This is a genomic window from Variovorax nitratireducens (genome assembly GCF_051216545.1).
GTDB lineage: Bacteria > Pseudomonadota > Gammaproteobacteria > Burkholderiales > Burkholderiaceae_C > Variovorax.
Genome location: NZ_JBPJZO010000001.1, coordinates 897743 through 1008540 on the forward strand (window position 1 = coordinate 897743; position 110798 = coordinate 1008540).

Below are 110798 nucleotides of genomic sequence, written 5' to 3' on the forward strand. Positions count from 1 at the left end.
GATGCAGGTGGTGTTGCACCACTTTCCCGGTGCGCGCGTTGAGTACCGCTTCAAGTGCCGCAACCCCGGCGTCGACCTCGCGCGCTTTGCCGGACAGATCCGCGAAGAGGTTCGGCACCTGTGCTCGTTGCAGTTCAAGGAACCCGAGCTGGCCTATCTGCGCTCGATGCGCTTCATCAAGAGCGACTTCGTCGATTTCCTCGGCCTGTTCCGGCTCAACGAGAAGTACATCGACATCGTGCCGCAGGCCAGCGGCGAACTCGAGATCCGCATCAAGGGCCCGTGGTTGCACACCATCCTGTTCGAGATCCCGGTGCTGGCGATCGTCAATGAGGTCTACTTCCGCAATACGCGTCCGCAGCCCGACCTCGCGGAAGGCCGGCGGCGGCTCGAAACCAAGATCGGGGAACTGCGCGGCAATGGCCTCACGGATCTCAAGATTGCCGACTATGGCACGCGCCGGCGTTTTTCCCAGGAGTGGCATGAAGAAGTGCTGCGCACCCTGAGCGCCAGACTCGGTGCGGTGACGGTGCCGGCACGCGTCGGCGAGCGCAGTCCGCAGTTTGCCGGCACCAGCAACGTGCTCTACGCGATGAAGCTTGGGCTGATTCCGCTGGGCACCATGGCGCACGAGTACCTGCAGGCCTGCCAGGCACTCGGGCCGCGGCTGCGCGACAGCCAGGTGTTCGGCTTCGAGATGTGGGGCCGCGAATACCGCGGCGACCTCGGCATCGCGCTGTCCGATGTGTATGGCATGAGCGCGTTCCTGCGCGACTTCGACCTGTTTTTCTGCAAGCTGTTCGACGGCTCGCGTCACGACAGCGGCGACCCGTTCCAGTGGGGCGAGCGCATGCTGGCGCACTACGTGGCGAACCGCGTCGACCCGCGCACCAAGACGCTGATCTTCAGCGACGGGCTGACAGTGCCGCGCACCATCGAGCTCTACGAACAGTTCCGCGGCCGCTGCCAGCTGGCCTTCGGCATCGGCACCAACCTCACCAACGATCTCGGCTACGAGCCGCTGCAGATCGTCATCAAGATGATCCGCTGCAACGACCAGCCGGTGGCCAAGCTCTCGGACACGCCGTCGAAGAACATGTGTGAGGACGAGAAGTACCTTGCCTACCTGCGCCAGGTGTTCGAGATCGAGACGCCGGCATGAATGGTGCAGAGGTTTCGCCCCTGTGGGGCGTTCCCTTTGCGGGCATCCTGCTGTCGATCGCGCTGATGCCGCTGCTGGTGCCGTCGTTCTGGCACCGCCACTATGGCAAGGTCGCAGCGGCCTGGGGCCTTGCGTTCCTGCTGCCGTTCGCGATGCGGTTCGGCGTGCCTGCAGCCTTGCATGAGCTGGTGCATGCTCTGCTGTCCGAATACATCCCGTTCATCGTCCTGCTGACGGCGCTGTTCACCGTGGCCGGCGGCATCCACATCCGTGGCAACCCGCACGGCGCACCCGGGCTCAACACGGCCATCCTCGCCATCGGCGCGGTGCTTGCGAGCTTCATGGGCACCACGGGCGCCTCCATGCTGCTGATCCGCCCGCTGATCCGCGCCAACGACAACCGCATCCACAAGGCGCACGTGGTGGTGTTCTTCATCTTCATCGTGTCGAACGCGGGCGGCGCGCTCACGCCGCTGGGCGACCCGCCGCTGTTCCTCGGCTTCCTGAAGGGCGTCGATTTTTTCTGGACGCTGAAGAACATCCTGCCCGACACCCTGTTCGTGGTCGGTGTGCTGCTCGCGCTGTTCTGGCTGATCGATAGTCACTACTACCGCAAGGAAGGCGTGCTGCCGGTCGACCCGACGCCCGACACGCAACGCATCGGCTTCGACGGCGCGGCCAACTTCTGGCTGCTGGGCGGCGTGGTGCTGCTGGTGCTGGTCAGCGGCTTCTGGAAGTCGCCCGTGGTGTTCGAGGTGCTCGGCACGCCGGTCGGTTTGCCGGGCGTGGTGCGCGACGTGGGCCTCGTCGCCATCACGCTGCTGTCGCTCAAGATCACCGCCAGCAAGGTGCATGCCGACAACCAGTTCGCCTGGGGCCCGATGGCCGAGGTGGCCAAACTGTTCGCGGGCATCTTCCTGACCATCGTTCCGGTGATCGCGATGCTCAAGGCCGGGACGCAGGGACCGTTCGGCGCGGTGGTGTCGGCCGTCACGCGGCCCGACGGCCAGCCCGATCCGGCCATGTATTTCTGGGCCACCGGCATCCTGAGCTCTTTCCTGGACAATGCACCCACCTACCTGGTGTTCTTCAACACCGCCGGCGGCGATCCGCAGGCGCTGATGACCACCTACGCCAGCACGCTCGCCGCGATCTCGGCCGGCGCCGTGTTCATGGGAGCCAACAGCTACATCGGCAACGCGCCGAACCTGATGGTCAAGGCCATCGCCGAAGACCGCGGCGTGAAGATGCCGAGCTTCTTCGGCTACATGGCCTGGTCGGGCGCGATTTTGGTGCCGCTGTTCATCCTCACCACCCTGATCTTCTTCCGCTGAAAGAACAATGACCAAACCCAAGGTACTCGTCGCCCGCGCGATCTTTCCTGAAACCATCGCCCGGCTCGAACAACACTTCGAGGTCGAATCGAACCAGACCGATGCGGCCTGGTCGAAGGCCGAACTGATCGCGAAGCTGCAGGGCAAGCAGGGCGCGTTCACCACCGGCAGCGAACGCATCGACGCCGAGCTGCTCGACGCCTGCCCGGATCTGAAGATCTGCGCCAACATGGCCGTGGGCTACAACAACTTCGACGTCGACGCCATGACCGCACACGGCGTGCTCGGCACCAACGCGCCCGACGTGCTCACCGAGACAACGGCCGACTTCGGCTTCGCACTGCTGATGGCCACCGCGCGCCGCATCGCCGAGAGCGAGCATTACCTGCGCGCCGGCCAATGGACCAAATGGGCCTACGACATGTTCTCGGGCTCCGACATCCACGGCAGCACGCTCGGCATCATCGGCATGGGCCGCATCGGGCAGGGCATTGCGAAGCGCGGCGCACACGGCTTCGGCATGAAGGTGATCTATCACAACCGGTCGCGCCTCGACGCCGGGCTGGAGGCCGAATGCACGGCCGGCTACGTGAGCAAGGATGAACTGCTCAGGACAGCCGACCATGTGGTGCTGGTGGTGCCCTACAGCCCGGCTTCGCACCACACCATCGGTGCCGCCGAGCTCGCGCTCATGAAGCCGACCGCGACGCTGATCAACATCGCCCGCGGCGGCATCGTCGACGACGCAGCGCTTGCCGTCGCGCTGCGCGAGAAGCGCATCGCTGCCGCCGGCCTCGACGTGTTCGAGGGTGAGCCCAGGGTGCACCCCGACCTTCTTACCGTGCCGAACGTGGTGCTCACGCCCCATATCGCCAGCGCGACCGTGCCCACACGCCGTGCCATGGCCGACCTCGCGACCGACAACCTCATCGGCTTTCTCACCCAGAAAAAGGCGCTCACGCCCGTCAACCCTGCGGTGCTGGCCACCCGATAGATCGCAGACACGTGCCTACCACCGAACTGGGGCTCTGGGCCCTGCTAGGCCTCGCGGCCCTGAACTTCATCCTCGTCCTGTGGCTCCTGCTGCGCAAGCCCGCGTCCGATCGGCATGCAGAACTCGTTGCGGCCCTGGCATCGGGCAACGAAAACACGGCGCGCACGCTGCGCCAGGAAATCGGCGAATCGTCGCGCGCCACGCGCCAGGAGCTGGGCCAGAACTTCGCAACCTTCCAGGCCGCACTGGTGCAGCAGGGCGCGGAGGCAACCCGCACGCAGAACGCGCAGATCGACGCCTTTGCGCAGCAACTCACGCTGCTGCAGAAGACGCTGGCCGACACGCTCAACACGCAGTTGCAGGGCCTGAGCGAATCGAACGCACGACGCCTGGCCGAAGTGCGCACGACCATGGAGACGCAGCTCGCGCAACTGCAGCAGACCAACTCGGCCAAGCTCGACGAGATGCGCAAGACTGTCGACGAAAAGCTGCAAAGCACGCTCGAAGCGCGGCTCGGCGAAAGCTTCAAGCAGGTGGCCGACCGCCTCGAGCAGGTGCACAAGGGCCTGGGCGAGATGCAGACGCTGGCGCAGGGCGTGGGCGACCTCAAGCACCTGCTGACCAACGTCAAGATGCGCGGCATCTTCGGTGAAGCGCAGCTGGGCGCCTTGCTCGAACAGGTGTTTGCGGCGGAGCAATACGCGGCCCAGGTGGTCACCCGGCCCGGCACGCGCAACACGGTCGACTTTGCGATCCGTCTGCCGGGCCGCAAGGCCGACGGCGAGCCGCTGTGGCTGCCGATCGATGCCAAGTTCCCCAATGAAGACTACGAGCGCCTGCTGGACGCCCAGCAGCGCGCCGATCCGGTGGCTGCCGAACTCGCGGGCCGTGCGCTGGAAACCCGCATCTGGCTCGAGGCGCGCTCGATCGAAGAAAAGTACATCGAGCCACCGAACACCACCGACTTCGCGATCCTGTTCCTTCCCACCGAAGGCCTCTACGCTGAGGTGCTGCGCCGCCCGGATCTGATGCAGGGCCTGCAGCGCAAGCACCGCGTCACGCTGGCCGGCCCGACCACGCTGCTGGCCATCCTGAACTCGCTGCAGATGGGCTTTCGCACGCTGGCGCTCGAGAAGCGGTCGAGCGAGGTTTGGCAGGTGCTGGGCGCGGTGAAGGCCGAGTTCAGCAAGTTCGGCGACGTGCTGTCGAGGGTCAAGGCGCAGACCCAGACCGTGCTCAACACGCTGGATCAGGCGCAGACGCGCAGCAACGTCATGCACCGTGCGCTCAGACAGGTCGAGGCGCTGCCTGATGCCCAGTCGCAGGCATTGTTGCCGCCCACGGGCAGCGAGGACGATGCAGCCTTGTGACGCCTGAACTGCTGCGCCTGATCCTTGCGCAGGTGTGCCTGCACGCCGCCATGACCGGCACTCGGCTCGCGGCGCCGTTGCTGGCGCTGCAGCAGGGTTACAGCGCTGCTGCAGTGGGCGTGATGCTTTCGCTGTTCGCGCTCACGCAGGTATTCCTCGCTTTGCCGACGGGGCGTTTCGCTGACCGGCACGGCTTGCGTCTGCCGTTGTCGATCGCAGTGGGTGCGGCCACGAGCGGCGCGGCGCTGGCTGCGGCGTTCCCCGTGTTCCCGGTGCTCTGCCTTGCCGCGCTGCTGACCGGCGGTGCGACCGGCATCGCGGTGATCACGCTGCAGCGCCATGTAGGTCGCGCGGCGGCCAACCCGACACAGCTCAAGCAGGTGTTCAGCTGGCTCGCGATCTCGCCCGCCGCGGCCAACTTCGTCGGGCCGTTCGCGGCGGGTCTGCTGATCGACCACGCCGGCCCCACCCCCGGGGCAATGGCCGGCTACCGGATGGCATTCGGTCTGGCGGCGCTGCTGCCGCTGGCCTGCTGGCTGCTGGCGCGCGGGGCCACGGAGCGGCCGATCACGCCGCCGCCACCCGGTGCGCCGAAGCCGCGCGCCTGGGATCTGCTCGGGCAGCCGATGTTTCGTCGCCTGCTGTTCGTCAACTGGTTGCAGTCGGCCTCCTGGGACGTCCACACTTTCGTGCTGCCGATCCTTGGGCATGAGCGGGGGCTCAGTGCATCGGTGATCGGATCGATCCTCGGCGCGTTCGCCGTGGCTGCGGCGGGCATCCGCGTGGTGTTGCCGATCGTCGCCTCGCGCTTGAGCGAACGCAGCGTGATCACGGTGTCGAACGTCATCACCGCGCTGGTGTTCGCCGTCTATCCACTCATGTCGTCGGCGCTCGGCATGGGCGCCTGTTCGGTGGCGCTCGGCATCGCGCTGGGCGCGGTGCAGCCGATGGTCATGAGCATGCTGCACCAGATCACGCCGCACGCACGCCATGGCGAGGCGCTGGGGCTGCGCGTGATGACGCTCAATGCGTCGAGCGTCGCGATGCCGATGCTGTTCGGCGCCGCGGGTGCATTGATCGGCGTGGCGGGCGTGTTCTGGGTGGTCGGCGGCGTGGTAGCTGCCGGAACGCGCGCGGTGTGGGGCCTGCGAGCGCCCTGAGTCCGGCCGGGCCGCGCTCCTCGCATCTCGAATTCGTCGGCGTGCGTGCGCTGCCGAACAGACGCATGCGCCGGGGGTGCGCAGAGTCCGGCAATGAAAGCGACACCCGCGATGACCTTGCGTCGCACATTGACCATCGTTGCTGGCGTGCTGCTCGGCATGGCCTTTTGCGGACTGGCGCTGGCCTTCGCCGATGGACAGTTCGACGACGGCCCTGCGCCGTTCAACTTTGGCGACCTGTTGCTCGCGGCATCAGTCTGCTTCGTGGTGCTGTCCCATGTACTCGTGGTGGCGACGCTGATCCAGCGGCCGTCCTAGAGCTTGTAGAAGCGCTTGATCGCATCCCACGCGTCGGCCGGGGCGTCGACGTACTCGAACAGCTTCACATCGCCAGGGGAGATCACGCCTTCCTCGACAAGGAAGTCGAAGTCGAGCAGCTTCTTCCAGTAGTCGGTGCCGAACAGCACGATCGGCACCGGTTTCGACTTCTTCGTCTGAACCAGCGTGATGACCTCGAACAGCTCGTCGAGCGTGCCGAAGCCGCCTGGGAATGCGACCAGCGCCTTCGCACGCATCATGAAATGCATCTTGCGGATCGCGAAGTAGTGGAACTTGAAGCTCAGCGCGGGCGTGACGTAGGGGTTGGCCTCTTCTTCCATCGGCAGCGCGATGGCCAGGCCGATGTTGAGGCCGCCGCCTTCGTACGAGCCGCGGTTGGCGGCCTGCATGATGCCGGGGCCGCCGCCGGTGCAGATGAAGAGCTGATCTTCCGGATCCTTGGCCTTGCTGTACTCGGCCACCATCTTGCTGAAGCTGCGGGCCTCCTCGTAGTAGTGCGAGCCGCGCGCCAGGCGCTTGAGGCGGTCGAGCGCCACCGCGTCGCCGGCCGCTTCGGCCTGGGCGACCAGCGCATCGGACTCTTCCTTGCTGCGAAAGCGCGCGCTGCCGAACACCACGACGGTGTTCTCGATGCCATGGGCGCGCATCTCGATGTCGGGCTTCATCAGTTCGAGCTGCATGCGCAGGCCTCGGGTTTCGCGCCGCAGCAGGAACTCGGGGTCGGCAAAGGCCAGGCGGGACGGATCCGGATCGAGCGGCAGGCCCTTGTCCGAATGTGCCTGCAGCGTGGCCCAGGCGTCGGCCAGGCGTTTGTCGTGAAGGTCGTGGATCTTGTTCATGGTGTCCGGATTGTGGATGCGCAAGGTGGCAGGGGACATAGCAGGATAGGGGCCAGCTCGGGGTGCTCTTGAAGCTGCGCGCTGGCCGACCAAGTCTAGAGCTCCCGTGCGCAGTGCCATGCGGATGGGGCCCGTCGTGCCCGCAGCGTACGAAAAAAAAGCTCCCGAGGGAGCTTTTTGTCGAGGCCGGCTGCGCTCAGACGCGTTTGCGGTATTCGCCGGTGCGGGTGTCGATTTCGATCTTGTCGCCTTGGGCCACGAACAGCGGCACCGGCACTTCGAAGCCGGTGGAGATCTTGGCGGGCTTGAGCACCTTGCCCGAGGTGTCGCCCTTGACGGCCGGCTCGGTCCAGGTGATTTCGCGCTCGACGCTGGTCGGCAGTTCGACCGAGATGGCCTTGCCGTCGTAGAACACCACTTCGACCGGCATGCCGTCTTCGAGGTAGTTGAGCGAGTCGCCCATGTTCTCGGCTTCGACTTCGTACTGGTTGTACTCGGTGTCCATGCAGACGTACATCGGGTCGGCGAAGTAGGAGTAGGTGCACTCTTTCTTTTCGAGCACGATCTGGTCGATCTTGTCGTCGGCCTTGAACACCTGCTCGGTATTGAAGTTGGCGATCAGGCTCTTGAGCTTCATGCGCACGGTGGCGGAGTTGCGGCCGCCGCGGCTGTATTCGGTCTTGAGGACGACCATCGGGTCCTTGCCGTGCATGATGACGTTGCCGGCGCGGATTTCTTGAGCGATTTTCATATCAGGGTCTCTGGGTCACTGGATGTTCGGCCGCTCGGTGCGGCCACAGGCCCCGGGCCTGAAGCCGCATTTCCCCACGGCGGGTTCAGCGGAAAGGCAAGAGGGGTTCACATGAAACCCCGGCCCGAAATCCGCAAAGCCCGCGATTTTAGCTTTTTTGGGCAACGAACCTGCGCAGTTGCGTGGCGAGATCGTCCTGTGCCAGCAGCCGCGTGCGCGCCGCCTGCACCGCATCGCGCCATTCCGCAAGGGTCGCAGCGTCCGGAACAGGCAATGCGCCGTCCTCGAAACCGTTCCAGATCCGGTGAAAGCGCCGAAGCGACGGCGGGGCCGCCAGCCAGTCCAGAAAGGCCTCGAGCTTGACGTGGTGAACGTCGTCGTCCTGCGGGTAGATTTGCCAGACCAGGGGCGCGCCGGCCCAGAGCGCACGCACCAGCGAATCCTCGCCGCGCACGAAATTCAGGTCGCCGCTCCAGAGCAGGCAGTCGAATTCGGGCTGGGGCAGCGCGGGTAGCCAGGTGATCGAGAGCGCATCGGCCGCGCGCCGCAGGCCCGGCGCCTGCAGCGCGGCGCGCACGGCTGCGGCCGGGCGACCCGCCGCGACCAGCAACTGCGGGGGCCTGGACGCGTCCTTCAGCGTGGTCAACATTGCGCGCAGCGCCGGTGGCTCGTAGCAGAACAGCGTCCACACCGGCTCGCCGTGCCACGCGATACCTTGCGCCGCAAGCCAGGCCGCGCGGTCGAAGCCAGCCCGTGCTTCGACCAGGCCGGCTTCGCGCAGCAGGCCGCCGGTGCGCTCGGTGAAACCGGGGTAGAAGAAATGCTTGGTCAACCCTTCGCCGGGCCCGCGGAACACCGGCGAGGGCAGCCCGTGCAGGCGCTCGACATACGGTTCGGCGGACAGGTACTCCAGGTTGATCCATGCGCCTTTTCGGCCGCCAGCATCCGAACGGTGGGCGAAGCGTGCTATCAATTCAGGAGCGGGATCGCAGCCGAAGGCCTCGATCAGCACGTCCGGCGCGGCTGCCGCCACGGCGTCGCCGATGGCCTCCGGATCGCGCCAGTCGATCACGTCGACGCCCGGCTGGCCGGCGGGCGCCATCCACCGCAGCGCGGCGCCGTCATCGACCCACAGCCGTACGCGATCGCCTTGCGTCGCCAACTGGCATGCCAGTCGCCAGCAGACGCCGAGATCGCCATGGTTGTCGATGACCCTGCAGAAGATGTCCCAGTGCATCGCGGCGACTCTACCCTCGGGAGCCCGCGCCACAATAGCCGCCATGTCAGACGTGCATTCCGATCAACTGCTCAGCGAAGTCGCGGCCCTGCCGCAATTGCCGGGCGTCTACCGCTACTTCGATGCGGCCGGCGCGGTGCTGTATGTGGGCAAGGCGCGCAACCTGAAGAAGCGGGTGGCCAACTACTTCCAGAAGAGCCATGGCGGCACGCGCATCGGCCACATGATCAGCAAGATCGTGCGCATGGAGACGACCGTGGTGCGCTCCGAGGCCGAGGCGCTGCTGCTCGAGAACAACCTCATCAAGACGCTCAAGCCGCGCTACAACATCCTGTTTCGCGACGACAAGAGCTACCCCTACCTGAAGATCGCATCGCACCAGTTTCCGCGGCTCGCGTACTACCGCGGCGCGGTCGACAAGAAGCACCGCTACTTCGGCCCGTACCCGAGCGCGTGGGCGGTGAAGGAGTCGATCCAGCTGCTGCAGAAGGTGTTCAAGCTGCGCACCTGCGAAGACACGGTGTATGCCAACCGCACCCGGCCCTGCCTGCTGTACCAGATCAAGCGCTGCACCGGCCCGTGCGTCGGCTACATCACGCCCGAGGCTTACGCGCAGGACGTGGCCAATGCCGAGGCGTTCCTGCACGGCGACACGCAACTGGTGCTGCGAACGCTCGAAGACCGCATGACGGCGCATGCCGAAAAGCTGGAGTTCGAGCAGGCCGCCGAGCTGCGCAACCAGATGTCGGCGCTGTCGCGCGTGCTGCACCAGCAGTCGATCGAGATCGCATCCGACAAGGACGTCGACATCCTCGCGGTCAAGGTGCAGGGCGGCAAGGCGTGCGTGAATCTCGCGATGGTGCGCGGCGGGCGCCACCTGGGCGACCGGCCCTACTTTCCCGTGCACGTGGAGGACGCGGCGCAGATTCGCCATGGCGAGCTCGACGACGCCGAAGACGGCAACGAGCCCGCGGTGGCGGACGCCATCGAAGTCCAGGTGCTCGAAGCCTTCATCGCGCAGCACTACATCGATGTACCTGTGCCGGCCACGCTGGTGCTGAGCGAGCAGGTGAGCCGCGAACTGATCGAGGCCGTGTCGCAGCAGGCGGGCACGCGCATCACGGCGGTTTTCCAGCCGCGCGAGCAGCGCCGGCATTGGCTCGAGATGGCGCAGACCAACGCCGGCCTTCAACTGGCCCGGTTGCTCGCCGAAGAAGGCTCGCAACAGGCGCGCACGCGCGCGCTGGTCGATGCGCTCGAACTCGCGCCTGACGACCTCGACAGCCTGCGCATCGAATGCTTCGACATCTCGCACACGGCCGGCGAAGCGACGCAGGCCTCCTGCGTGGTGTTCGAGCACCATGCCATGCAGAACCGCGAGTACCGGCGCTACAACATCGAAGGCATCACGCCGGGCGACGACTACGCGGCGATGCGGCAGGTGCTGACCCGGCGCTATGCGCGGCTGGCCGAGGCGATGGCCGCCGAAACCGATGCGCCGACGGCCGGCGACGCCAACGGCGTCGGCGCCGATGCGCCGGTCAACACCAAGGCCGCGCGCATGCCGGAGCTGGTGCTGGTGGACGGCGGCAAGGGACAGGTGTCGATGGCACGCGAGGTGTTCAGCGAGCTGGGGCTGCCGCTGTCGCTGATCGTTGGCGTCGAGAAGGGCGAGGGCCGCAAGGTCGGTCTCGAGGAACTGGTGTTCGCCGACGGGCGCGACAAGGTCTACCTCGGTCGCGACTCCGCCGCGCTGATGCTGGTGGCACAGATCCGCGACGAGGCGCACCGCTTCGCGATCACCGGCATGCGGGCCAAGCGGGCCAAGGTGCGCGTGGGCGGGAGCCAGCTCGAGGACATCCCGGGCATCGGGCCCAAGCGCCGCGCCCGGCTGCTGCAACGCTTCGGCGGCATTCGCGGGGTTGCCTCGGCCAGCGTGGAAGACATTGCGTCGGTCGACGGCATCGCGGCCGACCTGGCCGAAGAGATCTACCGGGCCCTTCACTGAACCAAGTCACAATCAGCCGCATGTTCTGGACGCTTCCCACCATCATGACCTGGACGCGCATCGTCGCGATCCCCCTGATCGTCGGTGTGTTCTACCTGCCCATCGCGGAGCCGATGCGCAATCTCATCGCCACGGTGATGTTCATCGTGTTCGCGGCCACCGACTGGCTCGATGGCTACCTGGCCCGCAAGCTCAACCAGACATCGGCGTTCGGCGCCTTCCTCGATCCGGTAGCCGACAAGTTCCTGGTCTGCGCGTCCTTGCTCGTGCTGGTGCACCTGCAGCGCGCCGACGTGTTCGTGGCGCTGATCATCATCGGCCGCGAGATCGCCATTTCCGCGCTGCGCGAATGGATGGCGCAGATCGGCGCCGGCAAGAGCGTGGCGGTGCACATGATCGGCAAGGTCAAGACCGTCGTGCAGATGGTCGCGATTCCGTTCCTTCTGTTCAACGGCAAGCTGTTCGGCGTGATCGACACCGGGATCTGGGGCCAGTGGCTGATCTGGATCTCGGCCGTGCTCACGGTCTGGTCGATGGTTTACTACCTGCAGAAGGCGATTCCTGAAATTCGGGCGCGGGCGAAATGACGGCCGGCGGCCGCGCGGCCGCGTGGCTGCGCCTGATGCCTGCGGTGTTCGTACTGATCTGGAGCACCGGCTTCATCGTCGCGCGCTACGGCATGCCACACGCGCCACCCCTCAAGTTCCTCGTGGTGCGCTATGCGCTCTCGCTGCTGTGCTTCGGCCTGTGGGTGGCGGCGACGCGCGTGGCCTGGCCGGTGCAGCGGGCGCAGTGGCTTCACCTCGCCGTCACCGGCATCCTGATGCAGGCCGGGTATCTGGGCGGCGTATGGGCCGCGGTCAAGGCCGGCATGGGCTCGGGACTGGTCGCGCTGCTGGTCGGTCTTCAGCCGGTGCTGACGGCGATATGGATGTCGATGCATGGCGGGGCCATCACAAGGCGCCAGTGGGCCGGTCTCCTGCTCGGCTTCGCCGGACTGGTGCTGGTGGTGTCGCGCAAGCTCGGCCAGGGCGGCGAGGTCAATGCGCTGACGATGGGGCTTGCGGTGTTTGCGCTGCTGTCGATCACCGCCGGAACGCTTTACCAGAAGCGTTTTGTCGCGCCCTGCGATGTGCGCAGCGCCAGCGCGGTGCAATTGGCTGCGGCACTCGTGGTGACGCTGCCGTTCGCGCTGTTCGAGACCGGCGCAATCATGTGGAATGCCGCCGTGGTCGGCTCGATGGCCTGGTCGGTGCTGGCACTGTCGCTGGGCGGCGCATCGTTGCTCTACATGCTGATCCAGCGCGGCACCGCGACGGCCGTGACCAGTCTGCTGTACCTGGTGCCGCCGTGCACCGCGGTGATGGCATGGCTGCTGTTCGACGAGCCGATCACGCTGGTGACGCTGGCCGGCATCAGCCTGACCGCGGTGGGGGTCAGCCTGGTGGTGCGCAGCGCAGCCCCGCCGTCCTAGGCTTTGGCGCGCCGCGGCTTCGGTCGCACTGACGCCTCGAGCTTCCACGGCTCGGTGCGAAACGCCTCCACCAGAAAGTCGATCAAGAGGCGCACGCGGCGCGGCGTCTTCGGCCGCCAGGGCGCGACCCAATGGATGTCGGCCTCGGGCATGGCGTAGTGCGGCAGCACGCGCACCAGTTCGCCCGACGCGAGCTGCGGGGCGATGTCCCACAGGCTGCGCAACATGATGCCGCGACCGTCGAGGCACCAGTCACGCACCATTTCACCGGAGTTGCTGGCGAGGGCGCCCTGGACGCGGATGCGCGCGGTGCTGCCGTCGCGCGCATGGCGCAGCGTCCAGAGGTCGAACGGACGCGGCTGCGCGCTGCCGTTCTCGCGTGCCACCAGGCAGTCGTGCGCGGCCAGCGCCGGCAGATCCGCAGGCAGGCCGCGCCGTTGCAGATAGGCCGGTGACGCGGCCAGCACACGCTGGTTGCGCGCGATGCGCCGCGTGACCCAGTCGCTCGCATGCCTGTTCTGCACGCTCCAGAGCCAGATCGCGCCGTCGTAGCCCTCGGCCCCCAGGTCAGGCAATTGCTCCGTGAGCTGCAGTTCGACCTTCAGGGCAGGGTGCAGGGCCTGAAAAGCGGCCAGCGCCGGCCCGACCCAGCGCCGGCCAAAGCCGAAGGTCGCGGCAAGCCGCAAGGTGCCGTTCAATGCGTTCTGACGTTCTGCCAGCTCAGTCTCGAGCGCCGCAAAGCGGTCGAGCAGGCCATCGGCGTGCTGGCAGAGCGCCTCGCCTTCGGTGGTAAGGCTCAAGCGGCGCGTAGTGCGCTCGAACAGACGCTGACCCAGTTGGGTCTCGAGCGCGCCGAGCCGCTTGGTGACCACCGAAGGCACCACGCCGAGCGCGAGCGCCGCGCCCGCCAGACTCCCGTGACCGCGAATGGCCTGCATGAGCTCCAGATCGCCGCGATCGATTCGTGCCATTTGGGAAATTATAGGTTTATGCATTGTTGCTTGATGCGCTGGCTCGTGCCACGCACAATCCCTGCGTGCTCGATTCATTCACGCCTTTCGATCTGCATCGCGGCCCGGTTCGGCTGCATGGCCGCATCGGCGGCCGCGGTGCGCCGCTGCTGCTGTTGCACGGCCATCCGCAGACACATGCGATCTGGCACCGCGTGGCGCCGGAACTGGCCGACCACTTCACGCTGGTCATGATGGATCTGCGCGGCTATGGCGATTCGGGTCGACCGGCCGGCGGGCCCGACCACGCGGCCTACAGCAAGCGGGAGATGGCGCTCGATGCGCTGGCCGTGATGCAGCAGCATGGCTTCGAACGCTTCGGCGTGCTGGCGCACGACCGCGGTGCACGCGTCGCCCATCGGCTCGCGGCCGACCATCCCGACGCGGTCGATCGCCTGCTGTTGCTCGACATCGCTCCCACGCTCGCGATGTACCGCGATACCAGCGAAGCCTTTGCGCGCGCCTACTGGCACTGGTTCTTCCTGATCCAGCCGCCGCCGCTGCCCGAGGCGCTGATCGAGGGCGACCCGGCGCGCTACATCCGCAGCGTGATGGGCAGCCGTCATGCCGGGCTCGCGCCGTTCGCGGCCGAGGCCCTTCTGGAATACGAGCGCTGTGCCGCGATCGACGGGACAGCGCACGCGATCTGCGAGGACTACCGCGCGTCCGCCTCGATCGATCTGGCGCACGATCGCGCCGACGTTGCCGCCGGGCGCCTGCTCACGCAGCCCCTGCAGGTTCTGTGGGGCGAACACGGCGCCGTAGGCCGCTGCTTCGACGTTCTGACGCTTTGGCGCGAACGTGCAGTGAGGGTGTCGGGCCATACCTTGCCGTGTGGCCACTACCTGCCCGAAGAGGCGCCGCAACAAGTCGCCCAGGCGGCGTTGCATTTCTTTCCAACTTGATCCCAAGAGACTTCCCATGAGCACCCAACGCATCGCAGTGATCGCCGGCGACGGCATCGGCAAGGAAACCATGCCCGAGGGCATCCGCGTGCTGGACGCGGCCGCACGCAAGTTCGGCATCGACCTGAAGTTCGACCATTTCGATTTCTCGAGCTGGGACTACTTCGAGAAGCACGGCAAGATGCTGCCCGACAACTGGAAAGACCAGATCGGCGGCCACGATGCCATCTTTTTCGGAGCGGTCGGCTGGCCCCAAAAAATTGCGGACCATGTGTCGCTCTGGGGCTCTTTGCTTTTGTTCCGGCGCGAGTTCGACCAGTACATCAATCTGCGTCCCGCACGCCTGATGCCCGGCATCACGGCGCCCGTGGTGCGGCGCGATGGTTCGCGGCGCGAGCCCGGCGAGATCGACATGTACATCGTGCGCGAGAACACCGAAGGCGAGTACTCCAGCATCGGCGGGCGCATGTACGAGGGCACTGCTCGCGAGATCGTGGTGCAGGAGACGGTGATGTCGCGCATCGGCGTGGACCGCGTGCTCAGGTTCGCTTTCGAGCTCGCGCAGTCGCGCCCGAAGAAGCACCTGACCAGCGCCACCAAGTCGAACGGCATTTCGATCACCATGCCCTACTGGGACGAGCGGGTGGTCGAAATGGCAAAAAACTATCCCGGCATCACGCTCGACAAGTTTCACATCGACATCCTGACGGCGCACTTCGTGCAGCGTCCGGAGTTCTTCGACGTGGTTGTCGCGAGCAACCTGTTCGGCGACATCCTGTCCGACCTGGGCCCGGCCTGTACCGGCACCATCGGCATTGCGCCGAGCGCCAACCTGAACCCGGAGCGCACCACGCCGTCGCTGTTCGAGCCGGTGCATGGTTCGGCGCCCGACATCGCCGGCAAGGGCATCGCCAACCCGATCGGCCAGATCTGGTGCGGCGCGATGATGCTTGAATTCCTCGGCCACAAGGCGGCGCACGATGCGATCCTCGCTGCGATCGAGGCCGTTCTCGCGCCCGGAAGCGGCGCACCGCGCACGGCCGACATCGGCGGCACGGCCGGCACCATCGATCTTGGCAAGGCGATTGCTGCCGCGCTTTGAAGAGGACTTCACGAAACGCCTCTAAAATCGCGGTGTTCGCTGTGCTACGCGGCCCTGGTTCGTCTTGACACCCCGTAGACCAGTGGCTTTAATCCCTGTCGGCAGTGCGCTGCCGACGCGCCGCAACTGCCATCCTTCTTCCCACCGCGCCGCACGGCACCACTCAGGGGTCGGTCATGCAGTTGGCGGCACACCCGACAACTTTTTTCCGACAAGAGGCCCTTGTGAACAAGACCGAATTGATTGAGCACATCGCAAAAAATGCCGATATTTCCAAAGCTGCGGCCACGCGCGCGCTGGAGTCCACCATCGGCGCGATTCGCACCACCCTGAAAAAGGGCAACTCGGTTTCGCTCGTCGGTTTTGGTACTTTTGCAGTGGGCAAACGCGCTGCCCGCACGGGTCGCAACCCGCGCACCGGCGCAGCGATTAAAATCAAGGCCGCCAAGATCCCGAAGTTCCGTCCCGGCAAGGCGCTGAAAGATGCGCTGAACTGAGACATCATTCCCGGTGGGGTGCTTAGCTCAGCTGGTAGAGCGGCGCCCTTACAAGGCGTAGGTCGGGGGTTCGAGCCCCTCAGCACCCACCAAACGATGCAAAGGCGAACACGTTGTTCGCCTTTTTTGTTGCCCGAGTCGATGTCTCGGCCGCTTCAATAGAGAGAGTGTTCAATGTTTGATTTCTTCCGCAAGCACACCAAGATCGTGATGGCGTTCTTGTTCTTGCTGATCATTCCGTCGTTCGTGTTTTTCGGCGTGGAGCGCTATAGCCAGAGCGACGGCAAGGGTGAAAAGGTTGCGCGCGTCGACGGCCACGACATCACGCGGCCCGAGTGGGATCAGCAACACCGCAACGAGGTCGATCGCATTCGGCAGCAGTCGCCCAGCATCGATGCCGCGCTGCTCGATTCGGACGCCGCCCGCTACGCCACGCTCGACCGCATGGTGCGCGATCGCGTGCTGCGGGCCGCGGCCGACAAGACCCATATGACCGTGTCGGAGGACAAGCTCGCGCGAATCTTTGCGCAGGATCAGGGGCTTGCCGCGTTCCGCGGTGCCGACGGCAAGTTCGACCGCGAACTGTTCATTCGAACCACGCAGCAAACGCCAGAGCAGTACGAAGCATCGGTGCGGGCGCAACTCGCGACGCAGCAGGTGCTGCAGGGCGTTTCCGGCTCGGCTTTCGCGACCAAGGCTCAGACCGAGGCGACGATCAACGCGTTCTACGACCGGCGCGAGGTGCAGGTTGCCCGCTTCAACGCAGCCGATTTCGCCGCGAAGGTCACAGTCAGCGATGCAGATCTCGAGACCTACTACAAGGACCATCCGGCGCTGTTCCAGGCACCTGAGCAAGCCGCGGTCGAATATCTGGTGCTCGATCTGGATGCGGTCAAGAAGAACATCGCGGTCAGCGAGGCCGACGCCAAGGCGTACTTCGAGCAGAACAAGGCGCGCTTCGGCACGAAGGAAGAGCGCCGCGCGAGCCACATCCTGATCACGGCACCGGCCAGCGCGCCGGCCGCCGAGCGCGACAAGGCCAAGTCCAGGGCCGAGCAGTTGCTGGCCGAAGTGAAAAAGTCACCCGCCAGCTTTGCCGACATCGCGCGCAAGAACTCGCAGGATCCCGGCTCCGCGGAGAAGGGTGGCGACCTCGATTTCGTGGCGCGCGGCGCGATGGTCAAGCCGTTCGAGGATGCGATGTTCGCGCTCAAGAAGGGCGAGATCAGTGCCGTTGTCGAAACCGAGTTCGGCTATCACATCATCCATCTGACCGACATCAAGCCGGAGCAGGTGCCGCCGTTCGAACAGGTTCGCGCGCGCATCGAGGACGAGGTTCGTGCCCAGCAGGCGACGCAGGAGTTCGCCAAGGCGGCCGAGACTTTCACCGATCTCGTGTACCAGCAGCCCGACAGCCTGCAGCCGGCGGCAGACAAGCTCAAGCTCAAACTCCTGACCGCAACCAACGTTGCGCGCACGCCGGCCGCAGGTGCCACGGGCGCGCTCGCCAGTCGCAACTTCCTGGGTGCGTTGTTTGCGGCCGACTCACTCGAACGCAAGCACAACACCGAAGCGATCGAAGTCGGCCCGAGTCAACTCGCGTCGGGTCGTGTGGCGAAGTACGCTGCGGCGCGCACGCTTCCATTTGCCGAGGTCAAGGACAAGGTTCGCAGCCAGTTGGTGGCCGAGCGCGCCGCCGCGCTGGCCAAGGCCGAGGGCGAGGCCCGGCTCAAGGCCTGGCAAGCCGATTCGGCCGGCGCCACGCTCGCCGCGCCGGTAACCGTGTCGCGGCTCGAAACCCAGTCGCTGCCGGCACCGGTGATCGAGGGCGCGCTGCGGGCCGATACGTCCAAGCTGCCGGCCTGGGCTGGGGTCGACCTTGGCGCCCAGGGCTACGCGGTGGTGCGGGTCAACAAGGCGGTGCCGCGCGCACCTTCGACGCCGGAAATGGCGCAGCAGGAGGCCGGGCAATTTGCGCAGGTCATCTCTGCCGCCGAAAACGCGGCCTACTATGACTTGCTGAAGCAGCGCTACAAGGCAGAAATCCTGGTGCCGCGGCCGGCCGAGCCAGCACGCTAGTTTTGACGCTACAATCGCAGGCTTCTTTGGTGGCTGTAGCTCAGCTGGTAGAGTCCCAGATTGTGATTCTGGTCGTCGTGGGTTCGAGTCCCATCAGCCACCCCAAATAACATTGAAACGCGCCGGTCGCTTGACGGGCGCGTTTTTTTTTTGGCGCGCCGGCGGTTGCAATTGGTTTTGAATTAAAATTTTTCCTTTCAATTCCGAGGAAGCCCGCAATGACCTCTCTTGCCGACATCAATTCGCAGATTCAGAAGCACGACGAGCAGATTGCGCAATTGCGCAAGCAAGCCGAAGAGCTGCGCAACAAGGAGCGCGGCGCCGTGATCGAGGAAGTGCGCCAGAAGATTGCGGAGTACGGTTTGTCGGCGGCCGATCTCAAGTTGAGCCCGCGTGCGGCTGCTGGCAAGCGGAGCGCGGGCACCTCGCCGGTCAAGGCAGCTGCCAAATACCGCGGCCCGAATGGCGAAAATTGGTCGGGTGGTCGCGGTCGCAAGCCCCGCTGGGTGACGGAAGCGCTCGCTGCGGGCAAGTCGCTGTCCGAGTTCGAAATTTGAAGCGCGTTCGGCGCCATTGAAAAAGCCCGCAGTCGCGGGCTTTTTCAATGGGCAGCAATACGCTGAGTCTCAGTTCACCATCACCAACTTGCCCTTGACACCGCGCGAGCCCATGTGGGCATAGGCCGCTTTCAATTCCTTCATTGGCATGGTGCTGTCGATCACGGGCTTGATCTTGCCCGCGCCATACCACTGGGCCAATTCAGCCATCATGGCCGCATTTGCCTTGGGCTCCTTCTTTGCAAAATCGCCCCAGAACACGCCGACCAGCGAAGCGCCTTTGAGCAATGGCAAATTCAGCGGGAGCGACGGAATCGGGCCGGCCGCGAAACCGACGATCAAATAGCGGCCGCGCCAGCCGATCGAGCGGAATGCAGGCTCGGCGAAGTCGCCGCCGACCGGGTCGTAGATCACATCCGGGCCCTTGCCGTCTGTCGCTGCCTTGATCGCATCGCGAAAACCGGTCGGCAACGCGTGCGTGGTGTAGTTGATGGTGGCGTCGGCGCCAATCGACCGGCAGAGTTCGCATTTTTCATCAGTCGACGCGGCTGCGATCACACGCGCACCCGCGGCCTTGGCAATCTGGATCGCGGCCGTGCCGACACCGCCTGCAGCGCCGAGCACCAGCACCGTCTCGCCGGCTTTCAGTTGCGCGCGGTCGATCAGGGCGTGCCACGAGGTTGCGTAGATCATGATGAAGGCGGCCGCATCCACGTGGCCGAAGCCGGCCGGCAACGGCATGCAGAGTGCTGCTGGTGCCAACGTGTGGGTGCCGAAACCGCCTGTGCCCGACAGGCAGGCCACGTTCTGGCCGACCTTCAGGTGCGCGACGCCTTCTCCGACCGCTTGCACCACGCCCGCGTACTCGGAGCCCGGCACGAAGGGCAGCGGGGGCTTGATCTGGTATTTGTTCTGCACGATCAGCAGATCGGGAAAGTTGAGGCTTGCCGCCTTGATCTCGATCAGCACCTGGCCCGGGCCGGGTTGCGGTGTCGGAAGTTCTTTCCAGGTCAGCGCATCGACGCCGGTCGGGTTTTCGCAAAGCCATGCATGCATGCAGAGGTCTCCTTTGGGGGCGGCCATGATACGTTCGGCCCGCGCAGCGCCGATGTCTCAGGCGTGACCAACCGCAACCCTAGAATGGCGCACCGATCGACGCCATGAAAATTCTCATCTCCAACGACGACGGCTTCCAGGCTCCCGGCATCGTCGCACTGCACGCAGCGCTGAAGGACATCGCCGAGGTTGAAGTCGTCGCCCCCGAACACAACAACAGCGCCAAGTCGAATGCACTCACGCTGGCGGCGCCGCTCTATGTGCACAAGGCGCACAACGGCTTTCGCTACGTGACCGGCACGCCGGCCGATTGCGTGCACATCGCGCTCAAGGGCTTGCTCGACTACCGCCCCGATCTCGTGGTCTCCGGCATCAACAACGGCGCCAACATGGGCGACGACACCATCTATTCGGGCACGGTCGGCGCTGCAATGGAAGCCTACCTGTTCGGTATCCCGGCCATTGCCTTCTCCCAGACCGAAAAGGGCTGGGCCCACATCGACGCGGCAGCCGAGGTCGCTCGCCGGCTGGTGCAGCAGATCGAGCGCGAACGAATGCACGAGGGGCCGGCCTTTCTGCTCAACGTCAATGTGCCGAACCGGCCGATGGGCGAACTGCAGCCGGTCAAGGTCTGTCGGCTCGGCCGCCGCCATGCGGCAGAGAAGGTGATCACGCAGGACAGCCCGCGCGGCGAAACGATGTACTGGATCGCCGGTGCCGGCGGCGCCAAGGACAGCGGCGAAGGCACCGACTTCCATGCGACCAACGCCGGCCACGTAGCACTGACGCCGCTGCAGATCGATCTGACCGACCACGCGAACCTCGGTGCATGGCGCGACGCGGTGGCGCGGCTCGTCGCCTGATGGCCACGCAACGCCCGAGCTTTCCGGTTCGGCTGACGCCCACCGCATCGGCCGTCACCCGCGGCCGTGCGTCGGCCGTGCCGGTTCGTCCGACCGTGGTCAGCAGCACGCCGTCGATGGCGTCGGACGCGGTGCGCGCGCGTATGGTGCAGAAGCTGGCCGGACAAGGGATTGCCGACGCCCGCGTGCTGCGCGCGATGGGCACGGTCGAGCGGCATCGCTTCGTCGACAGCGCGCTGGTGAACCAGGCCTACGAAGACACCAGCCTGCCGATCGGTCTGGGTCAGACCATTTCCAAGCCGAACGTGGTGGCGCGGATGATCGAGTTGTTGCTCGGCGCCCCCGCGCTGGCCGGCAAGCCGAATGACCGGCTCGGCCGCGTGATGGAGATCGGCACGGGCTGCGGCTACCAGGCTGCGGTGCTGAGCCACGTGGCGACGGAGGTCTACAGCATCGAGCGCCTGCGCGGCCTGCATGAGAAGGCGCGCTCCAACCTGCGTCCGTTCCGGATCGCGACACTCCATCTGCTGCTGGGCGACGGAATGATCGGTTTCGCCAAGGGCGCACCCTACGCAGGGATCATCGCGGCAGCGGGCGGCGAGGCCATACCGGACGCCTGGACAGACCAGCTGGCGGTGGGTGGGCGCATCGTGGCGCCAACCCATTCCGCGGCGGGAGGGCAGGCCCTCGTTGTCATCGACAAAACGGCTCGTGGACTCGAGCGCCGCATTCTTGAGGCGGTTCACTTTGTCCCCCTAAAATCGGGTATCGCTTGAAGGAAGAACACATGCAGGGTTTTGGCAATCGGAGCTGGGTCGCCGGCATTTCGCTGGTGTTGACGCTCGTGATTGCGGGTTGTGCCTCGCCACGCAATCCCGCACCGGTCGAAGACCGCGGCACCATGACCAAGGCACCGGCACCCGCGCTACCGGGGGTCTCGCCAATGACGGTCGATTCGCAGGGTCGTCCGCTGGCCGGCATCGAAAACTATGGCAAACCCGGCTACTACGCGGTGCGCCCCGGCGACACGATCCGCCGCATCGGCACCGAGACCGGGCAGCGCTGGCAGGACATCGCGCGCTGGAACAACCTCGACAACCCCGACCAGATCGAAGTGGGCCAGGTGCTGCGCGTGGTCGCACCGACAGGGGCCACCGGGGTGGCGACTGCACCAGCAACCCCGCCCGGCACCACCGATGCCGCGGGCGTGACGACGCGCCCCGTCACCCAGTCCACCGTTGCACCCGCGACCGCCGCGCCCGTCAAGCCGCCTGTCACCACCTCGTCGGTCGCACCCGCCGCGGCAGCATCCGGCGACGAAGACGTGGGCTGGATCTGGCCGGCGCAGGGCAATCTGATTGCCGGCTTCGACGAGGCCAAGAACAAGGGGCTCGACATAGCCGGCAAGGCGGGCGAGCCGGTGCTTGCATCGGCTGACGGCCGCGTGGTCTATGCGGGTGCGGGCTTGCGCGGCTACGGCAACCTGATCATTCTGAAGCACAACAACACCTACCTCACGGCCTACGCCCACAACCAGACGCTGTTGGTCAAGGAAGACCAGTCTGTGCAAAAGGGCCAGAAGATCGCCGAGATGGGCAACAGCGACGCCGACCGCGTCAAACTGCATTTCGAGATCCGTCGTCAGGGCAAGCCGGTCGATCCGGCGCGTTACCTGCCAGCGCGGTAGCGCCTTTGCAAACCCTCACCCGTCCGCACTATGTGGGCGGAGTTGAGGTGTTGGAAAGGTGGTGCTCCCGGTCTCGCGCACAAGGGCTGCGACGATCGCGGCCTCGAGAGGGCGTTATGGCATCCGGTAGCGATGGAGATCCTCCGCGATCTCGCGAAGACGAGCCCCTGAACGGTCTCGAGGGTGGTGATTCGCTCACGCGCTACCTGCGCGAGGTGCGGCGCACCCCACTCTTCACGCCCGAAGAAGAGTTCAAGACCGCATGCGAAGCCCGGGCCGGTGACTTCGCGGCGCGTCAGTCCATGATCGAACACAACCTGCGGCTGGTGGTCAATATCGCCAAGGGGTACCTCGGCCGCAGCGTGCCGATGGCCGACCTGGTCGAGGAGGGCAATCTCGGCCTGATGCACGCGATCACAAAATTCGAGCCGGAGCGCGGTTTTCGCTTCTCGACCTATGCGACCTGGTGGATCCGTCAGTCGATCGAACGCGCGGTGATGAACCAGGGCCGCGCCATCAGGTTGCCGGTGCATGTGGTGCGGGAGCTTCAACAGGTGCTGCAGGCCCGCCGCACGCTCGAAGCAGACGCAGATTTCCTCGCACACCGTCCCGAAGGCGTGCGGGTCGAAGACGTTGCCGCCTTGCTCGGGCGCGAGGTGCAGGAGGTGGCCGATCTGCTGGCGCTGGCCGAGACGCCGCGCTCGCTCGATGCGGGCAGCGAACGTGGGGGCGACGAGAGCTTCAGCCTCGCCGACACCGTGGCCTCCGACGACGACGCGGCCGATCCGACCGGCGTTACGCAGGCCCACGAGGTCGAACGACTGCTCGACAACTGGATCGACACGCTCAGCGCGCGTGAGCGCGAAGTGCTCGAAGGCCGTTACGGGCTGCACGACCGCGAGCCCGAGACGCTGGAGATCCTGAGCGTGCGCCTTGGCCTCACGCGCGAGCGGGTGCGGCAGATCCAGAACGAAGCGCTGGCCAAGATGCGGCGCCACCTGACGCGCGCCGGCGTCGGGCGCGACGCGCTTTTCTAGCGGACGGGCGGCAAGCCCGTGCGGCGCTGAGACAATCGGCGCATGACGACAGAAACAGAAGAGAAGAAAGCGCCGCCGTCCCCCGATGAGTGGCTGCAGGTCGAGTCGCTCGACCTCGAGGCGCAGGGCGTGGCACATCGATCCGACGGCAAGGTGGTGTTCATCGAGGGCGCGCTGCCGTTCGAGGAAGTGCAGGTGAAGCTGCTGCGCAGGAAGAACAACTGGGAGCAGGGCGTGCTCACCGCGCTGAGGCGCGAATCCTCGCAGCGCGTGCGGCCCGGCTGCCCGCATTTCGGCCTGCATGCGGGCGCCTGCGGCGGCTGCAAGATGCAGCACCTCGATGCGGCGGCCCAGGTGGCTGTCAAGCAGCGCGCATTGGAAGATGCGCTCTGGCATCTCGGCAGGGTCAAGCCCGACAACATGCTGCGCCCGCTCGAAGGCCCGGCCTGGCACTACCGCTATCGCGCACGGCTGTCGGTGCGCCACGTGATCAAGAAGGGCGTGGTGCTGATCGGCTTCCACGAGCGCAAGAGCAGCTACGTGGCCGACATGACCGTCTGCCCGGTATTGCCGGCCGCGGTGAGCGATCTGCTGGTGCCGCTGCGCGGGCTGATCGATTCGATGGAAGCGCGCCAGACCTGCCCGCAGATCGAGCTGGCCTGCGGCGACGCGCCGGGCAGCACGACGCTGGGTGTGATTGCGATGGTGCTGCGCCACCTCGAACCTTTGTCGGACGCCGACATCGCGCGCCTCAAGGCGTTTGCGGCCGTACATCCCGCTGTGCAGTGGTGGCTCCAGGCCAAGGGGCCTGACACGGTCAAGTTACTGGAGGAGGGCGGGGCGCAACTGTCGTACGAGCTGCCCGATTTCGGCATCACGATGCCGTTCAAGCCAACCGACTTTACGCAGGTCAATCCGCACATCAACCGTGTGCTGGTGTCGCGCGCACTGCGCCTGCTCGACGTGCAGCGCGACGAGCGGGTGATCGACTGGTTCTGCGGCCTCGGCAATTTCACGCTGCCTCTGGCGACGCGTGCCGGCGAGGTGCTGGGCATCGAGGGCAGCGACGCGCTGGTGGTGCGCGCCACCGAAAATTTCCAGCGGAACAGGGCTGCTGCGCCCGACGGTCAGCCACTGAGTGCTACGAAATTTGTCGCGCGCAACCTGTTCGAGATGACCCCTGAAATGCTGGTCGCCGACGGCCACGCCGACTGCTGGCTGGTCGACCCGCCGCGCGAAGGCGCCTTCGCATTGGCCAAGGCGGTGGTAGACCTGCATCAGCAGCCCGAACTGCGTGGCGGCTGGACGCCGCCGAGGCGCATCGTCTACGTGAGCTGCAACCCGGCCACGCTGGCGCGAGATGCCGGCCTGCTGGTGCACCAGGGCGGCTATCGCTGCAGCAGCGCAGGCGTGATCAACATGTTTCCGCACACGGCGCATGTGGAGTCCATGGCGGTGTTCGATCGACAGGACACTTCGCCTGGAGAATGAACAAGGGGGCCTATTGGCCCCCTTGAACTTGTGCGCTTTGGCGACTGCTAGTCGCGTTCGCCGCCCATGATGCCGAGCAGCGCCAGCAGGCTCTGGAAAACGTTGAACAGGTCGAGGTAGAGGGCCAGCGTGGCGCTGATGTAGTTGGTCTCGCCGCCGTCCATGATCTGCTTGAGGTCGTACAGCATGTAAGCCGAGAAGATGCCGATGGCCGCGACCGAAATGGCCATCATGCCGGCCGTCGAGCCGACGAACACGTTGACGACGGCGCCCACCATCAGCACCAGGGCGCCGACAAAAAGAAACTTGCCCATGCCCGACAGGTCGCGCTTGATGACGGTCGCCAGCGATGCCATCACGAAGAACACACCCGCCGTGCCGCCAAAGGCCGTCATCACCAGATCGGGGCCGTTCTTGAAGCCGAGCACCATTGCGATAAGGCGCGACAGCATGAGACCCATGAAGAAGGTGAAGCCGAGCAGCACCGGCACGCCGGCCGCCGAATTCTTGGTCTTCTCGATGGCGAAGATGAAGCCGAACGCGCCGCCGAGGAACACGATCAGCCCGAGCCCGCCGCCGAGCGAACGCGTAATGCCGGTCTGCACGCCGATCCAGGCGCCGAGCACGGTCGGGATCATGCTGAGTGCCAGCAGCCAGTAGGTGTTGCGCAGCACACGTTGACGGTCTGCCTGCGGTAGTGTCTGGCCAACACCGGTGTTTCCGGCGGTGGTGTCGAGGGCGGTGACGCGGTCGTTCATTGCTGAATGCTCCTGTGGTACTGCAAGACTGCAGTTGGGCGCATTCTAGGGGTCTGCAAGAGGCGCGCGATGCAAAAACCGCGCTGGCCTGTCGCTGAACCCCGTAAGGGTTTGCGCGCCCCGGCGCCGTTATGCTCTGGGGTCTATCTGTCAACCTGAACCGACCATGAAGACCAAGTCTTTCCTCGAACTTGCCGACGTCAAGGCCATCGCCGCCGCCGCCGAGGCCGAAGCCCTCAAGAACAACTGGGCCGTGACCATCGCGATCGCCGACGACGCCGGCCATCTGCTCTGGCTGCAACGCCTCGACGGTGCCACGGCGCTGTCCTCCCACATCGCCCCGGCCAAAGCCCATACTGCCGCCATGGGCCGTCGCGAGAGCAAGGGCTACGAAGACATCATCAACGGGGGGCGCACGGCCTTCCTGACGGTGCCCGCCGTGCAGGGCATGCTCGAGGGCGGCGTGCCGATCGTCAAGGATGGCCACGTGATCGGCGCCGTTGGCGTGAGTGGCGTCAAGTCGAACGAGGATGCACAGGTCGCCAAGGCCGGCATCGCGGCGCTCGGACTCTGATTCCGCGCCCCGCCCACCTAGCAAGCAGAAACAGAAACGCCGACCTGAGGGTCGGCGTTTGTCATTGGGCGTTCGTCGTGAAAAAAAGCTTGGCTGGTCGGCGAGCCGTTTGGCTAGCAAAAAACGACCCTTCGGAGAAAGGTTCTCCTCGAGTCGCCCCACGATGAAACTTGCCTGGGGGGCTGCTGATACCTGCTACTTGGTCAGGATCAGCTTGCCGAGTTTGGTGGCTTGCAGCCTGTAGAGGGAGCCGTTGTGCAGGATCCCGACAGTCTTGTTGCCCTGCAGCAGCGTTGTGCTTTCGACCAGCGGGGCGGACCGACCCTCGCTTGCCGCGGCGCCACGGCCACCGGATTGATCGAGCGAAGGATGGCTCAAAACGGAGAAGCTGGTCAGAGTGGTTTGCATGGCGTGGCCTTTCGAATCAATGACTGAATGATAATGATTCGCAATACAAAGTCAATCGACGCTATAGAAAAATGTCGCGATGAGGGTCTTGCGATCCCTGATCACTTCGGATTCGGTTCGGTGATGAAGCCGATCTTGCGCACGCCAGCTTCGCGCGCCGCCGACATGGCCTGCGCCACGCGCTCGTAGCGCACTTCCTTGTCCCCGCGAATGTGCAGTTCGGGCTGCGGCTCCTTGGCAGCTTCTGCGGCAAGACGCGGTTGCAGATCGGCGTCGCCGATCTTCTGGTCGTTCCAGAAGTAGCTGCCGTCGGCCGCGACGCTGAACAGGATCGTCTCGGGCTTGGTCAGCTCGCGTTCGCTGCTGGCGCGCGGCAGGTCGATGTTGACCGCGTGCTTCATCACCGGCACGGTGATGATGAAGATGATCAGCAGCACCAGCATGACGTCGACCAGCGGCGTCATGTTGATCTCGTTCATCACCTCGTCGGGCTCGTCCTGTGTTCCGAAAGCCATGGCGTTCAGCCTTTCTTGAGCGGCACGATGGTGGCCGGCTCGCTGCTCTGCACGCGGGCGCCGGTCACAAAGTAGGCATGCAGGTCGTGCGCAAAGCTGTTGAGCTTGGTCAGCACGAACTTGTTGCCGCGCACGAGCGCGTTGTAGCCGAGCACCGCGGGAATCGCGACCGCCAGGCCCAGCGCCGTCATGATCAGCGCCTCGCCGATCGGACCGGCCACCTTGTCGATGGTGGCCTGGCCGGCGGAGCTGATGCTCATCAGCGCGTGATAGATGCCCCAGACCGTGCCGAACAGGCCGATGAACGGTGCGGTCGAGCCGACCGAGGCCAGCACCGCCAGCCCGGTTTGCAGGCGAGCGGTGAACTCGTCGATGCCGTTGCGCAGGCAACGCGTGACCCAGTCGCTCACGTCCAGCGTGTCGTGCAGGTGCGCCTTGGTGTTGCGGTGATGGGCCGTGGCTTCGCGGCCTTCGAGCGCGAGCACGCGGAAGGGGTTGCTGTCGTTCTTGCCCAGCTTGTTGAGCGCGGTGGCGAAGTCTTCGCTGTGCCAGAAGTCGGAGGAGGCGTTGGCCATGCGCTTGTAGCGGATGACGTCCAGCGCCTTGGTGATGATCACGATCCAGGACGCGAGCGACATGCCGACCAGCAGCAGCGCGACGGCTTTCGTGACGAGGTCGCCCTGCGACCAGAGGTTCATCAAGCCAAACTGGGATTCCATAAATGCTGCTCCAAAACTACTGGGAAAGGGTGAAATTGAAAGGCGCCTTCAACAGGTAGACGGTCGCCTCATTGGCGCCCGGCTGCCGGATCGGCGTGACTTGCGACGACAGGGCCGCGTCGCGCGCTGCCTGATCCAGCCGGTCGTAACCGCTGGACTTGAAGATGTCGGCGCGCTTGGGGATGCCGGAACTGTTGAAGTACACCGCGATGATCACGGTGCCGGTCTCGCCCATGCGCTTGCTCATGGCGGGGTACACCACGCGTGGTTCCCGGATGTACTGCGTCTGGCCCTGGCTGATTTCAATCAGTTTCGGCGCGGGCGGCGCCGGTGGGGCGGGCGGCGGTGCCGGTGGTTCAGGAGGCGCTGGCGGCGCAACCGGGGCTGGCGGGGGCGGCGGCTCGACGCTGCCGGTCGGCGCATTGGGCGGGGGCGGCACCGGCGTGCGGATGGCCTGCGGACGCGGCGGCGGCGGGGTCTTGGTGACTTCGCGCTTGGGCGGTGGCGGAGGAGGGGGTGGAGGTGATTCCACCGGCTTCGGCGGCTCGATCAGCTGGCTCAGGATTTCGACCGGAATCACCACCTCGGCGGCTTCGCGGATCAAGCCGGCCTGCAAAGCCCACAGCGCTGCCACGTGGAACAGCACGACGCTGCCGGCGATGACGGTATTTCGGGAAAGCCCGGTGGGGGCAGAGAAGCGGTCAGACACGATCCACCATTCGACGAGAGAAGGCACCAAAGGTGCCCGGGACGCAGCAAGAAACCGCTATTTGCGAAAGATCCACCAGGCCGAGCCGGCCACGAAAATCAGGCTGCCGCCGAGCGTAGAGAAGAGTGCCATGCCTTGCTGTCCTGGATGGAGTTGGCAAGCTGGATCACGTGCGGCCCGTCGTCGCGATGGAGCGCCGCAACCGGGTGCGAAGCACTGCACTGCGCGACGACGTCGCGGGCGCAACCTTCGCACCGGCCACACTGGGTGGCCACGCCGAGTTCGAATTGCACCTCGTCGAACGTCATGCCGGCTCGCGCATGACGCGCGATTTCTCGGTCGGACACTCGGCGGCATACGCAGACGATCATGGCGGCAAAGGCAGCTGTTGGCTGGCTGTTGATGAAGGCCTGATTATAAATACGAATCTCTCGCATTTGCAATCACTATGGCGCCGTGGGGGCTCTTCGGCCCGTCCGGCTTCTTCGGCGCCGCAACCGGCTCAGACCTCCGACCAGAGCCGCAGCAGGTTGTGATAGTGCCCGGTGAGCGCCACCGTCTCCTCGCACTCGCCGACGCGCGCCCGCAGCTTCCAGATCTGCTGGTCGAGGTCGAACAGCATCGCGCGCTGGTGGTTGTCGCGCACCATGCTTTGCAGCCAGAAAAAAGAACACACCCGCGCCCCCCGGGTGATCGGATGCACCCGGTGCAGGCTGCTCGACGGGTACAGGATCAGGTCGCCCGCCGGCAGTTTGACCTCGTGCGTGCCGTAGGTGTCGACCACCTCGAGCTCGCCGCCCTCGTAGTCGTCCGGATCGCACAGGAACAGCGTGCAGGAGAGGTCGGTGCGCAACTGCTCGCCAGTGCCGGGTAGCGAGCGCACGGAGCCGTCGACGTGAAGGCCATAGTGTTCGCCGCCTTCGTAGCGGTTGAAGAGCGGCGGCACGAAGCGCAGCGGCAGGGCGGCGGAAAAGAACAGTTGGCTTTTCGCCAGCGCCGACAACACCGCCTTGCCGAGTTCCCGCCCCACGGCCGAGTGCTCGGGCAACTGGCGGTTGTGTTTGACCTTTGCGCCCTGCTCGCCGACGGTTTGCCGGCCGTCGATCCAGTCGGTGGCATCGAGGGCGGAGCGCAGTTCTCGCACCTGGGCGGACGTCAGCACTTCAGGGACATGGAGCATCATTTGTGGAGCAGCCTCACAAGGAAAAAAGCCCCGGCTGCAAAGCCGGGGCCCGAGTGTCGCACCGCTGTCGGCACGACGGTTTGTGCTGGATCAGAACGCGAAGTTGGCCGTGATGCGGGCCGAACGCGGCGTGCCCGGGAGATAGCGGTAGCCGCTCTTGTTGATCGATGCCACGTAATCCTTGTCGGTCAGGTTGTAGATGTTGAGCTGGATGTCGACGTTCTTGTTGATGCGGTACGACGCCATCGCGTCGAACACCCAGTAGGCATCCACGTAAGCCGGCGTGCCCACGGCGCCGTCGGTGCCGCGGTACAGCTTGCCGTTGTAGCGTGCGCCGCCGCCGATCGTCAGGCCGAACGGGAACTGGTAGGTCGTCCAGGCCGTGAACGCGTTCTTCGGCGTATAGGCCAGGGCGCCGGTGCCGTCGGCCAGCACCGAGGGGCCGCTCACGATCTTGGTGTCCTGCGTGGTGAAGCCCGCGCTGACGCCCCATGCGTTGGTGATCGCACCGGCGATGCCGAGCTCGATGCCCTGCACGCGCTTCTTGCCGGTCTGGTAGTACTGCAGGCTGGTCGAGTCCTGCACCACTTCGTTGCTCACGTCGGTGCGATAGACGGCGGCGGTCAGCGACACCTTCTTGTTCAGGATGTCCCACTTGGTGCCGACTTCGAAGGTCTTGGCCTTCTGCGGCAGGAAGTCGGTGCGCGCGGCGCTGTTGGTGGTGCCGGCGGCGGCGGCCAACGTGAAGTTGGCACCGCCCGGCGGCTGCGCGCCGGTGCTGTAGCCGGCGTAGATGCTGCCGTTCTCGACCGGCTTGTAGACCAGGCCAATCTTGCCGGTGAAGAGGTTGTCCGACAGGCTCAGGTTGGTCGGCGCGATGGTGCTGGTCTGCACGCCACGCGTGGTGGCCAGCGTCAGTGCGGTGGCGTCGTAGTCGGTGCGGTAGTGGTCGTAGCGCAGGCCACCGGTGAGCGACCATTGTTCGTTGAACTTCACCGTGTCGAACACGTAGAGGCCGATCGTGTCGGTCGAGCCCTTGGAACCGGTGCCGTTGCTGATGCGGTTGTAGCCAGACACGTACGGGTTCGGCGCGTACAGGTTGGCGGCGGGCCAGGAGCCGGCCGGCGCGTAGGTGGTGCCGACGCTCGCATAACCCGCGCCATAGAAGTTGCTGGCGCGCTGCGATTCACGCATCAGTTCGACACCAGCGCTCAGCGTATGACCGACGCTGCCCGTGTCGAACTTGGCGGTCACGTTGGTCTGGTTCACGAAGACCGTGTTTTCCTGATTCTTGTTGGTCGGCGTATTGCGCGTGACGGTCCAGCCATAGGGGTTCAGCGCGCTCGGCGTGGCGAGGTAGCCCACGTTGGCCGCCGGTGCGAGGCCCGTGGTAGCAAGGCCGCCGCCCTGGAACGACGTCAGCATGTAGTCCTGCGACGTCTTGCCGTAGCGCGTGGTGTTGCGCAACGTCAGGTTGGGGGTGAAGTCGTGTTCGAAGCGCGCGGTGAACATGTCCGACGTGACGTTGTCGAAGTCGGAGCTGGTGCCGTAGAAATTGCTCGAGTCGACCCGCGACGCATAGTTGAGGAAAGTGCGGCGACGCGCACCGAGCGCGACCGGATCGGGGTTCGTGTAGCCCGGCAGGCCGATGGTTGGCACGCCGCCATCGGGGACGTTGTTCTGCTTGATGTGCACGTAGTCGAAGTACATGCGCGTCGGCGAGTTCAGGCCCAGCGCGATCGACGGCGCGATGCCCCAGCGCTTGTTCTTCACGAAGTCGCGGCCGGCCACGCCGGCGTCTTCGGCCACGGCGTTGAGGCGGAACGCCGCACCGATGCCGTTCTCACCGCTCAACGACTTGTTCCAGTCGATGCTGCCGCGCTTGTAGTCGGCGCTGCCGAAGCCGATCGAGCCGTAGAAGCTGTCTTCGGCCTTCGGCTTCTTGGTGATCATGTTGATGTAGCCGGTCGGCGCGGTGCGACCGATGTCGCTGCTGGCCGCGCCCTTGACCACTTCGACCTGCTCGATGTTGAACACGTCGCGCGAGACCGAGCCGAGGTCGCGGATGCCGTCGACGAAGATGCTGCTGGAGGTATCGAAGCCGCGCAGGTAGATCGCGTCACCGGTGCTGGTGTTGCCGTTTTCGCCGAGGTAGAACGCGCCCGCGCCCGGCGTGTTGCGCAGCGCTTCGGTCAACGTGGTGGCGCCTTGCTCGCGCAGGATCTGCTCCTTGATCACCTGCACGGTTTGCGGCGTGTCGAGCAGCGGGGCGGTGAACTTGGGGTTGGCCGAGGTGTCGGCCTTGTAGTCGGCAGCGACCGAGTCCTGTACCTGAACTTCTTTCAGCGTGTTCGTGGTCTGGGCACCGGCCGGCAGTGCCAGCGCGACCAGCGTGGCGGCGGCAACGCCACCGAAGGGGGAAACGGCACGCGCGACCGCGTGCTTGCGACTCTTGATGTACGCCATGAGAAGGACTCCGAAAGGCAGAAAGGAAATCGTCTCGACTGGCGGGTCTGGCAGTGCGCGGCCACAGGGGCGGCATGCAGATTGGCTGGGTGAGCGGAAAGCGGAAACGCTTCGGTTCAAATGATAACCACTCGCAACAACTTCCTCCTCGATTCGTACCACTTTCTTCGTCTTGTCAACGCAAGATGTTGCACGGCGGATACATCCGCGTGCTGCCGGGGCCGCCCGGCGGGTCAGTACACGTCGCGTCGGTAGCGGCCAGCAGCGACCAGCGCGGCAAAGCGCTCCGGCCCGGCGATCTGGCGCAACGCTGCGTCGACGCCGCTGGCCATGCCCTGCAGGCTCCCGCATACATAGATGGCAGCGCCGCGGTCGATCCAGTCGGTTACCTCGTCTGCGGCCTGCAGTAGACGGTGCTGCACGTAGAGGCGCTCGGCCTGGTCGCGCGAGAAGACCATGTCGACCCGGCGCAGCAGGCCGGCCGATCGCCACGCTGCGATCTCGTCGCGGCAAAGCCAGTCGTGCGCCGCGTTGCGCTCGCCGAACAGCAGCCAGTTGTCGCCCAGGCCCGCCGCAGCACGCGCGCGCAGGTGGCTGCGCAGCCCGGCCAGGCCGGTGCCGTTGCCGATCAGCAGCAACGGCCGGTTCGCGTTGTCGCCCAGGCGGAAGTTGGCATGGGGCTTGAGGCGCAGCGACACGCTGCCGCCATGCGAGAGGGTGGTGGTGAGCCAGCCCGAGGCGATGCCGAGCCGGCCATCGGGATGCAACTCCTGGCGCACCAGCAGCTCGACCGCGCCATCGCCGGCGATCGAGGCGATCGAGTACTCGCGCGGGCGCGCCGGGTCGCCGGGCGCTTCGATCTGCACCAGGTCGCCGGACTGCCAGTCAGCCATGGCGCCGGTCGGCGGCCTCAGCACAAGGCGATGGATTCCTGCCCCGACGCTGCCCGGGTTGAGCAGTTCGCGCCGCGCCAGTTGCCAGGGGGCAAAGGGTGGTTCATCGACCTGGGACACGGCGCCATCGCCGATCCCGAGCTGCCGCTGCCATCGCGCAAGCGCCGACGGATCGGCGTTGTCGACGTCGATGCGTTCGAACTCGCGTATCGCGCCGCACGCCTGCAGCCATTCGTCGAGCTGGCGTCCAAAGCCGCAGAAGTTCTGGTACTGCCGGTCGCCAAGGGCCAGTACGGCATAGCGCAACGTGGGCAGGGCATGCGCCTGCGCCATCAGTTTCTCGACGAACAGGCTCGCGCCGTCGGGCGCGTCGCCTTCGCCGTAGGTACTGGAAATGAAGAGGGCGCGCGGCGCGGCGCGCAGCGTCTCGGCATCGAGCGCATTGAGCGCCAGCACACGCACCGGGGTGCCATCCGCATGCAGGCCACGGGCGGTCTGCCATGCAAGTGTTTCGGCCTGGCCGGTCTGGCTGGCGAACAGCACCAGCGCCGGCGCTGCGCTGGTGCCTGCGAGCGCGTTGGCTGCGGTGGCTGTAGCCGCATGTCGGCACCGCTCGCGCCACCAGATGGCGGCGCAGAGCACGGCGTACGCGAGCACCGTGCCGCCCGCCGCGGCGCTGCGAACGGCGTCGATGCTCATTGCGTTCTGCGACCGAAGGGACTCATGCGCTGACGCGCTCCATCCAGGCGGGCGAGGCGCTCGCCTGCAGTCCGTTCGCCTTGCGCTCGAAGAACAGCGCTGCGATGTCGTGCGCCCGTGCAAACGCGAACCCCTCGGCCGGGCCCAGCACCGTGAGCACGGTTGCGAGCGCATCGGCCTGCATGCACTCGGCGTGCAGCACGGTGACGGACGCGAGCGCATGGCCGACCGGTTCGCCGGTGCGCGGGTCGATCGTGTGCGACCAGCGCCGGCCCGCGTGCTCGCGCCGGTGCCACCGGTCGCCCGATGTCGCGACCGCCAGATCGGCCAGCGCGACGGTCGGTGGCGCCGTGCCACTGTCTTCCGGTGCTGCGATCTGCACCGTCCAGGAGGCGCCGTCCGGACGACGTCCGACACCGCGCAGTTCGCCGCCGATCTCGAGCAGCAGATCCTTCAGGCCCAGCGCCCGCAGCCCCTCCACCACGTGGTCAACCGCGAAGCCCTTGGCAATCCCCGAAAAGTCCAGCGTCAGCCCGCCCGGTTGCCGCAGCGTATTGGCGGCCGCGTCGAACGGCAGGCGCTGCCAGCCGCAGGCGGCACGGGTTGCGCGCAGCGCCTCGGGCGCGGGTGGATGCACGTCGTCAGTCGCCTCCGGCCCGAAGCCCCACAGCGCGACCTGCGGCCCGACCGTCGGATCCAGCGCGCCACCGCTGGCTTCGGCCCAGCGCAGCGCGCAAGCCAGCACGGCAGCGAAGGCGGGCGCCAGCGCATGCACGGTGCCGGCGGCTGCGTGGTTGTAGCGGCTCAGGTCGGAGTCGGCCTGCCAGTGGCTCATCTGTGCGACCACGCGCGCCAGTGCAGCTTCCACCGTTGCGCGAACGGTGGCCAGCGGCAGCATGTGCGGGTTGTCAAAGCGCAGCGACCAGGTTGTCCCCATGGTTCGCCCGGCCAATTGCTGCAGCGTGACCGGATCGGCGCGGCGCGGCGCGCCTGCGTTGGCATAGCCCCCGGCGCGCCAACTCGCGAACGAAGGGCGCGTTGCCACCGAAGCGTCGTCGAAGGTCAGGGCATCACTTCCAGCGTGGCCGCGTAGCTCAGGCGGCGTTCCTTCGCCTGCGGCACCGTGGTCTTGTTGTCCTTTGTGTTGACGTCCAGCCAGTACATGCCGGCGCTCGGCCACGTCACGCTGAACTGGCCCTTGCTGTCGGTCTGGATCTTCAGTTCGTCGAGCTTGTCGCGGTACTGCGTGTGGCCGGCCGTCACGGTCACCTCGAGATCCTTCGCGGGCTGACCGTCGAGGTTCAGCGTGAAGGTGGATTTCTCGCCCTTGACCAGATCGGTCGGGCTGCCGGTGGCGATCAGCTCGAGGCCCTGGCCGATCGGCTTGAGCTGCGAAGGCTTGCCGACCGTCACGAAGGTTTCGATGCGGCCGGCCGATTGGGTGACGACCACGTCGGTTGCATCGGCCGGGATCTCGCGGCCGATGGTTTCGGCCGTCCCGCGCGCGCGCTTGGGCTGGCCGGTGGCCTTGTCCTTCCAGCTCGCGGCGGCACCGCCGTTGAGCACGGCGATACGGTAGGTGCCCGGTTGCGCCACGCTCACGTCGAACACGCTGCGCTGCTTGAGCTGGGCCACGTTGTCGGGCTTGAGCGTGCCGCCGTCAGGGGCCGTGATCTGCAGCCCGTCGAGCCGCAGCGCATTGTGGTTGGCCACGAACAGGTCGTTCGACACGGCGGCGTCCACCGTGATCACGTCGCCCTTGGACAGCACTGTGGTCGACGGCAGCAGCCAGACGTTGTGCGCCTGGGCGGTGCCGAGCACGGCGGTGAGGGCGATGGCGAGCAGAGAGATTTTCATGAGTGACTCCAGTGAATGTGATGAGACCGAAACGCTCAGGGCTTGAGCTCGAGCCTGATTTCGCCGAGCTCTTCCTTGCCTGCAGCCACCGGCTGTGCCGCTGCAGCGGGTGGCCACTGGAACGGGATGCTCACGACCTCGCGGCCGCCGACTTCGCGCGCGGCCTCGACCACGAGCTTGTAGGCACCCGGGGCCAGCTTCGGCAGCGCGGCCGAGCCTTCGCTGAAGCTGAGCTGGTGCTTGCCGGCAGGCTTGGTGGCACCAGTGACGCCATCGACCGGCACCGCCAGTTCGCGGCCGCCGCGGCGCCACCACTGGCGCAGATCCTTCAGCCACTTGGTGCCTTCGCCTTCGGGATTGTTGGTCTTGGTGCGAACGTCGTACCAGACGGTGAGCGTGGTGGCCAGCGTGTTGTCCGCACGCTCGATCCATGCTGCCACGTAAGGGCGGTGGTATTCCGACACGTTGAGGCGCGGCACCTCGATGCTGACACCGAGGCCGGCGGCAAAGGCCGGCGCGCCGAACAATGCGCCGAGCGCGAGGGAATAGCGGACTTTCACGAAGCGACCTCGTTTCTTGGGGTTGGATTCAATGGATGAAAAGCAGCGCGAGCAGCACCGGGATCACAAAGCCCATGCCGACCATCGGCCAGGTGAAAGGCCGGTTGCCGGCGTGCATCTTGAGAATGAACAGTCCGGTGATCGAGAACACCAGCGTGGCTGCGGCAAAGATGTCGATGAACCAGCTCCAGGCCCGGCCGGTGTTGCGGCCCTTGTGCAGGTCGTTGAAATACGAGAGCCAGCCGCGATCGGTGCGCTCGTATTCGATCTCGCCGTCGGTCAGGCTCAGGCGCAACCAGGCGTCGCCGCCGGGGCGGGGGAGTGACAGGTAGATTTCGTCGTCCGACCACTCGGCCTCCTTGCCGGCGGTGTCGACGGCCCAGCGCTCGCGCACCCAGCCTTGCAGATCGGGCGGCAGCGCGGCCTTGCCTTTGGCCGCCTGCTTGATCCGCGCCGTCTGCGCTTCGAGCCTGGCGAGCAGGGACGCATCGACCTTGCCGTGTTGTGCAGTGACGACCGGCTTGGCCTCGATCTGCCCCGCGTGATTGAGCGTGAAGCCGGTGATGCCGAACAGCAACAGGCCGATCAGGCACATCGCCGAGCTGACCCAATGCCATTCATGCAGGGTCTTCAGCCAGTAGGCGCGGCGGCGGTTGTCGGAGGAGCCACTCATGGGCGCTGGAATCGGTCAGTAGGGAAAGCCCGCGATTCTAGCGTTCAAATGAGAATCAATGCTATTTGCAGTAAAGAGCAGGGCATGAAAAAAGGGGCCGAGGCCCCTTGTACTTGTAGTTTGAGCGAGGCGGCGCTCAGCTCACTTCACCCATCTGACTCTGCAGATAGTTTTGCAGCCCGACCTTGGCGACCAGATCGATCTGGGTTTCGAGAAAGTCGATGTGCTCTTCGGTGTCGTCGAGGATTTTTTGGAGCAGGTCGCGCGAAACATAGTCGCGCACCGTTTCGCAGTGCGCGATGCCGGCCTTGATGGTGGCTTGCGCGCCGGATTCGCTCTTCAGGTCGCACGCCAGGATCTCGGGCACATCCTCTCCGACGTTGAGCTTGCTGAGGTCTTGCAGGTTCGGCAGGCCGTCGAGCATGAAGATGCGATCCATGAGCCAGTCGGCATGCTTCATCTCGCCGATCGACTCCTCGTATTCCTTCTTGGCCAGCTTGTCGAGGCCCCAGTGCTTCAGCATGCGGTAGTGCAGGAAGTACTGGTTGATCGCAGTCAGCTCGTTCTTGAGCTGCGCTTGCAGGTGTTCGATGACTTGGGGGTCGCCCTTCATGGTGTTCTTTCTTGTGCGTGAAGCGGCGATTGTGCGAGCGTGGCCAAGCAGCACGCAAGGCAAACCCCTGCAATGGCGGTCTGCATGCGTTTGATGGCGATAAGCGTTCGCATCGGCGGCCGGGGCGATAGCCAAATTGGCTCTTTGTAATAGCCTACAACTATCAATTTATGCTCGTTAATACTTATACTCATGGCTCGCCTTTCATTCACGTCATCCAAGGAAACGACATGTCCCTCATCAATACCGAAATCATTCCCTTCAAGGCCACCGCGTATCACAACGGCAAGTTCGTGCCAGTGAGCAACGAAAACTTCAAGGGCAAATGGTCGGTCGTGGTGTTCTATCCGGCTGACTTCACCTTCGTGTGCCCGACCGAACTCGGCGACCTGGCCGACCACTACGCGGAATTCCAGAAGCTTGGCGTCGAGGTGTATGGCGTGTCGACCGACACCCATTTCACCCACAAGGCCTGGCACGACACCTCGGACACCATCGGCAAGGTCAAGTACCCGCTGGTCGGTGACCCGAGCCAGCAACTGGCACGCGCCTTCCAGGTGCTGATCGAAGAAGGCGAAGACGCCGGCCTCGCTTACCGCGGCACCTTCGTGATCGACCCCGAAGGCAAGATCAAGACCATCGAAGTGCACGACAACGGCATCGGCCGCGACGCCGCCGAGCTGCTGCGCCGCGTGAAGGCTGCGCAATACGTTGCGGCCCACCCGGGTGAAGTCTGCCCGGCCAAGTGGACCGAAGGCGCCGAAACGCTGAAGCCGTCGTTCGACCTCGTCGGAAAGATTTAACTCGCCCCCAGGCTGCGCGCACTTCGTGTCGCTCCTCCAACCCCCTACCGGGGGCGGGCCGGCCGCTTCGGGCGGCCGTGCGCGGCGGCCCCTTGGGATGGGTTCGGGGCGCTTTTTTTGCCCCTGTTGATAGTTTTTAGGTATCGAAAGTGAGTCTGCCATGCTTGACGCCAGCACCAAAGCCCAATTGAAGAGTTACCTCGAACGTGCCACGCAGCCGATCGAAATCGTCGCCTCGCTCGACGACGGCAAGGCGTCGGGCGAAATGCTGTCGCTGCTGAAGGACGTCGCCGAGGCGTCGCCGCTGGTCAAGCTGACCGAAAGCCGCGACGACAACCACCGCAAGCCCTCGTTCTCGGTCAATCGCCCGAGCGAAAACCACGGCCCGCGCTTTGCCGGCCTGCCGATGGGCCATGAATTCACGTCGCTGATCCTTGCGTTGCTGCAGATCGGCGGCTACCCGCCGAAAGTCGAGCAGGCCGTGCTCGACCAGATTCGCGCGCTCGATGGCGACTTCGAGTTCGAGATCTATGTCTCGCTCACCTGCCACAACTGCCCAGACGTCGTCCAGGCGTTGAACCTGATGGCGGTGCAGAACCCGCGCATCCGCACCACGATGATCGAAGGCGGCACCTTCCAGGAAGAGGTCAAGGAACGCCAGGTCATGGCCGTGCCCACCGTGTTCCTGAACGGCACCGAATTCGGCCAGGGCCGCATGAGCCTGGAAGAGATCCTCGCCAAGATCGACACCAGCGGTGTCGAGCGCGAAGCTAAGAAGATCGCCGCCAAGGATCCGTTCGACGTGCTCATCGTCGGCGGTGGTCCCGCCGGCGCAGCCGCTGCCGTGTACGCCGCGCGCAAGGGCATCCGGACGGGCGTCGCGTCGGAGCGCTTCGGTGGCCAGGTGCTCGACACCATGGGCATCGAGAACTTCATCTCGATCAAGGAGACCGAAGGGCCGAAATTCGCACATGCGCTCGAAGAACACGTGCGCAACTACGACGTCGACATCATGAACCTGCAGCGCGCCAAGGGACTGGTGCCGGGCAAGGAATTCGTCGAGATCCAGCTCGAGAACGGCGCCTCGCTCAAGAGCCGCACGGTCGTCATCTCGACCGGCGCGCGCTGGCGCAACATCAACGTGCCCGGCGAGCACGAGCTCAAGAACAAGGGCGTGGCCTATTGCCCGCACTGCGACGGCCCGCTGTTCAAGGGCAAGCGCGTCGCGGTGATCGGTGGCGGCAACTCGGGCGTCGAAGCGGCGATCGACCTGGCCGGCATCGTCGGCCATGTGACGCTGATCGAGTTCGACACCCAGCTGCGCGCCGATGCAGTGTTGCAGCGCAAGCTCAAGAGCCTGAAGAACGTCGACATCTTCACCAACGCGCAGACCACCGAGATCACCGGCGAGCAGAAGGTCAACGGCCTGGTCTACAAGGATCGCGCGAGCGGTGAGCTGCGTACAGTGGCGCTCGAAGGGGTGTTCATCCAGATCGGGCTCGTGCCCAACACCGACTGGCTGAAAGGCACGGTCGAGCTGACGAAGCACGGCGAGATCGTCGTGGACGCGAAGGGCCAGACCTCGGTGCCCGGCGTGTTCGCGGCGGGTGACGCGACCACTGTGCCGTTCAAGCAGATCATCATCGCGGCGGGCGAGGGCGCCAAGGCAGCACTCAGCGCATTCGACCACCTGATCCGCACATCAGCGCCGGCCGAGGAAGCCGCGCCAGCAAACTCTGTGGTGGCCGAAGCGATAGTCTAGATGAGAATTATTCTCATATAATCGGCATCTCGGGCATCTGCCCGAAGCATCGCCAGCCAGGGCACGGCGCGCAGCAGCGCGCAGTCCAGCGAGCAGTTTCTACACAACTGTTTTCTGGACTCCGCCGTGGCCCCTTCTCCCGCTTCCGCATTCCGTTTTCGCAACCTGGCCTGGCTGATCGCCTGCGGCTTTGCCGTTGGCGCTTCGGCGCAGGAGGATGCGCGCGTCGCTGCGCTCAAAGAGGTAGTCGTCAGCGGCTCCCGCTCCGAGCAGAACAAGGACGACCTGCCCGCAAGCGTGGAGGTGCTCGACCGCGAAACCATCGAGTCGCAGCAGATCAACGGCATTCGCGACGCGGTGCGCGACCTGCCCAACGTGTCGGTCAAGCGCGCGCCAGCCCGCTTCGGTCTCGCTGCGGGCAACACCGGCCGCGACGGCAATGCCGGCTTCAACATCCGCGGGCTCGACGGCAACCGCGTGCTGCTGCTGACCGACGGCATCCGCACGCCGCGCAGCTATGTGTTCAGCGCCAACGCGTTCGGGCGCGACTATTTCGACATCGGCCTCATCGAGCGCATCGAGATCATCAAGGGCCCAGCCTCCGCGCTGTATGGCTCGGACGGCCTGGCCGGGCTGGTCAACTTCATCACGCGCGAGCCGGGGTCTTTCCTGCGCGAGGGCAAGACCTTCGGCGGTAGTGCCAGCATCGGTTACAGCGGCGACGACAAAGGCTGGCACAGCGGCCTGACGCTGGCCGGCAAGCCCAGCGATACCGTGCAGTGGTTGCTCTCGGCCACCGCGAACCGCGCCCAGGAGCTGAAGAACATGGGCGACAACCGTTCGTCCAACACCGATCGCACCGCGCCCAACCCCGAGCGCGACCGTGGCCAATCGGTGCTCGGCGAGGTCATCGTCACGCCCAACGCGGACCAGAAGCACACCTTCACCTTCGAGCGCGTCGACAAGACCGCCCGCTACGACCTGCTCACTGGCATTGCCAAGCCGCCGTATGCGTCGACTTCGGTGATCGGGCTCAATGCGAAGACCGATCAGCAGCGCGACCGCTTCACCTGGGATGGCCGGCTGCGCGTCGACACGGCGATCGCAGACGCCGTGCAGGCCGTGGTGAGCTACCAGAAGGCCAAATCCCGCGAGTACATCTTCGAAGACCGCTACTCCGCGGCCGACCGTGTCCGCGACGTGACCTACGACGAGGCCACCTGGCAACTCGGCCTGCAGGCGGGCAAGACGGTGCGCAGGGGCAACGGCTGGGCGCAGCACATCACCTACGGCCTCGACTACACGCGCACCGATGTCGAGAACCTGCAGACCGGCCTGGTGCCGCCGGCCGGCGAAACATTTCCGCTCAAGCGCTTCCCCGACACGCGGGAGACCACATCGGCCTTCTACATCCAGGACGAGTTCGTCCACGACCGCTGGAGCATCACGCCCGGCGTACGCTTCGACCGCTTCAGCATCGACGCCGACCAGGCCGGATTCAACGCCACCGCGGTGTCGCTGTCGGGCTCGGCCGTGTCGCCGAAGCTCGGCGTGCTGTTCCGCGCCACGCCGCAGTGGAGCGTGTACGGCAACTACGCCTCGGGCTTCAAGGCGCCCAACGCGTTCCAGGTCAACAACTTCTTCGAGAACGTGATCTCGGGCTACAAGACCATCCCGAACCCGAACCTCAAGCCCGAGAAGAGCCAGAACTTCGAGCTCGGCGTGCGCGGCCGCACCGGCATCCTGAGCTTCGATGCAGCAGTGTTCACCGGCGACTACAAGGATCTGATCGAGAACGACCGGCAGGTGGGAGGCGTGTTCGGCTCTCGCACCAATCCCGCGACCTTCCAGTCGGTCAATATCGGCCGCGCGCGGATCAGTGGCTTCGAGTTCAAGGGCGAACTCGACTGGACCCGCGACGGCAACGGCTTCTCGGCGCCATTCGCCTACGGCGAGACGCGCGGCCGCGACCGCACGACGGGCCAGCCGCTCAATTCGATCGATCCGAGGAAGGCCAGCCTCGGCCTGAAGTACGCCGAGCCGAACTGGAGCGTGCGTGTCGATGCCGTCTACCACGCAGCCAAGAAGCGCCGCGACGTGGATGCCGCCGAAGTCACCAGTGGCCTTCAGTTCCTCACGCCCTCGGTCATGACCATCGACGTCGGCGCCCAATGGCGCATCCGGAAGGACTTGCGCCTGAACATGGCGATCGTCAATCTCACGGACAAGAAGTACTGGAAGTGGAGCGACGTGCGAGGCGTGACGTCGACCTCGGCCATCCGCGATGCCTACACCCAGCCCGGCCGGCACTTCAACGTGTCGCTGGTGGCGGACTTCTGATTCGGACCACGAAAGAGAGCACAGAACGATGAACACCAGAGAAATTCCCGAACGCTTCGCGGCCCTGCGCGCCGAAGGCAGGCGCCACAAGGATGCCGCCGAGGCACTCGGCATCAGCGAGGGCGAGGCCATTGCGGCGCACGTCGGTGCGCACGATGGCCCGTTGCAGGCGATGCCCCTGCGCGGGCCCTGGCTCGAGTTGCTGCAGGCGCTCGAGTTGTGCGGGCCCCTGCTCGCGCTCACGCGCAACCAGTCGACCGTGCACGAGAAAACCGGCGTCTACCAGAAGCTGTCCGGCAGTGGCCACGTGGCGCTGGCACTGGGTGAAGACATTGACCTGCGTCTCTTTCTCGGCCAGTGGCATGCAGGCTTTGCCGTGCGCGAGGGCGCCAGCCTGAGCCTGCAGTTCTTCAACGCGCACGGAGTGGCGGTTCACAAGGTGTTTGCGCGCGAGGCAACCGATCGTGACGCGCTGCAATCGGTGATCGACGCGCATGCCGAGCCGGCGCAATCTGTGGCCTTCACGCCGACCGAATCGAAGGCACCGCCGCGGGCCGATGGCGCCATCGATGCCGCTGCCCTGGCCGCCGCGTGGGGTGCCATGCAGGACACCCACGAATTCTTCGGCCTGCTGAACAAGTTCGAGGTCGAGCGCCAGCAGAGTTTTCGTCTGACCGAAGGCGCGTTCACGCAGCGCGCCGAAAAATCGGCGGTGCGCGACCTGTTGAATGAAGCGGCGTTCGACGGCACGCCGATCATGGTGTTTGTCGGCAGCCCGGGCTGCATCCAGATCCACACCGGGCCTGTGGTGCGGGTTGAGCCGCTGGAGATGCGCGGCATGCAGTGGCTCAACGTGCTCGACCCGGGCTTCAACCTGCACCTGCGCGAAGACCTGATCGACGCAGTGTGGATCGTCGAGAAGCCGACAAGCGATGGCGTCGTTACCTCGGTCGAAGCCTTCGACCGCGAAGGCGGGCTCATGGCGATGTTCTTCGGAGCACGCAAGCCTGGGGTGCCCGAGCGCGAAGCCTGGCGCGAGATCGTGCGCAAGCTGCCGAGGCGGGCGGTGGCGGCATGAGCAATCTCAAGACGGTCGAGATAAAGGCCTTCGTGCCGGCGAAAGACTTCGCGTTGTCCAAGCGCTTCTACCAGGAGCTGGGTTTCACGATGGCGTGGGACGGCGGCAATCTTGCCTACTTCCATCATGGCCACACCAGCTTTCTGCTGCAGGACTTCTACAGCAAGGAACTGGCCGAGAACCTCATGATGCACCTGCTCGTGGAGGACGTTCAGGCCTGGTGGGAGTCCGTGACGGCCAGCGGTGTGATCGAGCGCTATGCCCTGCGCACGCAACCGCCACAGGAGCAACCATGGGGCATGGTCGACTTCGTGCTCATCGATCCGAGCGGCGTGCTGTGGCGCATCGGTCAGAACATCCCGGACAAGGCATGAGCGATTTCGTTTCTTCCCGCCTGCAGCGCAGGCGTTTCATCTCCGCTTCGCTGGGGCTGGCTGCGCTGCCTGCATTCGCCCAGCCGAATCCGCGTCCGCCGCGTCTGGTCACGATCAGTGGCGCTATCACCGAGGTGGTCTACGCGCTCGGCGCCGAAGGCCAACTGGTCGGCACTGACACCACCAGCCTCTACCCGTCGGCAGCATTGAAGACACCGAAGGTTGGCTACATGCGACAGCTGTCGGCCGAAGGTCTGCTCTCGCTCAAGCCCGATGCGGTGATCGCCACCACCGAATCCGGGCCGCCGGTGGTGCTGGATCAGTTGCGCAGCGCGGGCGTCAGACTGGAATTGATCGAGGCCGACCACAGTTGGGGCGAAGTGCAGCGCAAGGTGCAGGCGGTGGGCCGTGCGTCGGCGCGCGAGGCGCAAGCGCGCGAACTGCAGGCGAGGCTCGATGCCGAATGGGCCGAGGTACAGCAACGCGTCGCATCGTCCGGCGCTCGCAAGCCGCGCGTGCTGTTCGTGCTGTCGCACAGCGCCAGTCCGCAGGTGTCGGGCGAGAAGACGGCGGCGAACGCGGTGATTGGCTTTGCCGGCGGCGTGAACTGTCTGAGCGGCTTCCAGGGCTACCGGCCGATGACGGCCGAGGCCATGGCGAGCGCGGCGCCCGACCTCATCCTCACCAGCAGCCAGAGCATCGAAGCGCACGGTGGCGCCGACAAGTTCTGGCAGCGCCCGGAACTGGCGCTGACGCCCGCCTACAAAAAGCGCGCGCTGATCACGCAGGACGCGTTGCTGTTGCTGGGTTTCGGCCCGCGCTTGCCGGGCGCCATCGGCGAACTGCACCAGCGCTTTCTCTCGGCATGAGTGCCCGCCTGTCGAGGCGCGCCGTCATCGCGGGCGGCGGTGTGCTGCTGGCACTGGCGTTCGTGCTTGGTGCTTCGTCCGGCGCCTATGCGATCAGCGCAGCGCAACTCCTGCAGGTGCTGGGGTCGGTGTGGCAGGGCGGGGCTGACCCAACGCCACAGCACCTGGTTTTCATGAACATCCGCCTGCCGCGGCTGATCCTCGGCGTCGCGGCGGGCTGCGGCCTGGGCATGGCCGGTGCGCTGATGCAGGGGCTGTTCCGCAACCCGTTGGCCGATCCGGGGTTGATCGGCATCAGCAGTGGGGCGGCGCTCGCCGCGGGCCTGACCATCGTGCTCGGCGCCTGGTTGTGGCCGGTGCTGCCGCGCACGCTCGGCAGCTGGACGCTGGTGACGATGGCTTTCGGCGGCGGCTTTCTGGTCACCCTGCTGATCTACGGCCTGTCGCGCAGCGAGGGCGGCACGCGCATGGCGTTGATGCTGCTGGCCGGCATCGCGATCAATGCGCTGGCAGGCGCGGGGCTCGGCTTCCTGAGCGTGATGGCGACCGACGAGCAATTGCGCAGCCTCCAGTTCTGGCTGCTCGGCAGCCTTGGCGGCGCGCGCTGGAGCGCGGTCATCCTGGTCGGTGCGATCGTCTTCGTCGCCTGCGTGGCTGCGTTGACGCTGGCGGCACCGCTGAATGCCATCGCGCTGGGCGAATCGCAGGCCGCGCTGCTCGGAGTCGACGTCGAGCGCGTGAAACGGCGTGCGATTGTGGTGACCGCGTTCGCAGTCGGTTCCGTGACGGCGACCACCGGCATCATCGGCTTCATCGGCTTGATCGCGCCACACTGGGTGCGCATGGTGGCCGGGCCGGATCACCGCGTGGTGTTGCCGGGCTCGGGGTTGTTGGGCGCTGCGCTGGTGCTGGCGGCCGACACGGTGGCCCGCACCGTCATGGCGCCGGCCGAGCTGCCGCTCGGTGTGCTGACCGCGTTCATCGGCGTGCCGATGTTCCTCCTGATGCTGCGGCATTTCCGGAATCGCGTATGAGTTTGTCGTGCATAGACGGCACCGTGCGAATCGGCGCCAGAACGCTGCTCGCCGGCGCCAATGTGGATCTGGTGCCGGGACGCGTGACCGCCATCCTCGGGCCCAACGGTGCGGGCAAGTCGACGCTGCTCTCGCTGCTCGGCGGCCAGCGCAAGCCCACGCAAGGCAAGGTGCTGCTCGACAACCGACCGCTCGATGCCTACACGCCCGCGGCGCTCGCGCTGCGTCGTGCGCTGATGCCGCAGGAGAGTGCCGTGGCATTCGACTTCAGCTCGCAGGAGATCGTGGCCCTGGGCCGCTTTCCGCACCGGCTGATGCCGGGCGACGACGAGGATCACATCATCGCGGCGGCGATGGCGCTCACCGATGTGTCGGCGCTGGCGCCGCGGATCCTCAACACACTGTCGGGCGGCGAGAAGGCGCGCGTGCACATGGCGCGTGCACTGGCGCAGCTCTGGCATCCGCGGCCCGACGGCGCAGGGCGCTGGCTGCTGCTGGACGAGCCCACGGCCGCGCTCGACATTGCGCACCAGCATGCCGCGATGCGACTGCTGCGCGTTTGGGCCGCCAGGGGTGTCGGTGTGGTCGCGGTGCTGCACGACCTGAACCTGGCGCTGCGCTATGCCGACGAGGTGGTAGTGGTCAGCGCCGGCTGCGCCACGATTCAGGGCGCGGCCGTCGCAGTGCTTCAGCCTGCGCTGATCGAGTCGGTGTGGGCACTGGCGTGCCAGCCCGTGACAGGGCGCGAGGGCGTCACGCAGTATCTCTTCGGCTGAGCATTTGCAGTGCCTCATCGACGAGAATGAGAATCGTTATCGAAGATAATTTGTCGAAGTTAGAGACCGAAGAGGGCTACATGAAGAGGAAAAGAGTCATGAGGAAGATGTACTGGGGCCTTGCCATCGTAGTCGCGCCGCTTGCGAGCGCGCAGCCCGCACCGGCGACGACCGATGGTGTGCGCGGCGAATTGGCCACGATCAACGTGGAGGATGCACGCACCAACGGTTTCGTCGCGAATACCGTGGAGGCCGGCACATTCCGCGGCGCGAACATCATGGATGTGCCCGCCACGGTGAACACCGTGACGCGAGAGGTGATCGAACTGCAAGGGGCCGCGAGCATCTACGACGTGCTGCGCAACACCGCCGGTGTCACACGCCAGCAGAATGGCGGTGACACCTTCGACCAGTTGGTGATCCGCGGCATCGCGGTCGAGAACCGAACCAACTACCGGCTCAACGGATCGCTCGCGATTCCCAACGTGTCCGAGATTCCGATGGAGAACAAGGAGCGGGTCGAAGTGCTCAAGGGCGCCTCCGCGCTCTACTACGGTTTCACGACGCCAGCAGGCGTCGTCAACTTCGTCACCAAGCGCGCAACGTCCACGCCGGTGAGCGGGGTGGGCCTGGCGTTCGACGACCAGGGCACGATGCAAGGCACGGTCGACCTCGGGCGGCAGTTCGGGGAGCAGCGCCAGTTCGGCCTTCGGGTCAATGCCGCGGGCGGTCAACTGGGTTCGACCATCGAAGGCGTCGACGGCAACCGCAAGTTCCTTTCGGCCGCTTTCGACTGGCGCGTGAACAACCGCCTGACGCTCAAGGCCGATGTCGAGCACTACCGCAAGAGCATCACGGAGCAGGCCGGCATTGCGCGCCTAGCGGCCGTCAATGGTGTGATTTCCCTGCCGGCGTTGCCTGACCCGCACAAACTGCTGGGCCCGCCGTGGGGCGTGTTCGAAGCGGAAGTGACCAACACACAGCTTCGCGCCGACTATTCGCTCAGCGACAACTGGGCGCTGACCGTGGAGGCCGGCCATTCGCAAGCCGAACGCGACCGACGGCTCGCGATCTTCGGCAACTACAACGTGCGCACCGGGGCTGGACGCATCACGGGCAACGTGCAGCACCTGGCGCAGAGCTCAGACCTGCTGCGAACGGAGTTGTTCGGCGCGTTTGCGACGGGGAACGTGCAGCACGAACTGACGTTGGGCGTGGCGCGCAGCGACAAGAGTCAGGACCCGATATTCCAGCGCAACTACGGCGGCGCGACGACGCAGAACCTCTACAACCCCGTGCCCATCGGCTACCTGCCGTTGACCGCGCTGCCGACACGGCCCACCACCGGCGGCCAGGACAGCGAGGAGTTGGGTCTGTACGTGCTTGACCGCATCACGTTCTCGCCGCAGTGGCAACTCGTGGTGGGCGCCCGCCATACGCGCTATGAGAGCTCGCAAGCCGCGAGCGCGACCCTTCCCGGCACCAATTACGCTGTGCGCAAGACCACGCCGCTGGCGGCGCTCAGCTACAAGTTCACGCCCGACCTCGTGGCCTACGCTTCTTTCGCGCAGGGCGTGGAAGAAGGAGAGGTGGCGCCGACCGGAACGGTCAACCAGAACACGCGCATGGCCCCTGGCGTGAGTAAGCAGAAGGAAGTGGGCCTGCGCTGGCTGACCGGCAGCGGAACGCTGCTCTCGACCGCGCTGTTCGACATCGAACGCCCCGGCGCGTACACCAACAGCGCCAACACCTTCGTCGCCGACGGCCGCCAGCGGTACCGCGGCCTGGAGGTCTCGGCGCAGGGTCGCCTGACGCGCGAACTGGCGTGGCAACTGTCGGGGCAGGTGCTGGACGCCGAGTTTCGGCAGATCAATGCGCAGTACAACGGCAAGATGCCTGAGAACACCGCCCGCAAGACCGCGAGCGCATTCCTGTCCTACGACATTGCGGCAGTACCAGGCCTGTCTGTCAACGGCGGCGCCTACTACACCGGACGGCGGCCTGTCGACGATCTGAACCAAGGCTTCGTCGGCGGCTTTACCGTCTTCGGACTGGGTGCGCGCTACGTGACGCAGGTGATGGGCAGGCGAACCTCCTTGCAATTGAATGTCGACAACGTTGCCGACAAGCGGTACTGGGCCGCAGCGGGCACTCGTCTGGCGGTCGGCATGCCGCGCACGATCAAGGCCTCGATCAAGGTCGACCTGTGATCCGCTCCTGATTGCTGCAGCGGCATCTCTCCCGATCGAATTTTTCATGGCCCACCAAGGAGCTGGGGCTAGTAAGTCAGCCGCTCGGGCCGCAACTCCTGCAGGATCGTCGTCGCGATCTCCTCGATCGACTTGGTCGTGGTCGACAGCCAGCGTATGCCGGCGCGTCGCATCATGGCTTCGGCCTCGGAGATTTCGTGGCGGCAGTTCTCGATGCTCGCGTAACGTGAGTTCGGTCGCCGCTCGTTGCGGATCTGCGCAAGCCGCTCGGGCTGGATCGTCAGGCCGAAGATCTTCTTCTTGTGCGGCAACAGCGCCGGCGGCAACTGGCGCCGGTCGAAGTCTTCCGGGATCAGCGGATAGTTGGCGGCCTTGAGCCCGTGCTGCATCGCCAGGTAGAGCGAGGTCGGCGTCTTGCCGCTGCGGCTCACGCCGACCAGGATCACGTCGGCACCGTCGAGGTCCCGATTGCTCTGGCCGTCGTCGTGTTGCAGGCTGAAGTCGATGGCCGCAATGCGTTCGTCATAGGCCTTGCTCTTGCTCACGTCGCTGAAGCGGCCGATGCGGTGGTTCGACTTCATCGCCAGCTCGATTTCCAGTGGCCGCACGAAAGTGCCGAACATGTCGAGCAGCATGCCCTTGCAGCCGGTTTCGATGACCTCGAGAACATCCATGTTGGCCAGCGTGGTGAAGACGATCGGCCGCTGGCCCTCGAGTTCGCCCGTGTGATTGATGCGCCGCACCGCCTGGTGCGCCTTGTCGACCGTGTCGGTAAACGGTAGCCGAATGTGGCGCGGCGTGATTTCGAACTGGGCCAGAACGGCATTGCCGAAAGTCTCGGCGGTGATGCCGGTGCCATCGGAAACAAAGAAGACGGTGCGCGTGTGCATGGTTGGGGCGGCCTTGTCCTGCGGCGCGCAAATGGTGCGGCGCCTACAATTCGGGCCAATTATGGGGAATCTGCTTCCCCGCATCCGATTTCTTCCCATGCCCCCCGCGACCGCACCCCAAGCAACGACAACGATCGTGCGCCGCTGCCGGCATGACGCACCGGTTTTAACTTCTGGAGCTTTCCCATGTCTGCACTCTTTGAAGCGACCGCCCTGGTCGTACCGTTTGAGAACCTGAGGATGACCGACGTCGAGTCGGTCGGCGGCAAGAACGCCAGCCTCGGCGAGATGATTTCCCAGTTGCCGCAGGGCGTGCGCGTTCCGACGGGTTTCGCGACCACGGCGCACGCGTTTCGCCAGTTCCTGGCGCACGATGGCCTGGCCGACAAGATCAGCGCGGCGCTGGCCAAGCTCGACACCGAAGACGTGCGCGCGTTGGCCAAGGTCGGTGCCGAAATCCGCGCCATGGTCGAGGCCCAGCCGTTTCCGGCCGACCTGCAGAAGGCGATCGCCGAGGCGTTTGCCACGCTGAGCGCGGGCAACCCGCAAGCGAGCTTCGCGGTGCGCTCTTCGGCCACGGCGGAAGACTTGCCGGATGCATCGTTTGCCGGCCAGCAGGAGACCTTCCTCAACGTGGTCGGCATCGACGACGTGCTGCACAAGATGAAAGAGGTGTTCGCCTCGCTCTACAACGATCGCGCTATCAGCTATCGCGTGCACAAGGGCTTCGCGCATGACGTGGTGGCGCTCTCGGCGGGCGTGCAGCGCATGGTGCGCTCCGACTTGGGCGCGGCCGGCGTGATGTTCACGATCGACACCGAATCGGGCTTCGAGGAAGTGGTGTTCATCACTTCGAGCTACGGCCTCGGCGAGACGGTGGTGCAGGGCGCCGTGAACCCTGACGAGTTCTATGTGCACAAGCCGATGCTCAAGGCCGGCAAGCGCGCGGTGATCCGCCGCAATCTCGGCTCCAAGCTGATCCAGATGGAGTTCGCGACGCCGGAAGAAAAGAAGGCATCGGGCAAGCTGGTGAAAACCACCGATGTGCCGGCCGAGCAGCGCAACCGCTATTCGCTGAGCGACGCCGATGTCGAATTGCTCGGCAAGTACGCGCTGGTCATCGAAGAGCACTACGGCCGCCCGATGGACATCGAATGGGGCAAGGACGGCACCGACGGCCTGCTCTACATCCTGCAGGCGCGGCCCGAAACCGTGAAGAGCCAGCAGCAGGGCAAGGCCGAGCAGCGCTACAAGCTGCTGGGCCGCGGCGCCGTGCTGGCCGAAGGCCGCGCGATCGGCCAGAAGATCGGCACCGGCCCGGTGCGCCTGGTGCACAACATCAGCGAGATGGACAAGGTGCAGGCCGGTGACGTGCTCGTCACCGACATGACCGACCCCAACTGGGAGCCGGTGATGAAGCGCGCCGCTGCCATCGTCACCAACCGCGGCGGGCGCACCTGCCACGCGGCCATCATTGCGCGCGAGCTCGGCATTCCGGCCGTGGTCGGCTGCGGCGACGCGACCGACCTGTTGAAAGAAGGCACGCTGGTCACGGTGAGCTGCGCCGAGGGGGACACCGGCTTCATCTACGACGGCCTGCTCGAAACCGAAGTGACCGAGGTGACACGCGGCGAAATGCCGCCGATCGACCTCAAGATCATGATGAACGTCGGCAACCCGCAACTCGCGTTCGACTTCGCCCAGTTGCCGAACCACGGCGTGGGCCTGGCGCGGCTCGAATTCATCATCAACAACAACATCGGCGTGCACCCGAAGGCGATCCTCGACTACCCGAACGTCGACGCCGATCTGAAGAAGGCGGTCGAGTCGGTGGCCCGTGGCCATGCCTCGCCGCGCGCCTTCTATGTCGACAAGGTGGCCGAAGGCATCGCGACCATCGGCGCCGCGTTCTGGCCCAAGCCGGTGATCGTGCGGCTGTCGGACTTCAAGTCGAACGAATACCGCAAGCTGATCGGTGGCTCGCGCTACGAGCCAGAAGAAGAAAACCCGATGCTGGGCTTCCGCGGCGCCGCACGTTACGTCAGCGAGGAATTCCGCGAAGCCTTCCTGATGGAATGCGAGGCGCTCAAGCGCGTGCGCAATGACATGGGCTTGACCAACGTGCAGATCATGGTGCCCTTTGTGCGCACCCTGAAGCAGGCCGAGCGCGTGACGGGCCTGCTGGCCGCGGAAGGCCTGAAGCGCGGCGAGAACGAACTCAAGATCATCATGATGTGCGAGGTGCCGAGCAACGCGATCCTGGCTGACGAGTTCCTGCAGTTCTTCGACGGTTTCTCGATCGGCTCGAATGACCTGACCCAGCTCACGCTGGGGCTGGATCGCGATTCGGGACTCGAATTGCTGGCGGCCGACTTCGACGAGCGCGATCCGGCCGTCAAGGCCATGCTGAGCCGCGCCATCAAGGCATGCAAGGCGCAGGGCAAGTATGTCGGCATCTGCGGCCAGGGCCCGAGCGACCACCCGGACTTCGCGCTGTGGCTGGCGGAACAGGGCATCGAGTCGATTTCGCTCAATCCCGACAGCGTGATCGACACCTGGCAGCAACTGGCTGCCCGCTGATCCCCGCTCAGGGGGCCTGAAGGCGCGGGCGACACGTTGTGTCGCCCGCGCCACGCAATTCGTCACGCGCGCGGCGTAATTTCCCTGTCAGGATGTGTCAATTTGCAACTGACCGTCCTTTTAGTGTCACACTTTGGCGTTACCGGGGAGGCAGTTGCCATTTGCCAGCAGGGCGAAACGGATCCTGCCGTGGTGTTTGCGAGTGACTCGCGCAAGGGAAAGCAATGATTCTTGTGAAGACGGAAGGCGGCCAACAGGCATTCAGGGATCGCACGGTTCGACTCACGCCGCGACAGCGTTCGGCGTTCATCCTCTGTGACGGCAAGCGCACGATCGAGGAAGTGCAGGCTGCCGGCATGAACATCGAACGCGAAGACCTCGACCAGATGATCGAACTCGGCCTGCTGGGCCCGATTGACGGTGCGCCGATCGTTACGGCGCATGCACCGGCAGCGCAAGCCGAGCCCCCACCGGTGGCCGCGCCGGCACCCCGGCCCGCGCTCGTGGCGGTGCCGGCCCCTGCCACCGCACCAGCCGCCGCACCTGCCGATGGCGCGCGCTCGCTCCAGCAGCGTTACAAGGATGCGTACCCCATCGCGACCCGGTTGTCGGGCAGCCTCGGCCTGCGTGGTTTCCGCCTCAATCTGGCGGTCGAGGGCACGAGCAACTACGAAGAACTGCTCGCGCTGGCACCCAAGATTCGCGCCGCTGTCGGCCCCGAAAAGGCGGCCGAGTTCGATCGCGCGCTGATCGGCTGAGCCGGCTGGCGCCTCGCCGCCGCGGCAAAGCGCCTCAGGGTGCCTTTGCCTGCTATAATCATCGGCTTTGCCTTGCCACACCGCGATTCGGACGCTGCGGGTGGCTTTATCCCTTCCCCCGGGAAGATCCACAAGGAGTGCCATGCGTCACTATGAAATCATTTTGCTGATCCACCCGGATCAGAGCGAGCAAGTTCCGGCCATGCTGGAGCGCTACAAGGGCCTGATCACGGCCGGCGGCGGCAACGTCCACCGCGTTGAAGACTGGGGCCGTCGTCAGCTGGCCTACCAGATCAACAAGCTCAACAAGGCGCACTACCTGTGCGTGAACATCGAGGCTGAACAAGCCGTGATGGCAGAACTGGAACATGCGTTCAAGTTCAACGACGCCGTGCTGCGCCACCTGACCGTGGTCAAGAAGAAGGCCGACACCGGTCCTTCGTCGATGATGAAGACGGTCGAGCGCGAAGAGGCCCGCAAGGCCCAGCAAGCCGAATACGCCGCCAACAACAACTGATGGCGTGAAGGTTGCCGCAGCCAACAGCCTCGTGCTGACTGCCTGCGTCGCCGAACTCGGAGCACTGCGCTACACGCCTGCCGGTTTGCCCGCCCTCGATCTGAAGCTCGAACACGAGTCGACGGTCGAAGAGGCCGGAATACCAAGGCAGGTCAAGGCGGCCCTCAAGGCCGTGGCCTTCGGCGCTATTGCCGAGCGGCTCGCAAGGCAGGCGTTGGGAAGTCTCTGGCGTTTTCAGGGCTTCCTCGCCACTCCGGGGAATGGCAAGCATCCCGTTCTGCACATCCAGGATTTTCAGCAAGATTAATTTTCGAGAGGTCCAACCATGGCCACGTTCAAGAAATTCAACAAAGACAAGCGCCCGAAGCGCAACACCCAGTCGCTGCTGTTCAAGCGCAAGCGATTCTGCCGCTTCACCGTCGCTGGCGTCGAAGAGATCGACTACAAGGACATCGACACCCTGCGCGACTTCATCGGCGAAAACGGCAAGATCATTCCCGCGCGCCTGACCGGCACCCGTGCGATCTACCAGCGCCAGCTCAACACCGCGATCAAGCGTGCCCGCTTCCTCGCGATGGTTCCGTACAGCGACCAGCATCGCGTCTAAGGAGAACCACACCATGCAAATCATTCTTCTGGACAAGGTTCTCAACGTTGGCGCGCTGGGTGACATCGTCAAGGTCAAGGACGGCTACGCCCGCAACTTCCTGATCCCGTCGGGCCGCGCTCGCCGTGCCACCGAAGCCAACAAGGCCGAATTCGCCGCCAAGCGCGCCGAACTCGAAAAGGCTGCGGCCGCCAAGCTGGCCGAGTCGCAAGCGCAGGGCGAGAAGCTCGGCGGCACAACCGTCAAGCTGACGCAGAAGGCCGGCGTCGATGGCCGTCTGTTCGGTTCGGTCACCAACCATGACATCTCCGAAGAGCTCAACAAGCAGGGCTACAAGGTGGTCAAGTCGCAAGTGCGCCTGCCGAACGGCCCAATCAAGGTCACCGGCGACAGCACCGTGAGCGTGGCGCTCCACACCGACGTGGTGGTCGACATCACCGTGACGGTGTACGGCGAAACTGCGTAACTGTTGCTCGCCCCCAGGCTGCGCGCACTTCGTGTCGCTCTGCCTTCCCCCTGCCGGGGGCAACACCTGCGGCCCGGCTGAGCCGGTTCCGCGGTGTTCCCTGAATTGAACAAAGTCGCCCTCGGGCGACTTTGTTCTTTTGGGGATACATGATGTCCTCGGCGCTGCACCGAAAAGTCACCGCTTATCCACAGCGTTATCCCATGACGCTGCCCGCCATGCGCCTTAGCATGTGCGGTTGCAAGGAAATCCATGTCCGCCGTTTTCTCCTACGCCGACAACGATCCGTCGGACGACCGCCAGGTTGCGCAACTGCGCATTCCCCCCCATTCGATCGAGGCCGAATCCAGTGTGCTCGGCGGTCTCCTGCTCGACAACGGCGCATGGGATCGCGTCGGTGACCTGCTGCAGGACAGTGACTTCTACCGCTACGAGCACAAGCTGATCTACGCTTCGATCGGCGGTCTCGTCAACGCGAGCAAACCGGCCGACGTGATCACGGTGTTCGAGCAGTTGCAGAGCGTCGGCAAGTCCGACGAAATTGGCGGGCTGGTGTACCTGAACTCGCTCGCGCAGTACGTGCCGAGCGCAAGCAACATCCGCCGCTACGCCGAGATCGTGCGCGACCGCTCCATCCTGCGCAAGCTGGTGAGTGCCGCCGACGAGATCGCGACCAACGCATTCAACACGCAGGGCAAGGCGGTCGACAAGATCCTCGACGAGGCCGAGCAGAAGATCTTTCACATCGGCGAGGAAGGCTCGCGCATGAAGCAGGGCTTCCAGGGCATGGACTCCCTGGTGGTCGAACTGCTCGACCGCGTGACCGAGATGGCGGACAACCCGAACGACATCACGGGCGTGCCGACCGGTTTCATCGACCTGGATCGCATGACCTCGGGCTTCCAGGCCGGCGACATGATCGTGCTGGCTGCGCGCCCCTCGATGGGCAAGACCGCCCTCGCCATCAACATCGCCGAGCATGTGGCGCTGAACGAAGGCCTTCCGGTGGCGGTGTTCTCGATGGAAATGGGCGCCTCGCAACTCGCGGTGCGGATCGTCGGCTCGATCGGCCGCATCGACCAGACCCACCTTCGCACCGGCAAGCTCACAGACGAAGAGTGGCCGCGCCTGACCGAAGCGATCGAGAAGCTGCGCAACATCTCCCTGCACATCGACGAAACGCCGGGCCTCACCACGAGCGAATTGCGCGCCAACTCGCGGCGGCTCGCGCGCCAGTGCGGCCAGCTCGGCCTGATCGTGGTCGACTACCTGCAGCTCATGAGCGTGTCGACCGCGATGAACGACGAGAACCGCGCGACGGCGGTGGGCGAAATCTCGCGCGGCTTGAAGATGCTGGCCAAGGAACTCAAGTGCCCGGTCATCGCGCTGTCGCAGCTGAGCCGCGGCGTCGAGTCGCGCACCGACAAGCGTCCGATGATGAGCGACCTGCGCGAGTCCGGCGCGATCGAGCAGGATGCCGATGTGATCATGTTCATCTACCGCGACGACTACTACAACAAGGACTCGAAGGAGCCGGGCGTGGCCGAGGTGATCATCAGCAAGCAGCGGAACGGCCCGACCGGCACCGTCAAGCTGGCGTTCTTGAAGCCGATCACCAAGTTCGAGAGCCTGGCCGGCGGCGGTGGCGGCCATGATTTCTAGATAGAAAAAGGGCTGCAGTGCCAGTGTCCATCGGACGCGAGGCGCTATGCCTTCGCCCCGGCGCTTGCGCATCGCCTCAGGAATCGGCTTCACGCTCGGCAGATCGTGGTAGCTGGCGACACGAGCCTGCCAGCTCTTTTTCATCACGCGCTTTCCACGCCGATGCAGACCACCGCCGCGACGGGGCTGGTGTAAGCCTCGAAGTCGCTGCGGTAGCGGCGCTTCACTTCGGGATGCGCTTCGAAGTATTGCCAGGCCTGGGCCCAGGCGTGGAGCACGGCCTGCGGCATGACGCCGCTGGCGTCGAAGACGAGGTAGTCGCCGGCTTCGACCTGCACCGTCGCACCCTCGGTGACGGCGATGCCGGCGGTGACATCGAACGCGCCGTGTGCATCGGATTCATAGCCTGAGTAAACGCCGAAGTTGCGCAGATCCGCGGTGTCGCGGTGCGGCGTCCGGCCCATCACGTTCTCGCCGAAGAAGCGGGCCCAAAGGCCGGGGATGCGGCCACTGGTGGGGACGCTTTCTTCGCGGTTGGTGGTGCGCACCGAAGGGCCGGCGACGGCGAAGGCGTTCTGGTATTGGCGGGTGGGTTCCATGTCATTTCTCCAGTGGGCTCAAAGGCCCGGTCACGGCGCATCGATCGGCGACCGGGATCTCGAACCAGCTAGGGGCGTTGTTCATTTCAGATTCTCTTTCTTGGGTGGTGAAGGGAACCCCGATGGTGCGAGGGTGCTGCTGACAACGTCGTGTCAGGAGCTTGTCACTTGAGACAAAAAAAGGCCCGCGCCGCCCATGGGGCTTGCGCAGGCCGCTGTCAAAGCGAGAGCGTCAGGCGTTCAGAGCACTTCGCTCGCAAAGTCCGCCAGCCGCGAGCGTTCGCCGCGCGCCAGCGTGATGTGGCCGCCGTGCGGCCAGCCCTTGAACTTGTCGACCGCGAAGGTGAGGCCCGACGAGCCTTCAGTCAGGTAGGGCGTGTCGATCTGCGCGAGGTTGCCCATGCAGATGATCTTGGTGCCAGGGCCGGCACGCGTGATCAGTGTTTTCATCTGCTTGGGCGTGAGGTTCTGCGCCTCGTCGACGATCACGTACTTGTTGAGGAAGGTGCGGCCGCGCATGAAGTTCATGCTCTTGATCTTGATGCGGGAGCGGATCAACTCGTTGGTGGCCGCGCGGCCCCATTCGCCGGCACCGCCGCCGTCGCCCTTGGCCAGGAACTCGAGGTTGTCGTCGAGTGCACCCATCCACGGGCCCATCTTTTCTTCTTCGGTGCCGGGCAGGAAGCCGATGTCTTCGCCCACGCTCACCGTGGCACGCGTCATGATGATCTCGGTGTAGCGGCGGTCGTCGAGCACCTGGGTGAGGCCGGAGGCCAGTGCCATCAGCGTCTTGCCGGTGCCGGCGGTGCCCGTGAGCGTAACGAAGTCGATCTCGGGATCCATCAGCACGTTCATCGCGAAGTTCTGTTCGCGGTTCTTGGTGGAAACGCCCCAGACTGCATTCTTGGTCGAGGCGTAGTCCTTCAGCGTCTTTAGCACTGCGGTCTTGTCCCGGATTTCGGTGACGCGGGCGTACATGCTCGGCTCGCCCGGTGCTTCGAAGTAGACGAACTGGTTGATGTAGAGGTTCGGCACGATCGGGCCGGTGATCCGGTAGAACGTGGTGCTGCCGCTCTGCCAGCTTTCCACTGTCTTGCTCTGGCGCGTCCAGAAATCGGCCGGCAAGGCGAGCGAGCCGGAGTAGAGCAGGTCGCCGTCTTCGAGCGTCTTGTCGTTCTGATAGTCGTCGGCCGCGAGGCCCAGCGCGCGCGCCTTTACGCGCATGTTGATGTCCTTCGACACCAGCACCACCTCCTGCTTCGGATGGCCGGGCCGATCCTTGGCATAGAGGTCGCGCAGCGCCTGCACCACGCCGAGGATCTGGTTGTCGGCCTTGCCTTGCGGCAGGCTGGTGGGCAGCGAATAGTCGAGTGCCTCGGTCTGGAAGAACAGCTTGCCGCCGGCACCACGGTGGCCAGTGGTGTCGAGCTTCAGGCCCTTGGCAATGTCGGCATCCCTGGCGCCGGCCAGTGCGTCGAGTGTGCGGCTGGTCTGGCGACCGTTGCGCGCGACTTCGGTCGTGCCCTTCTTGTGGCCGTCGAGCTCTTCGAGCACGATCATCGGCAGGTAGATGTCGTGTTCCTCGAAGCGGAACAGGCACATCGGATCGTGCAGCAGCACGTTGGTGTCGAGCACGAACAGCTTGGCCATGCCGTTCGACCGGGTGCGGCGTGGACGGGGGCTCTCCTGTTGCGCCGCGCGTGGGCGCGCGGCCGGCGCTGGCGCCACCGGCGCCCGTTCGGCGCGGGCCTGCGGCGGTTCCGGTGCCCGTTCGGCCGTCACCGGCTGGGGCTTGGTCTCGATCTGCCGCATTGTTTCGGCAGCGGGCACGCCGCCGGCAGCGTCATGCCGCGTATCGAACAGTTCCAGCGGCTGCGGCCCGTTGCCGCGCGGATCCTCCGCATGCCGGCTGCTACCGCTGCGTCGCGGGCCTTTGGACGACGAATGCGCTGGCGCGTCGAGCGCGTCGGGCGTCAGCAGGGCGGCGCGTTTCGTGGGGGCGGGAGGCAAGGGCATGGGGTGGATTGCTCGCAAAAAAGAAGGAACCAGAAAGCGAAAAAGCCGCCTGGCGAGCCGGGCGGCTTTGTTCGGGGAGCGCGGTTGTTGCGATCAACAGCATGGGATCACTATACACGTCCCATGAGATGTCGATTCTGCCCGCGGCGAGAAAAACAACACTGTTTCAGGCGGCCTTTTTGAGGGTCTTGACGGCCTTCAGCACGTCGTCGACATGACCGGGCACCTTGAGGCCGCGCCATTCGGCCTTGAGAATGCCATCGGCGCCGATCAGGAAGGTGCTGCGCTCGATGCCCTTGACCTTCTTGCCGTACATGATCTTGTTCTTGACCACGCCGAACATGTGACACATCTTTTCTTCGGTATCGGCAATCAGTTCGAACGGCAGTTCGAGCTTGGCCTTGAATTCGTCGTGCGACTTCATGTTGTCGCGTGAGACGCCGAAAACGGTGGCACCGGCTTTCACGAAGTCCTTGTAGCGATCACGGAACTGCATCGCTTCGGTGGTGCAGCCGGGCGTGTTGTCCTTGGGGTAAAAGTACATCACCAGCACATGGCCGAGATGGGAGGTGTTCGATACCTTGAGACCGCCGGTCGCGTTAGACTCGAATTCGGGAATGGGTTTGTTGACAACGATCGCCATGAAACTTGTTTTCTCCGTTATGGTTCCCGAAGGAAGATTGGTCGTTGGTCACTGACGGCCAAAGAGAGGCCGATTGAGGGCGGCTGGCCTGTTTGCAACCGGCAATTTTAACCCGAAACGTCCTCCGTTAGCCACCCGAAGGGCTCTCGACAATGAGGGCTGCCAGCACATGGCGCCCTTCGCCGGCCAGGATGTTGTAGGTGCGGCAGGCGGCCGGTGTGTCCATCGTCTCCACGCCGGTGCGCCGGGCCATCAGCGCCTGCAGCCATTGCGGCTTCGGAAAACGGATGCGCTCGCCGCTGCCGAAGATGATGAGTTCGGCGCCGAGCGACGCCAGTTGCGCAAAGTGCTCGGCCTCCAGATCCTCGAAGCGCGCGCAATTCCATTCGAACCGTTCGCCGCGCGAACCGAGCACCACGCTGTGCTCGATCTTCTCGTTGTTGATGGCGACCCAGCCGGGGCCGTGCGCTGTAAGGGTCTGGACGTCGGATTTGTCGGGTTGGAGCTTCATCGGAAGGGGGTTGGAACTGTGGTCAAATTATAGGTTTTCCCCTGTGATAGCTGCCCCCGGAGGGCCTTTGAAAATACTCAAGAAATCGGCCAAGCTGGCCAACGTGCTCTATGACGTCCGCGGGCCGATCGTCGACGCCGCCAGGCAGATGGAAGAGGATGGCCAGAAGATCATCAAGCTCAACATCGGCAACATGGCGCCGTTCGGCTTCGACGCGCCGGAAGAGATCCAGCAGGACATGATCCGCAACCTGCCCGACTCGGCAGGTTACTCGGACAGCAAGGGCATCTTCGCGGCGCGCAAGGCCGTGATGCACTACACGCAGCAGCAGGGCATCGAGGGCGTCACCCTCGACGACATCTACCTCGGCAACGGTGCGAGCGAACTGATCGTGATGGCGACCAACGCCTTGCTCGACGACGGTGACGAACTGCTGGTGCCCACACCCGACTACCCGCTCTGGACGGCCGCCGTGTCGCTCTCAGGCGGCAAGCCCGTGCACTACCTGTGTGAGGAAGAGAACGGCTGGCTGCCCAGCCTGAGCGACATCCGCACCAAGATCACGCCGCGCACGCGCGGCATCGCGGTCATCAACCCAAACAACCCGACCGGCGTGCTGTACCCCGACGAGTTGCTGCGCGGCATGGTCGCCATCGCGCGCGAGCACAACCTGGTGTTGCTGGTCGACGAGGTCTATGACAAGGTGCTCTACGAGGACGCGAAGCACACGGCCATGGCCAGCCTGTCCACCGATGTGCTGACGCTGACCTTCAACTCGCTGTCGAAGGCCTACCGCTCCTGCGGCTACCGTGCCGGCTGGATGATCGTGTCGGGCCCCAAGGGCGATGCGGCCGACTACATCGAAGGCCTGAACATGCTGGCCAACCTGAAGCTCGGCTCCAATGTGCCGGGCCAGTGGGCGATCCAGACCGCGCTCGGCGGCTACCAGAGCATCCACGACCTGGTGAAGCCGGGCGGCCGGCTGCGCCGGCAGCGGGATCTGGCCTATGAGCTCATCACGGCCATTCCCGGCGTGACCTGCGTCAAGCCGCATGCGGCGCTCTACATGTTTCCGCGGCTGGATCCGGCGATGTACCCGATCGCCGACGACCGCGAATTCTTTATGCAGGTGTTGCGCGAAACGCGGGTGATGCTGGTGCAGGGCTCGGGCTTCAACTACCCCGACAACCACCATTTCCGGATCGTGTTCCTGCCGCACGAAGACGACCTGCGCGAGGCCATCAACCGCATCGCCAAATTTCTCGAACGCTATCGACAACGCACGCAATGACTGAATCCATGAAACCCATCCAGGTCGGCCTGCTCGGCATCGGCACCGTCGGCAGTGGCACCTTCAACGTCCTCAAGCGCAACCAGGAAGAAATCAAGCGCCGCGCCGGCCGCGGCATCGAGATCACGATGGTGGCCGACCTCGACACCGCGCGCGCCAGCGCCGCCGTGGGCGAGGGCGTGCAGGTGGTGAGCGACGCACGCGCCGTGATCGCCAACCCCGACATCGACATCGTTATCGAACTCATCGGCGGCTACGGCATCGCGAAGCAGCTGGTGATGGAAGCCATCGCCGCCGGAAAGCATGTGGTCACGGCCAACAAGGCACTGCTGGCCGTGCATGGCACCGAGATCTTCGAAGCTGCGCAGGCCAAGGGCGTGATGGTCGCGTTCGAAGCTGCCGTGGCCGGCGGCATCCCGATCATCAAGGCGCTGCGCGAAGGCCTCACGGCCAACAGCATCCAGTGGATCGCCGGGATCATCAACGGCACCACCAACTTCATCCTCTCGGAGATGCGCGACAAGGGCCTCGATTTTGCGACCGTGCTGAAGGAAGCGCAGCGCCTCGGCTATGCCGAAGCCGATCCGACCTTCGACATCGAAGGCGTCGACGCCGCGCACAAGGTCACGCTGATGAGTGCGATCGCGTTCGGCATCCCGGTGCAGTTTGCCAAGGCCCATGTCGAAGGCATCACCAAGCTAGCGGCGCAGGACATCAAGTACGCCGAACAGCTCGGCTACCGCATCAAGCTGCTCGGCATCACCCGCCGCGCCGCCGGCGGCATCGAGCTGCGCGTGCATCCGGCGCTGGTGCCGGCCAAGCGCCTGCTTGCCAACGTCGAAGGCGCGATGAATGCGGTCGTGGTGCACGGCGACGCGGTCGGCACCACGCTCTACTACGGCAAGGGCGCCGGCAGCGAGCCGACCGCCAGCGCGGTGATCGCCGACCTGGTCGACATCACGCGCCTGCACACAGCCGACGCGGCGCAGCGCGTGCCGCACCTGGCCTTCCACCCCAATGCGATGAACGACCACCTCGACGTGCTGCCAATGCGCGAGGTCGTGACCAGCTACTACCTGCGCCTGCGCGTGGCCGACGAGGCCGGTGTGCTGGCCAGGGTCACCGGGCTGCTGGCCAATGCCGGCATAAGCATCGATGCCGTGCTGCAGCGCGAGGCCGATGAAGTGGGCGGCGAGGGCTCGACCCAGACCGACCTGATCATCCTCACGCACGATACGAAGGAAGGTACGGTCGACGACGCGCTGGCCGAACTGCAGGCGCTGCCGTCCGTGCTGGCGCCGATCGTTCGCATCCGCAAGGAAGAGCTCAGCTGATGCGCTACCTCTCGACCCGCGGCGATGCCACGCCGCGCAAGTTCTGCGACATCCTGCTCGAAGGCCTGGCGCCCGATGGCGGGCTCTACCTGCCCGACCACTATCCGCAGGTCGACGCCGCGACGCTCGCGAAATGGCGCGGTCTGCCCTACCACGCGCTGGCGTTCGAGGTTCTGTCGCTCTACATCGACGACATTCCAGCGGCCGACCTGAAGGCGCTGTGCGCGAAGACCTACACCGAAGAGGTGTTCGGCACGCTCGACATCGTGCCTCTGCGCGAACTCGAAGACGGCGTCTACCTCGAGGCGCTCTCGAACGGCCCGACGCTCGCCTTCAAGGACATGGCGATGCAACTGCTCGGCAACCTGTTCGAGTACGAGCTCGGGCGTCGCGGCGAACAACTCAACATCCTCGGCGCGACCAGCGGCGACACCGGCAGCGCGGCCGAGTACGCGATGCGCGGCAAGCAGGGCGTGCGCGTGTTCATGACCTCGCCGGAAGGCCGCATGAGCGCATTCCAGCAGGCGCAGATGTTCAGCCTGCAGGACGCGAACATCCACAACGTCGCGATTGCGGGCGTGTTCGACGACTGCCAGGACATCGTCAAGGCGGTGTCGAACGACCTCGACTTCAAGCGCAAGTACAAGATCGGCACGGTCAACTCGATCAACTGGGCGCGGCTGCTGGCGCAGGTGGTCTACTACTTCGCCGGCTACTTCCAGGCGACTCCTGCCCCCACGCGCGGCACTGACGTGTCCTCGCTGCCCCCCGAGGGGGCGCTTTCGCCTTGGGGCGGCCCGGCGGCGAAAGGCGCCAACAACGACAACCCGGTGAGCTTCACGGTGCCCTCGGGCAACTTCGGCAACGTCTGCGCAGGTCACGTGGCGCGCATGATGGGCCTGCCGATCCACACGCTGGTGGTCGCCACCAACGAGAACGACGTGCTCGACGAATTCTTCCGCACCGGCGTCTACCGCGTGCGTGCGGCGGCCGACACGCACGAGACCTCGAGCCCGTCGATGGACATCAGCAAGGCCAGCAACTTCGAGCGCTTCGTGTTCGACCTGCTGGGGCGCGATGCCGCCAGGCTGCGTGCGCTGTTCGAAGGCGAGCTCGGTCAGAGCGGCCGCTTCGACCTGAGCGCCGATCCGGCCTTTGCCGAGGCCGCGACGCGCTTCGGTTTCCGCAGCAGCCGCAGCACCCATGCCGACCGCCTCGCCACGATCCGCGACACCGACAAGCGCTTCGCGACACTGATCGACACCCACACGGCCGACGGCCTCAAGGCCGCTCGCGAGCACATCACGCCGGGCGTGCCGATGGTGGTGCTGGAGACGGCGCTGCCCATTAAGTTCGCCGAGACCATCGTCGAGGCACTGGGCCACGAGCCCGACCGCCCGGAGCGATTCGTCGGCATCGAGGCGCTACCCAAGCGCGTCGTCAGCTTGCCGGCCGACGTGCACGCCGTCAAAAACTACATCGCCCAACACTGTGATTGAACAAACGACCGGCGGCCACGCATGAAAGTCATCGGGTTCGCGGGCTATTCCGGGTCGGGCAAGACCACGTTGGTCGAGCGCCTGATCCCGGTGTTCAGGCTGCACGGGCAGCGCGTGTCGGTGGTCAAGCACGCACACCACAAGTTCGACATCGACCATCCGGGCAAGGACACGCACCGCCACCGCGAAGCCGGTGCCTTCGAAGTGGTGGTGGCCTCCGATCGCCGCCTTGCCTTGATGCGCGAGTTCGAGCAACCCGCGCAGCTCAGCGTGCATCAGCTGATCGCCGAGCTGTACAACGGTGTCGACTGGGTGCTGGTCGAAGGCTTCAAGCACAGCGACCTGCAGAAGATCGAGGTCTGGCGCGCCCCTGCAGCCGGCGAGACGGCTCGCCCGGCGCGCTACCCCGAAGATGACTTCGTCACCGCCATCGCCACCGACGCGCCGAACAACCTGCCGGTGCCGACCGGACTGCCGGTGTTCGACCTCGACGACGCCGAGACCATCGCGCAGTGGCTGATCGACAGCGGCGAGCGCTTCGAATACAACGTGGAGCTCTATGGCTGATCCCAAACGTCCCCCGTTGGTGCCGCTCGACGAGGCGCTCGCGAGCCTGCTCGAGAAGGCAACCCCCGTGCTCGGCAGCGAGAGCGTCTCGACCTTCGAGGCCGACGGTCGCGTGCTCGCGCAGGACGTGGTGTCGGCCCTTACCGTGCCACCCCGTGACAACAGCTCGATGGACGGCTACGCGGTGCGCACGGCCGATTGCGCCGCCCCCGGTGCGGTGCTCAGCGTGACGCAGCGCATTCCGGCCGGCAGTGTCGGCGGCCCGCTCGCGGCGGGCGCCGCCGCACGCATCTTCACCGGCGCGCCGATTCCCGAAGGCGCCGACGCGGTGGTCATGCAGGAAGACGCGACTGCCTTGCCCGAAGAAGGCTCGCTCGGCCGGGTGCAGGTCGATCTGGTACCGTCAGCGGGCCAGTGGATCCGCCGCGCCGGCGAAGACGTGGCGGCCGGCGACGTGGTGCTTGCCCAAGGCGAGCGCCTGACGCCTGCCGCGCTGGGCCTGGCGGCCAGCGTGGGCTTCGACCGCCTGCAGGTCGCGAAGCGACCACGCGTCGCGCTGCTGTCCACCGGCGACGAGCTCGTGATGCCCGGCGAGGTGGCGCCGGGGGCCATGAAGCCCGGCGCGATCTACAACTCCAACCGCTTCTTCATGCGCGCGCTGCTGCGCCGGTTCGGCTGCCAGGTCAACGACCTCGGCATCGTGCCCGACAACCGGGAGGCGACCATCGCGGCGCTGCGCGGCGCGGCCGAAGCCAGCGACCTGATCATCACCACCGGCGGCGTCTCGGTCGGCGAGGAAGACCACATCAAGGCCGCCGTGCAGGCCCTGGGCGAACTGCAGCTCTGGTCGCTCTCGATGAAGCCCGGCAAGCCCTTTGCCTACGGCCGGATCGGCAGCACGCATGTGACGGGGCTGCCCGGCAACCCGGTCTCGAGTTTTCTGACCTTCCTGCTGCTGGTGCGGCCGTTCCTGCTCACCTTGCAGGGCGCGACGCGCGTGGCACCGCAGCCCATTGCTGTGCGCGCCGATTTCGACTGGCCCCGCGCCGACCGGCGCCGCGAGTTCCTGCGGGCCCGCCGCAATGCCGCGGGCGGCCTCGACCTGTTCGGCAACCAGAGCTCCGGTGTGCTCACCTCGACGGTCTGGGGTGATGGCGTGATCGACACGCCCGCCGGCCAGCCCTTCAAGGCCGGCGACCTGGTCCAGTTCATCTCCTTCGCGTCGCTGCTCGCATGATGATCGCCCCACAGTCTTCGCGCACTTCGTGTCGCTTCGCCAACCCTCCTGCCGGGGGGCGCCGCCAGCGGCCCGGCGAAGCCGGTTCCGCGGCGGCTCTGGCAATATGAAAAGCGTCCGAATCCGGTATTTCGCCTCGGTTCGGGAGGCGCTCGGCAAGAGCGACGAAGCGCTCGACACCATGGCGCCCACGCTGGCTGCGCTGCGCGACGAACTGATCGCACGCGGCGAACCCTATGCGGTTGCACTGGCGCGCGGCAGGGCGGTGCGCATGGCGCTCGACCAGGTCATGAGCGCCGAAAGCGCCGGGCTGGAAGAGGGCAGCGAGGTCGCCTTCTTTCCACCCGTCACTGGCGGCTGATTTACATCACGCCGAAGGTTTCCAGCGCCTTGCAGGCGCTCATGCCCCCGCGGATCGCGTCGGCCACCTTGTTCTCGGTACGTACCTTGTCCAGGGCCTTGGCCACCGCCTCGGCCTCGACCGCGCGCGGGATCACGATCACGCCTTCGCGGTCGCCGAACAGCAGGTCGCCGGGCGCGATGCGCACGCCGTCGATCTCGATGGTGCAGCGGTAGTCGATGACCTGCCCGCGCACGCCCTGATCCTGCGCATAGGTGCCGCGGCAGAACACGGTGAAGCCCAGCGCCTCGATCTCGTTGGCGTCGCGCACGTAGCCGTCGAGGATGGCGCCGGCGGCCTTCAGATGCTGCGCGCGCGTCGACATCAGACCGCCCCACAGCGCATAGCGCAGCGACGAACCGGTTGCGATATAGATCTCGCCGGGCCGGAGATCGTCTAGCGCTTCGAGCATCAGTCCGAAGGGCTTGCCCGAGAGCGGCCCGGCCGAGCGCGTGCCGTCGTTGACGACGTCGGCCTCCAGCACCGGCATGGCGCGGCCGATGATGCGCATCGACTTCTCCAGCGGCGCAATGCCGGCCGGCAGAAACTGGTGCTGGTAGCCCAGCGTATCGAGCACGTCGCCCACGGCCGCGACGAACAGCTCGTCTCGCATCTGCTGGAACAGGGCCGCGTCGTTTCGATCGGTCATGGTGTCTCCGTGGTTGACTGGGGATGAACCGTCCATCCTACGCAAGCGCGGCGCGCAACGCGCCCAGCCGCTGCCGCGTCGGCTCCGTGGCGGCGGTCATGGGCGAACGCAGCGTGTCGCCCATCAGGCCTTCGAGCGCCAATGCCGCCTTGAGCGGGCCGGGATTCGGCTCGGCGAACAGCAGCTCAATCAGCGGCACCAGCGGTTGCCACATTGCGCGCGCCTCGCCAAGCCTGCCTTCGCGCAGGCACCGCACCACGCGCACGAAGTCTTCGGTGCGCAGATGCGCGCTGGCCGCGATCGCGCCCGCACCGCCCTCGGCGACGGTGCCGAAGAGTTGCGCGTCTTCGCCCGCCAGCACCTGCAGCCGGCCGTCGGCGATCAACGCGCGGGTCTTGGCCGGGTCGCCGCCGCAGTCCTTGACGGCGACGATGTTGGGGTGTGCGGCCAGCGTGAGCAGGGTGTCGTGTGTCAAGGTGGCGCCGGTTCGGTAGGGAATGTCGTAGAGCACCAGCGGCGCCCCGCTCGAATCGGCGATGGCGGTGAACCAGTCGATCAGGCCTTGCTGCGACGGGCGGATGTAGTGCGGCGCGGGCACCAGCACGGCGGCGAGCGTCTCGCGGTTCAGCCGTTGCACCCAGGCCAGCGTCTGGCCCAGGTGGTAGCCCGAGAGTCCCATGATGCGCGGCAGTGCAGGCGCTGCTGCTGACACGGTCGCCAGTGCGGCGAGCTGCTCGTGCTCGTCGAGCGCAGCCGCTTCGCCGGTCGAGCCGCAGACCACCGTGCCCGTCACGCCGGCCGCAGCGAGGCGCCGCGTCAGGCCCGCCAGGGCATCGTAGTCGACTGCATCGTCTGCGTCGAAAGGCGTGACGAGCGGCACCCAGAGGCCGGCAAGGTCAGCGGAAGGGGAAGGAGAGATGGACACGCGGATTTCCTTTCAGGAATCGACCGATGGAATGAACCATCGTCGGGTGCGCGCACATCAACTCATCGGGGGCCGCAAAGGCCCCTGCAGTTCCGTCGCTCATCCGACGACGGAACCGCAGCTCCGGTCAGACGAGCATTGGTTTTTTGGCTTTGCCGACCCGGCGCGCGGCGACCTGGCCTTCGAACGAAGGCTGGCGGTGGGGCGCGAGACGGGCAGGCATGGCATGCACTGTAGCGGCTAAGGGCGGAACCGGGCGCGCTGCGTTGCAGGCTCACGACACGGCCGCGATCGCGGCTGCATACAAGCGACAGCGGTGTGGCGGTCGGCATCGGCGGGTTGCGCAGCGTCGGTGCCACAATTTGGGCATGCCTTCGCTCCCCCGCGTTTCCGTCCAGACCGCCGACTTCGACGTTGGCGCAGAGATCGCCGCCCTCCGCGCTGGCGATGCGCGCGTCGGCGCAGTCTGCAGCTTCATCGGCACGGTGCGCGATCGCAACGACGGCAGTTCGGTGGCTTCGATGGAGCTCGAGCACTACCCCGGCATGACCGAGAAGGCCATCGAGGCCATGATCGACGAGGCCGCGCGCCGCTTCGACCTCCTTGGCGCGCGCGTGATCCACCGCGTTGGCCTGCTGCAGCCGCTCGACCAGATCATGATGGTCGCCGTGGTGTCGGCGCACCGCGGCCAGAGCTTCGAGGCCTGCGAGTTCCTGATGGACTACCTCAAGACCCAGGCACCGTTCTGGAAGAAGGAACAGACGCCCGAGGGCGCGCGTTGGGTCGATGCGCGCGTCGCCGACGATGCAGCCCTCGCGCGCTGGGGTATCAAGTCCATCAACGCTTGACCACTCTGTTCGTGGGCTGCCGCGGAACCGGCTCTGCCGGGCCGCTGGCAGCGCCCCCGGCAGGGGGTGGGCGAAGGCGACACGCAGTGCGCCGCAGCCTGGGGGCGAGCGACAGTTACAGCGGCTTGAAGCCCGAGGCTCGGATGATGCGTTCCCAGCTTTGCGTGTAGGTGCGCACGCGGCCGGCGAACTGTCCCTGCGGCTCGTAGGCGACGTTCAGGCCCAAGGTGGTGAGCTTCTGCTTCACGTCGGGCATCGCCAGCACCTTCTGCAGCGCGGCGCCGAAGCGGTCGATCACGGGTTGCGGGGTGCCCACCGGTGCGAAAACGCCGTAGTACGGGTAGTCGTCCAGGTTCGGGAAGCCCAGTTCGCTGAAGGTCGGCACGTTGGGCAGCAGTGGTTGGCGCTTGGCCCCGATGACGGCCACGATGCGCACCTTGCCGGCCTTGTGGTTCTCGATGAAATCGGGCACCGATGCGATGCCGGCGCTGATCTGGTTGCCCAGCATGTCGGCCGTCATCGGCGCGCTGCCGCGGTAGGGCGCGGACTGCACGTCGATCTTGTAGTTGTCGCCGATCATCTTGACCAGAAACTCGGGGATCGAAGCAGGTGCCGGCACGCCGATGGTGTCCTTGCCGCCGCGCTGCGTCTTGACCCACTTGACGTACTCGTCGATGGTCTTCGCTGGCGTCCCACCCGACACCGCCAGCACGTTCGCGAAGGTGGCGAAGCCGGCCACTGGCACGAAGTCGCTCGCGGGGTTGAAGCCGGCGCTCTTCACGACCTGCGGCAGGATCGAGATCGAATGGTCGTGGCTCAAGAACAGGGTGTGGCCGTCGGCCGGCGCGGCCTTGAGCGCCTGCGCGGCGATCTGGCCGCCGGCGCCTGCACGGTTTTCGACCACCACCGGCACGCCCAGCTCGTCCTTGAGCTTTTCACCCAGCGTACGCGCAATCGCATCGGTGCCTGCGCCCGCCGGAAAGCCCACCAGCAGCTTGATCGGCGTACCTTGCGCTTGCGCAATGCCCGACAGACTTGCCGCTGCTAGAAAGAAGCTGGCCGCCAGTGCGTGGCGCAGCGCACTGACGCGCCGTGTTGAAAAAACCATGATCGACTCCAGGCAATGGATTGAATGATGACGCTGCACGGTGCAATAGCCGTGCCCGAACGCGCGCAGCGCCCTTGAATCGCGCCGCGACAGCCCTATTTTGAGTGCAGGAATCCAACCATGCGACAAGACAAACTCACCACCAAATTTCAGGAAGCGCTGGGCGATGCGCAATCGCTCGCGCTCGGCAACGACAACGCCTACATCGAGCCGGCCCACTTGCTGGCGGCGATGCTGCGGCAGGACGACGGCCCGCGCGCGCTGCTGGAGCGCGCCGGGGTCAACGTGCCCGGGCTGGCGCAGGCCACCGAAGCCGCGATCAAGAAACTGCCGCACGTGCAGGGCCACGACCAGGTGCAGGTCGGCCCCGAGCTCGGCAAGCTGCTGCAAGCCACCGAGAAGGAGGCCATCAAGCGCAATGACCAGTTCATTGCGGGCGAGCTGTACCTGCTCGCACTGGCCGACAGCAAGGCCGACATCGGTAACCTGGCGCGCAGCCAGGGCGTGACCCGCAAGTCGCTCGAAGCCGCGATCGATGCGGTGCGCGGCGGGCAGGGCGTGAACAGCGCCGACGCCGAAGGCCAGCGCGAGGCGCTCAAGAAATACTGTATGGATCTGACCGAGCGCGCACGCCTGGGCAAGCTCGATCCGGTGATCGGCCGCGACGAGGAAATTCGCCGCGCCATCCAGGTGCTGCAACGCCGCACCAAGAACAACCCGGTTCTGATCGGCGAGCCGGGCGTGGGCAAGACCGCCATCGTCGAAGGCCTGGCCCAGCGCATCGTGGCGGGCGAGGTGCCCGAATCGCTCAAGGGCAAACGCGTGCTGTCGCTCGACATGGCTGCGCTGCTGGCCGGTGCCAAGTTTCGAGGCGAGTTCGAAGAGCGCCTGAAGACCGTGCTGAACGAACTCGCGAAGGATGAGGGCCAGACCATCGTCTTCATCGACGAGCTGCACACCATGGTCGGCGCCGGCAAGGCCGAAGGCGCGATGGACGCGGGCAACATGCTCAAGCCGGCGCTCGCGCGCGGCGAGCTGCACTGCGTGGGGGCGACGACGCTCGACGAGTACCGCAAGTACATCGAGAAGGACGCCGCGCTGGAGCGCCGCTTCCAGAAGATCATCGTGGGCGAGCCGAGCGTCGAGGCGACCATCGCGATCCTGCGCGGCCTGCAGGAAAAATACGAGCTGCACCACGGCGTGCAGATCACCGACCCGGCGATCGTCGCTGCGGCCGAGCTGTCGGATCGCTACGTGACGGATCGTTTTCTGCCCGACAAGGCGATCGACCTGATCGACGAGGCGGCCGCCAAGATCAAGATCGAGATGGACTCCAAGCCCGAGGTGATGGACCGTCTTGACCGCCGCCTCATCCAGTTGCAGATCGAACGCGAAGCTGTGCGCCGCGAAAAGGACGAGTCCTCGCAGAAGCGCTTCGGGCTGATCGAGGAAGAGATCGTCCGGCTGCAGAAGGAAATCGCCGACTACGACGAGATCTGGCAGGCCGAGAAGGCCCAGGCCCAGGGCAGCGCAAACGTGCGCGAAGACATCGAAAAGATCAAGTTCCAGATCGAGGAGTTCACGCGCAAGGGCGATTTCAACAAGGTGGCGGAATTGCAGTACGGCCAGTTGCCGGGCCTTGAAAAGCGCTTGAAGGAAGCCGAAGCGAGCGAGGCCAGCAAGGGCAAGTCGAGCGCGCACACCCTGCTGCGCACGCAGGTCGGCGCCGAGGAGATCGCCGAGGTCGTGGCGCGCGCCACCGGCATCCCGGTGTCCAAGCTGATGCAGGGCGAGCGCGAAAAATTGCTCGTAATGGAAGGCAAGCTGCACGAGCGCGTGGTCGGCCAGGACGAGGCCATCGCCGCCGTTGCCAATGCGATCCGCCGCTCGCGCTCGGGCCTGTCCGACCCGAACCGTCCGACCGGCTCGTTCCTGTTCCTCGGCCCCACGGGTGTCGGCAAGACCGAGCTGTGCAAGGCGCTCGCCGGCTTCCTGTTCGACAGCGAAGACCACCTGATCCGCATCGACATGAGCGAGTTCATGGAGAAGCATTCGGTCGCGCGCCTGATCGGCGCGCCGCCCGGCTACGTCGGCTACGAAGAGGGCGGCTATCTGACCGAAGCGGTGCGCCGCAAGCCCTACAGCGTGCTCCTGTTCGACGAGATCGAGAAGGCGCACCATGACGTGTTCAACGTGCTGCTGCAGGTGCTCGACGATGGCCGCCTGACCGACGGACAGGGCCGCACCGTCAACTTCAAGAACACGGTGATCGTGATGACCAGCAACATCGGCTCGCCGCTGATCCAGGCCATGGTCGGGCAGCCCGCCGAGGAGATCAAGGAGGCGGTGTCGGACGAACTCAAGAACCACTTCCGCCCCGAGTTCCTGAACCGCATTGACGAAACCGTGGTGTTCCATGCGCTCGACGCGAAGAACATCGAATCGATCGCCGCGATCCAACTGAAAGTGCTGCAGCAACGCCTGATGAAGATGGACATGACGCTCGACGTGTCGCCGGCGGCATTGGCCGAGATAGCCAAGGTCGGCTTCGACCCGGTGTTCGGTGCGCGACCGCTCAAGCGCGCGATCCAGCAGCGCATCGAGAACCCGTTGTCGAAGCTGCTGCTCGACGGCACTTTCGGGCCGAAGGACACGATTCACGTGGCCACCGACCCGATCCGGTCGCCGGGCCAGTTCAACTTCAGCAAGAAAGCCGGGGAACAATTGGCGGATGCCGTTGCCTAAACGCTGATGCTGAACTTCTTGCTCCGCGCAGTCCTGTTCCTGGTGGGCCTGGTGCTTGCCGCCAGCCTGGCCGCGGCTGTGCTGCTGCTGGCGGCTTTCTGGATGATCGGCGCCGGTTGGGCGCGCCTTACCGGCAAGCCCGTCAGGCCCTGGGTCATGCGCTTTAACCCGGGCAGCGGCTTCGACCGCTTCCGTTCGGCGGCGAGGCCTGCCGAGCCGAGCGCTGCGGACGTGATCAATGCACGTGCGCGCGGCGAGTCGGCGAAAAGCCCTGTTGCGCTCGGCGCGGCCGACGACGTGACCGACGTGCGCGCGCGGCCGGTGTCCGGCCACGACTGACCGGTGCCCCAGGCGAGTTGGGGCTTCGCCGGCAGCGCAGGCCGAGTTGCTCGGCGCCCGCGTTCACAATGCTCATCTTGACCAGGAGCAACTCATGACCCAACGCGACATTTTCGTGGTCGGCACCGCCCGCACCGCCATCGGCACTTTCGGCGGCGCGCTGAAAGACGTTCCCAACACGCAACTGGCCACCACGGCGGTGAAGGCCGCGATCGAGCGCAGCGGCGTCGCACCCGACGCGATCGGCCACGTGGTGATGGGCAATGTGATCCCGACCGACGTGAAAGACGCGTACCTCAGCCGCGTGGCCGCCATCGACGCCGGCTGCCCGATCGAGACGCCCGCCTTCAACGTCAACCGCCTGTGCGGCTCCGGCCTGCAGGCGATCGTCTCGGCGGCGCAGGCCATCGCGCTGGGCGACTGCGACATCGCGATCGGCGGCGGCTCCGAATCGATGAGCCGCGGCCCGTACTTCGACACCTCGGCCCGCTACGGCGCGCGCATGGGCGACGCGGTGCTGGTCGACTACATGCTCGGCATCTTGCACGACCCCTGGGAAAAGATGCACATGGGCATCACCGCCGAGAACGTGGCGGCGCGCTACGGCATCACGCGCGACCAGCAGGACGCGCTGGCGGTGCTGAGCCAGCAGCGCGCGGTCGCGGCCATCGCGGCCGGCTACTTCAAGGCGCAGATCGTTCCGGTCGAGGTCAAGACACGCAAGGGCGTCTCGCTGTTCGACACCGACGAACACGTGCGCGCCGACACCACGCTGGAGACGCTGGCGAAGATGAAGCCCGCGTTCAAGAAGGACGGCCTCGTCACGGCCGGCAACGCCTCGGGCATCAACGACGGCGCGGCCGCCGTGGTGCTGGCCGAGGGCGGGCGCGTCAAGGCGCTCGGCCTCACGCCGCTGGCTCGCCTGGTCGGCTACGCGCACGCGGGGGTCGAGCCGGCCTACATGGGCATCGGGCCGGTGCCAGCCACGCGCAAGGTGCTGGAGCGCACCGGGCTGAAGGTGAGCGATCTCGACGTGATCGAATCGAACGAAGCCTTCGCGGCGCAGGCCTGCGCGGTCATCAAGGAGCTGGGGTTCGATCCGGCCAAGGTGAATCCGAACGGTTCCGGCATTTCGCTGGGCCATCCGGTGGGCGCGACTGGCGCGATCATCACGACCAAGGCGATCGCGGAACTGCACCGCACCGGCGGGCACTATGCGCTGGTGACGATGTGCATCGGCGGCGGGCAGGGCATTGCCGCCATCTTCGAAAGGGTTTGAGCGCGATGGCCTCCGCGCAGGTCGATGAGCGAGAGGTCGAATTCAGCGCGATCCGCGCGCAGGGTGCGGGCGGCCAGAACGTCAACAAGGTGTCGAGCGCGGTGCACCTGCGCTTCGACATTCCGGCGTCGTCCTTGCCCGAGGGCGTCAAGGAAAGATTGCTGGCGCTGCGCGATTCGCGCATTACGCAGGAGGGCGTGCTGGTGCTCAAGGCCCAGCAGCACCGCAGCCAGGAAATGAACCGCGCCGACGCGCTGGCGCGGCTGCAGGAGCTGGTCGACAGCGTGGCCGTGGCGCCACGAGTGCGGCGTGCAACCAAGCCGACCTACGGCTCGAAGCAACGCCGCCTGGAAGGAAAAAGCCAGCGCTCTGCCATCAAGCTGCAGCGCGGGCCCTTCCGGGATTGACTTACAGGGTGCCGACTTCGCCGTGGGCGGTGAGCTTCCCGGTGCGCACCGCAAGCGTGGCTGCAGCGCGCACGTTGCCGCGGTCGGCGGTCGACTTGAAGTTGTCTGTGCCGCGCGACCCGCGCGCCACGTTCTGGTTCGCGGCATGCGCCGCGGCCACGGCTTCGGCAGCCACATCGGCGCGGCTGCGCTGGGCGCCGGTTTGCTGCACGCCCTGATAGTCTTCCGCATGGGCAGTTCCCGTGGCGGCCAGCAGCGCGAAGGCGGCAGCGGCGAGGAGGCGGGTGGTGGTGGCGTTCATGTCAGGTTTCCTTCAGACTGCGGGTTCAGGCTTCGCGGTTGTCCGTTTGCCTGCTTTCCCATGGACTGAAGTGTGAATCGCAATGCCTTCCGGATCGAGAGGGCGCAGGGAACCACGGTGTTCCCGGAATCGAAACAATGAACCTGCTCCGAACCCCTTCTTGCCTGCTGGCAACGGCAGCGTTGCTCGCGCTGGCCGGGTGCGATCCGCTGGTGAAACCCAAGGCCGCTGCCGGCGTCGCGAATGCCCCGGCGCCCGTGGTGGTGGCCGCCGCAGCACCCGCCGCACGCGACATCCCTTGGGAAGAACTGATCCCGAAGTCCTGGGATCCGACCAAGCGCTTTCGCGGCCTGAACCTCGACAACCTCAAGGACAACGACCCGCGCGCGAAGCAGATGCTCGAAGACCTGCGCGCCACCTGGGACAACGCCCCCGTCAACACGGCGCTGGACGGCGAGGCCGTGCGTCTGCCGGGTTTCGTGGTGCCGCTGGAGAGCGTCGACGGCGCGATCACGGACTTCTTGCTGGTGCCTTATTTCGGCGCCTGCATCCATACGCCGCCGCCGCCGGCCAACCAGATCATCCGCGTGCTGGCCGCCACCCCGCAAAAGGGCTTGCGTGCGATGGACACCGTGTGGGTCAGCGGCACGCTGGAGGCCGCGCGTTTCAACTCGGGCGAGATGGGTGTCAGCGGTTACCGGTTGAAGCAGGCAAGGGTCGAGCCTTACACGGAGAAGCCGCCGCAGTCCTAGCATGGGCGCCTGCAACTTTCCGCCAAGGAGATTTCATCATGGCCTATGTCGACGGATACGTGCTGGCGCTGCCCAAGGCCAATGTGGAGAGCTACCGCGCCATGGCGCTCAAGGCCGGCGCGATCTGGCGTGACCACGGTGCGCTCGAATACCGCGAATGCATTGCCGACGACGTGAAGGCCGGCAAGCTCACGTCGTTTCCGCAAAGCGTGCAGCAGAAGGACGACGAGCTGGTCGTGTTCTCGTACATCGTGTTCGAATCGCGCCAGCATCGCGACGAGGTCAATGCCAAGGTCATGAGCGACCCGCGGCTGGCCGAGATGATGGATCCGGACAAGCTGCCGTTCGACGGCAAGCGGATGTTCTGGGGCGGGTTCGAGACGTTGGTCGCACTCTGAGAGCTCAGCGCTTCGTGGCAACCGTGGTCGGCTGCGCGGCCGCAGCCGGTGGGGCCGAGATTTCGATCGTGAGCTCGACGATCGAACCTTCACGCCAGACACGCAGCGGCGCGCGGTAACCGGGCGCCATCAGGCCGACGATGGACTTCAGCTCGGTCGGGGTCTGCACCCGCTGCCCTGCAATTTCGACGATCACATCGCGTGCATGAAGGCCTGCCGGCCCGGCCGGCCCGACCGGTGCGACCACGAGCGCGCCGCGCGGCGCATCCATGCCCAGCGTGCGGGCCAGCGCAGGTGTGACGGGCTCGAGCTGAATGCCGAGTTGGCCGCTGGCCGCCGCCGTCGCCGCCGCTGCTGCGGCGACGGCGCGCGGGTCGTCGCACCCTTTTTCGCGCTGCACCTGCTCGATTGCGCTGACATGCCAGCCGTAGACCGTGTGCGTGAAGCCTGCCGTGATGCGCAAGCCGTGCTGCATCGCGGGCAGAAAGCGCGCCAGCATGTCGCAGTCGTTGCCCCGGTAGTCGGCGGGGGCGGCGTGCACGCGTTCGGGCGTTTGCGCAGCCAGATCGACCGGCATGCCCAGCCGGTCGCGCTCACCCGGCGCGGCGCAGGCCGACAGCAGTCCGAGCCCTGCCAGCGTGCAGCACAACGCGAGACGCCGGAGCGTTGAAAGAAGAGTCGAAGTCGGGTGCATGGTCATCGGAGGCTGTCGCGCAATTTTCGTTCCGGGCTCGGCGCAGGGCATTGCACGTGCGGCATAGACATCGGGAAAAAGTGCCGGGCGCGCGCAATTTCGCACGCACGCGGCAGGACGTGCGGCCTATGCCGCGGGCGCGTCAGTGCCCTGGAGCGCCGTCAGCGCCTCCGCGTCCGTCCGGTAGCTGAAGAACATCGGCCCTGGCGCCAGCAGCCCCGCACGGTCGAGCACCTGCTGCGCGGGCAGCTTGAGGCCGCTCAGGTGCAGGCGCACGCCCTTGCTTTCGAGCAGGCGCCGGATCGCGCCGAACACCTCGGCGCCAGTGATGTCGATGCGGTTGATCGGCTGCGCGAACAGGCAGACGTCGGTCAGGCCCGGCTGCGCCGCCAGCTGCTCGGCGATAGCGCGTTCGAGCGTGCTGGCCGAGGCGAAGTCGAGCTCGGCGTCCATGCGCAGCGCGTACAGCTCGGGTGCCAGCGGCGGCAGGTGCCACAGGTGTCGGTCGCGCAGGCTGCCGTCGCCGTGCAAGCCGACTTCGATGATGCGCGGGTGCAGGTGCCGGTACATGTAGTTGGCCAAGCTGGCCAGCAGGCCACCGAGCACGCCCCAGTAGATCGACGGCGCGGTCGCGAGGGTGAGCACAAAGGTCGCCAACGCGATGCCGGCCTCCACGCGCGATATGCGCCACAGCATGAGAAAGCTGCGCGGCCTGATCAGCCCGAAGATGGCCGTCATCACCACCGCGGCCAGCACCGCCTGCGGCAGGTGGTACAGCAGCGGCATGAGCCAGAGCAGCGCGATCGCGACCACCACGACGCTGAAAAGCGTGGCCCAGCCGGTTTGCGCGCCCGCGTAGAGCGTGATGGCCGAACGCGAGAACGACGAACTGGTCGGGAACGCGCCGGTGAGGCCGGAGGCGATCTTGGCCAGGCCCTGGCCGATGAGATCCTGGTTTTCGTTCCAGAGCGTGCCGGCGCGCGCGTTGTCGATCTTGGCGCTCGATGCGGTTTCCAGAAAGCTCACCAGCGTGATCATGAGCGCCGGCAGCAGCAGCGCGCCCAGCGTCGACAGCGGCACGCTACCGGGCCAGTAGAACGAGGGCAGGCCCGAGGGCAGCGCACCCACCACGGCGCCGCCGAGCAGCGCATAGCTCAGCGCCCAGCTCAGCGTTGCGGCACCGGCGACCAGCGCCATCGTGGTGGGAAAGCGCGGCAACCAGCGCTTGCCGAGCCACAGCACTGCCATGCTGCCGAGGCCGAAGGCCATCGCCGTCCAGTCCGGCGGCGGGCCGCCTTGCAGCACCTGCAAGATCGTGCGGCCGGTGAAACCCATCAATGACGGCAATTGCGACACCGCGATCAAAATTGCCGCGCCCTGGGTGAAGCCGGTGAGGACTGGCGAATTCACAAGCCGCATCAGCCAGCCGAAGCGCCCCGCGCCGATCAGGATCTGGATGCCACCCGACAGCAGCGTGAGCCAGACCGCCATCGCCACCCATTCGGCGCTGCCCGCCACGGCGAGCGGCGCGAGCGAGGCGCCGACCAGCAGGCTGGTGAGCGCGGTCGGCCCCACCGACAAGCGCTGCGACGAACTGAACAACACCGCCACCAGCGCCGGCCACAGCGCCGCGTAGACGCCCGTGACCAAGGGCATGCCGGCCAATGCGGCGTAGGCAACGCCTTGCGGAATCACCATCAGCGCGACCGTGATGCCGGCCAGCGCTTCGTTGTAGAGCAGGGCGCGGCTTGGGCGCGGCCAGGCAAGGCAGGGCAACCAGCGCGCGAGGCGCTGCCGCAGTGTGAGTGGGGGTGCCATCGAATTCATAGCTGCGCGCGCCCGATACCGTGCGCTGGTGGCAGTCCTCGAAGGTACGAATTGGATAAATTGTACAAACCGAACGAATGACCGAACGAATGACGGCCCGTCGTGTTCGACCATTGAAGGCCTGAAATTCTGGACTTCGCACGTGCAGATGCAGTTTGCGCCTACACGCCGCGCGCCAGAATTGCGGCATGGTGCCCGGATGTTTCGCTGGATGCTACCCACCTTTTCGGTTGTGCGTTCGGAGCCTGATCGCTTCGGCGTTTATCGGCCCACCCTCTCGACCTTGCCCCTGGCGTCGGTGCCGCTGGCCCACGCGCTGGTGCACGGGGTGGCTGGCATCGACGATGCGCTGCGGCGATGGCTCGACACCCACTTGGCGGGGCGGGCGCCCACGGCGCTCGGGCAACCTGCGTCACGCGCCGTCGTTGCGGTCTGGCATGCGCTGCAGGATGCGCGCGCGACCGGGCTCCCGGTTGCGGCCGACGCCGACTGGACGCTGCTCTGCGCCATCGGCCGCCAACAGGCCGCAGTGGAAGCCATGCGCTTCGTGCTGCGCATTCATGCGGTCACGGTGCAATGGGGCCTTCCGGGTGTCGACGACGCTGCGCGTGCGCTCGCCGTGCCGCAGACCCATCGCGGCTCGCCCGACGGCGTTACACCAGTGACGACGCGTTCTTGAGCACATAGTCGCAAGCCTTGGTCTTGAGCTTGCCCGACACGGCCTTCAAGTTCAGCGACTTGCCGTCGCCACCCTGCAGCAGTCCCTTGGCGCCGTTCGCGTAGCCGGCTTGCTGCTGCTTCTGCCCGGTGATCTTGCTGAGCAGTTTGTCCTTGACCGAGGCAGCATCGCCGCCCAGATAGTTGTTCTTCACGCAGTACTGCAAGACGCCGGCGGCGTTGCCGATGGTGTCGGCGCCGACGGCCGGCATCGCGTAGTTGCCGGCCTGGGTTTTCAGGTCGCCGAGCAAGTCGGCGTGGGCCGTCCACGACGTGCCGGCGGTGAGCAGCGCGAGGGCGGAGAGAGTGGTGCGAATGTTCACTAGAGCCTCTTTTTGTGTTGAAACGCGGTGGGCGATTGTCCTGTCGCGGCCTTGAACATCGCACAGAACGCGCTATCGGTTGCATAGCCGCTGGCGGTCGCAACCTGGCTCACCGGCATGCCGCGCGCCAGCAGCGGCAACGCATGGGCCATTACGGCCTGCTGGCGCCATTGTTGCCAGCTCATGCCCAACTGGTCGCGAAACATGCGCGCCACGGTGCGTTCGCTGGCACCAATGATGGCGGCGCGCTCGGCTAGCGTCGCGCGGTTCGCGGGGTTGCGCAGCAGCGCCTCGCACAACTGGCGCAGCCGCTTGTTGGCGGGCAGCGGCACATCGATGCGGATCTGCGTGGCGCGCTCGAGTTCGTTCACCAGCAGCGGGGCGATCCAGCGCTCGCGCTGCGCCGCCTGCGTGTCGCGGGGCGGCAGGCCATCGGGTGTGGTGTCGAGCGCCAGCATCAGTGCGCGCAGCAGCGGGCTGATCTCGAGCACTTCGCATTTCTCCCAGCCCGGCGCGATCCAGCCGTGCAGGTACACCGTGCGCAGCTCGGCGTCTTCGATCAGGGTGATGCTGTGCGGCATGTCGGCCGGCACCCAGAGCGCGCGCGAGGGCGGCACGATGTAGCTGCCGTCTTCGGTGCTGAGGCGGATCACGCCGCGCGTCGAAAACGTGAGCTGCGGCCACGGGTGCTGGTGCAGTTCGACCAGCGTGTCGGCCTGGAGGAAGTGTTCCTTGGCGCGCAGCGGGCGCACCGCGTCGGGCGCGTACAGGTGCGGCGTGAGCGGGCCAACGCTGGTGGTCGGTGCGGTGGAAGGGGTGGCAGCGCGGCGCCTTTCGGCAACTGCCGACAAGGAGGGGGAGTGCGGTTCAGCGCTTGGCATTCGTCCTGCCTTTCTGGCTTGGCTGGTTTTCGGCAAACATTGGCAAGGTGTCGCTATTCTGCCGATTCTGTGGGGGCTAGCATCGAAGCTCGCTCCCCAATTTGTAGCCAGACATGACCACCGCCTCTATCGACGCCGCACCCCCTTCCACTTTGCAGGCAGATGCCAGGTTGATCGGGCTGGTCGGCCTGGCCCATGCCATCAGCCACTTTAGCCAGCTGACGCTGGCGCCACTGTTCCCCTGGCTCAAGGACGCTTTCAACGTGAGCTACACCGAGTTGGGCGCGGTACTCACCGTGTTTTTCGTGGTGTCCTGCATCGTGCAGGCAGCCTCTGGTTTCATCGTCGACAAGCTCGGCCCGCGGCCGGTGCTGTTCGTCGGGCTCGGGCTGCTGGCGGTGGCGGCCATTGGCTATTCGATGGCGCAGAGCTACTGGATGCTGCTGGCTTGCGCAATGGTCGCGGGCGTCGGCAACGGCGTGTTCCACCCGGTCGACTACACGCTGTTCAACCGCAAGGTGGCGCCGACGCGGCTCGGCCATGCCTACAGCGTGCATGGCATCACCGGCAGCCTTGGCTGGGCTCTGGCGCCGGCTTTCGTGGTGCCGATCGCGATCGCCTATTCGTGGCGCGTGGCGCTGGCTTCGGCAGGCGTGCTGGCGCTGGTGGTGCTGCTGGTGCTGTGGCTCAACCGCAGCGTGCTCGCGCTCGACGTGAAGGCCGTGCACAAGGCGACGGGGCAGGGCGAGTCGGCAGCAGTCGGCGGCGAGTTCGACTTTCTGCGCATCCCGGCGGTGTGGATGTGCTTCGGCTTCTTCTTCTTCTACGCGATGGTGATCAGCATCGTGCAGACCTTCGCACCCGTGGCGGCCGGGCACCTGCACGCGGTGCCGGTGGCTCTGGTGGCGGTGTGCCTGACGGTCTACATGGTGGCGAGTGCGGGCGGGATGGTGGTGGGCGGGTTCCTTGCGTCGGATCCGTCGCGCTGCGAGCGCATCGTCGGTGCCGGCTTCGGCATCGCGGCGCTGCTGGCGCTGGTGCTCGCCTTCGCCAGCTTTCCGGCAGTGCTGGTGCCGGTGCTGTTCGGCGCGATGGGGTTTGCCTCGGGCATTGCCGGGCCGTCGCGTGACCTGCTGGTCAAGAAATCGACGCCGCCCAATGCCACTGGTCGCGTCTACGGCGTGGTCTACGCGGGGCTCGACATCGGGCAGGCCGTGGCGCCGCTGATCTTCGGACGGCTCATGGACAACGGCCAGTACCTGAGCGTGATCCTCGGGTTGGCGCTGGTGCAGGGCGTGCTGATCGCCAGCGCCTTCAACGTGCGGCGGGTGCGGCGCACGGCGCTCGTTCCGGCCTCTGCCTGAGCGGCCGTTGAGCGGCGCCTCGCTCTACCTGATCGTCGCGCTCGGCGCGGTGGTCGCGGGCTTCGTGCAGGGGCTGTCGGGCTTCGCCTTCGGGCTGGTCGCGATGTCGTTCTGGGCCTGGACGGTCGATCCGAAGCTGGCCGCCGTGCTCGCGACTTTCGGCGCGCTCTGCGGCCAGGTGATCGCCGCGGTGACCGTGCGGCGCGGCTTCGACAAGCGGCTGCTGCTGCCCTTTGTGCTGGGTGGACTGGTCGGCGTGCCGATCGGCATCTGGCTGCTGCCGCGGCTCGATGTGGTGTTGTTCAAGGCTTGCCTGGGCGGCTTGCTCGTACCGTGGTGCATCACGATGCTGTTCGCGCGCAAGCTGCCGCGCGTCGCATGGGGCGGGCGCGTGGCGGACGGCGTTTCGGGCTTCCTGGGCGGCATCTGCGGCGGTGTCGGCGGCTTCACCGGGCCGGTGCCCACGCTCTGGTGCACGCTGCGCGGGCTCGAAAAAGACGTCCAGCGTTCGGTGGTGCAGAACTTCAATCTCTCCATGCTCGCAGTCGCGTTCGCGCTGCAGATCGGCGCCGGCAACGTGGCCGCCGCCATGCTGCCGATGCTGGCCATCGTCGCGGTCTGCGTGCTGGTGCCGGTGTTGCTCGGCGCGCGGCTCTACATCGGCATCAGCGACGCCGCGTTCCGCCAGATCGTGCTGGGGTTGCTCACGGCATCGGGCGTCGCGCTGCTGGCGTCGTCGCTACCGGTGCTCTGGCTCAGGTGGAGTGCTGGCTGACCTACCGCGCTGACCGGACGACTCGATCACGTTGGGATGCCCTGCAGGGTGCCGGCGCGGCTCCAGGGCGTTGTGAATCACCAGCCCAATGGCCGCACCGATCAACTCGGCCAGCACGAAGCCCGGCGCACTGGCGGGCGCGATGCCGGCAAAGCTGTCGCTGAACATGCGGCCGAACACCGCAGCCGGATTGGCGAACGAGGTGGATGCAGTGAACCAATAGGCCGCGCCGATGTAGGCCGCGACCATCGCGCTGGCACGGCCCGCCGGCGCGCGCAGGATCACCAGCAACAGTCCGGCAGTGGCCACGGCCTCGGCGATCCATTGGCCCGCGCCGCTGCGCACCTTGGCCGAGAACTGCAGGATGCCCATGTCGAACATTGCGTGCGCCAGCCAGGCACCGAGCAGCGCGCCAACGAGCTGGGCCACGATGTAGGGCGCCAGGCTGGCTGCGGGCAACTCGCGCCGCCATGCCATCACGGCACTGACCGCCGGGTTGAAGTGCGCGCCGCTGATCGGGCCGAACACCTCGATCAGGATGTACAAGCCACCGACAGTGGCCAAAGTGTTCGCCAACAACGCGATGGCGACGTTGCCGCCAGACAGACGCTCGGCCATGATGCCCGAGCCGATCACCACGGCCAGCAGCAACGCGGTGCCCAGTGCTTCTGCCAGCAGCTTGCGCGGAAGATCGCTCACGTTGACGGTCATCAATCAGCCTTTTGCGCCTTGCCGATGTCGCGAATCTCGCGGTGGATCGCCATCGAATCCAGGCGTGACAGTGGCAGGGCCAGCATCAGCTCGATGCGGCGCTTCAGGGTCATCGCCGTGTCCATGAACTGCCGCGCCGTCGCTTCCTCCGAACCCTTGAACGCCGCCGGATCGGCTACGCCCCAATGAGCCGACATGGGCTGGCCAGGCCAGTACGGACAGGTCTCTCCGGCCGCGTTGTCACAGACGGTCAGCACAAAATCCAGCGCGGGCGCACCGGGCTTGGCGAACTCTTCCCAGTTCTTGCTGCTATAGCCCTCCGTGGGCAAATGCAGCTTGGCCAGCGTGCGCAAGGCGTGGTCGTTCACCTTGCCCGCGGGACGGCTGCCGGCCGAATAGGCCTTGAAGTGCCCGCGGCCGATGTGGTTCAGCAGCGCCTCGGCCATGATGGAGCGCGCCGAGTTGCCGGTACACACGAACAGCACGTTGTAGATTTTTTCAGCCATGGGTACCTCAGCAGCAGGCGGACGCTTTGACGGGCACGGCAACCGCGGTGCCGCGGACATGAAATCGATTCATGGGGATCTCCTTCAGCAGGCACATGCCTTGTTGGTGGATTCGACAGCGCAGGCTTCGCCGGCGCAGCAGTTCTCGGTCAGGTAGCCCACGAGGGCATTCATCTGGTCAAAGGTCGCGCGGTAAATCAGGTTGCGGCCATTGCGCTCTTGCGTCACAAGACCCGAATGGGTCAGTTCCTTGAGGTGGAACGACAGGCTGGTGCCGGCCACGTTCAGGCCTTCGACCAGGGCACCGGGAGTCAACCCCTCGGGGCCGGCGACCACCAGTGCACGGAACACCTGCAGGCGCACGGGCTGGGCCAGGGCCGCAAGGGATCTGACGACTTCTTGTTCTTCCATATTTCAATATTAATTGCATAATAGAAGTCATGCAACCAGTACCTTCCATCACGATCTTTCACAACCCGAACTGCGGCACTTCGCGCAACACGCTGGCTCTCATCCGCAACAGCGGTGACGAGCCCGAAGTCGTCGAATACCTCAAGGCCCCCCCGGGCAAGCAGAAGCTGAAGGCGCTGATCCATGCCATGGGCATACCGGTGCGTGCGCTGCTCCGGAAAAAGGGCACGCCCTATGACGAGCTGGGCCTCGCGGATTCGAAGTGGACCGACGAGCAATTGCTCGACTTCATGGTTGAACATCCGATCCTGATGAACCGTCCCATCGTCGTCACCCCGCTGGGCACCCGCTTGTGCCGGCCTTCCGAGGTGGTGCTGGACATCCTGCCATCGCCGCAGAAGGGCCCGTTCACCAAAGAGGACGGCGAAATGGTGATCGATGCGCAAGGCCGCCGTGTCGGTCCCGCGGCTTGATCTTCCGAACGTCGACGCCGAGCTGTTCGAGCGGCCTTCGCGGGAGCGCCTGGTCAGTGCCGCGCCGGCGCGGCACGCACCGCGGTTTCTGCTGCTCTACGGCTCGCTGCGCGAGCGATCCTTCAGCCGGCTGCTGACCGAAGAAGCGGCCCGCCTGCTGGAGGCCATGGGTGGCGAGGTGCGCATCTTCAACCCCACCGGACTGCCCTTGCCGGACAGCGTGCCGGCAGATCACCCCAAGGTGCAGGAACTGCGCGAACTGGCGCAATGGGCCGAGGGCATGGTCTGGTGCTCGCCGGAGCGCCATGGCGCGATGACCGGGATCATGAAGGCGCAGATCGACTGGATTCCATTGAGCATCGGCGCCGTGCGGCCGACCCAGGGCAAGACGCTGGCGGTGATGGAGGTGTCCGGCGGCTCGCAGTCCTTCAACGCCGTGAACCAGCTACGCGTATTGGGCCGCTGGATGCGCATGCTGACGATTCCCAATCAGTCATCGGTGGCCAAGGCGTTTCTCGAGTTTGACGAGGCCGGCCGGATGAAGCCCTCTGCGTACTACGAGCGCGTGGTCGACGTGATGGAGGAGCTTTTCAAGTTCACCTTGCTGACGCGCGACGTGGCGCCTTACCTGGTGGATCGCTACAGCGAGCGCCGGGAGAGTGCCGACGCCCTTTCAAAGCGTGTCAATCAGCGCTCGATCTGAACCTTGCTCGTAGCACTTGCGGCGTGTGGTGGCCAGGCAGGTCGCTTCACGAATCCACACTTCCCCAGCCCGGCACGAACGGGTAGCGCGCGGCCCAGAAATCCGTCAGGCGCGGGTCGGCATCGACGCGGCGCACCACCTCGGCCATGCGCGGCGCCTCGCGGTAGAAGCGCGCGCGCCCGGGCGTCCAGCGCGACACCACCGCCACGTAGAGGTCGAGCATGCCGATGCGCTCGCCGAGCAGCCAGGGAGTGTCGCCCTGCAGCTGTGCATCCATCAGGCGCCAGCATTCGGCAATGCGTTCTGCCGTTCGCGTGAGCATGGTCGCCTGCGCTGCCGGTTCGGGCGTGAGGCGCGAGGGCTCGTCGCGCACCCAGTACATCGAGTAGATCGCGGCTGGCACGTACACCATCCAGCGCAGGTAGCGTGCCCGCAGCGGGTCGTCCGGCGCCGGACAAAGCCGCGCCTCGGGATAGCGGTCGCCCAGCCAGATGAGGATGGCGGCGCTTTCGGTCATCACTTCGCCGGACGGCAGCACCAGCGCTGGCACCTGCTGCAGCGGATTGACGGCCGTGAGCTTGTTGCGCTCGTGCTCGCCTTCCCATGGCGCAACGTCGATGGCCGTGCATTGCGCACCGATCAATGTCAGCGCGGCGTGCACCGGCGTGGCACCCGAACCGGCCGCGCCGTAGAGGGTGTAGTGGTCTGCGTGGGTCATGCGCGCAGCGTAGCGCGCCGCGGCTCAGGCGGCCAGCAGTGCGTCGATCTGCCGCAGGCCTTCGATCGTCTTGATGCAGGCGTCGGCTGCTTCGGTGCCTTTCACCGCGAAGTGGCGATGGAAGTACTTGCGGTGTTCCACATGCTCATGGAAGTGGTGCGGCGTCAGCACGGCTGACAGGATCGGCACGTTGGTTTCGAGCTGCAGCGCCATCAGCGTGCTGACCACCGTGTTGGCCACGAACTCGTGGCGGTAGATGCCGCCGTCGACCACCAGCGCGCAGCCGACGATGGCGGCATAGCGGCCCGACAGCGCGAGGCGCTTGGCCTGCAGCGGGATCTCGAAGGCGCCGGGGACGTCGATGACGTCGATCCGGTCGCGTGCGAAGCCCTGGCGCGCCATCTCTTCGAGGAAGGCATCGCGCGCCTGGTGCACGATGTCGGAATGCCACTGCGCCTGGACAAAAGCGACGCGCAGGCGGTTCGATGCATCGGACGCCGGGAGGGCGGAAAGGGGAAGGTCGTTGATCTGACTCATGGTGCCTCTTGCAAAAAAGCAGGTTTCCAGAATCAGGGCGCACGAAGCCGCGGGCCAGACCGCACGACGCAAAGACGCGCGCGGCCAAGCCAGCGTTTCGCGCTCTCTTTCATCCGGACTGTGACCGTCGGCTTCGGAATCTCACCGAAATCTGCTGACCCCGAAACCCGCTGGGCTTCGGGCGCTCGCGGGCTTGTGCAGCTTTCGCCGCCATCACCGCCGGTGGGGAATTGCACCCCGCCCTGAGAACGCTTGGCTCCAGCTTGCGCCGGAGCGAGGCCGATTTTAGGGAGGAGCGAGCAAGCGCGCTGTCACGCAGGAGCCAAAACCCCACGGCCCGCTGCGCATCTCAGTGTGCGGCCAGGAATTGCGTCATGCGCTGCAGCTCGTCGTCCAGCGCCGCGCGAAACGCTGCGCCGCGCGGCTTCGCCCCTGCATAGCCGAAGATTGGCGCCAACCGGCCTTCGCTTGCCGACACGTTGGCCCAGCCGATCACACGGTCGTGCCACAGCAAGGGCAGGGCGTAGTGGCCGTACTGGCGTTTCGGTGCCGGCGTGTAGGCCTCGAACTTGTATGCCCAGCCCCACAGCAGTTCAAAGCGGCGGCGATCCCACACCACCGGATCGAAGGGCGCGAGCAGCCGCACCGACTCGTCGGGCGAGTGGCGTCGGGAGCGCGGGTTTTCATCGGCAGGCCAGTACCACGTCGTGCCGTCGATGCGGCAGGTGGCGAGTTGTTCGCGCGCCTGTCGCAAGGCGTCCCGTGTTTGCGCCGAAAGATGCGGGGCGCCATGGCCCAGTAGCCGCACGAGGTAGGTCAGGCTTGCGGCAGGCAGTGGCGCGTACTTGCGCACCACCAGATCGACCAGCGCCGCAGCGCGTTGCGCCCGCCCGACGGGGCTTTCGTCGCAGGGCGGGTGTGCCACGGCTTCATAGACGCGAGTGCCGCTGTCGCGCCGGGCCACGCGCAACATGCCGCGGTAGTGCATGCCGTCGAGCAGGTGCGTGCTCGCATTGCTCGAGCCGCCCCAATAGTTCTTCATGCGCCCGTGCGCGAAATGGAGCTCCACCTGGCGTGGATGCACAGGACCGTGTTCGCGGACGAAGGCCAGCACGGCGGCCGCCTTGCGTTGCGTTTCGGCATCCCATGGGCGGTTGGACTCGCGGGGGTGCATCAGCGCGAGGTGCTCGCGTGGCAGAAAGCCGTAGTTGACGAGGCAGTCTTCCTCGATCGGAAGACGTGGATAGCGGCGCTCGAGGTCGCCGGCACGATAGTCGGTGACCCGATGGCGAAGCGTCAGATCCTGCGCGCGCGCCGGGGCGCGGATCGGATCGGCCTGTACGAAGCCGAGCCGCTGGATCGCACGCGGCAGCGTCGTGGGCTTGAACAGGGTGCGCGCCACGGCATAACGGCGCAGGTCGTCGACGGTCGGGTCAGCCATGGGGCCGATTGCAGCACAGCGGGGCGTGTCGTGTCGTTGCCTGGTTCATGGTCTGGGGCGGGCCGATGGTGGTGGGTGGCCCCTTCCGCGAATGTCCCCCGGCCTGCGGCCTCCTCCTTTATTTCGCTGCAGGGGCCACCCACCACCATCGGCCTTGGGCACGCACTGCATGTTCAGCGCGAATCGGTCACGCCGCGTCCAGGCTCAGGGCGGTGGGGCACGCTGCGCAGCGAAATAAAGGAGGAGCCGAAGGCGGGGGACATTCGCGGAGCAGCGTGCCCCGCCGCCCTGATCCCGCCCCGGACCCTCTGCGCCCCGGACCCTCTGCGCCCCGGACCCTCTGCGCCCCGGACCCTCTGCGCCCAGATCACCGCTGGATTCAGATCCTTGAATGCAAGACCGTTGTCAGTCGACAAACCCCTCGGCGCGGTGGAAGTAGGCCGCATCGGCCGGCAAAGCTTTCACGCGCACGGCCGGCTGGCCGGCGTAGAGCGTGTGCTCTTCAAGATACGGCTTGTTCAGCACCGCACCGGCGCCGAGCACACAGCGGTCGGGCAACACTGCGCCGCCAAGCACCGTGACGCGGGTTCCCACCAGACAGTAGGCACCGATCGAGATCGGCTTGCAATCCTGCCGGCCGGCCACGATGTCGATGCCGTGCGTGATGATCTGCGAGTGGTAGCCCGCCACCGTGCTGAACGCGCCGATCTCGACCCGGTCGGTGCAGTCGATGATGTGCGATTTGGTGATGGCCGCGTGTGCGCCGAGCAGCAGCGCCGGATCGCGCGCGGTGCGGTGTGTGAAGTGCGCGCCGTCCGGCGCATGGCCGGTGATCCAGTTGCCGCGTTCGATGATCGAGTGGTCGCCGCATTCGAGCCGGCCCAGGTGGACCGCGACGTTGAAATGCCCGATCCGGGCGCCGGAGCCCATCTCCAGCTGGCCCGGAAAGATGTACGAGAGCCCGATGCGCGCATCGTCGGCAATCCGGTAGCCCCATACCCGGCGCAGCAGCCAGCGCTTGAGTGGCCAGGGCAGCAACACGACCGCCAGCGACAGCAGCTTTCTCACGCGCGTTGACGGGCTTCGATGACCCGGCGATAGCTTTCGATGTAGCCCATGGCCATGCGCTCCGAAGAATAGAGCGCGGCATTCGCGAGGCCGAGCGTACGCATCTCGCCTAGCCGCGGTGTGGCCTGCTCGATGGCGGTCGCAAACGCGGCAGCATCGAGCGGATCCACATACACCGCGCCTTCGCCGCCGATCTCGTTCATCGGTGCGAGGTCGGACGTGAACACCGGGCAGCCGCAAGCCTGCGCCTCGATGATCGGCCAGCCGAAACCTTCCTGCAGCGAAGGAAACAGCAGGGCCACGGCGCTTGCATAGAGCGCGCGCAGCTCGTCGTGCGACACATCGCGAATCACCCGGATCTGCTCGAACACACCGCTCGCGCGCGCCAGCTCGGCCATCTCCGGCGACAACTCCGGCCCGACGAACAGCAGCTTGTCTGCGGCGGGCGATCGGCCACCGGCTGCCGCGCGTTGCTGCAGTTCGATGAAGGCCTTGAGCACGGCAACGCGGTTCTTGCGTGCCAGATCCCAGCCGATGTGCATGAAGTAGCGGTCCTGCACGGTCAGGCCGAAGCGCTCGATCAGGGGCGCGGCCTGTTCGGAGGACACCACCGTGAAGTCCGCGTTGAGGCCATTCAGCACCACGCTGGCCTTCTTTTCGTCGACAAGTTTCAGTGCGAGCAGGTGGCGCCGCGTCAGGTGCGAAACGCAGGTCACCAGGTCGGCGCGCTGCAAGCCTTGCGAGATCAGCCGCTGGAACAGCCGACCGGTTCGGCCCACGCTCCAGCCCTCGACCATGCCAAGCGCGGCCTGGATCGCGATCACGTCATGGCAGGTCACGATGTTCGGCTTGCCGACCACGCGCGGCACATACATCGCATTGGAGTGATCGGTCACGTGCACCACATCGGCCCAACGCACGTGCCGCCCGAGCGTCAATGGGAAAAAGACGAACTTGTCGATGTAGCCCACCCATTTGCGCAGGCGCTTCGGATAGGGCAGGCGCAGCGCCAGCGGCTCGGCTGTCACCAGCCGGACATCGCAGCCGAGGCGGGCAAGTTCGCGCTCGATCACGGCCTGGAACAGAAGCATGCTGGTCTGCCCGTCCAGGGGCAGGTTGCCTATTAAAAGCACTTTCATCGATGGGCAGAGTCCGAGGGAAGAAGATGCAGCGTCAAAAGAAGGTTCCGATGGAAGTGCGGGAGTGCACGATCAGATTGGATAGCAATTATCGTGACACACGTATCGCGGCCGTCCCGAATTTGCGTAAGCTTGCCATCATGCAAGCCTATCGTGCCTCTCTTTTGCGTTTCGACAACGCGGGCAACGCCTTGTTCGATCAGGACGGCCTGCTGGTGGTGGGGCCGGATGCACGCGGGCGCCAGATCGTCCAGGACGCGGGCTCCTGGGATGCGCTGGCCGCGCGTTACAGCCACCTGAATGTAATGCGCCTGCCGGGCAGGATCCTCGCGCCGGGCTTCATCGACATGCACATCCACTTTCCGCAGACCGACATCATCGGTGCGCCCGCAGACGGGCTGTTGCCGTGGCTGGAGAACTACACGTTTCCGGTCGAAAGTCTTTTTTCCGATCCGGCGCACTCGGCGGAAGTGGCAGAGGTGTTTTTCGACGAACTGCTGCGCAACGGTGTCACCACGGCGGTCACCTTCGCAACCTCGCATCCGGCTTCGGCACAGGCGTTTTTTGCCGCTGCCCAGCGCCGCAAGCTGCGCATGATCGGCGGCAAGGTGCTGCAGGATCGCCACTCGCCGGACGGCGTGCGCGACGAAACCGAGCAGAGCCTGATCGACACCGAAACCCTGATCCAGCGCTGGCACAACGTCGACCGGCTCGGCTATGCCATCACGCCGCGTTTTGCGCCGACCTGCTCCGAAGCCCAGCTGCGCGGCGCCGGCGCGCTGGCGGCACGCTATCCCGACACCTGGATCCACACCCATGTGGCCGAGAACGAAGACGAGGTGAAGTGGGCGGCCGAGTTGTTCCCGCAGGCCCGCTCATACCTCGACGTGTACGTCGGCTTCGGCCTGATGCGCCGCCGTTCGGTGTATGCGCACTGCATCCATTTCGACGATGACGACCGCCGGCTAATGCGTGAAACCGGCGCCGCGGCGGCCGTGAGCCCCACCAGCAACCTGTTTTTGGGAAGCGGCTTCTTCGATTTCGAGGGTGCCGACCGCATTGGCTACCACTACGGCCTTGCCAGCGATGTCGGCGGCGGCACCAGCTTCAGCCCGTTCCACACGATGATGGCGGCGTACTACGTAGGTCGGCACGGACAGACCAAGCCGGGGATCAGCATCGCGCCGTCGCAGCTCTGGTGGCGCCACACCGCAGGCGCAGCACGCGCGCTCGGCCTCGATGGCGTGGTCGGCAACCTTCAACCCGGCTGCGAAGCCGACTTTCTGGTGCTGAACCCCGAAGCAACGCCGTTGCTTGCACGCAAGACAGCGCGTGCCGACAGCCTCGAAGAGCTGCTGTTCGCGATGATCGTGCTCGGCGACGACCGGGTGATCGAACAGGCCGTGGTGTCGCAAGCGCTGGCCGTGTCGGCGCGTGCGGCTGCCCCTTGCGCCGAAGCGGCGCGCGCCACCACCGCCTGATCCGCCCCTGCGCAATCGACCCTCTGCGCGAGCCGGCGCGGGGCGCCGTTGCCGGCCGTGCCACAATTCGCGCCACCTTCTGCAGCCCCGATTTCACATGAGCATCAAGAGCGACAAATGGATCCGGCGCATGGCCGAACAGCACGGCATGATCGAGCCCTTCGAGCCGGGCCAGGTGCGCCAGCAGGACGGCCACAAGATCATCAGCTACGGCACCTCGAGCTACGGCTACGACATCCGCTGTGCACCCGAGTTCAAGGTGTTCACCAACATTCACAGCACCGTGGTGGATCCGAAGAACTTCGACGAGAAGAGCTTCGTCGACATGAACGGCGACTTTTGCATCATTCCGCCCAACAGCTTTGCGCTGGCGCGCACGGTGGAGTATTTCCGCATTCCGCGCAACGTGCTGACCATCTGCCTGGGCAAGAGCACCTACGCGCGCTGCGGCATCATCGTCAACGTGACGCCGTTCGAGCCCGAGTGGGAAGGCTACGTGACCCTTGAGTTCAGCAACACGACGCCGCTGCCCGCCAAGATCTATGCGGGCGAGGGATGTGCGCAGGTGCTGTTCTTCGAGAGCGACGAGGTCTGCGAGACCAGCTACAAGGATCGCGGCGGCAAGTACCAGGGCCAGCGCGGCGTGACCCTGCCCAAGGCCTGAGCGGGTAGGGCCATGACGGTTGGTTACGCCGCCTCCCGTTGAACCGCTACCATCTCCGTAGCCGGTTGGCGCCGGCAAGGAGCGCGTCATGAAATGGGAAGGCAACGAACAGTCCGACAACGTTGAAGACCGCCGCAGCGGCGGTGGCGGATTCCCGATCGGTGGCCGCAGTGTCGGCATCGGCACCGTCGCCGTGGCGCTGATCGCAGGCTGGGTGTTCGGCATCAATCCGCTGACCGTGCTCGGGCTTCTCACCGGCGGCGGCGATCCGGCGCCGCAGGTGCAGCAGGGCCCCGCGCCCAAGCCCCCGTCCAATGACCGCGAAGCGGCCTTCGTCTCCACCGTGCTCAAGAACACCGAAGTGGTCTGGACGGCGATCTTTCGCCAGAACAACGGCACCTATAACGCGCCCAAGCTCGTGCTGTTCCGCGGCGCGACCCAGACGGCCTGTGGCACCGGCCAGGCGGCGATGGGCCCGTTCTATTGCCCCGGCGACAAGAAGGTCTACATCGACCTCGGCTTCTTCGACACCCTGAAGAACCAGCTCGGCGCGCCCGGCGAGTTCGCGCAGGCCTACGTGATCGCGCACGAGGTCGGCCACCATGTGCAGGACGAACTGGGCGTGACCGCCAAGGTCGACGGCATGCGCGGGCGACTGAGCCAGACCCAGAACAACGCGCTGAGCGTGCGCGTGGAGCTGCAGGCCGACTGCTTCGCCGGGGTCTGGGCGCACCACTCTCAGGAGTCGAAGAAGTGGCTCGACCCGGGCGACATCGAGGCGGCCATGAATGCGGCCCAGAAGATCGGCGACGACGCGCTGCAGCGGTCGGCCGGCCGGGCTGTGGTGCCCGACAGCTTCACCCACGGCACCAGCGCCCAGCGTCAACGCTGGTTCGGCGCCGGCTATCAGAGCGGCCAGATCCAGTCCTGCGATACCTTCGCGGCACGGAGTTTGTAGCGCGGCCGGAACGCCCGGTTGGCCCCGGTTTCTTGTTGTCATTGCCGGTTTTTGCGGCAGTGCGACAATTGATGGTTAATGACAAGTTCTTTTTCCAATCTTTCGCTGGCCGAACCGCTGGCACGCGCCGTGGCCGAAATGGGCTACGAGACCATGACACCGATCCAGGAGCAGGCCATTCCGGTCGTGCTTGCGGGGCAGGACGTGATGGGCGCGGCGCAGACCGGTACCGGCAAGACAGCCGCCTTCGCGCTGCCGCTGTTGCAGCGAATGCTCAAACACGAGAACAGTTCGACCTCGCCGGCGCGCCATCCGGTGCGCGCACTGGTGCTGTTGCCCACGCGCGAGCTGGCGGTGCAGGTTGCCCAGCAGGTTGAGCTTTATGCCAAGTACACCAACCTGCGCAGCACCGTGGTGTTCGGCGGCATGGACATGAAGCCGCAGACGCTCGAGCTCAAGAAGGGTGTCGAAGTGCTGGTCGCCACTCCGGGCCGCCTGCTCGACCACATCGAAGCCAAGAACGCGGTGCTGAACCAGGTTGAATACGTGGTGCTCGACGAAGCCGACCGCATGCTCGACATCGGTTTTCTGCCCGATCTGCAACGCATCCTGAGTTACCTGCCCAAGCAGCGCATCACCCTGCTGTTCTCGGCCACGTTCTCGCCCGAAATCAAGCGTCTGGCCGGCAGCTACCTGCAGAACCCCATCACGATCGAGGTGGCGCGCCCGAACGAAACGGCTTCCACGGTCGAGCAGCACTTCTACAGCGTGAGCGACGACGACAAGCGGCGTGCCCTGAAGCAGATCGTCAAGCAGCGTGGCATCACGCAGGCTTTTGTCTTCGTCAACAGCAAGCTCGGCTGCGCGCGGCTCGCGCGTTCGCTCGAACGCGAGGGCCTCAAGACCACCGCGCTGCATGGCGACAAGAGCCAGGACGAGCGGCTGAAGGCGCTCGAATCGTTCAAGAAGGGCGAGGTCGACCTGCTGGTGTGCACCGACGTTGCGGCCCGCGGCCTCGACATCAAGGACGTGCCGGCGGTGTTCAACTTCGACATCCCGTTCAACGCCGAAGACTATGTGCACCGCATTGGCCGCACGGGCCGCGCGGGCGCTTCCGGCCTGGCCGTGAGCTTTGCCAGTGGCGGCAACGATGTGCGGCTGGTGGCCGACATCGAAAAGCTCATCAAGACAAAGATCGAGCTCGAACCCATCGAGTTCGAAGAAGACCGTCCACGCGGCCACATCAACGATGGTCGCCGTCACTGGCGCGAAGAGGGCGAGGCCGGCGACGCGCGCGACGTGCTGGATCAGCCGCGTGAACGCGCTGCCGAACCCCGCGCACTGCGCGGCGGGGGGCGCCCCCACCGTGCGCCATCCGCGCCGCGCGACCCGTTCTTCGATCAGCCCTACGAGGCGGAGGCAGGCCAGCCCGATGCCACGCCCGCGTGGGAAGCGGCGGCCAAGACTGCGCCTGCGACGCGCGGCATTTCGGCCAACATCAAGAGCAAGCGCAAGGTGGCGGCGTTGTTCAAGACTGCCGACCCGACGGCCGAGTCGAGTTCCTGACGCTGGTTTTTTGAGCCTTTCAGCCCTGCAAAGCCCGGTTCAGCCGGGCTTTTGGCTTTGCGGGCACTCAACCTTGATGTGCTCGCGCTCGGCAAGCGTGGCGCCGATGCGCGCCGCGCTGAGGCATCCACCCCAGACGCAACCGGTGTCGGTCGACAGCAGGTCGGGCCGCGACACCCAACCCAGGGTCGACCAGTGGCCGAAGGCGACCGTCGCGCCAGCGGTGCGCCGGCCCGGCACGTCGAACCAGGGCATGAAGCCGTCCGGCGCGGAACCGGCACCGTCCTTCGACTCGAATTCCATCACGCCCTCGGCGCTGCAGAAGCGCAACCGCGTCAGCGCGTTCACGATCGCGCGCGACCGGGCGCTGCCGGTCAGCGTGGCGCTCCACTGCGCCGGCTCGTTGCCGTACATGGTTTGCAGAAACTCCCCCAGGGCCGGGCCGCGCAGGACGGCCTCGACCTCCGCTGCGAGCACGCGCGTATCGGCCACGCTCCATTGCGGCGGTACCCCGGCATGCACCATCAGCAAGTCGGCGCCGGCGATTGTTTCGTGCAAGGCCATGTGCTGTTGCCGCAGCCAGTCGAGCAGCATCTCGCGGTCGGGCGCGTCGAGCACGGCGGCCAGCGTGTCCTTGCGGCCAGCCTTGCGTGCGCCGTGTGCCACGCCGAGCAGGTGCAGGTCGTGGTTGCCGAGCAGGCTGCGCGCCGAGGCGCCGTAACCCTGCACCCGCCGCAGCACGGCGCCCGAATCGGATCCGCGATTGACGAGGTCGCCCAGCAGCACGATGCGGTCGCGGCTCGGCGAGAAGGCGATCTTGTCGAGCAGCCGGCCCAGCGCGTCGTCGCAGCCCTGCACATCCCCTATCAAGTAAAGTCCCATGTCCCCATTCTCACCCGCGTACATGGATGTTTTTCTGCTGGCCCTGCTGACGACGCTCAACGCGTTGTTCTCCATGTCCGAAATGGCCCTTTCGACCAGTCGGCGTGCGCGGCTCGCAGCCATGGCCGAATCCGGTGATGCGGGTGCTGTTGCGGCGCTTCGCCTGATGGAAGACCCGACCCAGTTCCTGTCGAGCGTACAGATCGGCATCACCTCGATCGGCATGCTCAGCGGCATCGTGGGCGAAGCCGCATTCGCGGCGCCGCTGGCCGACTGGCTCGAAGGCCTTGGCATGGGGAGGGGCACCGCCAGCGTCGTCTCGACCGCGCTGGTGGTGACCTGCATCACCTTCTTCACGATCGTTTTCGGCGAACTGGTGCCCAAGCGCATCGGCCAGCTCTACCCCGAGCCGGTGGCGCGCTGGGTGTCGCGCCCGATGCGCGCGCTGGCCACCGGCGCCAAGCCTTTCGTGGTGCTGCTCTCGGGCGTGACTGGCATGACGCTCAAGTTGCTGCGCATCGACGCCAACGCCGCGCGCATGGTGACCGAAGAAGAAATCTCGGCCAGCCTCGAGGAAGGCGTCGATGCCGGCGTGATCGAGCAGCACGAGCATCAGATGGTGCGCAACGTGTTCCATCTCGACGACCGGCGACTCTCGTCGCTGATGATTCCGCGCGCCGACATCGAATGGCTCGACGCCTCCGACACGGTGGCGCAGGCGCTGCAGAAGGTGGCCGCCGCCGCCGCGTTGAATCTGGTTCATTCGTGGTATCCGGTGTGCCGCAACTCGCTCGACGATGTGGTCGGCGTGATCAGCGTCGCACAGCTGCTGCAGCTCGGGCCGGAGCATGAAGGTCCGATCGAGTCGGCCGCACAGCCCGCCTCGTTCGTGCCCGAGACGCTGACCGGCATGGAATTGCTCGAGCAGTTCCGCGTGCGCGCCGGCCGTCTGGTGTTCGTGGTCGATGAATACGGCGTGGTGCAGGGCCTGATGGCGCCACGCGACCTGCTCGAAGCCATCACCGGCGAACTGCAGCCCGGCATGCAGACCGACGCCTGGGCCACGCTGCGCGCCGACGGCGTATGGGAGCTCGACGGACTGATGCCGGTATCGGAACTGCGCGCGCGGCTCGCCATCAAGGAACTGCCGGAAGAAGAGCGCGGTCGCTACAACACCGTGGCCGGTCTGCTGATGTCGGTGTCGGGCCATCTGCCGACGGTGGATGAGCGCATCGACTGCGCCGGCTGGACCTTCGAAGTGGCGGCACTCGACGGTCGCCGTATCGACAAGATCCGGGCCCGCCCCGACCTCAACTACGACGCCGACGAGTCTTGAAGCGTCAGCAGGGCGCCAGGGCGCAGGCGCGGCCTAGATGGAAACCGGGCCGCGCGCCGGCAGGCCGGTGAGGCCGCAAAGGCGCTGCAGCACGCCGTAGCCCTGGGCGAGCGCCGCGGCGTAGGTGGCGAAAGGGCGATCCGCCTTCTGCATAGGCTCGTAGCGTCCGTCACGGCGCACATCCTCCTGGATCACCCAGTAATAGGCGCCATCCCGTGGCTGTTCGACCAGCAAACCAATTTTGCGAACCTGCATGATGCCCTCGGACAAGAAAAATGAATGCCTGAACTTTAGAACTTAGGTATCCATTTTCCGAGGAAAGATTTCACGCTTTGCGGGGTTTGAGCACGATGTCGGCGCTCAACCCGCCTGGAACTTGCCGAGTTCAAACACGGAGTTCGGCGCCTTCGGGCGGCTCGGCGCCGCTCTTGCACGAATCGGTTCGGCCCGCTTGACGGGGGCACTTTCGCTTTCGATGCGGACGCCGCTGGCGATCTGGTCATCGACCAGCTTCTGCAGACTGATGGAATCCAGGAACTCCACGACACGCTGGCTCAGCGAAGACCAAAGGTCGGGCGTCAGGCATCGTTGATCGTCCGGGGCGACCAGATCGAAGCCGCGCTGGCCCGACTCGGTGCCGGAACCATCGACCGCGTAGACGATGTCCGCCACCGAGATTTTTGCCGGGGCCCGACCGATCGTGTAGCCGCCGCCCGGTCCGCGTGTCGATGCCACGAGGCCGTGCCGGCGCAGGTCGGCGAACATCAGTTCGAGGTACGAGATCGAGATGCGCTGCCGGCGGGCGATGACGGCCAGCGCAATCGGCCCGGTCTTTCCGTGCAAGGCCACGTCGACCATTGCAACGACGGCCATCCGGCCTTTGGTGGTGAGACGCATGGCGGCTCCTTGAAAAACGGTTTACTCGTCGCGTCCACCGCCGATGCCAAGCAGCATGAGCAGCGACTGGAACACGTTGTAGAGGCTGAGGTAGACGCCCAACGTGGCGGTGATGTAGTTGGTTTCGTGGCCGTCTTTCACGCGCTTCAGGTCGTGCAGGATGAAGGCCGAGAAGATGCCCACTGCCAGCACCGACAACGTGATCATCAACGCGCTCGACTGGATGAAGAAGTTGGCGATGCCGGCGACCAGCAGAAGAATGGCGCCGATGAAAAGCCACTTGCCCATCGACGTCAGGTCGCGCTTGATCACCGACGACAGCGAAGCCATGCCGAGGAACACGGCGCCCGTGCCGGCGAAGGCGGTCATCACCAGACTCGCACCGTTCGACAGGCCGAGCACGCTGCCGACCAGGCGAGAAAGCATCAGGCCCATGAAGAACGTGAACGCCAGCAGCACCGGCACGCCGGCCGCGGAGTTCTTGGTCTTTTCGATCGCGAACATGAAGCCGAACGCACCCGCCAGAAAAACCACCAAGCCGATGCCGGGCGACATGGCGCTGGCCACGCCGGTCGCCACGCCGATCCAGGCGCCCAGAACCGTGGGCACCATCGACAGTGCGAGCAGCCAGTAGGTGTTGCGCAGCACCTGGTTGCGTTGCGCGCTCGAATCTCCGATGGATTGGCCCGCGCCGAATACCTGAATGTCGTCTCTCATCTGATTTCTCCTGTGAAGGTGGTACTCGTCGAATGTAGTGGCAATCAGGTTTCGATAAAAGTCGTATATTTGGCATCGTTACATCGCTTTTCACGCAGTATCGATTGCGTCCTGCACTGTTGAACTACAAGCACCTTCACTATTTCTGGGCTGCAGCCAAGGCGGGCGGCGTCGTTCGCGCAGGTCTGCAGCTGCACATCACGCCGCAAACCCTGTCGGCGCAGATCAAGATGCTCGAAGACTCGCTGGGATGCCGGCTGTTCCAGAAAAGCGGCCGCGGTCTCGAACTCACGCCAGAGGGCCGCACCGCGCTGAGCTACGCCGACCACATCTTCTCGCTGGGCGCGGAGCTCGAGGCCGCGGTCAGCAGCAAGAGCCTGGCCGGGCGCAGCCTGAGTTTTCGGGTCGGGATCGCGGATGCGGTGCCCAAGGCGATTGCCTACCGGCTCCTCGAGCCCGCCCTCACCATTCCCGAGCAGGTTCGCCTGGTTTGCCACGAAGGCAACTTTCGCGATCTGCTGGCGCAACTTTCGGTGCAGCGCCTCGATCTCGTGATTGCCGACGAGCCGATGAGCAAGCAGACCAGCGTCAAGGCTTTCAACCACACGCTCGGCACCACGGCGATGACGTTCTTCGCGGCGCCCGCGTTGAAGCAATCGCTCAAGGGATCGTTTCCCGGTTGCCTCGATGGCGCACCGATGCTGATTCAGGGGTCGTCGTCGGCCATGCGGCAGCGCCTGGATCTGTGGCTGGCCGAGCATGCCTTGCGGCCGCGCCTGATCGGCGAGTTCGACGATGCCGCGTTGCTCAAGGCGTTCGGCGGCGAAGGGCGCGGCGTGTTCATGTCGCCGGCCGTGCTCGAGGAAGAGACCTGCGCGCAGTACGGCGTCGAGGTGGTGGGGCGCACCTCCGAACTGGTCGAGGAGTTCTTTGCCATCTCGGTCGAGCGCCGCATCAAGCATCCGTGTGTCGTCGCCATCACCCACGCGGCGCGGGTGAGTTTCTTGCGGACGTGAGGGACGCTCAGCCGCCGGCCGTCGTCAAGTCTTCCAGCGGGCGCACCGGCTTTCTGCTTTCGTCGTCCAGGCCGCTTCGCCCTTGATCCGCTCGACCACCTTGTAGTAGTCCCACGGTTCGCTCGACTCGGTCGGTGTCTTGACCTGCATCAACTGCATGTCGTGCACCATGAGTCCGTCGCCGCGCAGCCAGCCGCCCTTGACGAACATGTCCTCGAACTTCGACTTCTTGAGTTGCGCCATCACCGTGTCCGCGTCGTCGGTGCCGGCTGCTTTCACCGCCTTCAGGTACTGCACCGCAGCCGAGTAGTCGCCTGCGTGGAAGGAGGAGGGCATGCGCTTGTGCTTGTCGAAAAAGCGGCGCGCCCATTCCCGGGATTCCGGCGTCTGGTTCCAGTACCAGCTGTCGGTCAGGTACATGTTCTGCGCGGTCTTCAGGCCAAGGGCGTGTACATCGTTGATCGTGATGATCATGCCGGCCAGCTTCATGTTCTTGCTGAGGCCGAACTCGGCAGCGGACTTGAGCGCGTTGACGGTATCGCCGCCTGCATTGGCCAGTGCCAGCACCTGGGCGTTCGAGCCCTGCGCCTGCAGCATGAACGAAGAGAAGTCGCTCGCCCCGAGCGGATGCTTGACCGACCCCGCCACGGTGCCGCCATTGGCAAGGATGATCTTGCTGGCATCGTTTTGCAGCGCTGCGCCGAAAGCATAGTCGGCCGCCACGAAGTACCAGCTCTTTCCGCCGGACTTGAGCACCGCGCTGGCGGTACCGCGCGCCATGGCCACCGTGTCGTAGGCGTAGTGCACGGTGTAGGGCGAGCAGAACTCGTTGGTGAGGCTGGAGGCCCCTGAACCGACCACGAAGAAGGGCTTCTTCTTGTCCGCGGCAACGCCCGCCATCGCAATGGCCGCGCCGGAGTTCACGCCGCCGATCAGCATGTCGACCTTGTTGACGTCGAACCATTCCCGCGCCTTGGCGGCAGCGATGTCGGGCTTGTTCTGATGGTCGGCGGTGACCAGTTCGATCTTCTTGCCATTCAGCATGCCGCCGAGGTCGGCAATGGCCATCCGGATCGCTTCGGCACCGGCCGGGCCGTCGTAGTCGCGGTAGATGCCGGACATGTCGCTGATGAAGCCGATCCGGACCACGTCGTCCGAGATCTGGGCGGAGGCGCTGATGGCGGTCGCGCCGAGAACCAGGGCGGTGGCGATGCGTGCGTTTTTCATGTTCTGTGTCTTTTTGATGAGCGGGTTGGGGTGACTTCAGAGCGCGAAGGCGGGCCGGACGGAGCCGATGCGCGGCAGGCCCATCATTTCGCGCGCCTCGGCCGGCGTTGCTGGCTCCATGTCGAGCTCGCGCATCACGCGGACGATCCGCTCGGTCAGCTGTATGTTGGTTGCGAGTTCGCCCTGGCGGTAGTACAGGTTGTCTTCCAGGCCCACGCGGGCATGGCCGCCGAGCAGCAGCGAAGCCACGTTGGCTTCGAGCTGCGACGGGCCGATGCCGCTGACGCAGAAGATGCTGTTCTTCGGAAGGGTGTCCACCATCATCTGAAGGAAGCGCGGCGAGTAGGGCATTGCGTTCTGAAAATTGCGGTGCACGTTCATCACGAGATTGACGAAGTGAGGCGCGTCGTCGAGCCCTTCGTCGATCAGCGTGGTGGTGTCCTGAAGGATGTGCGTCGGGCTGAAGACTTCCCATTCGGGCTTGATGCCGCGTGCCTTCATTCCCGCCGCGAGTTCACGCCCACGGGTCAGCGAGGTGTCCATCAGGATCTCCTTGCCTTCGAAGCTCAGATTGAGCGTGGTCGCGTCCAGCGTGCACATCTCGGCACCGGCATCCATGCCTTTCAGGCGCTCCTCCCAGAGAATTTCCCAGCGGTCGCCGGCCAGTGGCTTCACCATGTCGCCATGGACGCCGCCGCCCGTGGAGTTGTTGATCACGATGTCGCTCTTGGCGCGGATGCGGGTGTTGATGTCGCGGTAGATGTCGGCGTTGCAGGTGGCGCCGTCGTCGGGGCGCCGGGCATGGATCGCGACCACGCTCGCGCCGGCGTTCCAGCATCGAATGACGTCTTCGGCGATTTCTTTCGGTTGGGTGGGGAGGGCGGGGTTCTGCGACTTGTGCGCCATGCCGCCGGTCGGGGCAATGGTCAGAATCACTTTGCGTTTGGACATCGTTGGCGTGTGCTGTTGGAGGGGTGATCGGTAGGGAGCCCCATTGTTTTTTGCACGCGTCGTGCGGTCAGTCGTTTCAACGACATTTGGGGGCAGGGTTTACGAGACGCGCTGGCATGCAGGCGCTTCGCTGCACACGCCCCGGACGAGCGTCGTTCCGAACCGGTTGTCGCGTTGGCTGCACAGGCATCGCGCGCCTGCGCTTCGTGCTTGACGTTTTTGGGTAGAGCCTGTGGGGCGGGCCGCTGGCGGCGGGTGGCCCCTTCCGCGAATGTCCCCCGGGCTTCGCCCTCCTCCTTTATTTCGCTGCAGGGGCCACCCACCACCAGCGGCCTTGGGCACGCTCTGCATGTTCAGCGCGAAACGGTCACGCGGCTTCCAGGATCAGGGTGGTGGGGCACGCTGCGCAGCGAAATAAAGGAGGAGGGCGAAGCCCGGGGGACATTCGCGGAGCAGCGTGCCCCGCCGCCCTGATCCCGCCCCGGAACCTCGCAGCCCCGGAACCTCGGCGCCCTGATCCCGTCCCCCTGTCAGCGCATCAAACCGCGCACTTGTGGCGTTCGATGCAGGTGTCGAGCACTTCGGCGCCATCGCGTTGCCACCAGTCGAGCGCCGAGAAGATCTCTACCTCGCTGAAGCCAGCGAAGCCGGCCGCTTCCACCCAGCCCCGGATCTTCTTCAGCTCGACCACGCCATCGCCCATCATCCCGCGGTCGGACAACAGGTCGCGTGTGGGCGTGAGCCAGTCGCACACGTGGTAGGCCAGCAGGCGCTGCTTGCCGGCGCGGGCGATCTGCTGCTGCAGCTTCGGATCCCACCACACGTGATAGATGTCGAGCGCCACGCCGAGCATGCCGCTGCGACCGGGATCGAGCTCGTCGCAAATATCGAGCGCATGCTCGAGCGTATTGATGCAGGCGCGGTCGGCCGCCTGCATCGGATGCAGCGGCTCGATGGCGAGCGGCATGCCGACCTCGCGTGCGTAGTCGAGCGAGGCGGCGATGCCGTCGCGTACTTCGCTGCGGGCGCGGCCCAGATCCTTGTAGGCGGCCTTGCCGTCGAGCGCACCGGGCAGCGCGCCAACCACCAATACGACACAGGGCGCATTCAGCGTCCTGGCCTCGTCGATCGCGCGGCGGTTGTCGTCGAGCGCAGCCTTCAGTCCGGCCGCGTTGGGCGCCGGGAAGAAACCGCCGCGGCAGTAGCCCGAGAGGCCGATGTCGTGCGCCTTCAACTGCTTCGCCACCTTGTCGAGGCCGACCGCAGCGACCTGGTCGCGCCACGGGCTGATGGCGCGCACACCGCGCTCGGCGCACTGGTCGATGATGCGATCCAGCGGCACCTCGACGCCGCGCTGCTTGCGTACCGTGGCCGTGTTGATGGAAAGCCAGTCGTGGTCTTTGGAGAAATCGCGCATGGATGAGGCAGGTTCAGATCTTGTCGGGAGGCGTCGGGGCGTGTCGCTCGCGCCGCATCTGGCGCAGGATCGCGGCGTTGTCGAGTTCGCCGTCTCCCGCCGCGACGGCGGCGCGCATCAGTTCGGCATGGGTCTCGGAGAGCGGCAGGCGCTGGCCGGTGCGCAGGCCGTGGTCGAGCATGAGGTCGACATCTTTCAGGTGCTGCCGGATGCGCGATTGCGGGGCGAATTCGCCGCTCACCATCATGGCCCCCTTGGCCGCGGCGGCATCGGAGCGCGCCGGCGTCGCCAGCACCAGTTCGACGAAACGCGCCGGCGCGATGCCCATGCTTTCGGCCAGAACGATGCCCTCCGCGAGCGCGGCGCGATTGAGTCCGAGCACGAGGTTCGTGGCCAGCTTGGCGCATGCGCCGGCACCGGCACCGCCGACATGGATGCGCCGCGTTGACAGGGCAGCAAGCACGCTCTCGTGCTGCCGGATTGCCTCGGCATCGCCGCCGAGCAGGAGCGTGGCCTCGCCCGCGGCGATCTGGCTGCTGGAGCCCGACAGCGGCGCCTCGATGAAGTCGATGCCGCGCTGCGCCAGCCGGCCGGCCAACGCTTCCAGCGCCTCGGGCGCGCCGGTGGAGCAGTCGATGAGCGTGCGCACGGCGCCGCCGGCAACCAGGCCCTGCGGGCCTTCGGCCGCGTCGATCACCCCTTGCGTGTCAAACACGGCCAGCACCACGACCTGGCACTCGCGCCCGATCTCGCCTGGGGAAGACGCGACACGCATGCCCGATGCGCGCAGCGCTTCCCGCGCTTCCTCGCGCACGTCGAACCCCACGATCTCGAAGCCCGCGCCGGTCAGCCGGCGTGCCAGCGCCGTGCCGACCAGGCCGAGGCCGATAAGGCCCAGCGGCCCGGATGCAGGTCGAGCGCTCACGCGACCCTGCGTCACAGCGATGCGCCTCCGCAGATCTGAATGTCCTGGCCCGTGATGGCGTCCGCATCGGGCGAGAGCAGGTAGGCCACCAGTGCAGCCACCTCCTGCGGCTGGATCAGCCGGCCGAGCGGCGGTACGCGCGGCGCCGCCGTCGTGCGCGCCGGATCCTCCAGCATCGCAGTGGCCGTCGCCGCGGGCGACACCACGTTGACCGTGACGCCGTTAGCGACGACCTCGGCCGCCCAACTGCGGGCCATGGCGACGAGTGCGGCCTTGGTCGCGGCGTACTGGCTGCGCCCGGCCATGCCGCGCGCGACACGGCTTCCGATCATCACCACGCGGCCGCGTCCGGCAACGCGCATGGCCGGCACGAGGACGTTGGCGATGCGCTCGATCGCGTCAACGTGCAGTTGCCACATCGCGGGGCCGTCGACTGCCCCCAGCGCGCCCAGCGCGCCGACACGCAGTACGCCGGCGGCGTGAACCAGCGCGTCGATCGGGCCGGTGGCCGCGGCCACCGCGGCACGGGTCGCTGCCTCGGTGGCGGCGCCATCGCGCAGATCCAGGGCCGATGCGCTGAAAGCCTCGTGCGAGAGTGATGGCGGTGCAAGGTCGAAGCCGAAGACGCGCCACCCGTCGGCCAGCAATCGCCGGGTGATGGCGAGGCCGATGCCCGAGCTGCTGCCCGTGACCACCGCGCACCGCCGCTCATTCAACACGTATGTTGCCTTCGGTGATGATCTTCTGCGAAGCCGCCATGTCGTCGCGCTGGAACCTGGTGAAGTCTTCCACGGAGCCCGGCGTGAGCAGCAGGCCCTGTGGCAACAGCTTGTCGCGCATCTCGGCGCTGGCGAGGGCCTTGTTGACCTCGGTGTTCAGGCGCGTCGTCACGTCTGCTGGCAGCTTGGCGGGGCCCCACAGTCCGTACCAACTGTAGAACTCGTAGCCGCCGATCGTTTCGCCCACGGTCGGCACCTCGGGAAGGCTGCTCGCACGCGCCTTGGAGGTCACCGCGATCACGCGCAGCATGCCGCTCTTGTGGTACTGCAGTGAGCCAAGAATGGGATCGATGAACCCGTCGATCTGCCCGCCGATCAGATCCTGGAATGCAGGAGCGGTGCCCTTGTATGGGACGATCAGATAGTCGAGCTGGCCTGCGCGCTTGAGCAGCTCGGTGGAGAGATGGCCGGCCGACCCGATCGAGCCCACGGCGAAGGTCATCTTGCCGGGGTTCGCCTTGGCATAGGCCACGAGCGACTTGACGTCGGTGATGGGTAGGTTCTTGTTGATCGCCACCGACAGCGGCGCCTTGGCGACCAGCGCCACAGGCGTGAAGTTGGTGACCACGCTGTAGGGCACCGACTTCATCGTCATCGGTGCCGTCACGAAGGTCGATGCGTTGAACAGCAGCGTGTAGCCGTCCGCCGGCGCCTTGGCGACGGCATCGGCACCAATGGTGCCGTTGCCCCCCGGCTTGTTGTCGATGACGAAGGCCTGGCCGGTCTGCTCGCCCAGCTTCTGCGCCAGCAGGCGGCCCACCGTGTCCAACGTGCCGCCGGGCGGGAACGGAATCACCACGCGCACCGGCTTCGTGGGCCAGGACTGCGCCATCGCGCTCGCGGTGACAACACCCAGCACCAGCGGCAGCAGGGCCTTCATCAGGATCTTCTTCATGTCGTGTCTCCTTGGGGTCGAGGAATGCGGGCGCGGTTCAGGCGTCGACGCCATGCAGTGCGAGCAGTGTTTTCATGCGCTGCACGGCGATTTCGGGTTGCTCCAGCACGTTGGCTGCATCCGCGAGGCGGAACAGCTCGGCGAAGTGCTGCAGCGAGCGCGTGCTCTGCTGGCCGCCGACCATCGTGAAGTGCTTCTGATGGCCGTTGAGCCAGGCCATGAACACCACGCCGGTCTTGTAGAAGCGCGTGGGCGCCGCGAAGATGTGGCGCGACAGCGGCACCGTCGGCCCGAGGAGCGCGTGGAACTTCTCGACGTTGCCCTGCGCCAGTTCGCCGAGCGCCGCGCTCGCGGCCGGCGCGATGGCGTCGAAGATGCCGAGCAGGGCGTCGCTCTTGCCATGCATCGGCTCGTCACTAAAGCCGTCGCCGGCGATCAGCTCGGCGTAGTTGAAGTCGTCGCCGGTGTACATGCGCACGCCCTTGGGCAGGCGGCGGCGCATCGCGATTTCCTTGTCCTTGTCGAGCAGCGAGATCTTGATGCCGTCGACCTTGTCCGGGTGCGCCGCGATGATGCCGATGGCTGTGTCCATGGCGGCATCGACGTTGGCAGTGCCCCAGTAGCCCGCCAGCGCGGGGTCGAACATCTCGCCGAGCCAGTGCAGCACCACCGGTTGCCTGGCCTGCGACAGGATGCGGTCGTACACGCGCTCGTAGTCGGCCGGACTCTTCGCGACGCGGGCCAGCGCGCGGCTGGCCATCACGATCAGCTTGCCGCCGAGCGCTTCGATTGCGGCCATCTGCTCTTCGTAGCCGCGGATCACGTCATCGACGCTCTTCACGTCGTCGAGGTTCAGGTGGTCGGTGCCGCAGCCCGAGGCGACCAGGGCGCCGGGAACGTCCTTCGCGGCATCGAGCGAGCGGCGGATCAGCTCCAGCGAGGTCGGCCAGTCAAGGCCCATGCCGCGCTGTGCCGTATCCATCGCCTCGGCCACGCCGAGGCCGAGCGTCCAGAGGTGCCGGCGGTAGGCGATGGTGGTGTCCCAATCGATGGCGGCTTGCAGCCACGGGTCGACGGCCGCGAGCGGGTCGGCCACGACGTGTGCGGCCGAGTACGCGATGCGGTTGAACGCCACGCCGGCCGGCGGCCGCGACGGCACGCTGCCGCGCAATGCGTAGGGGGCGAGCGCGCCGCTCTCGGTGGGAAGAGTAAGGGTCAGGGGCATGTAGCTGCTCGGAGAAATTCAAGCCAAATCGGACTGCAGCGCCCGCTGGAGCGCGCTGCGTGCTTTCAAACCTGCAGCGCGGGCACGTCGACCCAGCGCCGGTCCTTCCAGCTTTCCAGTGCGGCTTCGACCAGCTGCACGCCCTTGGCGCCTTCGGGCAGCGTCCACTTGTAGGGTTCGTTCTCGACCACGTGGCGAATGAAGTGCTCCCACTGGATCTTGAAGCCGTTGTCGTACGCCTGCGAGTCCGGAATCTCCTGCCACTGGTCGAAGAAGTTCATGGTCTGCTTCTCGTCCGGGTTCCACACCGGGCGCGGCGTCGCCACGCGCGACTGGGCGCGGCAGCTCGACAGCCCGGCGACGGCCGAGCCGTCGGTGCCATCGACATGGAAGGTCACGAGGTCGTCGCGGCGCACGCGCGTAGCCCAGCTCATGTTGAGTTGCGCGACCACCGGTTCGCCGTTGTGGCCGATCAGTTCGCAGGTGGCATAGGCCGCGTCGTCGGCCGTGCACTCGTAGGGCTTGTCGCTTTCGTCCCAGCGCTTCGGGATGTGCGTCACGCCCAGGCAAGACACCGACTTCACTTCGCCGAACAGGTTGTCCAGCACATAGCGCCAGTGGCACATCATGTCCAGGATCATGCCGCCACCGTCTTCCTTGCGGTAGTTCCACGAGGGCCGCTGGATCGGCTGCAGGTCGCCCTCGAACACCCAGTAGCCGAACTCCAGGCGCACGCTGAGCATGCGGCCGAAGAAGCCGGCGCGGCGCAGCATGTCGAGCTTGCGCAGGCCGGGAAGAAACAGCTTGTCCTGCACCGCGCCGTGCTTCAGGCCCGAGCCTTCGGCCAGGCGGGCGATCTCGACCGCCTCGTTGAGGTTGGTCGCGATCGGCTTCTCACAGTAGACGTGCTTGCCGGCGCGGATCGCCTTGGCGAGCAGGGTGGGGCGCATCTGCGTGGTGCCGGCGTCGAAGAAGATGCTGTCGTCCTTGTTCTCCAGCGCCTTGTCCAGGTCGGTGCCCCAGCGCGCGATGCCGTGGGTCTTGGCCAGCGCTTCCATCTTCTCGGCGTTGCGGCCGATGAGGATCGGGTCGGGCATGACCTTGTCGCCGTTCGACAGCGTGACGCCGCCTTGGGCGCGGATCGCGCAGATCGAGCGGATCAGATGCTGGTTCATGCCCATGCGTCCGGTGACGCCGTGCATGATGAGACCGAGTCGTTGCTGTGCCATGTGTGTTTGCTCTCCGGGGTTGCTTATTGCGTGGGTTGCAGGCCTGCGGCCTTGACCAGCGCGGCGTTGCTCTTGATTTCGTCCTTGATGTAGGCGTCGAACTGCTCGGGCTTGAGCGTCCAGGCGTCGGCGCCGAGCTTCAGGAAGCGTTCCTTGACTTCGGGCGAGGCCAGCGCCTTTTCGACTTCGTCGTGCAGGCGGTTCACCACGTCACGCGGCGTTTTGGCGGGCGCCATCATGCCGATCCAGAAGTTGAACTCCGAGCCCGGCACGCCCGCTTCGGCGGTGGTCGGCACGTTGGGCAGCGCGGCCGCGCGCTTGGGCGAGCCGACGGCCAGCGCCAGCAGCGTGCCTTCCTTGATCTGGCCGATCACCGGCGCGATCGGCGAGAAGTAGTAGTCCACGCGGCCCGACAGCACTTCGGTAACCGCCTCGCCCGAGCCCTTGAACGGGATGTTGGTGGCTTCGATCTTCGCGGCCATCTTGAACTTCTCGGCGTTGAGGTGCGTGGCGCTGCCCTGGCCGGCCGAAGCGAAGTTGATGCTGCCGGGCTTGGCGCGCGCGGCGGCCAGCAGCTCCTGCAGCGTCTTGATGTTCTTGGCGGGAGAAATCACCAGTGCGTTGGGCAGGCTGGAGATCGGCGTGACGCCGACGAAGTCGTTGAGCGTGTCGAACGGCAGCTTGGCGAAGGTCGACGGGCTCACCGTGTGCGATGACGAGTGGATCATGATCGTGTAGCCGTCGGGTGCGGCCGTGGCCACCGCCTGCTGGCCGATCGTGCCGCTGGCGCCGCCGCGGTTGTCGATGACCAGCGTCTGGCCAAGGCTGGCCGACATCTTGTCGGCGATGGCGCGCGCAATGATGTCGGTGGTGCTGCCGGCTGCGAACGGCACGATCACGCGGATCGGCTTGTTCGGGTAGGTGTTCTGCGCCATGGCGCCGGTCGCTGCGGCAGAGAGCGCAGTCACGACAAAAGCGCGACGGGCCAGGTTCATCACGGTGTGCATGTCAGGTCTCCGGTGGTTTTAATTCACTAACGGGTGAATTGTAGAAACCGGGCCTTGCCGCGTCAACGCAGTGGGTTGTTCAGTCCCTCAGTACATACCCTAGGATCACATCGCACACGTGTGAGAGGCGTTCGTTGTGCGCCTTTCGCGTCATCAGGTCGCGGCCGAAGATGGCCGAGAGCGTGTGGTTGTTCGACAGGTAGAAGTACGCCAGCCCCGCGATGGAGATGTAGAGCTGTACGGGGTCGATGCCGCCGCGGAATACGCCGTCCCGGCGGCCTTTTTCGAGGATGTCGCCGAGCGTCAGGATCAGCGGCGAATTCATCTCCCGCACGCGCGACGACTTCGTCAGATGGCGTGCCTGGTGCAGGTTGGCGCTGTTGAGGAGCGTGATGAACTCGGGGTGCGCGAGGTAGTAGTTCCAGGTGAACTCGGTCAGCCGGCGCACTGCGTCCGCAGGTGGCAGGTCGAGCAGGTGCAGTGCCTTTTCGGCCTCGCGGATGTCGGCGTAAACGCTCTCCAGCACGGCCATGAACAGGTCGTCCTTGCTGCCGAAGTAGTAGTAGATCAGCCGCTTGTTGAGGGCTGCGCGCTCCGCGATCCGGTCGACGCGCGCGCCCGCCAGGCCATGCTGCGCGAACTCGTCGCGCGCGGCGGCGAGGATGGCTTGCTGCGAGCGGTCGGCATCCCGCAGGCGCGGCTCGAGGGAGGTGGCTTCCATGGTTCCGTTGTAACTAGTTGGTGAATTAAATGCATCCGCTTTTTCCCTGAGGCGCTGGCGATCCGCATTCCCTGTCGATAATCGTCCGCGACTTCTTTCACTTCTAGGCAGGCACGGTATGGAACATCAAGCAGCGGGGCACCTGATTGTCAGGTGCCTCATCGAGCAGGGGGTCGACACCGTCTTCGGTGTGCCGGGCGAGAGCTTTCTGGCGGTGCTCGATGGTTTTCATGCCGAGCGCGATCGCATCCGCTTCATCGTGAACCGGCAGGAGGGCGGGGCGGCCTTCATGGCCGAGGCGCACGGCAAGCTGAGCGGCCGGCCCGGCATCTGCTTCGTGACGCGCGGACCAGGCGCGACCAATGCGTCCATCGGTGTGCACAACGCGTTCCAGGATTCGACTCCGATGGTGCTCTTCGTCGGCGACGTCGGCAGCGATTTCCGCGACCGCGAAGCCTTCCAGG

The 110798-nt window shown here is 65.9% G+C and carries 115 protein-coding genes, 2 tRNA genes and 1 riboswitch (2 of these 118 running past the window's edge); of the genes, 63 read left to right on the top strand and 54 right to left on the bottom strand.

Annotated features, from left to right (window positions below; genetic code table 11):
• From pncB to ACSFA8_RS04200, 6 genes are all read left to right on the top strand, one after another.
• Positions 1 to 1162, top strand: the 3' portion of a protein-coding gene (gene pncB, locus ACSFA8_RS04175) for a nicotinate phosphoribosyltransferase (RefSeq protein ID WP_435478240.1). It extends 47 nt beyond the left edge of the window; the window shows 1162 of its 1209 coding nt (coding positions 48-1209); its start codon lies beyond the left edge, outside the window; it ends in the stop codon at positions 1160 to 1162.
• On the top strand, positions 1159 to 2496 hold the full coding sequence (locus ACSFA8_RS04180) for a sodium:proton antiporter (RefSeq protein WP_435478241.1): 1338 nt from the start codon (positions 1159 to 1161) through the stop codon (positions 2494 to 2496). The genes pncB and ACSFA8_RS04180 overlap by 4 nt, the downstream gene beginning before the upstream one ends.
• A 7-nt stretch (positions 2497 to 2503) precedes the next feature.
• Positions 2504 to 3490, top strand: a complete 987-nt coding sequence (locus ACSFA8_RS04185) for a 2-hydroxyacid dehydrogenase (RefSeq protein WP_435478242.1) — start codon at positions 2504 to 2506, stop codon at positions 3488 to 3490.
• An 11-nt stretch (positions 3491 to 3501) separates the two neighbouring features.
• Entirely contained in the window at positions 3502 to 4860 is a 1359-nt protein-coding gene (locus tag ACSFA8_RS04190) for a DNA recombination protein RmuC (RefSeq protein WP_435478243.1), read from the top strand.
• A complete protein-coding gene (locus ACSFA8_RS04195) occupies positions 4857 to 6020 on the top strand; it encodes an MFS transporter (protein ID WP_435478244.1) in 1164 nt (387 codons plus the stop codon). Before ACSFA8_RS04190 ends, ACSFA8_RS04195 begins: the two co-directional genes overlap by 4 nt.
• 93 nt (positions 6021 to 6113) lie before the next feature.
• A complete protein-coding gene (locus ACSFA8_RS04200) occupies positions 6114 to 6338 on the top strand; it encodes a hypothetical protein (RefSeq protein WP_435478245.1) in 225 nt (74 codons plus the stop codon).
• On the opposite strand, the gene ACSFA8_RS04205 is transcribed toward ACSFA8_RS04200, so the two are convergent.
• The 3 genes from ACSFA8_RS04205 to earP form a co-directional block, all read right to left on the bottom strand.
• A complete protein-coding gene (locus tag ACSFA8_RS04205) occupies positions 6335 to 7198 on the bottom strand; it encodes an LOG family protein (protein WP_435478246.1) in 864 nt (287 codons plus the stop codon). The genes ACSFA8_RS04200 and ACSFA8_RS04205 overlap by 4 nt on opposite strands.
• 196 nt (positions 7199 to 7394) lie before the next feature.
• Entirely contained in the window at positions 7395 to 7949 is a 555-nt protein-coding gene (efp, locus tag ACSFA8_RS04210; protein WP_286545942.1) for an elongation factor P, read from the bottom strand.
• A 148-nt stretch (positions 7950 to 8097) separates the two neighbouring features.
• The gene (gene earP, locus ACSFA8_RS04215) at positions 8098 to 9186 is read right to left on the bottom strand and encodes an elongation factor P maturation arginine rhamnosyltransferase EarP (RefSeq protein WP_435478247.1); all 1089 of its coding nucleotides are present in this window, start codon (positions 9184 to 9186) and stop codon (positions 8098 to 8100) included.
• A gap of 43 nt (positions 9187 to 9229) precedes the next feature.
• On the opposite strand from earP, the gene uvrC reads away from it, so the two are divergent.
• Genes uvrC through ACSFA8_RS04230 form a run of 3 tightly spaced genes read left to right on the top strand, consistent with a single transcriptional unit; the run spans position 9230 to position 12668 of the window.
• Positions 9230 to 11194 (top strand): excinuclease ABC subunit UvrC, encoded by a 1965-nt coding sequence (gene uvrC, locus ACSFA8_RS04220; RefSeq protein WP_435478248.1) that lies wholly within the window; start codon positions 9230 to 9232, stop codon positions 11192 to 11194.
• 20 nt (positions 11195 to 11214) lie between these two features.
• Entirely contained in the window at positions 11215 to 11781 is a 567-nt protein-coding gene (gene pgsA, locus ACSFA8_RS04225) for a CDP-diacylglycerol--glycerol-3-phosphate 3-phosphatidyltransferase (RefSeq protein WP_435478249.1), read from the top strand.
• On the top strand, positions 11778 to 12668 hold the full coding sequence (locus tag ACSFA8_RS04230) for a DMT family transporter (RefSeq protein ID WP_435478250.1): 891 nt from the start codon (positions 11778 to 11780) through the stop codon (positions 12666 to 12668). The genes pgsA and ACSFA8_RS04230 overlap by 4 nt, the downstream gene beginning before the upstream one ends.
• Here ACSFA8_RS04230 and ACSFA8_RS04235 read toward each other — a convergent pair.
• Positions 12665 to 13630: a LysR family transcriptional regulator gene (locus tag ACSFA8_RS04235; protein WP_435478453.1), complete on the bottom strand. Its 966-nt coding sequence runs from the start codon at positions 13628 to 13630 to the stop codon at positions 12665 to 12667. The two genes, ACSFA8_RS04230 and ACSFA8_RS04235, sit on opposite strands and share 4 nt — an antisense overlap.
• Positions 13631 to 13704: 74 nt before the next feature.
• Here ACSFA8_RS04235 and ACSFA8_RS04240 point away from each other — a divergent pair, with 74 nt between their 5' ends.
• From ACSFA8_RS04240 to ACSFA8_RS04270, 7 genes are all read left to right on the top strand, one after another.
• Positions 13705 to 14583 (top strand): alpha/beta fold hydrolase, encoded by an 879-nt coding sequence (locus tag ACSFA8_RS04240; protein WP_435478251.1) that lies wholly within the window; start codon positions 13705 to 13707, stop codon positions 14581 to 14583.
• Positions 14584 to 14599: 16 nt separating this feature from the next.
• Entirely contained in the window at positions 14600 to 15685 is a 1086-nt protein-coding gene (locus ACSFA8_RS04245) for a tartrate dehydrogenase (RefSeq protein ID WP_435478252.1), read from the top strand.
• Between the two features lie 224 nt (positions 15686 to 15909).
• Complete coding sequence (locus ACSFA8_RS04250) at positions 15910 to 16182, top strand: HU family DNA-binding protein (protein ID WP_068642416.1); 273 nt, start codon at positions 15910 to 15912, stop codon at positions 16180 to 16182.
• Between the two features lie 16 nt (positions 16183 to 16198).
• Positions 16199 to 16274 (top strand) — tRNA-Val (locus ACSFA8_RS04255).
• Positions 16275 to 16356: 82 nt separating this feature from the next.
• Entirely contained in the window at positions 16357 to 18261 is a 1905-nt protein-coding gene (locus ACSFA8_RS04260; protein WP_435478253.1) for a SurA N-terminal domain-containing protein, read from the top strand.
• 29 nt (positions 18262 to 18290) lie between these two features.
• Positions 18291 to 18366: transfer RNA gene (locus ACSFA8_RS04265), tRNA-His, on the top strand.
• A gap of 113 nt (positions 18367 to 18479) precedes the next feature.
• Positions 18480 to 18818 (top strand): H-NS histone family protein, encoded by a 339-nt coding sequence (locus ACSFA8_RS04270; protein WP_435478254.1) that lies wholly within the window; start codon positions 18480 to 18482, stop codon positions 18816 to 18818.
• 69 nt (positions 18819 to 18887) lie between these two features.
• On the opposite strand, the gene ACSFA8_RS04275 is transcribed toward ACSFA8_RS04270, so the two are convergent.
• Positions 18888 to 19874 (bottom strand): NADPH:quinone oxidoreductase family protein, encoded by a 987-nt coding sequence (locus ACSFA8_RS04275; protein ID WP_435478255.1) that lies wholly within the window; start codon positions 19872 to 19874, stop codon positions 18888 to 18890.
• 104 nt (positions 19875 to 19978) lie between these two features.
• On the opposite strand from ACSFA8_RS04275, the gene surE reads away from it, so the two are divergent.
• The 5 genes from surE (at position 19979) to rlmD (ending at position 24952) form a co-directional block, all read left to right on the top strand.
• Entirely contained in the window at positions 19979 to 20737 is a 759-nt protein-coding gene (gene surE / locus ACSFA8_RS04280; RefSeq protein WP_435478256.1) for a 5'/3'-nucleotidase SurE, read from the top strand.
• Positions 20737 to 21513: a protein-L-isoaspartate(D-aspartate) O-methyltransferase gene (locus ACSFA8_RS04285; RefSeq protein WP_435478257.1), complete on the top strand. Its 777-nt coding sequence runs from the start codon at positions 20737 to 20739 to the stop codon at positions 21511 to 21513. The genes surE and ACSFA8_RS04285 overlap by 1 nt, the downstream gene beginning before the upstream one ends.
• Positions 21514 to 21524: 11 nt before the next feature.
• Entirely contained in the window at positions 21525 to 22424 is a 900-nt protein-coding gene (locus ACSFA8_RS04290) for a peptidoglycan DD-metalloendopeptidase family protein (RefSeq protein WP_435478258.1), read from the top strand.
• 116 nt (positions 22425 to 22540) lie between these two features.
• Positions 22541 to 23461, top strand: coding sequence for a sigma-70 family RNA polymerase sigma factor (locus ACSFA8_RS04295; protein ID WP_435478259.1), 921 nt, complete (start codon positions 22541 to 22543; stop codon positions 23459 to 23461).
• A gap of 42 nt (positions 23462 to 23503) precedes the next feature.
• Entirely contained in the window at positions 23504 to 24952 is a 1449-nt protein-coding gene (rlmD, locus tag ACSFA8_RS04300; protein WP_435478260.1) for a 23S rRNA (uracil(1939)-C(5))-methyltransferase RlmD, read from the top strand.
• 47 nt (positions 24953 to 24999) lie between these two features.
• Here rlmD and ACSFA8_RS04305 read toward each other — a convergent pair whose 3' ends face one another.
• A complete protein-coding gene (locus ACSFA8_RS04305; RefSeq protein ID WP_435478261.1) occupies positions 25000 to 25710 on the bottom strand; it encodes a Bax inhibitor-1/YccA family protein in 711 nt (236 codons plus the stop codon).
• 166 nt (positions 25711 to 25876) lie between these two features.
• Here ACSFA8_RS04305 and ACSFA8_RS04310 point away from each other — a divergent pair, with 166 nt between their 5' ends.
• On the top strand, positions 25877 to 26284 hold the full coding sequence (locus ACSFA8_RS04310) for a GlcG/HbpS family heme-binding protein (RefSeq protein ID WP_435478262.1): 408 nt from the start codon (positions 25877 to 25879) through the stop codon (positions 26282 to 26284).
• 195 nt (positions 26285 to 26479) lie between these two features.
• Here the strand turns inward: ACSFA8_RS04310 and hemP are convergent, their stop codons facing one another.
• The 13 genes from hemP to bfr form a co-directional block, all read right to left on the bottom strand.
• On the bottom strand, positions 26480 to 26692 hold the full coding sequence (gene hemP, locus ACSFA8_RS04315) for a hemin uptake protein HemP (protein WP_435478263.1): 213 nt from the start codon (positions 26690 to 26692) through the stop codon (positions 26480 to 26482).
• Positions 26693 to 26793: 101 nt separating this feature from the next.
• A complete protein-coding gene (locus ACSFA8_RS04320) occupies positions 26794 to 27207 on the bottom strand; it encodes an ExbD/TolR family protein (protein WP_435478264.1) in 414 nt (137 codons plus the stop codon).
• Between the two features lie 5 nt (positions 27208 to 27212).
• Entirely contained in the window at positions 27213 to 27926 is a 714-nt protein-coding gene (locus tag ACSFA8_RS04325; protein ID WP_435478265.1) for a MotA/TolQ/ExbB proton channel family protein, read from the bottom strand.
• Between the two features lie 16 nt (positions 27927 to 27942).
• Positions 27943 to 28638: an energy transducer TonB gene (locus ACSFA8_RS04330; protein ID WP_435478454.1), complete on the bottom strand. Its 696-nt coding sequence runs from the start codon at positions 28636 to 28638 to the stop codon at positions 27943 to 27945.
• A 95-nt stretch (positions 28639 to 28733) separates the two neighbouring features.
• Complete coding sequence (locus ACSFA8_RS04335) at positions 28734 to 29006, bottom strand: (2Fe-2S)-binding protein (RefSeq protein WP_286546241.1); 273 nt, start codon at positions 29004 to 29006, stop codon at positions 28734 to 28736.
• Positions 29007 to 29137: 131 nt separating this feature from the next.
• On the bottom strand, positions 29138 to 29818 hold the full coding sequence (locus tag ACSFA8_RS04340; RefSeq protein WP_435478266.1) for a Fe2+-dependent dioxygenase: 681 nt from the start codon (positions 29816 to 29818) through the stop codon (positions 29138 to 29140).
• A gap of 90 nt (positions 29819 to 29908) precedes the next feature.
• Positions 29909 to 32284 carry a catecholate siderophore receptor Fiu gene (locus tag ACSFA8_RS04345; protein WP_435478267.1) on the bottom strand — a complete coding sequence of 792 codons (2376 nt, stop codon included), beginning with the start codon at positions 32282 to 32284 and terminating at the stop codon, positions 29909 to 29911.
• A gap of 233 nt (positions 32285 to 32517) precedes the next feature.
• Positions 32518 to 33876 carry a sulfite reductase subunit alpha gene (locus ACSFA8_RS04350; protein ID WP_435478268.1) on the bottom strand — a complete coding sequence of 453 codons (1359 nt, stop codon included), beginning with the start codon at positions 33874 to 33876 and terminating at the stop codon, positions 32518 to 32520.
• 22 nt (positions 33877 to 33898) lie between these two features.
• Positions 33899 to 34921, bottom strand: coding sequence for an FAD:protein FMN transferase (locus ACSFA8_RS04355; protein WP_435478269.1), 1023 nt, complete (start codon positions 34919 to 34921; stop codon positions 33899 to 33901).
• A 17-nt stretch (positions 34922 to 34938) separates the two neighbouring features.
• On the bottom strand, positions 34939 to 35733 hold the full coding sequence (locus ACSFA8_RS04360; RefSeq protein ID WP_435478270.1) for a DUF4198 domain-containing protein: 795 nt from the start codon (positions 35731 to 35733) through the stop codon (positions 34939 to 34941).
• 35 nt (positions 35734 to 35768) lie between these two features.
• Positions 35769 to 36293: a DUF2271 domain-containing protein gene (locus tag ACSFA8_RS04365; protein ID WP_435478271.1), complete on the bottom strand. Its 525-nt coding sequence runs from the start codon at positions 36291 to 36293 to the stop codon at positions 35769 to 35771.
• 28 nt (positions 36294 to 36321) lie between these two features.
• Positions 36322 to 36966 (bottom strand): PepSY-associated TM helix domain-containing protein, encoded by a 645-nt coding sequence (locus tag ACSFA8_RS04370; RefSeq protein ID WP_435478272.1) that lies wholly within the window; start codon positions 36964 to 36966, stop codon positions 36322 to 36324.
• 136 nt (positions 36967 to 37102) lie between these two features.
• Complete coding sequence (gene bfr / locus ACSFA8_RS04375) at positions 37103 to 37579, bottom strand: bacterioferritin (protein ID WP_435478273.1); 477 nt, start codon at positions 37577 to 37579, stop codon at positions 37103 to 37105.
• A 230-nt stretch (positions 37580 to 37809) separates the two neighbouring features.
• Here bfr and ahpC point away from each other — a divergent pair, with 230 nt between their 5' ends.
• The 9 genes from ahpC to ACSFA8_RS04420 all read left to right on the top strand — a co-directional run bounded on the left by ahpC (position 37810) and on the right by ACSFA8_RS04420 (position 48825).
• Positions 37810 to 38382, top strand: a complete 573-nt coding sequence (gene ahpC, locus ACSFA8_RS04380; RefSeq protein WP_435478274.1) for an alkyl hydroperoxide reductase subunit C — start codon at positions 37810 to 37812, stop codon at positions 38380 to 38382.
• A 160-nt stretch (positions 38383 to 38542) separates the two neighbouring features.
• Positions 38543 to 40144 carry an alkyl hydroperoxide reductase subunit F gene (ahpF, locus tag ACSFA8_RS04385; protein WP_435478275.1) on the top strand — a complete coding sequence of 534 codons (1602 nt, stop codon included), beginning with the start codon at positions 38543 to 38545 and terminating at the stop codon, positions 40142 to 40144.
• 126 nt (positions 40145 to 40270) lie between these two features.
• A complete protein-coding gene (locus tag ACSFA8_RS04390; protein ID WP_435478276.1) occupies positions 40271 to 42484 on the top strand; it encodes a TonB-dependent hemoglobin/transferrin/lactoferrin family receptor in 2214 nt (737 codons plus the stop codon).
• A 28-nt stretch (positions 42485 to 42512) separates the two neighbouring features.
• Positions 42513 to 43562, top strand: a complete 1050-nt coding sequence (locus ACSFA8_RS04395) for a hemin-degrading factor (protein WP_435478277.1) — start codon at positions 42513 to 42515, stop codon at positions 43560 to 43562.
• A complete protein-coding gene (locus tag ACSFA8_RS04400; RefSeq protein WP_435478278.1) occupies positions 43559 to 43936 on the top strand; it encodes a VOC family protein in 378 nt (125 codons plus the stop codon). Before ACSFA8_RS04395 ends, ACSFA8_RS04400 begins: the two co-directional genes overlap by 4 nt.
• Positions 43933 to 44805, top strand: a complete 873-nt coding sequence (locus tag ACSFA8_RS04405) for a heme/hemin ABC transporter substrate-binding protein (RefSeq protein WP_435478279.1) — start codon at positions 43933 to 43935, stop codon at positions 44803 to 44805. Before ACSFA8_RS04400 ends, ACSFA8_RS04405 begins: the two co-directional genes overlap by 4 nt.
• Positions 44802 to 45839: a FecCD family ABC transporter permease gene (locus ACSFA8_RS04410; protein WP_435478280.1), complete on the top strand. Its 1038-nt coding sequence runs from the start codon at positions 44802 to 44804 to the stop codon at positions 45837 to 45839. The genes ACSFA8_RS04405 and ACSFA8_RS04410 overlap by 4 nt, the downstream gene beginning before the upstream one ends.
• Complete coding sequence (locus ACSFA8_RS04415) at positions 45836 to 46615, top strand: heme ABC transporter ATP-binding protein (protein ID WP_435478281.1); 780 nt, start codon at positions 45836 to 45838, stop codon at positions 46613 to 46615. The genes ACSFA8_RS04410 and ACSFA8_RS04415 overlap by 4 nt, the downstream gene beginning before the upstream one ends.
• A 98-nt stretch (positions 46616 to 46713) precedes the next feature.
• Positions 46714 to 48825 carry a TonB-dependent siderophore receptor gene (locus ACSFA8_RS04420; protein WP_435478282.1) on the top strand — a complete coding sequence of 704 codons (2112 nt, stop codon included), beginning with the start codon at positions 46714 to 46716 and terminating at the stop codon, positions 48823 to 48825.
• A 68-nt stretch (positions 48826 to 48893) separates the two neighbouring features.
• Here the strand turns inward: ACSFA8_RS04420 and ppsR are convergent, their stop codons facing one another.
• Positions 48894 to 49715 (bottom strand): posphoenolpyruvate synthetase regulatory kinase/phosphorylase PpsR, encoded by an 822-nt coding sequence (gene ppsR / locus ACSFA8_RS04425; RefSeq protein ID WP_286545998.1) that lies wholly within the window; start codon positions 49713 to 49715, stop codon positions 48894 to 48896.
• Between the two features lie 186 nt (positions 49716 to 49901).
• Between ppsR and ppsA the strand changes: the two genes are divergently transcribed.
• The 7 genes from ppsA (at position 49902) to dnaB (ending at position 56305) form a co-directional block, all read left to right on the top strand.
• Positions 49902 to 52295 (top strand): phosphoenolpyruvate synthase, encoded by a 2394-nt coding sequence (gene ppsA / locus ACSFA8_RS04430; protein ID WP_435478283.1) that lies wholly within the window; start codon positions 49902 to 49904, stop codon positions 52293 to 52295.
• Positions 52296 to 52519: 224 nt separating this feature from the next.
• Complete coding sequence (locus ACSFA8_RS04435) at positions 52520 to 53053, top strand: hypothetical protein (protein WP_435478284.1); 534 nt, start codon at positions 52520 to 52522, stop codon at positions 53051 to 53053.
• Positions 53054 to 53195: 142 nt separating this feature from the next.
• Positions 53196 to 53570, top strand: coding sequence for a 30S ribosomal protein S6 (gene rpsF / locus ACSFA8_RS04440; protein WP_286546004.1), 375 nt, complete (start codon positions 53196 to 53198; stop codon positions 53568 to 53570).
• A gap of 4 nt (positions 53571 to 53574) precedes the next feature.
• The gene (priB, locus tag ACSFA8_RS04445; RefSeq protein ID WP_435478285.1) at positions 53575 to 53877 is read left to right on the top strand and encodes a primosomal replication protein N; all 303 of its coding nucleotides are present in this window, start codon (positions 53575 to 53577) and stop codon (positions 53875 to 53877) included.
• Between the two features lie 18 nt (positions 53878 to 53895).
• Positions 53896 to 54177 (top strand): 30S ribosomal protein S18, encoded by a 282-nt coding sequence (gene rpsR / locus ACSFA8_RS04450; protein ID WP_286546009.1) that lies wholly within the window; start codon positions 53896 to 53898, stop codon positions 54175 to 54177.
• A gap of 13 nt (positions 54178 to 54190) precedes the next feature.
• On the top strand, positions 54191 to 54643 hold the full coding sequence (rplI, locus tag ACSFA8_RS04455; RefSeq protein ID WP_435478286.1) for a 50S ribosomal protein L9: 453 nt from the start codon (positions 54191 to 54193) through the stop codon (positions 54641 to 54643).
• Between the two features lie 252 nt (positions 54644 to 54895).
• On the top strand, positions 54896 to 56305 hold the full coding sequence (gene dnaB, locus ACSFA8_RS04460; RefSeq protein WP_435478287.1) for a replicative DNA helicase: 1410 nt from the start codon (positions 54896 to 54898) through the stop codon (positions 56303 to 56305).
• Between the two features lie 143 nt (positions 56306 to 56448).
• Here the strand turns inward: dnaB and ACSFA8_RS04465 are convergent, their stop codons facing one another.
• The 4 genes from ACSFA8_RS04465 to ACSFA8_RS04480 form a co-directional block, all read right to left on the bottom strand.
• Positions 56449 to 56904, bottom strand: coding sequence for a GyrI-like domain-containing protein (locus tag ACSFA8_RS04465; protein ID WP_435478288.1), 456 nt, complete (start codon positions 56902 to 56904; stop codon positions 56449 to 56451).
• Between the two features lie 240 nt (positions 56905 to 57144).
• On the bottom strand, positions 57145 to 58920 hold the full coding sequence (locus tag ACSFA8_RS04470; RefSeq protein ID WP_435478289.1) for a PhoH family protein: 1776 nt from the start codon (positions 58918 to 58920) through the stop codon (positions 57145 to 57147).
• Positions 58921 to 59086: 166 nt separating this feature from the next.
• Complete coding sequence (locus ACSFA8_RS04475) at positions 59087 to 59563, bottom strand: peroxiredoxin (RefSeq protein ID WP_068632401.1); 477 nt, start codon at positions 59561 to 59563, stop codon at positions 59087 to 59089.
• Between the two features lie 127 nt (positions 59564 to 59690).
• Positions 59691 to 60074, bottom strand: coding sequence for an Mth938-like domain-containing protein (locus tag ACSFA8_RS04480; RefSeq protein ID WP_435478290.1), 384 nt, complete (start codon positions 60072 to 60074; stop codon positions 59691 to 59693).
• Positions 60075 to 60141: 67 nt separating this feature from the next.
• On the opposite strand from ACSFA8_RS04480, the gene ACSFA8_RS04485 reads away from it, so the two are divergent.
• From ACSFA8_RS04485 to ACSFA8_RS04510, 6 genes are all read left to right on the top strand, one after another.
• The gene (locus ACSFA8_RS04485; protein WP_435478291.1) at positions 60142 to 61365 is read left to right on the top strand and encodes a pyridoxal phosphate-dependent aminotransferase; all 1224 of its coding nucleotides are present in this window, start codon (positions 60142 to 60144) and stop codon (positions 61363 to 61365) included.
• An 8-nt stretch (positions 61366 to 61373) separates the two neighbouring features.
• Positions 61374 to 62699, top strand: coding sequence for a homoserine dehydrogenase (locus ACSFA8_RS04490; protein ID WP_435478292.1), 1326 nt, complete (start codon positions 61374 to 61376; stop codon positions 62697 to 62699).
• Positions 62699 to 64198, top strand: coding sequence for a threonine synthase (gene thrC, locus ACSFA8_RS04495; RefSeq protein ID WP_435478293.1), 1500 nt, complete (start codon positions 62699 to 62701; stop codon positions 64196 to 64198). The genes ACSFA8_RS04490 and thrC overlap by 1 nt, the downstream gene beginning before the upstream one ends.
• 21 nt (positions 64199 to 64219) lie before the next feature.
• Positions 64220 to 64765 carry a molybdopterin-guanine dinucleotide biosynthesis protein B gene (gene mobB, locus ACSFA8_RS04500; RefSeq protein ID WP_435478294.1) on the top strand — a complete coding sequence of 182 codons (546 nt, stop codon included), beginning with the start codon at positions 64220 to 64222 and terminating at the stop codon, positions 64763 to 64765.
• Entirely contained in the window at positions 64758 to 66002 is a 1245-nt protein-coding gene (locus ACSFA8_RS04505; protein WP_435478295.1) for a molybdopterin molybdotransferase MoeA, read from the top strand. Before mobB ends, ACSFA8_RS04505 begins: the two co-directional genes overlap by 8 nt.
• A gap of 106 nt (positions 66003 to 66108) precedes the next feature.
• Positions 66109 to 66363: a MoaD/ThiS family protein gene (locus tag ACSFA8_RS04510; RefSeq protein ID WP_435478296.1), complete on the top strand. Its 255-nt coding sequence runs from the start codon at positions 66109 to 66111 to the stop codon at positions 66361 to 66363.
• Between the two features lies 1 nt (position 66364).
• Here the strand turns inward: ACSFA8_RS04510 and ACSFA8_RS04515 are convergent, their stop codons facing one another.
• Complete coding sequence (locus ACSFA8_RS04515; RefSeq protein WP_435478297.1) at positions 66365 to 67051, bottom strand: RraA family protein; 687 nt, start codon at positions 67049 to 67051, stop codon at positions 66365 to 66367.
• A gap of 37 nt (positions 67052 to 67088) precedes the next feature.
• Complete coding sequence (gene dapA / locus ACSFA8_RS04520) at positions 67089 to 67976, bottom strand: 4-hydroxy-tetrahydrodipicolinate synthase (protein ID WP_435478298.1); 888 nt, start codon at positions 67974 to 67976, stop codon at positions 67089 to 67091.
• Between the two features lie 368 nt (positions 67977 to 68344).
• Here dapA and ACSFA8_RS04525 point away from each other — a divergent pair, with 368 nt between their 5' ends.
• Positions 68345 to 68824 carry a molybdenum cofactor biosynthesis protein MoaE gene (locus ACSFA8_RS04525; protein ID WP_435478299.1) on the top strand — a complete coding sequence of 160 codons (480 nt, stop codon included), beginning with the start codon at positions 68345 to 68347 and terminating at the stop codon, positions 68822 to 68824.
• 115 nt (positions 68825 to 68939) lie between these two features.
• On the opposite strand, the gene ACSFA8_RS04530 is transcribed toward ACSFA8_RS04525, so the two are convergent.
• On the bottom strand, positions 68940 to 69932 hold the full coding sequence (locus ACSFA8_RS04530) for a Bug family tripartite tricarboxylate transporter substrate binding protein (RefSeq protein ID WP_435478300.1): 993 nt from the start codon (positions 69930 to 69932) through the stop codon (positions 68940 to 68942).
• Positions 69933 to 70052: 120 nt separating this feature from the next.
• Between ACSFA8_RS04530 and clpB the strand changes: the two genes are divergently transcribed.
• From clpB to arfB, 4 genes are all read left to right on the top strand, one after another.
• Positions 70053 to 72677 carry an ATP-dependent chaperone ClpB gene (clpB, locus tag ACSFA8_RS04535; protein WP_435478301.1) on the top strand — a complete coding sequence of 875 codons (2625 nt, stop codon included), beginning with the start codon at positions 70053 to 70055 and terminating at the stop codon, positions 72675 to 72677.
• Between the two features lie 6 nt (positions 72678 to 72683).
• On the top strand, positions 72684 to 73016 hold the full coding sequence (locus tag ACSFA8_RS04540) for a hypothetical protein (RefSeq protein WP_435478302.1): 333 nt from the start codon (positions 72684 to 72686) through the stop codon (positions 73014 to 73016).
• Between the two features lie 94 nt (positions 73017 to 73110).
• Complete coding sequence (locus ACSFA8_RS04545) at positions 73111 to 74295, top strand: acetyl-CoA C-acyltransferase family protein (RefSeq protein ID WP_435478303.1); 1185 nt, start codon at positions 73111 to 73113, stop codon at positions 74293 to 74295.
• 5 nt (positions 74296 to 74300) lie between these two features.
• Entirely contained in the window at positions 74301 to 74702 is a 402-nt protein-coding gene (gene arfB, locus ACSFA8_RS04550) for an alternative ribosome rescue aminoacyl-tRNA hydrolase ArfB (protein ID WP_435478304.1), read from the top strand.
• A 1-nt stretch (position 74703) separates the two neighbouring features.
• Here the strand turns inward: arfB and ACSFA8_RS04555 are convergent, their stop codons facing one another.
• The gene (locus ACSFA8_RS04555) at positions 74704 to 75003 is read right to left on the bottom strand and encodes a helicase SNF2 (RefSeq protein WP_435478305.1); all 300 of its coding nucleotides are present in this window, start codon (positions 75001 to 75003) and stop codon (positions 74704 to 74706) included.
• A gap of 137 nt (positions 75004 to 75140) precedes the next feature.
• On the opposite strand from ACSFA8_RS04555, the gene ACSFA8_RS04560 reads away from it, so the two are divergent.
• Positions 75141 to 75755 (top strand): DUF3299 domain-containing protein, encoded by a 615-nt coding sequence (locus tag ACSFA8_RS04560; RefSeq protein ID WP_435478306.1) that lies wholly within the window; start codon positions 75141 to 75143, stop codon positions 75753 to 75755.
• A gap of 38 nt (positions 75756 to 75793) precedes the next feature.
• Entirely contained in the window at positions 75794 to 76153 is a 360-nt protein-coding gene (locus tag ACSFA8_RS04565) for a DUF1428 domain-containing protein (protein ID WP_435478307.1), read from the top strand.
• Positions 76154 to 76157: 4 nt separating this feature from the next.
• Here ACSFA8_RS04565 and ACSFA8_RS04570 read toward each other — a convergent pair whose 3' ends face one another.
• Both ACSFA8_RS04570 and ACSFA8_RS04575 read right to left on the bottom strand, forming a co-directional pair.
• The gene (locus ACSFA8_RS04570) at positions 76158 to 76847 is read right to left on the bottom strand and encodes a PDZ domain-containing protein (RefSeq protein WP_435478308.1); all 690 of its coding nucleotides are present in this window, start codon (positions 76845 to 76847) and stop codon (positions 76158 to 76160) included.
• Positions 76848 to 76973: 126 nt separating this feature from the next.
• Positions 76974 to 78665 (bottom strand): SulP family inorganic anion transporter, encoded by a 1692-nt coding sequence (locus ACSFA8_RS04575; protein WP_435478309.1) that lies wholly within the window; start codon positions 78663 to 78665, stop codon positions 76974 to 76976.
• Positions 78666 to 78906: 241 nt separating this feature from the next.
• Here ACSFA8_RS04575 and ACSFA8_RS04580 point away from each other — a divergent pair, with 241 nt between their 5' ends.
• Complete coding sequence (locus tag ACSFA8_RS04580) at positions 78907 to 79353, top strand: hypothetical protein (RefSeq protein ID WP_435478310.1); 447 nt, start codon at positions 78907 to 78909, stop codon at positions 79351 to 79353.
• Here the strand turns inward: ACSFA8_RS04580 and ACSFA8_RS04585 are convergent.
• Together ACSFA8_RS04585 and ACSFA8_RS04590 are read right to left on the bottom strand one after the other, a co-directional pair.
• Entirely contained in the window at positions 79328 to 79714 is a 387-nt protein-coding gene (locus ACSFA8_RS04585; RefSeq protein ID WP_435478311.1) for a DUF2501 domain-containing protein, read from the bottom strand. The genes ACSFA8_RS04580 and ACSFA8_RS04585 overlap by 26 nt on opposite strands.
• Positions 79714 to 80565 (bottom strand): AraC family transcriptional regulator, encoded by an 852-nt coding sequence (locus tag ACSFA8_RS04590; protein WP_435478312.1) that lies wholly within the window; start codon positions 80563 to 80565, stop codon positions 79714 to 79716. Before ACSFA8_RS04590 ends, ACSFA8_RS04585 begins: the two co-directional genes overlap by 1 nt.
• A gap of 143 nt (positions 80566 to 80708) precedes the next feature.
• Here ACSFA8_RS04590 and ACSFA8_RS04595 point away from each other — a divergent pair, with 143 nt between their 5' ends.
• Entirely contained in the window at positions 80709 to 81959 is a 1251-nt protein-coding gene (locus tag ACSFA8_RS04595) for an MFS transporter (RefSeq protein ID WP_435478313.1), read from the top strand.
• A gap of 7 nt (positions 81960 to 81966) precedes the next feature.
• On the top strand, positions 81967 to 82734 hold the full coding sequence (locus ACSFA8_RS04600; RefSeq protein ID WP_435478314.1) for a sulfite exporter TauE/SafE family protein: 768 nt from the start codon (positions 81967 to 81969) through the stop codon (positions 82732 to 82734).
• On the opposite strand, the gene ACSFA8_RS04605 is transcribed toward ACSFA8_RS04600, so the two are convergent.
• The 3 genes from ACSFA8_RS04605 to ACSFA8_RS04615 form a co-directional block, all read right to left on the bottom strand.
• A complete protein-coding gene (locus tag ACSFA8_RS04605) occupies positions 82699 to 83445 on the bottom strand; it encodes an aquaporin (RefSeq protein ID WP_435478315.1) in 747 nt (248 codons plus the stop codon). The genes ACSFA8_RS04600 and ACSFA8_RS04605 overlap by 36 nt on opposite strands.
• Positions 83445 to 83951, bottom strand: coding sequence for an arsenate reductase ArsC (locus ACSFA8_RS04610; RefSeq protein WP_435478455.1), 507 nt, complete (start codon positions 83949 to 83951; stop codon positions 83445 to 83447). Before ACSFA8_RS04610 ends, ACSFA8_RS04605 begins: the two co-directional genes overlap by 1 nt.
• Positions 83952 to 84035: 84 nt before the next feature.
• Entirely contained in the window at positions 84036 to 84362 is a 327-nt protein-coding gene (locus ACSFA8_RS04615; RefSeq protein ID WP_435478316.1) for an ArsR/SmtB family transcription factor, read from the bottom strand.
• A 29-nt stretch (positions 84363 to 84391) separates the two neighbouring features.
• Here ACSFA8_RS04615 and arsC point away from each other — a divergent pair, with 29 nt between their 5' ends.
• Positions 84392 to 84835, top strand: coding sequence for an arsenate reductase (glutaredoxin) (arsC, locus tag ACSFA8_RS04620; protein ID WP_435478317.1), 444 nt, complete (start codon positions 84392 to 84394; stop codon positions 84833 to 84835).
• Positions 84801 to 85538, top strand: a complete 738-nt coding sequence (gene arsH, locus ACSFA8_RS04625) for an arsenical resistance protein ArsH (protein WP_435478318.1) — start codon at positions 84801 to 84803, stop codon at positions 85536 to 85538. The genes arsC and arsH overlap by 35 nt, the downstream gene beginning before the upstream one ends.
• A 46-nt stretch (positions 85539 to 85584) precedes the next feature.
• On the opposite strand, the gene ACSFA8_RS04630 is transcribed toward arsH, so the two are convergent.
• The 5 genes from ACSFA8_RS04630 to ACSFA8_RS04650 form a co-directional block, all read right to left on the bottom strand.
• Positions 85585 to 86256: a glutathione S-transferase family protein gene (locus ACSFA8_RS04630; RefSeq protein WP_435478319.1), complete on the bottom strand. Its 672-nt coding sequence runs from the start codon at positions 86254 to 86256 to the stop codon at positions 85585 to 85587.
• Positions 86257 to 86280: 24 nt separating this feature from the next.
• Positions 86281 to 86793 (bottom strand): 6,7-dimethyl-8-ribityllumazine synthase, encoded by a 513-nt coding sequence (locus tag ACSFA8_RS04635; RefSeq protein ID WP_435478320.1) that lies wholly within the window; start codon positions 86791 to 86793, stop codon positions 86281 to 86283.
• Between the two features lie 97 nt (positions 86794 to 86890).
• A riboswitch (FMN riboswitch) is annotated at positions 86891 to 87047 on the bottom strand.
• Positions 87048 to 87142: 95 nt separating this feature from the next.
• Positions 87143 to 88234: a DNA glycosylase AlkZ-like family protein gene (locus tag ACSFA8_RS04640; RefSeq protein WP_435478321.1), complete on the bottom strand. Its 1092-nt coding sequence runs from the start codon at positions 88232 to 88234 to the stop codon at positions 87143 to 87145.
• A gap of 405 nt (positions 88235 to 88639) precedes the next feature.
• A complete protein-coding gene (locus tag ACSFA8_RS04645) occupies positions 88640 to 89302 on the bottom strand; it encodes an acyltransferase (RefSeq protein ID WP_435478322.1) in 663 nt (220 codons plus the stop codon).
• Positions 89299 to 90441, bottom strand: coding sequence for a glycosyltransferase family 4 protein (locus tag ACSFA8_RS04650; RefSeq protein WP_435478323.1), 1143 nt, complete (start codon positions 90439 to 90441; stop codon positions 89299 to 89301). The genes ACSFA8_RS04645 and ACSFA8_RS04650 overlap by 4 nt, the downstream gene beginning before the upstream one ends.
• A 140-nt stretch (positions 90442 to 90581) precedes the next feature.
• Between ACSFA8_RS04650 and guaD the strand changes: the two genes are divergently transcribed.
• The 4 genes from guaD (at position 90582) to ACSFA8_RS04670 (ending at position 95110) form a co-directional block, all read left to right on the top strand.
• Positions 90582 to 91922 (top strand): guanine deaminase, encoded by a 1341-nt coding sequence (gene guaD / locus ACSFA8_RS04655; protein ID WP_435478324.1) that lies wholly within the window; start codon positions 90582 to 90584, stop codon positions 91920 to 91922.
• Between the two features lie 97 nt (positions 91923 to 92019).
• Complete coding sequence (gene dcd, locus ACSFA8_RS04660) at positions 92020 to 92586, top strand: dCTP deaminase (RefSeq protein ID WP_435478325.1); 567 nt, start codon at positions 92020 to 92022, stop codon at positions 92584 to 92586.
• Between the two features lie 88 nt (positions 92587 to 92674).
• Positions 92675 to 93544, top strand: coding sequence for a KPN_02809 family neutral zinc metallopeptidase (gene ypfJ / locus ACSFA8_RS04665; RefSeq protein WP_435478326.1), 870 nt, complete (start codon positions 92675 to 92677; stop codon positions 93542 to 93544).
• Positions 93545 to 93622: 78 nt separating this feature from the next.
• Complete coding sequence (locus ACSFA8_RS04670) at positions 93623 to 95110, top strand: DEAD/DEAH box helicase (protein WP_435478327.1); 1488 nt, start codon at positions 93623 to 93625, stop codon at positions 95108 to 95110.
• A 39-nt stretch (positions 95111 to 95149) separates the two neighbouring features.
• On the opposite strand, the gene ACSFA8_RS04675 is transcribed toward ACSFA8_RS04670, so the two are convergent.
• The gene (locus ACSFA8_RS04675; protein ID WP_435478328.1) at positions 95150 to 95992 is read right to left on the bottom strand and encodes a symmetrical bis(5'-nucleosyl)-tetraphosphatase; all 843 of its coding nucleotides are present in this window, start codon (positions 95990 to 95992) and stop codon (positions 95150 to 95152) included.
• A gap of 22 nt (positions 95993 to 96014) precedes the next feature.
• Between ACSFA8_RS04675 and ACSFA8_RS04680 the strand changes: the two genes are divergently transcribed.
• Positions 96015 to 97328: a hemolysin family protein gene (locus ACSFA8_RS04680; RefSeq protein ID WP_435478456.1), complete on the top strand. Its 1314-nt coding sequence runs from the start codon at positions 96015 to 96017 to the stop codon at positions 97326 to 97328.
• 33 nt (positions 97329 to 97361) lie between these two features.
• On the opposite strand, the gene ACSFA8_RS04685 is transcribed toward ACSFA8_RS04680, so the two are convergent.
• The 3 genes from ACSFA8_RS04685 to ACSFA8_RS04695 form a co-directional block, all read right to left on the bottom strand.
• The gene (locus ACSFA8_RS04685; RefSeq protein WP_435478329.1) at positions 97362 to 97598 is read right to left on the bottom strand and encodes a hypothetical protein; all 237 of its coding nucleotides are present in this window, start codon (positions 97596 to 97598) and stop codon (positions 97362 to 97364) included.
• 90 nt (positions 97599 to 97688) lie between these two features.
• Positions 97689 to 98225 carry an Rrf2 family transcriptional regulator gene (locus ACSFA8_RS04690; RefSeq protein ID WP_435478330.1) on the bottom strand — a complete coding sequence of 179 codons (537 nt, stop codon included), beginning with the start codon at positions 98223 to 98225 and terminating at the stop codon, positions 97689 to 97691.
• Between the two features lie 21 nt (positions 98226 to 98246).
• The gene (locus ACSFA8_RS04695; protein ID WP_435478331.1) at positions 98247 to 98942 is read right to left on the bottom strand and encodes a Bax inhibitor-1 family protein; all 696 of its coding nucleotides are present in this window, start codon (positions 98940 to 98942) and stop codon (positions 98247 to 98249) included.
• 119 nt (positions 98943 to 99061) lie between these two features.
• Here ACSFA8_RS04695 and nhaR point away from each other — a divergent pair, with 119 nt between their 5' ends.
• On the top strand, positions 99062 to 99958 hold the full coding sequence (gene nhaR / locus ACSFA8_RS04700) for a transcriptional activator NhaR (RefSeq protein WP_435478332.1): 897 nt from the start codon (positions 99062 to 99064) through the stop codon (positions 99956 to 99958).
• Between the two features lie 24 nt (positions 99959 to 99982).
• Here the strand turns inward: nhaR and ACSFA8_RS04705 are convergent, their stop codons facing one another.
• From ACSFA8_RS04705 to ACSFA8_RS04750, 10 genes are all read right to left on the bottom strand, one after another.
• On the bottom strand, positions 99983 to 101185 hold the full coding sequence (locus ACSFA8_RS04705) for an ABC transporter substrate-binding protein (RefSeq protein WP_435478333.1): 1203 nt from the start codon (positions 101183 to 101185) through the stop codon (positions 99983 to 99985).
• Between the two features lie 36 nt (positions 101186 to 101221).
• A complete protein-coding gene (locus tag ACSFA8_RS04710; protein WP_435478334.1) occupies positions 101222 to 102136 on the bottom strand; it encodes a beta-keto acid cleavage family enzyme in 915 nt (304 codons plus the stop codon).
• Between the two features lie 538 nt (positions 102137 to 102674).
• A complete protein-coding gene (locus ACSFA8_RS04715) occupies positions 102675 to 103553 on the bottom strand; it encodes a sugar phosphate isomerase/epimerase family protein (RefSeq protein ID WP_435478335.1) in 879 nt (292 codons plus the stop codon).
• A 13-nt stretch (positions 103554 to 103566) separates the two neighbouring features.
• The gene (locus tag ACSFA8_RS04720; protein ID WP_435478336.1) at positions 103567 to 104478 is read right to left on the bottom strand and encodes an NAD(P)-dependent oxidoreductase; all 912 of its coding nucleotides are present in this window, start codon (positions 104476 to 104478) and stop codon (positions 103567 to 103569) included.
• An 11-nt stretch (positions 104479 to 104489) separates the two neighbouring features.
• A complete protein-coding gene (locus ACSFA8_RS04725; protein WP_435478337.1) occupies positions 104490 to 105197 on the bottom strand; it encodes an SDR family NAD(P)-dependent oxidoreductase in 708 nt (235 codons plus the stop codon).
• Positions 105187 to 106137, bottom strand: a complete 951-nt coding sequence (locus ACSFA8_RS04730) for a Bug family tripartite tricarboxylate transporter substrate binding protein (RefSeq protein WP_435478457.1) — start codon at positions 106135 to 106137, stop codon at positions 105187 to 105189. Before ACSFA8_RS04730 ends, ACSFA8_RS04725 begins: the two co-directional genes overlap by 11 nt.
• A gap of 52 nt (positions 106138 to 106189) precedes the next feature.
• Entirely contained in the window at positions 106190 to 107377 is a 1188-nt protein-coding gene (locus ACSFA8_RS04735; RefSeq protein ID WP_435478338.1) for a dihydrodipicolinate synthase family protein, read from the bottom strand.
• Between the two features lie 65 nt (positions 107378 to 107442).
• Positions 107443 to 108606: a Gfo/Idh/MocA family protein gene (locus ACSFA8_RS04740; RefSeq protein ID WP_435478339.1), complete on the bottom strand. Its 1164-nt coding sequence runs from the start codon at positions 108604 to 108606 to the stop codon at positions 107443 to 107445.
• 23 nt (positions 108607 to 108629) lie between these two features.
• Entirely contained in the window at positions 108630 to 109601 is a 972-nt protein-coding gene (locus tag ACSFA8_RS04745; RefSeq protein ID WP_435478458.1) for a tripartite tricarboxylate transporter substrate binding protein, read from the bottom strand.
• A gap of 91 nt (positions 109602 to 109692) precedes the next feature.
• On the bottom strand, positions 109693 to 110334 hold the full coding sequence (locus tag ACSFA8_RS04750) for a TetR/AcrR family transcriptional regulator (RefSeq protein ID WP_435478340.1): 642 nt from the start codon (positions 110332 to 110334) through the stop codon (positions 109693 to 109695).
• A gap of 118 nt (positions 110335 to 110452) precedes the next feature.
• Here ACSFA8_RS04750 and ACSFA8_RS04755 point away from each other — a divergent pair, with 118 nt between their 5' ends.
• Positions 110453 to 110798, top strand: the 5' portion of a protein-coding gene (locus ACSFA8_RS04755) for a thiamine pyrophosphate-binding protein (RefSeq protein WP_435478341.1). 1373 nt of this gene lie beyond the right edge of the window; only the first 346 of its 1719 coding nucleotides appear in the window; it begins with the start codon at positions 110453 to 110455; the stop codon falls past the right edge of the window.

Bases quoted from the DNA above. Each gene is read 5' to 3' on its own strand.
- ACSFA8_RS04180 (WP_435478241.1), top strand. From the start codon at position 1,159: ATGAATGGTGCAGAGGTTTCGCCCCTGTGGGGCGTTCCCTTTGCGGGC.
- ACSFA8_RS04185 (WP_435478242.1), top strand. From the start codon at position 2,504: ATGACCAAACCCAAGGTACTCGTCGCCCGCGCGATCTTTCCTGAAACC.
- ACSFA8_RS04200 (WP_435478245.1), top strand. From the start codon at position 6,114: ATGAAAGCGACACCCGCGATGACCTTGCGTCGCACATTGACCATCGTT.
- ACSFA8_RS04205 (WP_435478246.1), bottom strand. From the start codon at position 7,198: ATGAACAAGATCCACGACCTTCACGACAAACGCCTGGCCGACGCCTGG.
- efp (WP_286545942.1), bottom strand. From the start codon at position 7,949: ATGAAAATCGCTCAAGAAATCCGCGCCGGCAACGTCATCATGCACGGC.
- earP (WP_435478247.1), bottom strand. From the start codon at position 9,186: ATGCACTGGGACATCTTCTGCAGGGTCATCGACAACCATGGCGATCTC.
- uvrC (WP_435478248.1), top strand. From the start codon at position 9,230: ATGTCAGACGTGCATTCCGATCAACTGCTCAGCGAAGTCGCGGCCCTG.
- pgsA (WP_435478249.1), top strand. From the start codon at position 11,215: ATGTTCTGGACGCTTCCCACCATCATGACCTGGACGCGCATCGTCGCG.
- ACSFA8_RS04230 (WP_435478250.1), top strand. From the start codon at position 11,778: ATGACGGCCGGCGGCCGCGCGGCCGCGTGGCTGCGCCTGATGCCTGCG.
- ACSFA8_RS04245 (WP_435478252.1), top strand. From the start codon at position 14,600: ATGAGCACCCAACGCATCGCAGTGATCGCCGGCGACGGCATCGGCAAG.
- ACSFA8_RS04260 (WP_435478253.1), top strand. From the start codon at position 16,357: ATGTTTGATTTCTTCCGCAAGCACACCAAGATCGTGATGGCGTTCTTG.
- ACSFA8_RS04270 (WP_435478254.1), top strand. From the start codon at position 18,480: ATGACCTCTCTTGCCGACATCAATTCGCAGATTCAGAAGCACGACGAG.
- ACSFA8_RS04275 (WP_435478255.1), bottom strand. From the start codon at position 19,874: ATGCATGCATGGCTTTGCGAAAACCCGACCGGCGTCGATGCGCTGACC.
- surE (WP_435478256.1), top strand. From the start codon at position 19,979: ATGAAAATTCTCATCTCCAACGACGACGGCTTCCAGGCTCCCGGCATC.
- ACSFA8_RS04285 (WP_435478257.1), top strand. From the start codon at position 20,737: ATGGCCACGCAACGCCCGAGCTTTCCGGTTCGGCTGACGCCCACCGCA.
- ACSFA8_RS04290 (WP_435478258.1), top strand. From the start codon at position 21,525: ATGCAGGGTTTTGGCAATCGGAGCTGGGTCGCCGGCATTTCGCTGGTG.
- ACSFA8_RS04295 (WP_435478259.1), top strand. From the start codon at position 22,541: ATGGCATCCGGTAGCGATGGAGATCCTCCGCGATCTCGCGAAGACGAG.
- rlmD (WP_435478260.1), top strand. From the start codon at position 23,504: ATGACGACAGAAACAGAAGAGAAGAAAGCGCCGCCGTCCCCCGATGAG.
- ACSFA8_RS04305 (WP_435478261.1), bottom strand. From the start codon at position 25,710: ATGAACGACCGCGTCACCGCCCTCGACACCACCGCCGGAAACACCGGT.
- ACSFA8_RS04310 (WP_435478262.1), top strand. From the start codon at position 25,877: ATGAAGACCAAGTCTTTCCTCGAACTTGCCGACGTCAAGGCCATCGCC.
- hemP (WP_435478263.1), bottom strand. From the start codon at position 26,692: ATGCAAACCACTCTGACCAGCTTCTCCGTTTTGAGCCATCCTTCGCTC.
- ACSFA8_RS04320 (WP_435478264.1), bottom strand. From the start codon at position 27,207: ATGGCTTTCGGAACACAGGACGAGCCCGACGAGGTGATGAACGAGATC.
- ACSFA8_RS04325 (WP_435478265.1), bottom strand. From the start codon at position 27,926: ATGGAATCCCAGTTTGGCTTGATGAACCTCTGGTCGCAGGGCGACCTC.
- ACSFA8_RS04335 (WP_286546241.1), bottom strand. From the start codon at position 29,006: ATGATCGTCTGCGTATGCCGCCGAGTGTCCGACCGAGAAATCGCGCGT.
- ACSFA8_RS04340 (WP_435478266.1), bottom strand. From the start codon at position 29,818: ATGATGCTCCATGTCCCTGAAGTGCTGACGTCCGCCCAGGTGCGAGAA.
- ACSFA8_RS04345 (WP_435478267.1), bottom strand. From the start codon at position 32,284: ATGGCGTACATCAAGAGTCGCAAGCACGCGGTCGCGCGTGCCGTTTCC.
- ACSFA8_RS04350 (WP_435478268.1), bottom strand. From the start codon at position 33,876: ATGAGCATCGACGCCGTTCGCAGCGCCGCGGCGGGCGGCACGGTGCTC.
- ACSFA8_RS04360 (WP_435478270.1), bottom strand. From the start codon at position 35,733: ATGAAAATCTCTCTGCTCGCCATCGCCCTCACCGCCGTGCTCGGCACC.
- ACSFA8_RS04370 (WP_435478272.1), bottom strand. From the start codon at position 36,966: ATGAGTGGCTCCTCCGACAACCGCCGCCGCGCCTACTGGCTGAAGACC.
- bfr (WP_435478273.1), bottom strand. From the start codon at position 37,579: ATGAAGGGCGACCCCCAAGTCATCGAACACCTGCAAGCGCAGCTCAAG.
- ahpC (WP_435478274.1), top strand. From the start codon at position 37,810: ATGTCCCTCATCAATACCGAAATCATTCCCTTCAAGGCCACCGCGTAT.
- ahpF (WP_435478275.1), top strand. From the start codon at position 38,543: ATGCTTGACGCCAGCACCAAAGCCCAATTGAAGAGTTACCTCGAACGT.
- ACSFA8_RS04395 (WP_435478277.1), top strand. From the start codon at position 42,513: ATGAACACCAGAGAAATTCCCGAACGCTTCGCGGCCCTGCGCGCCGAA.
- ACSFA8_RS04400 (WP_435478278.1), top strand. From the start codon at position 43,559: ATGAGCAATCTCAAGACGGTCGAGATAAAGGCCTTCGTGCCGGCGAAA.
- ACSFA8_RS04405 (WP_435478279.1), top strand. From the start codon at position 43,933: ATGAGCGATTTCGTTTCTTCCCGCCTGCAGCGCAGGCGTTTCATCTCC.
- ACSFA8_RS04410 (WP_435478280.1), top strand. From the start codon at position 44,802: ATGAGTGCCCGCCTGTCGAGGCGCGCCGTCATCGCGGGCGGCGGTGTG.
- ACSFA8_RS04415 (WP_435478281.1), top strand. From the start codon at position 45,836: ATGAGTTTGTCGTGCATAGACGGCACCGTGCGAATCGGCGCCAGAACG.
- ACSFA8_RS04420 (WP_435478282.1), top strand. From the start codon at position 46,714: ATGAGGAAGATGTACTGGGGCCTTGCCATCGTAGTCGCGCCGCTTGCG.
- ppsR (WP_286545998.1), bottom strand. From the start codon at position 49,715: ATGCACACGCGCACCGTCTTCTTTGTTTCCGATGGCACCGGCATCACC.
- ppsA (WP_435478283.1), top strand. From the start codon at position 49,902: ATGTCTGCACTCTTTGAAGCGACCGCCCTGGTCGTACCGTTTGAGAAC.
- ACSFA8_RS04435 (WP_435478284.1), top strand. From the start codon at position 52,520: ATGATTCTTGTGAAGACGGAAGGCGGCCAACAGGCATTCAGGGATCGC.
- rpsF (WP_286546004.1), top strand. From the start codon at position 53,196: ATGCGTCACTATGAAATCATTTTGCTGATCCACCCGGATCAGAGCGAG.
- rpsR (WP_286546009.1), top strand. From the start codon at position 53,896: ATGGCCACGTTCAAGAAATTCAACAAAGACAAGCGCCCGAAGCGCAAC.
- rplI (WP_435478286.1), top strand. From the start codon at position 54,191: ATGCAAATCATTCTTCTGGACAAGGTTCTCAACGTTGGCGCGCTGGGT.
- dnaB (WP_435478287.1), top strand. From the start codon at position 54,896: ATGTCCGCCGTTTTCTCCTACGCCGACAACGATCCGTCGGACGACCGC.
- ACSFA8_RS04465 (WP_435478288.1), bottom strand. From the start codon at position 56,904: ATGGAACCCACCCGCCAATACCAGAACGCCTTCGCCGTCGCCGGCCCT.
- ACSFA8_RS04470 (WP_435478289.1), bottom strand. From the start codon at position 58,920: ATGCCCTTGCCTCCCGCCCCCACGAAACGCGCCGCCCTGCTGACGCCC.
- ACSFA8_RS04475 (WP_068632401.1), bottom strand. From the start codon at position 59,563: ATGGCGATCGTTGTCAACAAACCCATTCCCGAATTCGAGTCTAACGCG.
- ACSFA8_RS04480 (WP_435478290.1), bottom strand. From the start codon at position 60,074: ATGAAGCTCCAACCCGACAAATCCGACGTCCAGACCCTTACAGCGCAC.
- ACSFA8_RS04490 (WP_435478292.1), top strand. From the start codon at position 61,374: ATGAAACCCATCCAGGTCGGCCTGCTCGGCATCGGCACCGTCGGCAGT.
- thrC (WP_435478293.1), top strand. From the start codon at position 62,699: ATGCGCTACCTCTCGACCCGCGGCGATGCCACGCCGCGCAAGTTCTGC.
- mobB (WP_435478294.1), top strand. From the start codon at position 64,220: ATGAAAGTCATCGGGTTCGCGGGCTATTCCGGGTCGGGCAAGACCACG.
- ACSFA8_RS04505 (WP_435478295.1), top strand. From the start codon at position 64,758: ATGGCTGATCCCAAACGTCCCCCGTTGGTGCCGCTCGACGAGGCGCTC.
- ACSFA8_RS04510 (WP_435478296.1), top strand. From the start codon at position 66,109: ATGAAAAGCGTCCGAATCCGGTATTTCGCCTCGGTTCGGGAGGCGCTC.
- ACSFA8_RS04515 (WP_435478297.1), bottom strand. From the start codon at position 67,051: ATGACCGATCGAAACGACGCGGCCCTGTTCCAGCAGATGCGAGACGAG.
- ACSFA8_RS04525 (WP_435478299.1), top strand. From the start codon at position 68,345: ATGCCTTCGCTCCCCCGCGTTTCCGTCCAGACCGCCGACTTCGACGTT.
- ACSFA8_RS04530 (WP_435478300.1), bottom strand. From the start codon at position 69,932: ATGGTTTTTTCAACACGGCGCGTCAGTGCGCTGCGCCACGCACTGGCG.
- clpB (WP_435478301.1), top strand. From the start codon at position 70,053: ATGCGACAAGACAAACTCACCACCAAATTTCAGGAAGCGCTGGGCGAT.
- ACSFA8_RS04540 (WP_435478302.1), top strand. From the start codon at position 72,684: ATGCTGAACTTCTTGCTCCGCGCAGTCCTGTTCCTGGTGGGCCTGGTG.
- ACSFA8_RS04545 (WP_435478303.1), top strand. From the start codon at position 73,111: ATGACCCAACGCGACATTTTCGTGGTCGGCACCGCCCGCACCGCCATC.
- arfB (WP_435478304.1), top strand. From the start codon at position 74,301: ATGGCCTCCGCGCAGGTCGATGAGCGAGAGGTCGAATTCAGCGCGATC.
- ACSFA8_RS04555 (WP_435478305.1), bottom strand. From the start codon at position 75,003: ATGAACGCCACCACCACCCGCCTCCTCGCCGCTGCCGCCTTCGCGCTG.
- ACSFA8_RS04560 (WP_435478306.1), top strand. From the start codon at position 75,141: ATGAACCTGCTCCGAACCCCTTCTTGCCTGCTGGCAACGGCAGCGTTG.
- ACSFA8_RS04565 (WP_435478307.1), top strand. From the start codon at position 75,794: ATGGCCTATGTCGACGGATACGTGCTGGCGCTGCCCAAGGCCAATGTG.
- ACSFA8_RS04570 (WP_435478308.1), bottom strand. From the start codon at position 76,847: ATGCACCCGACTTCGACTCTTCTTTCAACGCTCCGGCGTCTCGCGTTG.
- ACSFA8_RS04575 (WP_435478309.1), bottom strand. From the start codon at position 78,665: ATGGCACCCCCACTCACACTGCGGCAGCGCCTCGCGCGCTGGTTGCCC.
- ACSFA8_RS04595 (WP_435478313.1), top strand. From the start codon at position 80,709: ATGACCACCGCCTCTATCGACGCCGCACCCCCTTCCACTTTGCAGGCA.
- ACSFA8_RS04605 (WP_435478315.1), bottom strand. From the start codon at position 83,445: ATGACCGTCAACGTGAGCGATCTTCCGCGCAAGCTGCTGGCAGAAGCA.
- ACSFA8_RS04610 (WP_435478455.1), bottom strand. From the start codon at position 83,951: ATGGCTGAAAAAATCTACAACGTGCTGTTCGTGTGTACCGGCAACTCG.
- ACSFA8_RS04615 (WP_435478316.1), bottom strand. From the start codon at position 84,362: ATGGAAGAACAAGAAGTCGTCAGATCCCTTGCGGCCCTGGCCCAGCCC.
- arsC (WP_435478317.1), top strand. From the start codon at position 84,392: ATGCAACCAGTACCTTCCATCACGATCTTTCACAACCCGAACTGCGGC.
- arsH (WP_435478318.1), top strand. From the start codon at position 84,801: ATGCGCAAGGCCGCCGTGTCGGTCCCGCGGCTTGATCTTCCGAACGTC.
- ACSFA8_RS04630 (WP_435478319.1), bottom strand. From the start codon at position 86,256: ATGACCCACGCAGACCACTACACCCTCTACGGCGCGGCCGGTTCGGGT.
- ACSFA8_RS04635 (WP_435478320.1), bottom strand. From the start codon at position 86,793: ATGAGTCAGATCAACGACCTTCCCCTTTCCGCCCTCCCGGCGTCCGAT.
- ACSFA8_RS04640 (WP_435478321.1), bottom strand. From the start codon at position 88,234: ATGGCTGACCCGACCGTCGACGACCTGCGCCGTTATGCCGTGGCGCGC.
- ACSFA8_RS04650 (WP_435478323.1), bottom strand. From the start codon at position 90,441: ATGAAAGTGCTTTTAATAGGCAACCTGCCCCTGGACGGGCAGACCAGC.
- guaD (WP_435478324.1), top strand. From the start codon at position 90,582: ATGCAAGCCTATCGTGCCTCTCTTTTGCGTTTCGACAACGCGGGCAAC.
- dcd (WP_435478325.1), top strand. From the start codon at position 92,020: ATGAGCATCAAGAGCGACAAATGGATCCGGCGCATGGCCGAACAGCAC.
- ypfJ (WP_435478326.1), top strand. From the start codon at position 92,675: ATGAAATGGGAAGGCAACGAACAGTCCGACAACGTTGAAGACCGCCGC.
- ACSFA8_RS04670 (WP_435478327.1), top strand. From the start codon at position 93,623: ATGACAAGTTCTTTTTCCAATCTTTCGCTGGCCGAACCGCTGGCACGC.
- ACSFA8_RS04675 (WP_435478328.1), bottom strand. From the start codon at position 95,992: ATGGGACTTTACTTGATAGGGGATGTGCAGGGCTGCGACGACGCGCTG.
- ACSFA8_RS04680 (WP_435478456.1), top strand. From the start codon at position 96,015: ATGGATGTTTTTCTGCTGGCCCTGCTGACGACGCTCAACGCGTTGTTC.
- ACSFA8_RS04690 (WP_435478330.1), bottom strand. From the start codon at position 98,225: ATGCGTCTCACCACCAAAGGCCGGATGGCCGTCGTTGCAATGGTCGAC.
- ACSFA8_RS04695 (WP_435478331.1), bottom strand. From the start codon at position 98,942: ATGAGAGACGACATTCAGGTATTCGGCGCGGGCCAATCCATCGGAGAT.
- ACSFA8_RS04705 (WP_435478333.1), bottom strand. From the start codon at position 101,185: ATGAAAAACGCACGCATCGCCACCGCCCTGGTTCTCGGCGCGACCGCC.
- ACSFA8_RS04710 (WP_435478334.1), bottom strand. From the start codon at position 102,136: ATGTCCAAACGCAAAGTGATTCTGACCATTGCCCCGACCGGCGGCATG.
- ACSFA8_RS04715 (WP_435478335.1), bottom strand. From the start codon at position 103,553: ATGCGCGATTTCTCCAAAGACCACGACTGGCTTTCCATCAACACGGCC.
- ACSFA8_RS04730 (WP_435478457.1), bottom strand. From the start codon at position 106,137: ATGAAGGCCCTGCTGCCGCTGGTGCTGGGTGTTGTCACCGCGAGCGCG.
- ACSFA8_RS04735 (WP_435478338.1), bottom strand. From the start codon at position 107,377: ATGCCCCTGACCCTTACTCTTCCCACCGAGAGCGGCGCGCTCGCCCCC.
- ACSFA8_RS04740 (WP_435478339.1), bottom strand. From the start codon at position 108,606: ATGGCACAGCAACGACTCGGTCTCATCATGCACGGCGTCACCGGACGC.
- ACSFA8_RS04745 (WP_435478458.1), bottom strand. From the start codon at position 109,601: ATGAACCTGGCCCGTCGCGCTTTTGTCGTGACTGCGCTCTCTGCCGCA.
- ACSFA8_RS04750 (WP_435478340.1), bottom strand. From the start codon at position 110,334: ATGGAAGCCACCTCCCTCGAGCCGCGCCTGCGGGATGCCGACCGCTCG.